Origin of the sequence: Microbacterium oxydans, assembly GCF_000956405.1 — a bacterium.
GTDB lineage: Bacteria > Actinomycetota > Actinomycetes > Actinomycetales > Microbacteriaceae > Microbacterium > Microbacterium oxydans_C.
Genome location: NZ_JYIV01000021.1, coordinates 1 through 115,343, shown reverse-complemented (window position 1 = coordinate 115,343; position 115,343 = coordinate 1). Strand labels below are relative to the sequence as shown.

96 protein-coding genes, 1 tRNA gene, 1 pseudogene and 1 riboswitch are annotated in these 115,343 nt (G+C 67.3%); of the genes and pseudogenes, 32 read left to right on the top strand and 66 right to left on the bottom strand.

Annotated elements, in window-relative coordinates:
- Positions 1-57 precede the first annotated feature (57 nt).
- Entirely contained in the window at positions 58-1,188 is a 1,131-nt protein-coding gene (gene manA, locus RN51_RS06035; RefSeq protein WP_045263149.1) for a mannose-6-phosphate isomerase, class I, read from the bottom strand.
- A 69-nt stretch (positions 1,189-1,257) separates the two neighbouring features.
- Here manA and RN51_RS06030 point away from each other — a divergent pair, with 69 nt between their 5' ends.
- The gene (locus RN51_RS06030) at positions 1,258-2,673 is read left to right on the top strand and encodes an O-antigen ligase family protein (RefSeq protein WP_045263148.1); all 1,416 of its coding nucleotides are present in this window, start codon (positions 1,258-1,260) and stop codon (positions 2,671-2,673) included.
- On the top strand, positions 2,670-3,968 hold the full coding sequence (locus RN51_RS06025; protein WP_045263147.1) for a lipid A core--O-antigen ligase: 1,299 nt from the start codon (positions 2,670-2,672) through the stop codon (positions 3,966-3,968). The genes RN51_RS06030 and RN51_RS06025 overlap by 4 nt, the downstream gene beginning before the upstream one ends.
- Before the next feature lie 22 nt (positions 3,969-3,990).
- On the opposite strand, the gene galE is transcribed toward RN51_RS06025, so the two are convergent.
- Positions 3,991-4,980 carry a UDP-glucose 4-epimerase GalE gene (galE, locus tag RN51_RS06020; RefSeq protein WP_052674611.1) on the bottom strand — a complete coding sequence of 330 codons (990 nt, stop codon included), beginning with the start codon at positions 4,978-4,980 and terminating at the stop codon, positions 3,991-3,993.
- Between the two features lie 173 nt (positions 4,981-5,153).
- On the opposite strand from galE, the gene RN51_RS06015 reads away from it, so the two are divergent.
- A complete protein-coding gene (locus RN51_RS06015; protein ID WP_045263145.1) occupies positions 5,154-6,122 on the top strand; it encodes a glycosyltransferase family 2 protein in 969 nt (322 codons plus the stop codon).
- Positions 6,119-6,688, top strand: coding sequence for a hypothetical protein (locus RN51_RS06010; RefSeq protein WP_045263144.1), 570 nt, complete (start codon positions 6,119-6,121; stop codon positions 6,686-6,688). The genes RN51_RS06015 and RN51_RS06010 overlap by 4 nt, the downstream gene beginning before the upstream one ends.
- Before the next feature lie 22 nt (positions 6,689-6,710).
- On the opposite strand, the gene RN51_RS06005 is transcribed toward RN51_RS06010, so the two are convergent.
- The 3 genes from RN51_RS06005 to glf are packed head-to-tail and all read right to left on the bottom strand — an operon-like array spanning position 6,711 to position 9,410.
- Positions 6,711-7,445, bottom strand: a complete 735-nt coding sequence (locus RN51_RS06005; RefSeq protein ID WP_045263143.1) for an ABC transporter ATP-binding protein — start codon at positions 7,443-7,445, stop codon at positions 6,711-6,713.
- Complete coding sequence (locus tag RN51_RS06000; protein WP_045263142.1) at positions 7,445-8,263, bottom strand: ABC transporter permease; 819 nt, start codon at positions 8,261-8,263, stop codon at positions 7,445-7,447. Before RN51_RS06000 ends, RN51_RS06005 begins: the two co-directional genes overlap by 1 nt.
- A gap of 10 nt (positions 8,264-8,273) precedes the next feature.
- Positions 8,274-9,410: a UDP-galactopyranose mutase gene (gene glf / locus RN51_RS05995; RefSeq protein ID WP_045263141.1), complete on the bottom strand. Its 1,137-nt coding sequence runs from the start codon at positions 9,408-9,410 to the stop codon at positions 8,274-8,276.
- Positions 9,411-9,543: 133 nt separating this feature from the next.
- Here glf and RN51_RS05990 point away from each other — a divergent pair, with 133 nt between their 5' ends.
- The 3 genes from RN51_RS05990 (at position 9,544) to RN51_RS05975 (ending at position 12,459) form a co-directional block, all read left to right on the top strand.
- Entirely contained in the window at positions 9,544-10,425 is an 882-nt protein-coding gene (locus tag RN51_RS05990; protein WP_045263140.1) for a glycosyltransferase family 2 protein, read from the top strand.
- A 172-nt stretch (positions 10,426-10,597) separates the two neighbouring features.
- Positions 10,598-11,713 (top strand): glycosyltransferase family 4 protein, encoded by a 1,116-nt coding sequence (locus tag RN51_RS17935; protein ID WP_052674610.1) that lies wholly within the window; start codon positions 10,598-10,600, stop codon positions 11,711-11,713.
- An 80-nt stretch (positions 11,714-11,793) separates the two neighbouring features.
- On the top strand, positions 11,794-12,459 hold the full coding sequence (locus RN51_RS05975) for a hypothetical protein (RefSeq protein ID WP_231579230.1): 666 nt from the start codon (positions 11,794-11,796) through the stop codon (positions 12,457-12,459).
- Between the two features lie 64 nt (positions 12,460-12,523).
- Here the strand turns inward: RN51_RS05975 and RN51_RS05970 are convergent, their stop codons facing one another.
- The 6 genes from RN51_RS05970 to RN51_RS05945 all read right to left on the bottom strand — a co-directional run bounded on the left by RN51_RS05970 (position 12,524) and on the right by RN51_RS05945 (position 18,094).
- Complete coding sequence (locus tag RN51_RS05970; RefSeq protein ID WP_045263137.1) at positions 12,524-13,711, bottom strand: DegT/DnrJ/EryC1/StrS family aminotransferase; 1,188 nt, start codon at positions 13,709-13,711, stop codon at positions 12,524-12,526.
- On the bottom strand, positions 13,708-14,646 hold the full coding sequence (locus RN51_RS05965; RefSeq protein ID WP_156149111.1) for an NAD-dependent epimerase/dehydratase family protein: 939 nt from the start codon (positions 14,644-14,646) through the stop codon (positions 13,708-13,710). The genes RN51_RS05970 and RN51_RS05965 overlap by 4 nt, the downstream gene beginning before the upstream one ends.
- 6 nt (positions 14,647-14,652) lie before the next feature.
- Positions 14,653-15,681, bottom strand: a complete 1,029-nt coding sequence (gene gmd, locus RN51_RS05960) for a GDP-mannose 4,6-dehydratase (protein WP_045263135.1) — start codon at positions 15,679-15,681, stop codon at positions 14,653-14,655.
- Positions 15,682-15,742: 61 nt separating this feature from the next.
- A complete protein-coding gene (locus RN51_RS05955; RefSeq protein WP_156149110.1) occupies positions 15,743-16,918 on the bottom strand; it encodes a hypothetical protein in 1,176 nt (391 codons plus the stop codon).
- Between the two features lie 64 nt (positions 16,919-16,982).
- Positions 16,983-17,369 (bottom strand): DUF2304 domain-containing protein, encoded by a 387-nt coding sequence (locus RN51_RS05950; RefSeq protein WP_045263133.1) that lies wholly within the window; start codon positions 17,367-17,369, stop codon positions 16,983-16,985.
- On the bottom strand, positions 17,366-18,094 hold the full coding sequence (locus RN51_RS05945) for a glycosyltransferase family 2 protein (RefSeq protein ID WP_045263132.1): 729 nt from the start codon (positions 18,092-18,094) through the stop codon (positions 17,366-17,368). Before RN51_RS05945 ends, RN51_RS05950 begins: the two co-directional genes overlap by 4 nt.
- 106 nt (positions 18,095-18,200) lie before the next feature.
- Here RN51_RS05945 and RN51_RS05940 point away from each other — a divergent pair, with 106 nt between their 5' ends.
- Positions 18,201-19,736 (top strand): DUF2142 domain-containing protein, encoded by a 1,536-nt coding sequence (locus RN51_RS05940; RefSeq protein WP_197073186.1) that lies wholly within the window; start codon positions 18,201-18,203, stop codon positions 19,734-19,736.
- Here RN51_RS05940 and RN51_RS05935 read toward each other — a convergent pair.
- From RN51_RS05935 to rfbA, 6 genes are all read right to left on the bottom strand, one after another.
- Positions 19,709-20,587, bottom strand: coding sequence for a glycosyltransferase family 2 protein (locus tag RN51_RS05935; RefSeq protein WP_045263130.1), 879 nt, complete (start codon positions 20,585-20,587; stop codon positions 19,709-19,711). The two genes, RN51_RS05940 and RN51_RS05935, sit on opposite strands and share 28 nt — an antisense overlap.
- Complete coding sequence (locus RN51_RS05930; protein ID WP_045263129.1) at positions 20,584-21,795, bottom strand: ABC transporter ATP-binding protein; 1,212 nt, start codon at positions 21,793-21,795, stop codon at positions 20,584-20,586. The genes RN51_RS05935 and RN51_RS05930 overlap by 4 nt, the downstream gene beginning before the upstream one ends.
- 3 nt (positions 21,796-21,798) lie before the next feature.
- Positions 21,799-22,701: an ABC transporter permease gene (locus RN51_RS05925; protein ID WP_231579229.1), complete on the bottom strand. Its 903-nt coding sequence runs from the start codon at positions 22,699-22,701 to the stop codon at positions 21,799-21,801.
- 74 nt (positions 22,702-22,775) lie between these two features.
- Positions 22,776-24,665: a rhamnan synthesis F family protein gene (locus RN51_RS05920; protein ID WP_045263128.1), complete on the bottom strand. Its 1,890-nt coding sequence runs from the start codon at positions 24,663-24,665 to the stop codon at positions 22,776-22,778.
- Entirely contained in the window at positions 24,665-26,599 is a 1,935-nt protein-coding gene (locus RN51_RS05915; RefSeq protein WP_052674608.1) for a rhamnan synthesis F family protein, read from the bottom strand. Before RN51_RS05915 ends, RN51_RS05920 begins: the two co-directional genes overlap by 1 nt.
- Before the next feature lie 82 nt (positions 26,600-26,681).
- On the bottom strand, positions 26,682-27,551 hold the full coding sequence (gene rfbA / locus RN51_RS05910) for a glucose-1-phosphate thymidylyltransferase RfbA (RefSeq protein WP_045263127.1): 870 nt from the start codon (positions 27,549-27,551) through the stop codon (positions 26,682-26,684).
- A gap of 77 nt (positions 27,552-27,628) precedes the next feature.
- On the opposite strand from rfbA, the gene rfbB reads away from it, so the two are divergent.
- Entirely contained in the window at positions 27,629-28,627 is a 999-nt protein-coding gene (gene rfbB, locus RN51_RS05905; RefSeq protein ID WP_045263126.1) for a dTDP-glucose 4,6-dehydratase, read from the top strand.
- Positions 28,627-30,033: a sugar nucleotide-binding protein gene (locus RN51_RS05900; protein ID WP_045263125.1), complete on the top strand. Its 1,407-nt coding sequence runs from the start codon at positions 28,627-28,629 to the stop codon at positions 30,031-30,033. The genes rfbB and RN51_RS05900 overlap by 1 nt, the downstream gene beginning before the upstream one ends.
- Before the next feature lie 60 nt (positions 30,034-30,093).
- Here the strand turns inward: RN51_RS05900 and RN51_RS05895 are convergent, their stop codons facing one another.
- Both RN51_RS05895 and RN51_RS05890 read right to left on the bottom strand, forming a co-directional pair.
- On the bottom strand, positions 30,094-32,583 hold the full coding sequence (locus RN51_RS05895) for a hypothetical protein (protein WP_052674607.1): 2,490 nt from the start codon (positions 32,581-32,583) through the stop codon (positions 30,094-30,096).
- Positions 32,584-32,716: 133 nt separating this feature from the next.
- Positions 32,717-33,790, bottom strand: a complete 1,074-nt coding sequence (locus tag RN51_RS05890) for a glycosyltransferase (RefSeq protein WP_045263123.1) — start codon at positions 33,788-33,790, stop codon at positions 32,717-32,719.
- 122 nt (positions 33,791-33,912) lie between these two features.
- On the opposite strand from RN51_RS05890, the gene RN51_RS05885 reads away from it, so the two are divergent.
- Together RN51_RS05885 and RN51_RS05880 are read left to right on the top strand one after the other, a co-directional pair.
- Positions 33,913-35,676, top strand: coding sequence for a DUF4012 domain-containing protein (locus RN51_RS05885; RefSeq protein WP_052674606.1), 1,764 nt, complete (start codon positions 33,913-33,915; stop codon positions 35,674-35,676).
- Positions 35,677-35,819: 143 nt separating this feature from the next.
- A complete protein-coding gene (locus tag RN51_RS05880; protein ID WP_045263121.1) occupies positions 35,820-36,404 on the top strand; it encodes a hypothetical protein in 585 nt (194 codons plus the stop codon).
- Positions 36,405-36,636: 232 nt separating this feature from the next.
- Here RN51_RS05880 and RN51_RS05875 read toward each other — a convergent pair whose 3' ends face one another.
- From RN51_RS05875 to RN51_RS05850, 6 genes are all read right to left on the bottom strand, one after another.
- Positions 36,637-38,091: an LCP family protein gene (locus RN51_RS05875; protein WP_045263120.1), complete on the bottom strand. Its 1,455-nt coding sequence runs from the start codon at positions 38,089-38,091 to the stop codon at positions 36,637-36,639.
- A complete protein-coding gene (purE, locus tag RN51_RS05870) occupies positions 38,088-38,555 on the bottom strand; it encodes a 5-(carboxyamino)imidazole ribonucleotide mutase (RefSeq protein WP_045263173.1) in 468 nt (155 codons plus the stop codon). The genes RN51_RS05875 and purE overlap by 4 nt, the downstream gene beginning before the upstream one ends.
- Positions 38,556-38,694: 139 nt before the next feature.
- On the bottom strand, positions 38,695-39,819 hold the full coding sequence (locus RN51_RS05865) for a 5-(carboxyamino)imidazole ribonucleotide synthase (RefSeq protein ID WP_045263119.1): 1,125 nt from the start codon (positions 39,817-39,819) through the stop codon (positions 38,695-38,697).
- 79 nt (positions 39,820-39,898) lie between these two features.
- Positions 39,899-40,402: a PH domain-containing protein gene (locus RN51_RS05860; RefSeq protein ID WP_045263118.1), complete on the bottom strand. Its 504-nt coding sequence runs from the start codon at positions 40,400-40,402 to the stop codon at positions 39,899-39,901.
- Between the two features lie 86 nt (positions 40,403-40,488).
- Entirely contained in the window at positions 40,489-41,259 is a 771-nt protein-coding gene (locus tag RN51_RS05855) for a biotin--[acetyl-CoA-carboxylase] ligase (RefSeq protein ID WP_156149109.1), read from the bottom strand.
- 2 nt (positions 41,260-41,261) lie between these two features.
- The gene (locus RN51_RS05850) at positions 41,262-42,545 is read right to left on the bottom strand and encodes a CDP-glycerol glycerophosphotransferase family protein (RefSeq protein ID WP_045263116.1); all 1,284 of its coding nucleotides are present in this window, start codon (positions 42,543-42,545) and stop codon (positions 41,262-41,264) included.
- Between the two features lie 171 nt (positions 42,546-42,716).
- Here RN51_RS05850 and RN51_RS05845 point away from each other — a divergent pair, with 171 nt between their 5' ends.
- Positions 42,717-43,742, top strand: a complete 1,026-nt coding sequence (locus RN51_RS05845) for a glycosyltransferase family 2 protein (protein ID WP_045263172.1) — start codon at positions 42,717-42,719, stop codon at positions 43,740-43,742.
- An 18-nt stretch (positions 43,743-43,760) separates the two neighbouring features.
- Here the strand turns inward: RN51_RS05845 and RN51_RS05840 are convergent, their stop codons facing one another.
- From RN51_RS05840 to RN51_RS05830, 3 genes are read right to left on the bottom strand one after another with little or no spacing between them, the layout of a single operon-like run.
- The gene (locus tag RN51_RS05840) at positions 43,761-45,197 is read right to left on the bottom strand and encodes a CDP-glycerol glycerophosphotransferase family protein (protein ID WP_045263115.1); all 1,437 of its coding nucleotides are present in this window, start codon (positions 45,195-45,197) and stop codon (positions 43,761-43,763) included.
- Positions 45,194-46,447, bottom strand: a complete 1,254-nt coding sequence (locus RN51_RS05835; protein WP_045263114.1) for a CDP-glycerol glycerophosphotransferase family protein — start codon at positions 46,445-46,447, stop codon at positions 45,194-45,196. Before RN51_RS05835 ends, RN51_RS05840 begins: the two co-directional genes overlap by 4 nt.
- A 49-nt stretch (positions 46,448-46,496) precedes the next feature.
- Positions 46,497-48,128, bottom strand: coding sequence for a S1C family serine protease (locus RN51_RS05830; RefSeq protein WP_045263171.1), 1,632 nt, complete (start codon positions 48,126-48,128; stop codon positions 46,497-46,499).
- A 98-nt stretch (positions 48,129-48,226) separates the two neighbouring features.
- Between RN51_RS05830 and RN51_RS05825 the strand changes: the two genes are divergently transcribed.
- A complete protein-coding gene (locus RN51_RS05825; RefSeq protein ID WP_045263113.1) occupies positions 48,227-49,432 on the top strand; it encodes an aminotransferase class I/II-fold pyridoxal phosphate-dependent enzyme in 1,206 nt (401 codons plus the stop codon).
- On the opposite strand, the gene RN51_RS05820 is transcribed toward RN51_RS05825, so the two are convergent.
- Entirely contained in the window at positions 49,429-50,244 is an 816-nt protein-coding gene (locus RN51_RS05820; protein WP_045263112.1) for a carbon-nitrogen hydrolase family protein, read from the bottom strand. The genes RN51_RS05825 and RN51_RS05820 overlap by 4 nt on opposite strands.
- Before the next feature lie 95 nt (positions 50,245-50,339).
- Between RN51_RS05820 and RN51_RS05815 the strand changes: the two genes are divergently transcribed.
- Positions 50,340-50,413: transfer RNA gene (locus RN51_RS05815), tRNA-Met, on the top strand.
- A gap of 963 nt (positions 50,414-51,376) precedes the next feature.
- Here RN51_RS05815 and RN51_RS05810 read toward each other — a convergent pair.
- The 5 genes from RN51_RS05810 to RN51_RS05790 all read right to left on the bottom strand — a co-directional run bounded on the left by RN51_RS05810 (position 51,377) and on the right by RN51_RS05790 (position 59,397).
- A complete protein-coding gene (locus tag RN51_RS05810) occupies positions 51,377-52,045 on the bottom strand; it encodes a hypothetical protein (protein ID WP_045263111.1) in 669 nt (222 codons plus the stop codon).
- 503 nt (positions 52,046-52,548) lie between these two features.
- A complete protein-coding gene (locus tag RN51_RS05805) occupies positions 52,549-52,938 on the bottom strand; it encodes a hypothetical protein (RefSeq protein WP_156149107.1) in 390 nt (129 codons plus the stop codon).
- A 1,397-nt stretch (positions 52,939-54,335) separates the two neighbouring features.
- On the bottom strand, positions 54,336-55,178 hold the full coding sequence (locus tag RN51_RS05800; RefSeq protein WP_045263109.1) for a universal stress protein: 843 nt from the start codon (positions 55,176-55,178) through the stop codon (positions 54,336-54,338).
- Between the two features lie 145 nt (positions 55,179-55,323).
- A complete protein-coding gene (locus tag RN51_RS05795) occupies positions 55,324-58,230 on the bottom strand; it encodes a UPF0182 family protein (protein WP_045263108.1) in 2,907 nt (968 codons plus the stop codon).
- A 75-nt stretch (positions 58,231-58,305) separates the two neighbouring features.
- A complete protein-coding gene (locus RN51_RS05790) occupies positions 58,306-59,397 on the bottom strand; it encodes a PDZ domain-containing protein (protein WP_082066461.1) in 1,092 nt (363 codons plus the stop codon).
- A gap of 118 nt (positions 59,398-59,515) precedes the next feature.
- Between RN51_RS05790 and RN51_RS05785 the strand changes: the two genes are divergently transcribed.
- Entirely contained in the window at positions 59,516-60,922 is a 1,407-nt protein-coding gene (locus RN51_RS05785) for a zinc-dependent metalloprotease (protein WP_045263106.1), read from the top strand.
- 837 nt (positions 60,923-61,759) lie between these two features.
- Here the strand turns inward: RN51_RS05785 and RN51_RS05775 are convergent.
- The gene (locus RN51_RS05775) at positions 61,760-63,481 is read right to left on the bottom strand and encodes an ATP-dependent helicase (protein WP_045263104.1); all 1,722 of its coding nucleotides are present in this window, start codon (positions 63,479-63,481) and stop codon (positions 61,760-61,762) included.
- On the bottom strand, positions 63,478-64,359 hold the full coding sequence (gene nudC / locus RN51_RS05770; RefSeq protein ID WP_045263103.1) for an NAD(+) diphosphatase: 882 nt from the start codon (positions 64,357-64,359) through the stop codon (positions 63,478-63,480). The genes RN51_RS05775 and nudC overlap by 4 nt, the downstream gene beginning before the upstream one ends.
- A 64-nt stretch (positions 64,360-64,423) precedes the next feature.
- On the opposite strand from nudC, the gene RN51_RS05765 reads away from it, so the two are divergent.
- Positions 64,424-65,803, top strand: coding sequence for a hypothetical protein (locus RN51_RS05765; RefSeq protein ID WP_045263102.1), 1,380 nt, complete (start codon positions 64,424-64,426; stop codon positions 65,801-65,803).
- Here RN51_RS05765 and RN51_RS05760 read toward each other — a convergent pair.
- Together RN51_RS05760 and RN51_RS05755 are read right to left on the bottom strand one after the other, a co-directional pair.
- Positions 65,749-69,273 carry an ATP-dependent DNA helicase gene (locus RN51_RS05760; RefSeq protein WP_197073185.1) on the bottom strand — a complete coding sequence of 1,175 codons (3,525 nt, stop codon included), beginning with the start codon at positions 69,271-69,273 and terminating at the stop codon, positions 65,749-65,751. The two genes, RN51_RS05765 and RN51_RS05760, sit on opposite strands and share 55 nt — an antisense overlap.
- Entirely contained in the window at positions 69,270-72,503 is a 3,234-nt protein-coding gene (locus RN51_RS05755) for an ATP-dependent helicase (RefSeq protein ID WP_045263101.1), read from the bottom strand. The genes RN51_RS05760 and RN51_RS05755 overlap by 4 nt, the downstream gene beginning before the upstream one ends.
- Positions 72,504-72,675: 172 nt before the next feature.
- On the opposite strand from RN51_RS05755, the gene RN51_RS05750 reads away from it, so the two are divergent.
- Together RN51_RS05750 and RN51_RS05745 are read left to right on the top strand one after the other, a co-directional pair.
- Positions 72,676-72,900: a DUF3107 domain-containing protein gene (locus RN51_RS05750; RefSeq protein ID WP_045263100.1), complete on the top strand. Its 225-nt coding sequence runs from the start codon at positions 72,676-72,678 to the stop codon at positions 72,898-72,900.
- A gap of 7 nt (positions 72,901-72,907) precedes the next feature.
- Complete coding sequence (locus RN51_RS05745; protein WP_045263099.1) at positions 72,908-73,195, top strand: hypothetical protein; 288 nt, start codon at positions 72,908-72,910, stop codon at positions 73,193-73,195.
- 30 nt (positions 73,196-73,225) lie between these two features.
- Here the strand turns inward: RN51_RS05745 and RN51_RS05740 are convergent, their stop codons facing one another.
- Positions 73,226-73,939, bottom strand: coding sequence for a ferritin-like fold-containing protein (locus RN51_RS05740; RefSeq protein ID WP_045263098.1), 714 nt, complete (start codon positions 73,937-73,939; stop codon positions 73,226-73,228).
- 195 nt (positions 73,940-74,134) lie between these two features.
- Between RN51_RS05740 and RN51_RS05735 the strand changes: the two genes are divergently transcribed.
- Positions 74,135-75,655, top strand: coding sequence for a DEAD/DEAH box helicase (locus RN51_RS05735; RefSeq protein WP_045263169.1), 1,521 nt, complete (start codon positions 74,135-74,137; stop codon positions 75,653-75,655).
- Between the two features lie 72 nt (positions 75,656-75,727).
- Here RN51_RS05735 and RN51_RS05730 read toward each other — a convergent pair whose 3' ends face one another.
- Both RN51_RS05730 and RN51_RS05725 read right to left on the bottom strand, forming a co-directional pair.
- Positions 75,728-76,618: a DUF817 domain-containing protein gene (locus RN51_RS05730; RefSeq protein ID WP_045263097.1), complete on the bottom strand. Its 891-nt coding sequence runs from the start codon at positions 76,616-76,618 to the stop codon at positions 75,728-75,730.
- A gap of 63 nt (positions 76,619-76,681) precedes the next feature.
- Positions 76,682-77,554 carry a PHP domain-containing protein gene (locus RN51_RS05725; protein WP_045263096.1) on the bottom strand — a complete coding sequence of 291 codons (873 nt, stop codon included), beginning with the start codon at positions 77,552-77,554 and terminating at the stop codon, positions 76,682-76,684.
- 99 nt (positions 77,555-77,653) lie between these two features.
- Here RN51_RS05725 and RN51_RS05720 point away from each other — a divergent pair, with 99 nt between their 5' ends.
- From RN51_RS05720 to RN51_RS05710, 3 genes are read left to right on the top strand one after another with little or no spacing between them, the layout of a single operon-like run.
- Entirely contained in the window at positions 77,654-78,676 is a 1,023-nt protein-coding gene (locus RN51_RS05720; protein ID WP_045263095.1) for an endonuclease/exonuclease/phosphatase family protein, read from the top strand.
- Between the two features lie 36 nt (positions 78,677-78,712).
- Positions 78,713-80,134: an aminopeptidase P family protein gene (locus tag RN51_RS05715; RefSeq protein WP_045263094.1), complete on the top strand. Its 1,422-nt coding sequence runs from the start codon at positions 78,713-78,715 to the stop codon at positions 80,132-80,134.
- A gap of 9 nt (positions 80,135-80,143) precedes the next feature.
- Positions 80,144-81,052 (top strand): phosphotransferase, encoded by a 909-nt coding sequence (locus RN51_RS05710; protein WP_045263093.1) that lies wholly within the window; start codon positions 80,144-80,146, stop codon positions 81,050-81,052.
- A 6-nt stretch (positions 81,053-81,058) separates the two neighbouring features.
- Here RN51_RS05710 and RN51_RS05705 read toward each other — a convergent pair whose 3' ends face one another.
- Together RN51_RS05705 and RN51_RS05700 are read right to left on the bottom strand one after the other, a co-directional pair.
- Positions 81,059-81,721, bottom strand: coding sequence for an alpha/beta family hydrolase (locus RN51_RS05705; RefSeq protein ID WP_045263092.1), 663 nt, complete (start codon positions 81,719-81,721; stop codon positions 81,059-81,061).
- A gap of 25 nt (positions 81,722-81,746) precedes the next feature.
- A complete protein-coding gene (locus tag RN51_RS05700; protein ID WP_045263091.1) occupies positions 81,747-82,454 on the bottom strand; it encodes a general stress protein in 708 nt (235 codons plus the stop codon).
- A gap of 85 nt (positions 82,455-82,539) precedes the next feature.
- Between RN51_RS05700 and RN51_RS05695 the strand changes: the two genes are divergently transcribed.
- The 4 genes from RN51_RS05695 to RN51_RS05680 are packed head-to-tail and all read left to right on the top strand — an operon-like array spanning position 82,540 to position 85,952.
- Positions 82,540-83,808 (top strand): magnesium transporter MgtE N-terminal domain-containing protein, encoded by a 1,269-nt coding sequence (locus tag RN51_RS05695; RefSeq protein ID WP_045263090.1) that lies wholly within the window; start codon positions 82,540-82,542, stop codon positions 83,806-83,808.
- Entirely contained in the window at positions 83,808-84,320 is a 513-nt protein-coding gene (locus tag RN51_RS05690; RefSeq protein WP_045263089.1) for a DUF1003 domain-containing protein, read from the top strand. The genes RN51_RS05695 and RN51_RS05690 overlap by 1 nt, the downstream gene beginning before the upstream one ends.
- Entirely contained in the window at positions 84,317-85,438 is a 1,122-nt protein-coding gene (locus RN51_RS05685; RefSeq protein WP_045263088.1) for an Mrp/NBP35 family ATP-binding protein, read from the top strand. Before RN51_RS05690 ends, RN51_RS05685 begins: the two co-directional genes overlap by 4 nt.
- A 19-nt stretch (positions 85,439-85,457) precedes the next feature.
- Positions 85,458-85,952, top strand: coding sequence for a YcxB family protein (locus RN51_RS05680; RefSeq protein WP_045263087.1), 495 nt, complete (start codon positions 85,458-85,460; stop codon positions 85,950-85,952).
- A gap of 62 nt (positions 85,953-86,014) precedes the next feature.
- On the opposite strand, the gene RN51_RS05675 is transcribed toward RN51_RS05680, so the two are convergent.
- Positions 86,015-86,404 (bottom strand): twin-arginine translocase TatA/TatE family subunit, encoded by a 390-nt coding sequence (locus RN51_RS05675; protein ID WP_045263086.1) that lies wholly within the window; start codon positions 86,402-86,404, stop codon positions 86,015-86,017.
- 90 nt (positions 86,405-86,494) lie between these two features.
- Between RN51_RS05675 and RN51_RS05670 the strand changes: the two genes are divergently transcribed.
- Positions 86,495-87,133, top strand: coding sequence for an O-methyltransferase (locus tag RN51_RS05670; RefSeq protein WP_045263085.1), 639 nt, complete (start codon positions 86,495-86,497; stop codon positions 87,131-87,133).
- A 109-nt stretch (positions 87,134-87,242) separates the two neighbouring features.
- Here RN51_RS05670 and RN51_RS18175 read toward each other — a convergent pair whose 3' ends face one another.
- From RN51_RS18175 to dapE, 3 genes are all read right to left on the bottom strand, one after another.
- The gene (locus RN51_RS18175) at positions 87,243-87,416 is read right to left on the bottom strand and encodes a DUF3117 domain-containing protein (protein WP_071328210.1); all 174 of its coding nucleotides are present in this window, start codon (positions 87,414-87,416) and stop codon (positions 87,243-87,245) included.
- Positions 87,417-87,510: 94 nt separating this feature from the next.
- Positions 87,511-88,728 carry a membrane protein gene (locus tag RN51_RS05665; RefSeq protein WP_045263084.1) on the bottom strand — a complete coding sequence of 406 codons (1,218 nt, stop codon included), beginning with the start codon at positions 88,726-88,728 and terminating at the stop codon, positions 87,511-87,513.
- Positions 88,710-89,783, bottom strand: coding sequence for a succinyl-diaminopimelate desuccinylase (gene dapE / locus RN51_RS05660; RefSeq protein WP_045263083.1), 1,074 nt, complete (start codon positions 89,781-89,783; stop codon positions 88,710-88,712). The genes RN51_RS05665 and dapE overlap by 19 nt, the downstream gene beginning before the upstream one ends.
- 64 nt (positions 89,784-89,847) lie before the next feature.
- Here dapE and dapD point away from each other — a divergent pair, with 64 nt between their 5' ends.
- The gene (dapD, locus tag RN51_RS05655; protein ID WP_045263082.1) at positions 89,848-90,795 is read left to right on the top strand and encodes a 2,3,4,5-tetrahydropyridine-2,6-dicarboxylate N-succinyltransferase; all 948 of its coding nucleotides are present in this window, start codon (positions 89,848-89,850) and stop codon (positions 90,793-90,795) included.
- A 288-nt stretch (positions 90,796-91,083) separates the two neighbouring features.
- A complete protein-coding gene (locus RN51_RS05650; protein WP_045263081.1) occupies positions 91,084-92,460 on the top strand; it encodes a DEAD/DEAH box helicase in 1,377 nt (458 codons plus the stop codon).
- Between the two features lie 69 nt (positions 92,461-92,529).
- Here RN51_RS05650 and RN51_RS05645 read toward each other — a convergent pair whose 3' ends face one another.
- The 6 genes from RN51_RS05645 to RN51_RS05620 all read right to left on the bottom strand — a co-directional run bounded on the left by RN51_RS05645 (position 92,530) and on the right by RN51_RS05620 (position 96,958).
- Positions 92,530-93,819 (bottom strand): citrate synthase, encoded by a 1,290-nt coding sequence (locus RN51_RS05645; protein ID WP_045263168.1) that lies wholly within the window; start codon positions 93,817-93,819, stop codon positions 92,530-92,532.
- Positions 93,820-94,010: 191 nt separating this feature from the next.
- Positions 94,011-95,123, bottom strand: coding sequence for a succinyldiaminopimelate transaminase (gene dapC / locus RN51_RS05640; protein WP_045263080.1), 1,113 nt, complete (start codon positions 95,121-95,123; stop codon positions 94,011-94,013).
- A gap of 11 nt (positions 95,124-95,134) precedes the next feature.
- Entirely contained in the window at positions 95,135-95,455 is a 321-nt protein-coding gene (gene fdxA, locus RN51_RS05635; RefSeq protein ID WP_045263079.1) for a ferredoxin, read from the bottom strand.
- A gap of 9 nt (positions 95,456-95,464) precedes the next feature.
- Positions 95,465-95,875 carry a hypothetical protein gene (locus tag RN51_RS05630; RefSeq protein ID WP_045263078.1) on the bottom strand — a complete coding sequence of 137 codons (411 nt, stop codon included), beginning with the start codon at positions 95,873-95,875 and terminating at the stop codon, positions 95,465-95,467.
- A gap of 49 nt (positions 95,876-95,924) precedes the next feature.
- Positions 95,925-96,239 (bottom strand): AzlD domain-containing protein, encoded by a 315-nt coding sequence (locus RN51_RS05625; RefSeq protein ID WP_045263077.1) that lies wholly within the window; start codon positions 96,237-96,239, stop codon positions 95,925-95,927.
- On the bottom strand, positions 96,236-96,958 hold the full coding sequence (locus RN51_RS05620) for an AzlC family ABC transporter permease (protein ID WP_045263076.1): 723 nt from the start codon (positions 96,956-96,958) through the stop codon (positions 96,236-96,238). Before RN51_RS05620 ends, RN51_RS05625 begins: the two co-directional genes overlap by 4 nt.
- A 104-nt stretch (positions 96,959-97,062) precedes the next feature.
- On the opposite strand from RN51_RS05620, the gene RN51_RS05615 reads away from it, so the two are divergent.
- Positions 97,063-97,611, top strand: a complete 549-nt coding sequence (locus RN51_RS05615; RefSeq protein WP_045263075.1) for a helix-turn-helix domain-containing protein — start codon at positions 97,063-97,065, stop codon at positions 97,609-97,611.
- 3 nt (positions 97,612-97,614) lie between these two features.
- Here RN51_RS05615 and RN51_RS05610 read toward each other — a convergent pair whose 3' ends face one another.
- The 4 genes from RN51_RS05610 to typA all read right to left on the bottom strand — a co-directional run bounded on the left by RN51_RS05610 (position 97,615) and on the right by typA (position 103,403).
- Positions 97,615-99,255 (bottom strand): MFS transporter, encoded by a 1,641-nt coding sequence (locus tag RN51_RS05610; protein ID WP_045263074.1) that lies wholly within the window; start codon positions 99,253-99,255, stop codon positions 97,615-97,617.
- Complete coding sequence (glsA, locus tag RN51_RS05605; protein ID WP_045263073.1) at positions 99,252-100,298, bottom strand: glutaminase A; 1,047 nt, start codon at positions 100,296-100,298, stop codon at positions 99,252-99,254. The genes RN51_RS05610 and glsA overlap by 4 nt, the downstream gene beginning before the upstream one ends.
- 97 nt (positions 100,299-100,395) lie before the next feature.
- A complete protein-coding gene (locus RN51_RS05600) occupies positions 100,396-101,292 on the bottom strand; it encodes a hypothetical protein (protein ID WP_052674604.1) in 897 nt (298 codons plus the stop codon).
- Positions 101,293-101,489: 197 nt separating this feature from the next.
- The gene (typA, locus tag RN51_RS05595) at positions 101,490-103,403 is read right to left on the bottom strand and encodes a translational GTPase TypA (protein WP_045263072.1); all 1,914 of its coding nucleotides are present in this window, start codon (positions 103,401-103,403) and stop codon (positions 101,490-101,492) included.
- A gap of 102 nt (positions 103,404-103,505) precedes the next feature.
- On the opposite strand from typA, the gene RN51_RS05590 reads away from it, so the two are divergent.
- A complete protein-coding gene (locus tag RN51_RS05590) occupies positions 103,506-104,312 on the top strand; it encodes a CPBP family intramembrane glutamic endopeptidase (RefSeq protein WP_045263071.1) in 807 nt (268 codons plus the stop codon).
- Between the two features lie 17 nt (positions 104,313-104,329).
- Here RN51_RS05590 and RN51_RS05585 read toward each other — a convergent pair whose 3' ends face one another.
- The 9 genes and pseudogenes from RN51_RS05585 to RN51_RS18365 all read right to left on the bottom strand — a co-directional run.
- Complete coding sequence (locus tag RN51_RS05585; RefSeq protein ID WP_052674603.1) at positions 104,330-104,896, bottom strand: PH domain-containing protein; 567 nt, start codon at positions 104,894-104,896, stop codon at positions 104,330-104,332.
- A gap of 2 nt (positions 104,897-104,898) precedes the next feature.
- Positions 104,899-106,572, bottom strand: coding sequence for a dipeptide ABC transporter ATP-binding protein (locus RN51_RS05580; RefSeq protein WP_045263070.1), 1,674 nt, complete (start codon positions 106,570-106,572; stop codon positions 104,899-104,901).
- The gene (locus tag RN51_RS05575) at positions 106,569-107,510 is read right to left on the bottom strand and encodes an ABC transporter permease (protein ID WP_045263069.1); all 942 of its coding nucleotides are present in this window, start codon (positions 107,508-107,510) and stop codon (positions 106,569-106,571) included. The genes RN51_RS05580 and RN51_RS05575 overlap by 4 nt, the downstream gene beginning before the upstream one ends.
- Positions 107,503-108,429: an ABC transporter permease gene (locus RN51_RS05570; protein WP_045263068.1), complete on the bottom strand. Its 927-nt coding sequence runs from the start codon at positions 108,427-108,429 to the stop codon at positions 107,503-107,505. Before RN51_RS05570 ends, RN51_RS05575 begins: the two co-directional genes overlap by 8 nt.
- 104 nt (positions 108,430-108,533) lie before the next feature.
- A complete protein-coding gene (locus RN51_RS05565) occupies positions 108,534-110,168 on the bottom strand; it encodes a peptide ABC transporter substrate-binding protein (protein WP_156149106.1) in 1,635 nt (544 codons plus the stop codon).
- Between the two features lie 228 nt (positions 110,169-110,396).
- A complete protein-coding gene (gcvP, locus tag RN51_RS05560) occupies positions 110,397-113,246 on the bottom strand; it encodes an aminomethyl-transferring glycine dehydrogenase (protein ID WP_045263164.1) in 2,850 nt (949 codons plus the stop codon).
- 61 nt (positions 113,247-113,307) lie between these two features.
- On the bottom strand, positions 113,308-113,685 hold the full coding sequence (gene gcvH, locus RN51_RS05555; RefSeq protein WP_045263067.1) for a glycine cleavage system protein GcvH: 378 nt from the start codon (positions 113,683-113,685) through the stop codon (positions 113,308-113,310).
- Positions 113,682-114,806 carry a glycine cleavage system aminomethyltransferase GcvT gene (gene gcvT / locus RN51_RS05550; protein ID WP_045263066.1) on the bottom strand — a complete coding sequence of 375 codons (1,125 nt, stop codon included), beginning with the start codon at positions 114,804-114,806 and terminating at the stop codon, positions 113,682-113,684. Before gcvT ends, gcvH begins: the two co-directional genes overlap by 4 nt.
- Positions 114,807-114,961: 155 nt before the next feature.
- A riboswitch (glycine riboswitch) is annotated at positions 114,962-115,056 on the bottom strand.
- Positions 115,057-115,204: 148 nt separating this feature from the next.
- A pseudogene (locus tag RN51_RS18365) lies at positions 115,205-115,343 on the bottom strand (ABC transporter ATP-binding protein); the annotation flags it as partial.

Genomic DNA, 115,343 nt, shown 5'->3' with positions numbered 1-115,343 from the left:
ACCGTTTAAGGTTCTTGACACATCGTCGGCGTGTCGGATCACGAGGATGAGCGTGCGTCAGTGCCCTGGACCGGCGACGAACACCTCTCCCTCGCCGGACAGGGTGATCCTCTCCTCGGCCGAGTCCGCGAACGCGACGGTGCCGACGGCGAGCGTGAGGGCTTCCCCGGTCGAGGAGGCGACCGTCACCTCCCCGCCCGTGGCCAGCACCATCGTCGGGCCGGACACCTCGAGTGCGACAGGGGCTCCGTCGAGGACGACCCGCTCCAGCGCGAAGTCGGGGACCGGAACGGGGTACGGGGTGATCGCCCCTTCACTCCGCGCCCGCAGCACGGGCACCTCTCCAGGGGCGGTGTCGAGGATCGCGAGCAGCTCGGGGACGTCGATGCGCTTGGGCGTGAGCCCGCCCCGGAGCACGTTGTCGCTCGCCGCCATGATCTCCACCCCGAGACCGGAGAGGTACGCGTGGAGCAGGCCGGCGCGGAGGAAGACACCCTCTCCCCGCTCGAGGACGACGTGATTCATGAGAAGCGCCACCACCACACCCGGATCGCCCGGGTACACCTGCGCCACGCCGGCGATCGCCTGCAGGGTCGTGGCCCACTCCCCCGTGTCGGTGCGGGTGGATGCGGCGACGATCGCCGTGATGATCTCGTCGACCTCGGCGTGCGCCTGACCCCCCAGCAGCCAGGCGATCACATCGCGCAGGGCGTCGCCTTCCACGCTCAGGCGCGTCCGCAGCTCCCGGATCCCCTGGTTGTCGCCGAGGGTGCCGAGGAGTGCGAGCGTCCGGGGAACGGGACGCAGCCCGCTCAGCGACTCGAACCGCTCGCTGAGCGCGACGAGGAGCTCCGGTTTGTGGTTGTCGTCCCGATAGTTGCGCCGGGGGTCGTCGGCCGCAAGATCGCTCTCCCGCTCCCACCCCGCCCTGGCCTGCTCGATCGTCGGGTGCACCTGGATCGAGAGCGGACTCCCCGCGGCCAGCAGCTTGAGGAGGTACGGGAGAGCGCCGCCCGTGACCTGGTCGAGGGTGCCGCCGCCGTCGACGTCCGCGGGGTCGCCGGGGTGGTCGCCGAACCAGACTTCGGCTTCCGGTGCACCGGTGGGCGTGCGCCCCTCGAGGCCTGCGAGAAGCGAGTCCGATCCCCAGGCGTAGTCGCGGGGTGTGTTCGAGAGGCGCAGCAGCATGTCCCCCAGCGTAGAGCCGTGCTGCGGCGTTCAGCGACGCCGGGAGCACGGCGCGGTAGCCTGAACGCGATGGCCCAGTATACGAAGCATCCGGTGTCCGCCCCGCCCACCGCGCCGGAGCGCGAGTCGACGGGGCATCTGCTGTTGCGCGGATACGCGATCCTCGTCCTCTTCGTGACGTTCGCCCACTCCGCCGTCTACAACCTCCTCGGGCGGGACGGAGCCGCCGTCACGCTCGCGGTCTTCACCCTCACGACCCTGGCCATCGGCATTCCGATGCTCGCGCGCAATCGCCCCCAGCCCTTCCGCTGGCGGCGCCTGCCCTGGGCGGCCCTCGGCTACACGGCCTTCGCCCTCCTCTCCGTCGCCTGGTCGCAGTGGCGCGGTCCGACGGTCATCACCTGGATCCTGCTCGCCGCGGTCACCGTGAATGCGCTCTTCCTCGCCCACGTGCTCACCTGGCACGAGATCGTCCGGGCACTCTCCTCGGCGTTCAAATGGATCCTCGGGCTCTCGCTCGCGATCGAGCTCTGGGTCTCGTTGGTGCTGCACGCACCCCTGCTGCCCAACTTCCTCACCCTCCCTGACGGCAAGATCGATCCGCAGTGGTACTGGGTCCGCGACAACCTCATCGACGGCGGCCGGATCCAGGGCATCGTGGGGAACGCGAATCTGCTCGCGATCATCTCCCTCTTCGCGATCATCTCGTTCGGGGTTCTGTTCGCCGCCAAGGCGCGCTGGCGCACCACGCTGGCTCTGTGGATGCTCCTCGCCGCCTACTTCCTGTTCCGGACCGCATCGGCGACGGCTCTGGTGTGCGCTGCGGCGGTCGCCGTCGTGCTCGCCGTCGCGCTGCTGATGCGGCGTGCGCGCACACCGGGAGCGCGCACCCGCATCTACGTGGTCTCGATCGGCGGCGCGGCGGTCGCGGCGGTGGCGGTCTGGCTGTTGCGCGAGCCGCTGCTGGGACTCCTCGGCCGCAGCAGCGACCTCACCGGCCGATCCGAGAAGATCTGGACCAAGGTGCTGGAGCGCGCGGCCGAGCACCCGATCATCGGGAACGGCTTCTCGAGCCCGTGGATCCCCGAGGATCCCGCCTTCGACCACTGGATCACCGACCACGGGATCACCGTGTTCCACGCCCACAACATGTGGCTCGACGTCCTGCTCCAGCTCGGTGTGGTGGGTGTCGTGCTGATGGCCCTCGCATACGGCACGCTGCTGTGGCGCTCCTGGTTCTTCGCCGTCGATCGTCCCCGCTGGGACCTCGACGACGCACGGCCGTTCTCCCCGTTGACCCTGCTGCCCAGCCTGTTCACGGTGGTTCTGCTCGTCCAGGGCCTGACCGAGTCCACTCCGATCATGCTGTGGGGCTGGATGCTGCTGGTGCTCCTGTCGTTCAAACTCAAATCGGTGCCGCTGGTCGGCGTCGGCGAACGCGACCTGCTGTTCGAACGCGGTGCTCGGCAGCGGCGGGTGCCGTGACGTCGGCACGCCCCGTCGTGCGGCTGCTCGGCTCGGTCGAACTGGCACGCGCCTTCACGCTCGCAGCGCTGGCGGCGGTGTTCGGGTCGTACGCCATCCAGCAGATGACCTCGGCGACCACCCTTGCGACGATCATCACCGTGCTGTGCCTGCTGGGTGCGGCCATCCTCTGGGTTCGTCGCGACGAACTGTCGCTGCTGCGCATCGCGCCGTCATCGCTGCTCGCTTTCCTCGCCTGGGCCCTCGTGAGCGTCTTCTGGACCACGGACAAGTCCGACACCGTCTTCGGGTGGATGTCGCTCTTCGGCTACGCGTTCCTGGCCATCACCATCGGACACGTGCGCGACACGCTCCAGACCGTCCGTGCCATCGGTGACACGCTCCGCGTACTCCTGGCCGCGTCGCTCGCGGTCGAGATCCTGTCCGGCGTGCTGCTCGACGTGCCGTTCGCGTTCCTCGGCATCCAGGGGAACCTCGCGGTGGGCGGCCCGATCCAGGGGCTCTTCGGCAGTCGCAACATGCTCGGGTTCATCGCCGTCATCGCACTGATCACCTTCGTGATCGAGTGGCGCACGCAATCGGTGAACACCCCCTTCGCTGTGGTGTCGATCACCCTCGCGGGCTTCCTCGCGGTCCTCTCCTCCTCCCCGACCGTCATCGTGCTCGCGGCCTCGGTCGGCGCGGTCACCGCGGTGCTCACGATCGTCCGTCACACCCCGGCCGATCGGCGTTCGATCGTGCAATGGGTACTCGGTGCCGTCGTGACGCTCGCCCTCGCGGCGGCGTTCGCTCTGCGCCACCAGATCATCGCCGTGCTCGACGCCGGTTCCGACTTCTCGATCCGGGGGTCGCTGTGGAACACGATCCTGGACTTCGTCGCAGTGAAGCCGGTGCAGGGGTGGGGCTGGTTCGGCGACTGGGCACGGGGCGAGTATCCGTTCACGTACATCAACTTCCAGCTCGACGACCGCCACCAGAGCGCTCTCAACGCGTTCTTCGACGTGCTGCTCCAGCTCGGCGCCGCAGGGCTCGTCCTCTTCCTCCTGCTGGGCGGAGTCGCCCTCATCCGCTCCTGGCTCGTGGCGAGCACCCGCCGTTCGGTGGTCTACGCCTGGACCCCGATCATGCTGGTGACCCTGGCGGTCGACTCCATGTTCGAGAGCTTCACCCTCGTCGGTGCCGGATGGTTCATGCTCGTGCTGTGCGCGCTGCGCGCCGGACAGTCGCGTTCCTGGCGCGAGAACATCGATGCGGCGCACACGGGCGCCATCCCGACCCTGCGGCCTCAGGAATAGCCGAGAGCGCCGTCAAGGCACCTCAGCCGACCGAGGGCAGCTTCTCGGCCCAGGTGATCGCATCTCGCACGCCGTCGTCCACCGAGCGCTCAGCATGCCAGTCCAGGACCTCTGCCGCCCGATCGACGATCGCGAACGCGCCCGCCTGGTCTCCGGGACGACGCGCGGTCTCGACCACGGGGAGGGCTTGACCGGTGACCCGCTCGAACGACGCCACCAGTTCACGGACGGTCACGCCCTCCCCGGTGCCGATGTTGATCACCTGGTAAGGGTCAGCTCCTGTCGCGACCTCGTCGAACCGCTGGACCGCGGCCACGTGCGCGAGCGCGAGGTCCCAGACGTGGATGTAGTCCCGCAGCCCCGACCCGTCCCTCGTCGGCCAGTCGGTGCCCGTGATGGCGAACGGCTCCCCGGCCGCGCGGGACTGCATGATCTTTCCGAGCGCATGCGACGGCAGAGGATTCTGCAGTCCGGTGCGCATCTGCGGATCGGCGCCGATGGGGTTGAAGTAGCGGAGGGCGATGGCACGGAAGTCGCCGTTGGACGCCGCGTCCTTCAGGATCTGCTCGACCATCGCCTTCGTCGTGGCGTACGGGCTCGAGGGCGCCACCGGACCGTCCTCGTCGACGCCCTCACCGCTCTCGCCCTCGTACACCGCCGCGGACGAGCTGAACACGATGCGCGGGATCCCTGCGTCGCGGAGGCGCTCGAGCATGACGATCGTCTTGCCCACGTTGGTCTCGTAGTAGCCGAGAGGGTCTGTGACCGACTCCGGCACGACGATACGCGCGGCGCAATGGATCACCACGTCGATGTCCGGGTGATCGGCCAGCAGGCGCTCCAGGACCACGGGGTCGGCGATGTCGCCTTCATAGAACTCGCGGCCGACGCAGAATGCCCTGAGCCCCTTGGAGAGGTCGTCGAGGATGACCACGTCGATCCCCGCCTCGATGCACGCGGTGGCGACCGTGGATCCGATGTATCCGGCGCCGCCGGTGATCAATACCTTCATCGCAGCCAGTCTAGCCATCGCCGCTCGACGCCCCAGGCGAGCTTCTCCGCGGATACAGAGGCGGCGGACGGTAGGCTACTCACGGCTCGTCATGTCCCGCATCGTCCCGGACGGTGGCCCGCGGCCGCGACCCCCATACCCCTGAACTGCCCACCGATCTTCGAGGAGAAGGTATGACCGCGGCGCCCGCTGCATTCGATCCGAAGGCGGCGACGATCGTCGTCGTCACCTTCAACAGGTCGCATCTGCTCACCGGACTCCTCACCAGCATCACGGCGATGGACCCGAAGCCGGGACGCGTCGTGATCATCGACAACGCCTCCTCCGACGACACCACCGACGTGGTCGAATCGTTCCGCGACGCCATCGGCACCGAGATCGTCTACCGACGACTGGAGACGAACACGGGCGGCTCCGGCGGGTTCAGTGAAGGGATGCGCACCGCCTACGAGCTCGGATCCGAGTGGATCTGGATGATGGACGACGACGTCGAGGTGGTGCCGGACGGTCTCGCGAAGATGGGCAAGTGGGCTCCGCGCTTCAAGAGCATCCAGGGCCGCCGGTACGACTACGACGGCAGCGAGTTCTACTGGCAGTACCGCATCGCGGAGCGCATGGGCATTCCGATCCCGTTCGCGCCCTCGGGTTTCGACGACTCCGGCTACAAGGAGATGAACAGCGGCTGCTTCGAGGGCATGTTCATCCACCGCTCGATCGTGACGCAGATCGGTCTGCCCGACCACCGCTTCTTCATCTACTGGGATGACCAGATGTACGGCTGGCTCGCGTCGCGCAAGACCACCGCCGTCATCGTGGACGAATTCGTGCTGCGCCGCACGCGCGAGATCAAGCAGTGGGACATGGGCATCCGCCACATGAATGCGTCGAGCAACGCCTACCGCTTCTACATCATGCGCAACCGCGCCTACATCAAGCACTACTACCGCGTGCATGACAACTACAACGCGGTGCTCTTCGGTCTCGGCACCGGGATGACCTTCGCCAAAGAGCTCATCCGCCTGTTCTTCGTCGAGCGCACGGTCCGGGGGACGAGCAATCTGTTCCGCGGGCTCAAGGAGGGCCGCAAGATCAGCCGCGACCGCTCCTGGAAGCCCATGCCGCCGCTCGAGGAGAACGCATGAGCGAGCAGACCCCCGAGCTCCGGTGGGCACCGATCGAGCCGAAGCCTCGCAACAGGGGACGTATCTGGCTGATCGTCGGTCTGGTCATCGCCGGGCTGGCGATCATCGCAGCGTTGCTCTTCTTCCTTCTCCCCCGCGACGGGAACCCGGCGCCCGGAGTGAGCGACTCTCCCTCCCCCGCGGCGAGCGACACGGCACCTCCGCCCCTGTCCCCCACTCAGACGCCCGAGATGACTCCGCCCGCGGCCGTCGATCCGCCCATCGACGTCTTTCGCGAGCGGGTGGGTGGGTGGTTGACGGACGCCCCTCGAGGTCTCACCATCGTGGCGGGCGAGACCGGTGAAGCAGCGCTTGCGGTGATCGACACACTGGAGCAGGATGCTCGACGTCTCTCCGACGCCCAGCCGCCCTCGGCCCTCGAACAGCAATGGCGCGACGGCGTGAACGCGTACTCACAGCGTCTCGCGGAGTTGAACGCCGCCCTCACGGGAGGTTCGGATACCGCCGATGCCGTGGCTGCCGCACGAGCGGCCGTTCAAGAGCTCCAGAGCCTCGTGGGGCTCTGACCCCACACGTCCGGAGACGCGGCTACGAGTTGTAGTCGGCGTTGTACCTGTCGAGCACCTCGGCGATCGGTGCGTCCAGCACGAGTGCGCCCTTGTCGAGATAGAGCCCGCGCGTGCAGAACCGACGGAGGTCACGTTCGTTGTGGCTCACGAAGAAGAGCGTCCGCCCTTCAGCCAGCAGTTCATCGATGCGCGTGTAGCACTTCTCGCGGAAGGCCTTGTCCCCCACCGCAAGCACCTCGTCGACGAGCAGGATCGGCTCATCGAGCTGGGAGACCACGGCGAAGGCCAGGCGCACCTTCATCCCGTTCGAGAGGTGCTTGTACGGGGTGTCCTCGAATCCGGCGAGCTCGGCGAACTCGATGATTCCGTCGTAGCGACGCGTGACCTCGTCGCGTGACATCCCGTGCAGGCCCGACGTCAGCCGGACGTTCTCGCGCACCGTGAGGTCTCCGACGAATCCTCCCGTGATCTCGATGAGCGGGGCGACCCCACCGTTGACCGTGACCTTGCCCTCGTCGGGCAGCAGCACCTTGGCGACCAGTCGGAGCAGAGTCGACTTGCCCTGGCCGTTGCGCCCGACGACACCGATCGACTCGCCGGGTGCCACCGAGAACGAGACGCCTCGGAGAGCCCAGAACTCACCGGGACGCGACCGACGTGACGCACCGGCGAAGAGATCTTTGAAGCTCCGACTTCCGCGCCTGTTGCGACGGAAGTGCACCCCGAGATCCTGCACTTCGATGGCCGAACCCATCACAGCTCCTTCAACACAGGTCGTTCCAGGCTTCGAAACGTCCAGACGCCGAGTCCGAGGATCAACACGCTCATCAGGGCGCTGATCGCGAGAGTGAACGGATTCCATTGATCCGGGAAGAACGGCATGCGATAGAGCATCATGATCCCGGCCAGCGGGTTGAAGGCTCCGAGCGTCTGGAAGATCCCGGGAAGGTCTGTGACGTTGTAGATGATCGGGGTCGCGTAGAACATCGCGCGCAGAACCAGCGCCGTCGTGCGCTCGAGGTCGACGAAGAGGACGCAGAGCGGTGCGATCAGCAGCCCGAGCCCGATCAGAAGGACGGTCTGCAGGAGCATCGCCACCGGCATCCAGAGGATGCCCCAGCCCACGTGCACGGTCCGCCCCGGATCGAGCTCGACGAACAGGTTGACGACGATGAACAGCACCAGCACCGGCAACGAGAACAGGTACTCGATGCCCTTGCTGAGCACGATCCGATTCACCCAGATCGAACGCGGGATCGCGGTGGAGCGCACCAACCGGGCGTCTTTCTTGAAGGCTCGGGTGAAGTCCGAGACCGAGGCGTTGAACCACACCCAGGGCAGCAGCGCGCTGATGAGGAAGATGATGTACGGCTCTTCGCCGACATCGCGATTGAACACCTGCGTGAACACGAACCAGTAGATCGCGCTCATGACGAGCGGGTCGAGCACGGACCAGAGGTACCCGAGGAGGCTTGTCGAGTAGCGGACCTTGAGGTCACGGGACGACAACAGCCACAACGAATGCAGATATCGCCGGGGCGTCCCGGGCGCCCCGACAGCAGCGTGACTCACGATGTCGAGTCTACGAGAGACTGTTGTTCCACATCGACAGCGCCGAGCCGATGGCCATGTGCATGTCGAGGTACTGGTACGTGCCCAGACGCCCGCCGAAGTGCACGCCGGTCTCGCCCTTCGCAAGCTCCCGGTAAGCGAGAAGGCCTCCCCGATCTGCCGCGGTGTTCACCGGGTAGTACGGCTCGTCGTCCCGGTCCGCGAAGCGCGAGAACTCCCGCATGATCACCGTGCGGTCGGAGTCGTAGACATCCTTGCGCTCGGGGTGGAAGTGCTTGAACTCATGGATGCGCGTGTAGGGCACGTCCATGTCGGGGTAGTTCATCACACTGGTCCCCTGGAAGTCCCCGACGTCGAGGACCTCCTGCTCGAAGTCCAGCGTTCGCCAGCTCAACGCTCCCTCGGTGTAGTCGAAGTAGCGATCGACCGGTCCCGTGTAGACGATGGGCAGCTGTCCGACGGTTGCGCGCTTGCTGAACGGCTGGGACTCGTCGAAGAAGTCCACTTCCAGCTGAACCTCGATGTTCGGATGATCAGCCATCCGCTCGAGCCACGCCGTGTAACCGTCCGTCGGAAGGCCCTCCCACGTGTCGTTGAAGTAGCGGTTGTCGTACGTGTAACGCACCGGGAGGCGGCTGATGATGTCGCCCGACAGCTTCTGCGGGTCGGTCTGCCACTGCTTCGCGGTGTAGTCGCGGAAGAAGGCTTCGAACAACGGGCGACCGACGAGCGCGATGCCCTTCTCCTCGAAGTTGGCTGCCGACTTCACGTCGAACTCGCCCGCCTGCTCCCTGATCAGCGCACGTGCCTGGTCGGGCGTGTACGCGGACCGGAAGAACTGGTTGATCGTGCCGAGGTTCACGGGCATCGGGAAGACAGTGCCCTTGTGCGTCGTGTACACGCGGTGCACATAGTTCGTGAAGGAGGTGAACCGGTTGACGTACTCCCACACCGTCGGGTTCGAGGTGTGGAACAGGTGCGCCCCGTAGCGGTGCACCTCGATGCCGGTCTGCGACTCGCGCTCACTGTAGGCGTTGCCGCCGATGTGCGGACGCCGGTCGATGACGATGACCTTGCGGCCGGCGTCAGCAGCGCGCTCCGCGATTGTCAGGCCGAAGAAGCCCGAGCCGACGACGAGAAGATCCATTACAGTCGCTTTCCACCGCTCCAGACGAGGTCGGTCTCTCCAGTCTATGGGGGCGTCGCCTGAACATTGCCGGTGCACGATCAGGGAAGATAGAGAGTGCCACTAATGGTGTGCCTGACGAACACAGGAGATCATGGACCTCGACATCTGCGTCCCGTACTGGGGCGATCCTGCGACTTTCATCGAGACGATCGACTCGGTGCGCGCACAAGACGATGCCGCTTGGCGCCTCGTCATCATCGATGACGGCTACCCCGGACATGTCATCGAGGACTATGTGGCGAGTCTCGAGGACCCCCGCATCACCTATACGCGCAATGAGACCAACGTCGGGATCGTCGAGAACTTCCGTCGTGCTGTCGCGGCGGCTCGAGGGAGCCATGTCGTCGTGCTGGGCTCTGACGACCTTCTTCTTCCCAACTACGTCGCGCACGTGCGGGAGACGATCGTCGCCTTCCCCGATGTCGACATCATCCAACCCGCGGTGGGAGTGATCGGGGCTGATGGAGAGCCGACTCGGACGCTCGTGGACTCCGTCAAACAGCGCATGCTCACTCCCAAGCAGCCCCGAACGCTGCGCGGCGAGGATCTCGCCAGCAGCCTGCTCGTCGGCAATTGGCTCTACTGGCCGTCGCTCGCGATCCGCACGGAGTCCGCGCGGCGCATCGGCTTCCGCGACGGTCTCCCGATCATCCTCGACCTTGCGCTTCTCACCGATATCGCGTTCGAAGGAGGGGCGTTGCGGTACACCGGAGTAGACGCGTTCCGGTATCGTCGACACGCGGCAAGCCTGTCGCAGACCGCGCTCCTCGACGGCTCCCGATTCGAGGATGAACGATCGTTCTACCGGGAGACGGCGGACCGCGCCGAGGCGATGGGTTGGCGGCGAGCAGCACGGGCCGCGCGGGTTCGTGCCATGTCGCGTCTTCACGCGCTCAGCCTGCTCCCTCGCGTAGTGCTTCGCGGGAGCAGCGCTTCCCGCCGTGCGACTGCACTTCTCGCGCTCGGCCGGTGAGCCGCTGGAACGCCGCAGACCACGCGTGTGGTCTGCGCACGCAGACGCTCGCCGCAGCGTGCGAACTGCCTCGAGGCTCCGGCCCGCGAGTCGGCGCGTTAGGTTAGGGAGTTGAGCTCGACCAGGGTCGACGACGTACCGGTCGCAAAACGAACATGATGGAGAATTGGTAATGGCACGCATCTTCGTGGATCTCTTGTCGCTCACGGGCAAGAAGGGCGGCATGGAGACCTATGCCCGAGAGCTGTACATGCAGCTCGGGAGGCTGGCGCCCGAACACGAGTACGTAGGCTACTTCAGCCGCGAGGGATGGGACCTCGACAAGAGCTGGTTCCCCGGGGAGAAGATCGCGTCCGGCATCAGTGGCGAGAACAGATTCACCTGGGCGCTCGGCGAGCTGCGCTGCGGCCGTGCGGCTGAGCGCATCGGAGCAGATCTCATCCACTCGCCGATGACGTTGGGGCCCGCACGATCGAGCATGCCGTCCGTCATCTCCCTGCACGACATGCTGTACTGGAGTCACCCCCAGTACATGACCAAGCCGTTGTACACGGAGCCGGTCAAGCTCATGGAGAGACTCGCGACACGCAATGCGACTCGCATCCTGACGATCAGCGAGGTGTCCCGACTCGCCATCATGCACTACCTCAAGGTACCCGCCGAGAACATCGATCTCGTGCCGTTGGCGGGCAAGAAGATGAGTGGTGTGGACCGTTCTCGCGCGTCCGAGAACGGCCCGATGATTCTCGCCACCGGGAATCGACGCCCGCACAAGAACTGGGCCTCGCTCATTCGTGCGCTTCCTCTGCTCGATCCCGCCGACCGCCCGCAGGTCGTCGTCACCGGGAGCCACGGTGACGACCCGTTGATCGAGGTTGTCGCGGAGACCGGGATGCACGACTGGGTGACGCTCAAGAGCTGGGTCGACGCGGATGAGATGCGAGATCTCTATTCGACGGCAACCGCTCTGGCCATGCCATCGTTCGATGACGGCTTTTCCCTGCCGGCGCTGGAAGCGATGATGGTCGGGCTTCCGGTCATCATTAGCGACATTCCGGTGTACCGAGAGGTGGTAGGCGACGTCGCGGTGTTCATCGATCCTCACAGCCTCGAATCGATCGCCGATGCGTTGCGCATCGCCGCGCGCGACCCGCACACCATGGAGGGGCTTGCGCAACGAGGATATGCACGCGCCGAACTCTTCTCCTGGGAGAAGACCGCCAGAGGCACCCTCACCACCTTCGAACGCGCGCTCGCCGACGGGCCACGGAGAAAGTCCCGGCCATGAGGATCCATCTCCCCCGTGTGGCTGCAGCGCTCGTGTCAGCGCTCGCACTGGCAGGAGCCCCGGCAGGCGCACAACCGGCCGTGCCGGGCGCGGTGCCTCTCGAAGCGTCGAGCGCGACCGTGCCCGTGTACAGATTCTGGAGCCCGACTTTTCAAGGCCACTTCTACACCGCCGATGCTGTGGAGCGCGACAAGATCATCGCCCAGTGGGGCCGGGACTGGACCTACGAAGGTCAGCGATACTCGGCGCACTCGACCCAGGTTGCCGGATCGGTTCCTCTTTATCGATTCTGGTCCGACCGGTACAAGGGTCACTTCTTCACGGCCGAAGAAGGCGAGAAGAATCTGGTCATCGAAAAGTGGTCGGACACCTGGTCGTTCGAAGGCGTCGCCTACTACGTCTTCCCGCCGAACAGCTCCATCCCGGATACCTCGCCCGTCTTCCGCTTCTGGGGCGCCGGTGTATCGCATCACTTCTACACCGCAAGCAACGCCGAGCGCGACAATGTCATCTCGCGATGGCCCAACACGTGGTCGTACGAGTCTGAACGATTCCGGGTACCGTCCGACGGCATGGTTTCTGACCCAGTCCCACCCCGGCCATCGGACGTGGACTGCAGCGACTTTGCGACCTGGGCGGACGCTCAGTCCTATTTCGGAAAGTACTACGCGTATTACGGCGACATCGCCCGTCTAGACGCGGACGGAGATCTCATCGCCTGTGAGGGCCTCCCCGGCGCGCCATGACCGGGGTTCACCGGCGGTAGCCTCCTACCGCCGGTGAACCGTCATCCAGGGATACGCCTGAACGTCAGCTCCGCGCGACCCGCTCCACCGTCTCGGCGACGATGTCGATGCCCTGCAGAACGGGATAGTGATGATTGCCGACGAACAGGCCGTCGACATCGATCTTGTCCGAAGCGGGCAGCTCGTCCGGGACGATCGCGTCGAGGTGACGCATGACCGGGTTTCTGGTGAAGTTGCCCGCGACGATCGGTCGAGATTCGACTCCGGCCTCGGCGAATGCTGCGACGAGGTCGGCACGTCGTCCGGCAAGAGCGCCCTCCAGGACAAGCGAGAAGCCGAACCAGCTGCTCGAACCGGTCTCCTTCTGCAGGCGAACAGAAGTCAGGTCAGCAAAACGCTCCTTGAAGTATCGGGCGTTCTCCCGCCGCCCTTCCACAAGGGCAGGGATCTTCTTCAACTGCTCCAAGCCCAGAGCGCCCTCCATCTCGAGCGGGCGCACGTTGTATCCAGGGAGAACGAAGCGGAACAGATCGTCCCATGCATTCCCGGTCTTGTTGTGAACATGATTCTCGGCAGGGAGGTCACGGGTCCAGCCGTGCGACCGGAGCGAGATCATCTCCTGATAGAGCTGCTCATCGTCGGTCAGGATGATCCCGCCCTCCATCGTGGCGATGTGGTGGGAGAAGAACGAGCTGAACGTGCCGACCAGGCCGGCCGTTCCAGCGGCGATTCCATCGCTGACTGCGCCGAGCGATTCGCAGTTGTCCTCGAGCAGGACGAGACCGTGCTTCTGCGCGATTGCCCGCAACCTCGTGAAATCATTCGGATTGCCGAGCAGATTTACCGCGAAGATCGCCTTGGTCCGGGAAGTGATCGCGGCGTCGACCAGGTCCAGATCCATGTTGAGCGTATCGATGTCGATGTCGACGAATCGGGGGCGCAGCCCGTACTGAGTCAGTGGATAGTACGTTGTCGGCCACGAAACTGCCGGAACGAGAACCTCATCACCTGCGGAGAGATCGATGCGCGGATCGAGCACGGCCGCAGCGACCGCGATGAGGTTCGCAGAACTCCCTGAATTGACCATCACGCCGAAAGCGGCGCCGAAGTGCTCGGCAAAACTCGCTTCGAACTGCTTCACCAAGGGACCCATCGTGAAGCGACCGCTATCGACGACACGCTGGATCGCACCGTATTCGGCATCGTCCCAGGTAGTGGTGGCGAGGGGGTATGCAGGCTCGACAGTAGTCATCGGAGTTCTCCATTCATGGACTGGGAAAGATAGGACTCGTAGCATGCGCGCATGCCGTCAGGCAGGGAAGTACGTGGACGCCAGCCGTGCGCCCGCGCATGGGTGGAGTCGATGAGTCGTTGCGGGACTCCGCTCGGCTTGGACGGGTCGAACGAGAGCTTCCCCTCGAACCCCACGATCTCCGCAGCCATCTCGTAGAACTCCTGCACACTGTGGTCTTGACCCGCACCGATGTTCATGGCCGTGGGCCAAGACTCGATGTCGTCGATCTCTTGAGCCAACCACTGCGCGAGATCCGGCGCGAAGGTGAACTCACGTCGCGCCGTGCCGTCCCCCCACACCTCTACTTCTGCCTGACCGCTCACTTTCGCTTCATGCGTCTTCCTGAGCGTCGAGGCGATGAGGTGGGCACGCGACGGATCGAAGGTGTCCCGAGGACCGTAGAGATTCGAGGGCAGCAGCCCTCGGAAGGCACGTCCCGTCTGATCCGCTGCGTACCGGGTTGCGGTGAGGCCTGTCAGTTTGGCGAGTCCGTACCCTTCGTTCGCCGGCTCGAGAGCACCATCGAAGAGGCGCTCCTCCGAGATCGGACTCGGCGCGAGCGCCGGATATGCGGCAGCGCTCGCGATGTAGACGAATCGGTCGACACCCAACTCCACCGCCGCGTTGATCACAGAGCGATCGATAGCCACATTGTCGAGCAAGTATGGCAATGGTCTCGAGAGCTTGTCGCCGATACCCCCGACGAAAGCCGCCGCGTGCACCACGAGATCTGGCTTCGCGGCTGCCATCAATGCAGAGACGTCCTCTGCGTTCCGGAGATCGACTTCACGGCGTCCTACCTCGACGACGTCATCGCTCGAGCGATGGGCCGCCCAGCTTTCGGCGATGCTGGAGCCGAGCATGCCCCGCGCACCAGTGAGCAGTACTCGCACGTCCCGTCAGCTCTGAACCTGATCGACGAAATGACGACCCTCGACCTCGAGCGCGGACACGTCGGCGTCGACCATGATCTGAGCGAGACGCGGCGTGAGGACCTTCGGTTCCCAGCCGAGCAGCTCCTTCGAACGACCGAAGTCGCCGATCAGGGCATCGACCTCGGTGGGGCGGAGGTACCGCTCGTCGAACTTGACGTACTTCTCCCAGTCCAGTCCGACGTGCTCGAAGGAGAACTGGAGAAAGTCCTTCACCGTGTAGGCGGTGTTGGTGGCGAGGACGTAGTCGGTGGGCTCGTCGTGCTGCAGCATGCGCCACATGCCCTCGACGTACTCCGGTGCGTAACCCCAGTCTCGCACCGCGTCCAGGTTCCCCAGGTAGAGCTCGTCCTGCAGTCCAGCCTTGATTCGTGCGACGGCGCGAGTGATCTTCCGCGTCACGAACGTGCCACCTCGACGAGGCGACTCATGATTGAACAGAATCCCGTTCACAGCGAAAAGGTCGTATGCCTCGCGATAGTTGCGCGTGATCCAGTAGGAGTAGACCTTGGCCACACCGTATGGCGAGCGCGGGTAGAAAGGCGTGTCCTCGTTCTGCGGAGGAGGGGTTGCTCCGAACATCTCGGAGCTGGAGGCCTGGTAGAACCTGCAGTCGACGTGCGCAGCACGGATCGCCTCGAGGAGTCGCGTCGTCGCCAGACCGGTGACATCACCCGTGTACTCAGGCTCGTCGAAGCTCACCCGCACATGGGACTGAGCAGCCAGGTTGTAGACCTCGTGAGGCTGGATCTCGTTGAGGAGAGTGACGAGACGGGAGCCATCCGCGAGATCGGCGAAGTGGAGGAAGAGCCGGTGGTCGTCGGACTGGGCAGGCTGATAGATGTGATCGATTCGCTGGGTGTTGAAAGACGAGGATCGCCGAATCAGGCCATGGACCTCGTACCCTTTCGAGAGCAGCAACTCTGCGAGATAGCTACCGTCCTGTCCGGTGATGCCGGTGATCAGGGCGCGCTTCGTCGACTTGCTTTCGGTCATGTGAGATCTCCTGGATTGCGAGTACGTGGCGATGGCCGCCATCAGTCTAGCTGAGCGGGGATCAGGGACTCGTCGAGCGGTCGGATGCGAGCGCTCGCGGAAGAGGGCGCATCATCCCTGTGATGTGGACGATGAGGCCGACCACTGGCGGAAGTATCAAGGCGACATCGATCCGGACGATCAGAGGAAGCGGCGCCAGGAGGCAGCCGACAGTCAGGACCGCCGCCACCGCCCACCCGGTGAAGTTCCAGGAGTGCAAACGTTCGGCGACGAGCGCGGAACCCGTGACGCCCAACAACCCGACCAATCCAGCGCTCAGGACGATGAGGAACATGGTCAGTCCGGCGATCTCGTACTTTCCCGCCGACAGGAACGAGATGACTGCTGGACCGAAGAAGTAGCCGAGCACCGAGAGCACCAGGAAGACGAGAAGCGATATCGCGAGCATTCTGAGGATGCGAGGCGCGCCCGCGCGGGAGCGCCCTCGAAACACAGCGGAGATCAAGAAGCTCTGCAGCGCCAGAATCGGTACCACGATGGGTGCGCGCGTCACCGTGATGGCCATGATCACCGCTGCGAGCTGCGCCGTGGTGTCCCCACCTCCAGTCGCTCCGATCAACAGCGGCAACCCTGAGATCATTGCTCCGCTGCACGCTGCCGCGCCCACTGTGCTGAGCACGTTCCTGCTCAGCGCTCGTAAGCTCACATCGAGAGAGAAGCTGCCAACCACACGGCGGCGAGCAAAGGCCCACACGAGAAGGAATGCGGCCCCGAACGGGAACGCGATTCCGAAGGCAAGTTGAGCAGCGGAGGCCTGGAAGACGAATCCGAGAACGAGCACGATCACCCGGAGCACTGCATCAGCCGTCATGAGGAGCGCGACGAAACGCCACTCGTGGAGCCCGTACAGCACGCCGCTGAGGACTGCCGTCAGCAGGTATCCCACCAAGCCGATCGAGAGAGCCGCCCCGAGAACGAGACCATCGATGGGGACAAGCCGAGTGCCGATGATCATCCCCGACAACAGACTCACCACGACGATGGCTCCGGCGGCGATCACCGTGAAGGTCCTGAGCGCCGTGCTCGGTTCGTGACCCGCGGACTGCCTCGCTGCGCGCGTGACCTCTTGTTGCACACCGCTCATGGCCGCCACACAGAGGTAGATGGTCGACCACACCACGGAGAACGCCACGTAGGTGCTGTCATCCAGCATCCGCGGAGCGAGCAGTTGAATCACATATCCGAGCCCCCCGGCAACCACCGTCGCCAGAAGGATCCAACGGAGACCTGCAGCCGCCCCCTCAGCTTTGATCATCGGGGTCCGAAGCCGCCAGTTTTCGTGGTTCTTCCGCCGCGCGCAGATCCTCGACGTCTGCACGGAGCAGAGTCACCTCTTCGGCGATCCGTCGTATCTCGTCCTCGGCCTGCGACAGCTCCCAGGACAGGTGCAACGTGACCCCGACGAGAAGCACGAGAGCCAACGCGAAGATCAGGTTGGAAGGCACCTCGACATTCAAGAGGTTCGAGAGCCCGACGAGCAGCCCCGGGAACAAAGCAAGGACCAGGATGACAAGCCCGATGAGAAGCCACATGATCGCATACTTCTCACGAAGCTGGCGTTTGAGGAGCAACGTGAAGATGACCCCGAGAACTGCCAATGCGAAAAGAACACCGAGGCCAGCGATCATATGGCACCATCCTGGATACGACGCCCGCGCATGAGAGCGAGCGAGAGTGCGAAGGTCGCCCGCAGAAGATATCGAGCGGCGCTGAACGGGTTATGGCTGGGCTTTCCGTGCATGCGCGGGCGCATCGCTACAGGAACCTGCGTCACCGACATGCCGGCATGGATCGCTCCCACCAGCGAGTCGATCGTATCCCCGAGGTACTCAGCTGGGTAGTAGCGGACATACTGATCGATCGCCCTGCCGTTAGCTGCGCGAAATCCCGATGTGACGTCGGTCAGACGGACGCCGCTGACCTTCGAGATCACTCCCGCGAGCAACTTCATCGCCCATCGGCGCGGTCCACGAGCCTTGTAGTCCCCGACCTCTGCGAACCGAGCCCCGATCGAGATGTCAGCTTCAGAGAGGCCTGCGAGAACCGCGGCGATGTCGGCCGGGTCGTGCTGCCCGTCCGCATCGACCTGGATCGCGCTGCGGTAGCCGTTGCGCTGAGCATAGATGAACCCCGTTCGCATCGCGCCGCCGACCCCCATGTTGAAAGGGAGCTGCAGCACTCGCGCACCGGCGCTGCGTGCCTGGTCGGCGGTATCGTCTGTCGATCCGTCGTCAACGACCACCACGTCATAGTTCGGTGCGGCGGCGAGGATCTCTCTCACCGTATTGCCTACGTTCTGGGACTCGTTCCATGCAGGGACGATCACGAGCGTGCGCTGAGCAGGAGTAGACATGGTGCCATCAGCCTACCGGTGGTCGGTGGCGGGCACACGTCGCGTCCGCCACCGGCGCGGTCGCGCGCTCCCCGAAGCATCCACGGCATCGCATAGGATTGCGGTCGTGCATTCTTCCGCTCAACGACGACGCGCTGTCCGGATCGTAACCGCGGTGCTGGTGCCGCTCCTCGCGTTCCTCACGCTCCTGTCCTGGTCGCTCAGCTCCGCGGTAGGCTCCAGCCCCGACGATGACTTCCACCTCGCATCCATCTGGTGCGGATTGGGCGAACGCGAAGGTCTGTGCGAACTTCCTCCCGAGTCCGTTCTGGAGACGAATCCGACCTACCGGCTGGTGCCCGCCTCGATACCGAACGCGACCTGCTACGCGTTCCTCCCCGACGAGAGCGCAGACTGCTGGGACCCGGATCAGTCCGGCATGGCGGTCGCGAAAAGAGCAAATGTGGAGGGTCTCTATCCACGCGTCTTCTACGCTGCGATGTCCGTGTTCGCCTCGGAAGACGTCGTCGGGTCCGTCGTCCAGATGCGTATCGTGAACTCCGCATTCGCCGTTGCATTGATCAGCGTCACCTTCTTCCTCCTCCCGCGTCGCCTCAGACCGGCATTGATCATCTCCGTCGTCGCCTCATGCGTCCCGCTCGGGCTTTTCCTCTATGCATCGGCGAACCCTTCGTCATGGGCGCTGCTGTCCGCTGCTGTGGTGTGGATCGCGCTCTACGGCGCCTTCGTGGTCGATTCACGTCCGAGACGCATCTCACTCACCGCGCTCGCCTTGTTTGCCGGCATCATCGGCGCGGGAGCACGCGCGGATGCGGCCATCTACGCGGCCTTCGCGGTCGTGCTGGCAGTCTTCCTCGGCATGAAGAAGAGCAAGGCGGCGCTCCTGCCTGCCGCGGGCGGTCTCGCTCTGATCGTCCTCGCTGGATTGTTCTATGTGACGTCTGGCCAGAGCGCCGCTACGGTGACGGGGATCGCCGCCGCCGCTCGTCCTCTCACCACCAGCGAGCACGTGGCGAATCTCCTCAATGTTCCCAACCTGTGGGCCGGCGCACTCGGAGGGTGGGGACTCGGCTGGTTGGATACCCTGCTTCCCGCTGCCGTTCCGACGATCGGCCTGCTCGTCGTCGGAGGCGTGCTGCTCGTCGGTATGGCAGAGATCACGTGGAGACGAGCGCTGACCTTCATTGCGGCGCTCGCTGCATTCTGGATCGTTCCGTTCGCGCTTCTCGCGACGTCGAATGCAGTCGTCGGGACTCAGGTGCAGCCTCGGTACATCATGCCGCTGCTGATAATCCTCCTCGCCGTCGCGGCGGCCTCCCCTGCGACCGAACGCATCTGGACGGGGGCTCGGGTCGCGCTGATGGGAGCAGCGCTCGCCTTCACGGCGTCGATCTCTCTTCACTACAACATTCGCCGCTACACCACCGGTCACGACATTGCGGGTATCGACCCGGGGCGCGAAGCCGAATGGTGGTGGCCCGTCGCGCCGTCGCCGTTCGCCGTGTGGGTTGGTGGGACGATCGCGTTCACCGTGCTACTCGGGATCTTCTGGATCATGACCGTGCGGCCCGACCTTTTCCGCGCCGAACGAACCGTCTCTGCTCTTTCCCAGGATCAGCGAGAAACTGTTTCCGAGGCGTGATGGAGCTTCAACCCGTCGACGAAGCCGCGAACGGCGGCACCGATCTTCCGGTTCCGATCCTTCTCGCACAGAAGCACCTTGATCCATGACTTCGCGGCGTACGCCGCGTCCTCCCAGAACCATCTCCCCAGCCCATAGCGACGAACCATGACGACGCGATTGCGCGTCATGTAGTAGTGCCGCATCGGCGAATAGTTCGAGAGGTAGATGCGGCGCCCGAGGAATGTCGAAGGAACGGACGCACCGAACCGGTGGTCAAGCACGGTGTCGTACACCTTCACGATGCGGAAACCCGAGCGTCGCGCGCGGAGGGAGATGTCGTGGTCGACGTAGTCGATGAAGAGGCGCTCGTCGTGCAGCCCGATCTCCTCCAATGCGGCGCGTGCGAACAGGGCGCCGGACGAGATCAGCGTGACCTGGTCGCGGATCCCGGAACTGGACTCACCGTCGTAGAGATGCCCGGTCTCCTCCGCACGCAACGCCGGCCCTGCGATCGCGACCGGGGCGCCTGGTCGGTCGAACGCTGTCAGGAGAGCGGCGAGCATCCCTTCGGATACCGTGCTGTCCTGGTCGAAGATCCAGACGTAGTCGAATCCGTCGGCGAGTGCCTGCCGCATGCCGGCGTTGAAACCGGCCGCGACGCCGACATTGCCGTCCTGGTCGAGCACCACCACCGATTCGCGATCGGACAGGGGTCCCAGCACGTCAGCAGTTGCGGGATCTTCGGGTGAGTTGTTCACGACGTAGACCGTGTCGGCCTGCTTCGCGAGCTCGTCGAGGTTCCTGATGATGCCGCTGTCCGGCTTGTACGACAGGACGACCGCTGCGACCTTCGGTGCGGCCTTCGTCATCGCTCCACCGATGACCCCACGGTGATCTTGGCCGATACCGTCCCCATCGTCGAGTCATCCGTTCGCACGCGCAGTGTGGCGCCTCGCATCAGTCCGTGACTGCTCGGTTCGCTGACCCCGGCGGCGTTCGCGTTCACGAAGTAGTCGCCAGGACCGAAGCCCGCCTGTGCGATGCGCAGATCGACGATCGTCTTCCCCTCGATCGGGTCCAGCGTCACACCCAGGACCTCAGTGTTCGACGCCATCACCATCTGGCCGAGCGGCGTGTCCATGCTGAAGCCGATCTCCCATCGCTCGATCGGCCGCAGAGTGTCAACGTGCACGCGGACCGTGAACGGATCGCCCGTCTGGAGCTCCTTGATCGTCCCGCCGTCGTCGTCCACCAGCTCGATGCGCTTCACCTGGATCGGATGGATCGTCTCCTCCGGAGGCGCCTCGCCCACTTCGCGATCGGCGAGGACGTCGCGCAGGCCATCGACAGCACGATTGATGTCCCCGTCGAACACGAGTTTCCCATGATGCAGCAGGATGCCTCGGTCGCAGAGTTCCTGAACCTGCTGCGCAGAGTGGCTGACGAGGATGATCGTCCTCCCCTCCTCACGGAACTGGTGGATACGATCCATGCACTTGCGCTGAAACGCTTCGTCGCCCACGGCGAGAACCTCATCGACCAGCAGCACGTCCGGGTCGGTGTGCACCGCCACGGCGAACGCCAAGCGCACGTACATGCCAGACGAATAGAACTTCACCGCAGTCTCGATGAACTCGCCGATGCCGCTGAACTCGAGGATGTCGTCGAAGCGCTCGTCGATCTGCGCGCGGCTGAGTCCCAGGATGGCAGCGTTGAGGTAGACGTTCTCTCTCCCGGAAAGGTCGGGGTGGAAACCCGCGCCCAGTTCAAGCAGCGCGGCCATCCGCCCACGCGCCTGCACGGTACCGGTGGTCGGAGCCACGATTCCGCCGATGAGCTTCAGCAGAGTGCTCTTTCCCGATCCGTTCTGCCCCAGCAGACCGACGGTCGTCCCGGCCTTGATGTCGAGAGAGATCTCGTCGACCGCGGTGAACTCCTCCCGGAACGCCTTTCCGTGGCGCCCGAAGTGAACGATTCGGTCCTTGAGGTTGTTGTCCTTTCGGACACGGAACTGCTTGCTCACGCCGTTGAGCCTGATGATGTCCGGACGGCTCTCGAGGTCGGTGTTGTCGATCATGGCCTACAGCTCCTGCGCGAAGTTGCCCTGCATGCGCGTGAACACGCGATGCGAGATCCAGAGGAAGACGAGTCCGACGACGGTCATGATTGCCATCCTCAGCCCCAGGTTGGGCGGGTAGTCGGCGATGGTGCCGGAACCCCAGAAAGCTCGGTGGAACCCGAAGACGCCCACCGTGAGCGGGTTCGCCAAGTAGACCTCGAGAAGCCAGGCAGGGAGGTCGTACTGCGCGACAACCGTCTTCACCATGGTCCAGGAGTAGACGATCGGCGATGCCCACATCGCGAGCATCATGACCACCTCAGTGAGGTACTGGATATCACGCAGGTAGACGTTGAGCGCAGCGAGCAGGAGTCCCGTCGCGATCCCCCACAGCAGCACCATGCCGAGCGAGGGGAAGAACCACAGCATGTGCACGGGTTCCGGTAGCCCGTTGAGGAGCAGCGCCGCGACCAGCAGGACCCCCAGCTGCACCAGGAACATGAAGCTGGCCGCTCCGATGCTTCCGAGTGGGAAGATCTCGCGCGGGAGGTAGATCTTCTTCACGAGTCCCGCGTTCGAGATGATCGAGCCCGTCGAGCCGAAGATCACGTCAGCGAAGAACGTGTAGAGAGTGAAACCGGCGAAGAGGTAGATCGCGAAGTTGTCGATCCCGCGGGAGGCTCCGAGGATCTGTCCGAGCACGATGAAGTAGACGAGGAACTGCACGAGCGGGCGGATGACCGTCCACAGGAACCCGAGGAAGCTGTCACGGTAACGCGCCTGAAGGTCGCGGCGGATCAGCAGCATGAGCAGCTCGCGCCGTCGGTACAGTTCGCCGAGCTTGCCGCCACGACCGCCGTCGCGAAGACCGCGGGCATCGATCGTGGTGAACGGCTCGGCGGCGAGCCGAGTGAATCTGTCCACGGGTGTTTCCTTTACGGGGTTCGGGTACTTCCTGAGCCTATCCTCAGCAGAAGGTGTGCCTTGCGCGGCACGCCTCAACGACGACCGGGGAGGCGACGTCGGATCCCTCCGACGATGCGCTCGCGTGCAGCCCGAAGACGTGCACCGGCCCCGGGATGGTTGCGCCGCATGTACATCCGGACGAAGTCGCGCAGCTTCCCCTCCCCCACGTGTCCGATGCCTCGGAGGAATGCGATCTGCTCGTACGTTCGGCCCGGGACGGTCGACGACATCTCGTCGAAGTTGAAATCGAGGACGCTGTAGCTCGCCGCGAAGTACTCCGCGTTCGTGATCGTGCGGGTGTGAAAGCCGAGTTCGGCCGCCGCGTAGCTGGGCACCCGCTCGAGCACGTGCGCCAAGCCACCATCCTGGTACGCCTCTGCGCCACCGAAGTCCGCGTACTCCCATGGCTGCTCGACCAGGAGGCGAAGGGCCTCCGGTCGCGCGATGAACATCGAGCCGTACGGTGCGAGCGGCGAGATGTCGTCGAGGGGCACCATGATCCCCATCTGTGCGGCAAGCTTCTCGAAGCCCGGCTTGTTGGCCCACCAAGCGCGCCCCATGGTCGGATAGCCGATGTGGACCATCGGCGGATAGACGATCCCGAGACCCGGCTCCTGCTGGAAGAGCGCGAGCACGTTGGCCGCGTAGCCCGGGCTCGCGAGCAGATTGGAGAACTGCTGGTCTTTGAACGCGCGTCCGACGTTGAATCCGTCCTGCGGTGTCTTCTTCGAGTGGAGCTTGACGACGAGATCGTATGCGCCGTCGAGCAGCACATCCTTGCACCCGACGAGGAAGGCGCTCTGATCGCGGCCGTCGTTCGACGCGACCACCCGGACGTCCACTGCTCGGTCGGCGCGCGGCCGGGCGTCGATGATCGCACGGATCTCCGCGGCACGCGCCTCATCCTGAGTGGTGATGACCAGGTCGTACGCGGTGGGGAGCATGTCGACGCGGTCGAGCATCTCGTCGGTCATGTCGACGTAGAAGATGTGCAGGATCGCGACGATTCGCAGCGGGCGAGACGCGTCGAACCCACGATCGCGGTCACCGAGCACATTGTTCAACCCGAGATCGACGTTCAGGTCCTTCGGCGGGACGTTTCGTGCCAGATTCGAGTACATGTACTCGACGGGGTAGCCATACGAGGCCATGTCCTCGGCGATCCATCGACCGATCACGCCGTGCCGATCCAGGTACGGCGGCCAGTGGAAGAACGGACGACGCTTGACGAGCGGGCAGCCCTGGGCGATCAGCAGGTCGGGATTGAAGAGCGCGGGATGGTCCGTCGGGTACGCCGCAGCCGGGAATGCGGCCTCCGAGACGAATCCCGCATCGGCGAACCGCTGCGTGAACGTGACCTCATGGTCGAGCACTGCAGAGTAGTAGTCGTCCATGGTGGGGAGATCCTGCCAATAGTCGCGCCACGCCTCGGACAGGAACATCCTCTTGCGCACCGCGATCCAGAATGACTGCAGATGATCGGGCACCCGGCCTGAACCTGTCGCCGGATTCTTCATCCGCACATTGTCCGTCATGCCCCAGAAATCCAGCTCCTGGGCGGCCATACGATCGAACACCGGCCCATACGGACGCACCGGCCCGAACCACGTGTCGTTGGTGAGCACGACCTCGTCATAGTCGCCGATCGTGTCGCCCAGATGATCGATGCCGGCTTTATGACCCCAGATATCGAAACCCTCGTTCGGGCGCACGAGGATGTCGTCCGTCACCGCTTCCAGTCGCTTCCGCCCCTCCACACTCAGAGCCCCGTTGACGACGGCGAGGATGTGGTCGGCGGTGTCGCGCATCTGCTCGAGGGCGAACACGACGTAGTCCTCGATGGCGCCTCGCCGGTCGAAGACGACATAGATGACCGCGCGCTTGCTCTCCGGCGTCAGTCGTGACGGCTGATCGTTCGCCATCAGAGCATCTCCCCCTCGATCGGTCGCCCTCGTCGCAGAACCTTGCGCAGCGTGTGCATCCCGATGCGGGCGACCGCGACGAACGGGCGCGTGATCGGCGCGATACGGGCGGAGGCCTTCGGATGGTTCAGACGCATGTACATCCGCGTCATCGCCACGATCCCACCTGCTCCCGCCCAACCCGCACGGTGGAGCCACTGGATCTGGTCCAACGGGTATCCGGGCGGAGTGATCGAGAGCTGATCGAGCTTGTACGCCAGGTTGGCGTAAGCGATTCCGGCGTGCTCCTGGTTGAGCACTGTACGGCAGTGGTAACCGAGCTCCCCCATGGCCATCGGCACGAGGCGCTCCTGAACGCGGGCGAGGTCGGCACTGTCGCGCTTGGCGACCGCGTAGTCCTCGTACTTCAACTCGTCCTCGAGCAGGAGCCGCAGCGCCTCCGGCCGTCCGATCCACATCCCGCCCATCGGAGCAAGCGGCGAGGCTCCGTCAAACGGGACCCTGATTCCGAGCCGCTCGCAGATCTCCAGAGCGGGCTCGCGGTAATGGGACCATCCGCGACCGGCCAACGCGTAACCGATGTGCATCATAGGCGGGAACACCGCTCCGAGTCCCGGCTCTTTCTCGAACAGCCCCAACAGGTTCGAGAACTGGCCCGGGCTGGAGATGAGAGTCTCGAGCTGGTATCGGCGGAAGTAGCGGGCGATGTTCGCACCCCGCCTGCGCGGAGCGCGGGAGTGGATCTTGACGACGAGCTCATACCGGTCGGACTCGAGGATGTCACGGCAGCCGATGAAGAACGCGCTCATATCGCGTCCGTGCGCGACAGGAATCGTGCGGATCTCGATGCTCGTGGCTTTCACCAACTCCCGGTCGTCGATCGCGGAGCGGATGAGCGCCGCCTCTTCATCGCCCCCGGTGGTGACGACGAGGTCGAAGACGACAGGGAGCTGCTCGAGCCGGTCGAGGATATGGTCGATCGTGCGCGGATCCGTGCAGTGCGCGAGCACGGCGATCCGTCGATTCGGCGCTGGTGCGTGCTCGATCTCATCGAGGACCTCGAGCATCCCGGCATCCGTGTTCAGCGTCTTCGGCTGCACGTTCTTCGCGAGGTTGCTCCACATCAGGTCGATGGGATACCCATAGCCGGCGATCTCGGCAGCCGTGCGGCGTCCGATCACCGCATGCCTGTCGAGAAACGGCGGATAGTGGAAGAACGGGCGCCGCTTGACAAGAGGGCAGCCATCGGCGAGCAGAAGATCCGCGTTGAACAGCGAGGGGTGCTCGGTCGGATAATCCGCCGATGCGAAGGCGACAGACTCCGTGTATCCGCGATCCTGGAAGTGCTTCGTGAACTCGATCTCGTGTTTGAGCACGGCATCGAAGTAGGACGGCATCTCGGGGAGATCACGCCAGTACTCGATCCACTCCGGCGAGAGGAACATCTCTTTTCGCACCGCGATCCAGAACGACTGGAGATGATAAGGAAGCTCACCCTGGTCGGTGAACTTGTTGAGCGGCTCCCACTCGTGGTCCGTCATTCCCCAGAAGTGCACCTCACGGGCATTCATCTTCTCGAAGACCGGCGAATATGGACGGACCGGGCCGAACCAGGTGTCATTCGTCAGCAGCACTTCATCGAACTCAGCGATGCGATCGCCGATGTGCGCCAGCCCCTCTTTGTGAGCCCAGATATCGAAGCCGACGTTGGGCCGGACGAGGATGTCATCCGTCACGGTCTCGAGCAACGCACGACCAGCATCGTCGAGAGGGCCGTTCACGACGGCGAGGATATGCGCAGCGTCGTCACGCATTCCCTTCAGCGCATACCGGACGAACTCCTCGACCGTGCCGCGACGGTCGTAGACGACGTAGATGACGAGACGACGCCCTCCTTCGGGAAAGGTCGCAGGTTTCTGCCCCGGCGTCGTCATCTGATCCCTCCAGCCCCCGCGAAGAGGGCACAACTCATCGCCACGCCATGAGTGACGTGTCGTCGAACTCGGTAGAGCCTAGTCAGCGTCCCTGTGCGAGCGCCTTGAGCAGGTACTCGCCGTAGCCGCTCTTGCGCAACGGCTCAGCCCGCTCGCGCAGCTCATCGTCGGTGAGGAATCCCATACGCCAGGAGACTTCTTCGGGGCAACCGATCGAGAGTCCTTGCCGCTTCTCGACGGTGCGGATGAAGTCGGTTGCCTCCGCGAGGGAGTCGAATGTCCCGGTGTCGAGCCATGCGGTACCGCGTGTGAGGAGCTGCACCTTCAGCTTTCCGCGATCCAGATACTCCCGGTTGATATCGGTGATCTCCAACTCACCGCGGGGTGAAGGCTTGAGGGCCTTGGCAATCTCGATGACCTCGTTGTCGTAGAAATAGAGGCCGGGCACCGCGTAGTTGCTCTTCGGCTCAGCGGGCTTCTCCTCCAGAGAAACCACCTTCCCCGCGCTGTCGAATTCGACGACACCGTAAGCCGTCGCATCATCGACCCGATAGCCGAACACGACACCGCCGTCGAGTTCCGTGTACTGGCGCAGCTGGGCGCCCATTCCCTGCCCATAGAAGATGTTGTCTCCGAGCACGAGCGCCACGGACTCATCGCCGATGTGCTCCTCGCCCAGGATGAAGGCCTGAGCAAGACCGTCCGGAGAAGGCTGCGTCTTGTAGGTGATGGAGACGCCGAACTTCGAGCCGTCCCCCAACAGGCGCTGGAACGACTCCGCGTCATGTGGAGTCGTGATCATCAGGATGTCGCGGATGCCCGCGAGAATCAGGGTCGACAGCGGATAGTAGATCATCGGCTTGTCGTACACCGGGACCAACTGCTTCGAGACGCCGAGGGTGATCGGGTGCAGCCGGGAGCCAGTGCCGCCGGCGAGAATGATGCCACGCATACACACAGTCTCCCCGATCGGGCTCGCCTGGACAAACGCCCTGAGCGCAGGGAGACCTGCCCGCTACGCTTGAGTGCATGCAGAGACTGCTCGTTACCGGCGGCGCCGGATTCATCGGTTCGAATTTTGTGCACCACGTCATCGAGAACACCGATGCCCATGTCACCGTTCTCGACAAGCTCACCTACGCGGGTAACCGTGCCTCGCTCGAAGGCCTGCCCGCCGATCGGGTTCGTCTCGTCGTCGGCGACATCGCCGACGCGGAACTCGTCGACGATCTGTTCGCCGACGTCGATTCGGTCGTCCACTACGCCGCCGAGTCTCACAACGACAACTCACTCCACGACCCGCGGCCGTTCCTCGACACCAACATCATCGGCACTTACACGCTGCTCGAGGCCGCACGACGCCACGATCGCCGCTTCCACCACATCTCCACCGACGAGGTCTACGGCGACCTCGAGCTCGACGACCCCGAGCGCTTCACCGAGCAGACGCCGTACAACCCGTCTTCGCCGTACTCGTCGACAAAGGCCGGCAGCGATCTGCTCGTCCGGGCGTGGGTGCGTTCGTTCGGTGTGCGAGCGACCATCTCGAACTGCTCGAACAACTACGGTCCCTACCAGCACGTGGAGAAGTTCATCCCCCGTCAGATCACGAATGTGATCCGCGGTATCCGCCCGAAGCTCTACGGTGCAGGTTTGAACGTCCGGGACTGGATCCACGCCGACGACCATTCCTCCGCTGTGCTCACGATCCTCGACAAGGGAAACATCGGCGAGACTTACCTGATCGGCGCGGATGGCGAGAAGGACAACAAGTCCGTCGTCGAACTCATCCTCACCGAGATGGGTCAGCCCGCGGACGCGTACGATCACGTCACCGATCGCGCCGGCCACGACCTGAGGTACGCTATCGACTCGACGAAGCTTCGCACTGAGCTCGGCTGGACTCCGACTTACGGCGACTTCGAATCCGGACTCGCCTCGACCATCGCCTGGTATCGCGACAACGAGGCGTGGTGGGCCCCGTCCAAGGACGCCACCGAGTCCTTCTACGCGTCCAAGGGGCAGTGATGACAGAGTTCGGCAAGGCGCTCACGATCGCGGAAACGGCGATCCCGGGACTACTCATCGCCGAGCTACCGGTTCACGGCGACTCCCGAGGCTGGTTCAAGGAGAACTGGCAGCGCGAAAAGATGATCGCTGCGGGCCTGCCGGACTTCGGCCCCGTGCAGAACAACGTCTCCTTCAACGACGCAATCGGCACGACGCGCGGCATCCATGCCGAGCCCTGGGACAAGTGGGTCTCCGTGGCATCCGGTCGCATCTTCGGCGCGTGGGTGGACCTGCGCGAGGGCCCTTCCTTCGGCGCCGTCTTCACAGCCGAACTCGACCCCTCACGCGCGATCTTCGTGCCTCGTGGCGTCGGCAACTCCTACCAGACCCTCGAAGCCGACACCGCCTACGTGTACCTCGTCAACGACCACTGGTCAGCGGACGCGGAGTACTCGTTCCTCAATCTCGCTGATGAAACGGTTCGAATCGACTGGCCCATCCCGCTGTCCGACGTAGAGATCTCACCGAAGGATCTTGCCAGCCCGCGCCTCGCCGATGTCACACCGATCGCGCCGAAGAAGACCCTCGTCATCGGCGCCAACGGCCAGCTCGGGCGCGCACTCCGTGATCTTCTCGGCGACGCCACGGAGTACGAGTACGTCGACCGCGCGGGGTTGGACCTCTCCGACCCGTCGTTCACCGATACTCGCCGTTGGCGCGACTACGCGACGATCATCAACGCCGCCGCGTACACCGCTGTCGACGCCGCAGAGACTCCGGACGGACGTGCGCTGGCCTGGGCCGCAAATGTGACGGGAATCACAGCGCTCTCGAGAATCGCGAACGAGAACGGCATCACGCTCGTCCACGTGTCAAGCGATTACGTGTTCGATGGTTCGAATCCTGACGAGTACACGGAGGCGGACGAGGTCCGGCCGCTCGGCGTGTACGGTCAGACCAAGGCGGCCGGCGATGCGATCGTGGCTACCGTTCCCCGGCACTACATCATCCGCACATCCTGGGTGATCGGCGAAGGAAAGAACTTCGTCCGGACCATGGCGTCGCTCGCCGAGCGCGGCATCGATCCCCAGGTCGTCGATGACCAGATCGGACGCCTGACGTTCACAACGGAGCTCGCCGGAGCCATCCGTCATCTGCTCACGAGCGAGGCTCCCTTCGGCGTCTACAACGTCACGAACGACGGAGAGGCGCAGTCCTGGGCGGATGTCGCTCGTCTCGTCTTCGAGCTGACGGGCTACGACCCGGCACGCATCACCGGTGTCACGACGGAGGCGTACTTCGCATCCGCCGTTGACCCCGTGGCACCACGTCCGCGTAACAGCCGCTTGAGTATCGCAAAGCTCAAGGCTGCCGGGTACTCTCCACGCGCGGTGCGAGAAGCTCTCGTCGATTACTTGTCCTGATGCAACAGATGGAGCCCCTCGCGCGTCGCGCGAGGGGCTCCATCAGTCTGTTCGGCGGTTCTAGGGGACCGTGATCGACCGGCAGGAGAGGAACGTGTGTCCACCCGCGCCGTTGTTGATCGCGTACACGCACACCTGATGCACTCCGGCTGCCATCGGGATGAACTCGCTGAAACCGTGCGCATTGCCTAGCCCGTACGAAGCGCCGACATCCGGCCGTTGCTTGTCGGCCAGGTAGGCCGCACTCGAGGAGTCCACGTAGATGTGGACCTGGATCGGATCTGTCGTATCGGGGTCGATCGCCCACCCCGCGACCGTGGCACCGCCGGGCGACACGACGACCGCCTCGAAGTTGCCGAATGGCGGGCGCCCGCGGTCTACGATCGGCGCGAAGACCGTCACGGATCGGCAACCGAGGAATGCGTGTCCTCCTGGACCGGTGTTGATCGCGTACACGCAGACGTTGTGCTGCCCCGGCGCGACTTCGATCCGCTCCGCGAATCCGCGGTTGGTTCCCGTTCCCGGGTAGGCTGCAGCGACATCCGGACGAGCCTTGTCCGCGACGTAGGCCTTGCTTGCGGAATCGACGTAGATATGCACGGGGATCGGCTGTGTGGTGTCCGGATCGATCGCCCACCCGCTGACATTCACTGCCCCGGCGCTTGCCGTCGCGCTATCGAAAACGCCGAACGGCACCCGGCCGTTGTCGACGATCGGCGGGGCGACGGTGACGCTCTTGCAGCCGAGAAGAGTATGACCTCCGGCACCGGTATTGATCCCATACGCGCACACATTCGACGTGCCGACAGGAAGGTCCACCTGCTCGGAGAATCCGTGCCGATTTCCGTAACCCGGATGCGACGCTCCGATATCCGGCCGGTCCTTATCCGCGCGAATCGCCTTTCCGTTCGATCCGACGTAGAGATGAACGTCGATCGAGCTGGACGTGTCGGGATCGATCGCCCACCCCGAGACCGTGGCCTTCGCGCCGTCCACCGTCACGGACTCCAGGCTCCCGATCGGCGCGCGATTGAGGTCGACGATGCCGGAGCTCACCGTCACATCCTGACATCCCAGACTTACTGGAGCCCCGGGCCCGACGTTGATCGCATAGACGCAGACCCGACGTGGCCCGGGTGCGGCGTCGACCTTTGCTTCGAACCCGTGATTCGCTCCGTATTGAGGGAAGTGGGGCACAAGATCAGGGCGCGGCTTGTCTGCCGAGAACGCAACGCTTGCGGAGTCGACGTAGACATGGACAGACGTCGGACCGGCGGAGTCGGGGTCGATCGCCCAGCCTTTCACCTGGACTCCACCGTTGACGGCCGTGACACTGTCGATGTATCCGCTGGGAGAACCACTCATCGCCGCGACTTCCTGGCACCCGAGTAGGACATTCGCGCCCGGGCCGGCGTTCATCGCATACACGCAGATGTTCGTTGCGCCTGGTCCCACAGCAGGGACCGTGACATCGAATCCGTGCCTTGAGCCGGTGCCGGGGTATGCGGCGGCTACATCTGGACGCTCCAAGTCCGCGAGGTGCGCTGTGCTTGCGCTCCCGACGTATACGTGTACCGCCAAGGGCTCGGTCGTGTCGCGATCGACGACCCAACCGGCCACCCGGAACTGACCTGGGACAGCCTGGATGGCTTCGATGTTTCCGAACGGGTTGTTCACCGCTGCTTGCGTCGAGCCGAACCAGTCGGTGAAGTAGTTGTAGAAGTTGCGGTTTCCGTAGGCGGAGCACCCATCGCCCGTTCCGTATCCGGCGTTGAGCGCCGCAGCGTTGGGCTGGTAAGGGGTGTAGTAGTAGAGCGCCGAGGTCGCCTTGTTGGCGATGTAGACCGGCGAGCTGCCGCAGTTCGCGTTGGGGTTGTACAGGATGTTCCAGGTCTTGCCCGGCGCGTACCACTGGAACCACTTGCCTTCCATGTAGATCTGCATCTGGCGGGCCGCGCCGTAGATCTGGTGGAAGAAGCCGATGTAATTCGGATCGCAGGGTGCCGTATCAGGGCACCCCTGTCCCAGGGCGATCCGGTACCGCCACGCACTCGGCCACGTGTGGGTGACGAGTCCCTGCTCTTTCTGCAGCATCACGATCAGAACCTGCGGGTTGATGTTGCAGGCCTGCGCGACCCGATAGATGATTCGAGCCGCTGATTCGTTCGCCTGGCCGGAGTATCCGCTGCAGTACGCATCTGCCGGGCGTGTGACCGTGTTCATCGTGAAGTCCTTGATGCACACGATCGGCTCGTTGTTCTCGTCTCTGCCCCCCTGGCACCGAGCCACCTTGCTGTTGAAGAACGCCTGGATCTGCGCTTCGGTCATCGTGCTCTTGTTCGTGAACACGGCGTCACTGATGATGTTGCCGGCGTTGAATCCCACCAGCGTGGTCTTGGCAATCCCGGTCGACACGGGATCGGACATCGCCCGCGATGTCGTAGGAGCGCTCGCAGACATGGAAGCGGAGGCAGCGGTGGCGGGGACCACGGTGCCGAGGACCAGGGCGGAGACAGCGAGGAAACAGGCGAGGAGTCGGGGGAGCCTCATGTTGTTTCGCGAGCGTGGGGCACGTCGAGACATGTGACCAGTGTGACGGAAGTTGCGGGATGATGCCACTGTTACACGCTTTGCGCCACAACTTTTCGGCGTGTCGCCCGTATGCGCAGGTGGCTCTCAGCGATCAGAGGTCTGCATGCAGGCTCCACAGCCTCTCGGCCGAGCTCGACCAGGAGAAAGCCCTGGACCTGTCTGAGGCGAGCACCGCCAGGCGTTCCGCCGCTCCCCCGGCGGCCTCGCCGACTGCGTCCGGGATCCCCTCGGCGGGAACGAGCAGCCCGCCGTCGGCGATGACGTCGCGATGCGAACCGCTGTCCACGGCCACCACCGGGATCCCGAGCGTCATCGCCTCCACCGCACGCCACGGCCAGCCTGCCGTCGTGTCGGCGGCCACATACGCGGATGCACCCGACAGGACAGCGGCACGGTCTTGGATAGAGAGGGCTCCCCGCACATGCACGCGGCGCTCGGGGAGGCCGGATGCCGATGCCACCTCGACGTAACGCGGCTCCGATCCCTCTGCCGCATCGATGACCACGGCGTCGAGACCAGCGGCCACCGCTCCGCGGAAGCCTTCGGCCGTCTCGGAGATGGATCCGGTGAGCACCAGATACTCCTCGGGAAGGGACAGAGCAGCGCGGCGGACGGACTCATCGCCCGTGCGACCGAATCCGAGTGGCGGTGCGCCCGCGATCACACGTATGCGGTCACCGATCTTCGCCAGCTCCGACAGGCGCTCGGCGACCGCGTGTGAGGGCACCACCACCGCGTCGGCGTGCCTCACGGCGCGCCTCAGCATGCCGCGCTGCCAGGCGACGGCACCTCTCGGCAGCGACTCCGGAGCATCCCAGGCGCGCAGATCCCACAGAGTGACGGTGGTCTGATCGTTGTCGTGCACGCGATCGTGTCGCACGAGCGGCGCCATCAGCGTCGGCGAATGGATGAGTCCGCCTCCGATGCCGGGGGCGATTCCGAGCTGCCAGGCTGCGGCGAGTTCGCGGCGCCCCATTCCGAGGGTCCGCACGTCTCCGACCCCCGCCACCGGCACGGCGGCGCCCGCCGGGACGATCGCGTCCACGACGCACCCGGACGGCGCTGTCGCCACCAGACCGGAGGTGAGTCCGACCGCTGCCGCGGCGTGATCGGCATCGACGACGCTCACGAGTTGATCCAGAACAACACGCAGCCGAGCACCCATGTCCACAGGCTATCCTCGGGATGCGTCCCCCCGAGGGAGCGCACCGCCCGTGCCGCGCGAATATCAGCGTTCGCACAGTTTGCGCCGTACATCGCGGCCGCGGTTCATGCTTGAATGCTCGAGTGAGCGATGGTCGACTTCCCGTCCGGCGCCGATGGGTCGGGTGGACCGTCGGCGTTCTGTTGGCCCTGCTCGTGATCGCGGTTGGCTGGGTCGCCATCCGAGGGATCGGCGCGGTCAACGACCTCCAGAAGGTCGCGAAAGGCGGCTCGCAGCTGAAGGCAGCGATCGCGGCCGGCGACCTCGACGGGGCGAAACCCCTCGCCAGGAGCATCGCCCACAACGCGGAGTCCGCGCACGGCCTGACATCCGACCCTGTGTGGCAGGCTTTCGGCGCTCTGCCGTGGATCGGCCCCAACTTCCGAGCCGTCGGCGACATCGCCGAGATCGCCGATGACGTGGCGTCGGACGCTCTGAGCCCCCTCCTCGATGTGGCGGCGGATTTCAATCTGGCGAGCCTCGGCTTCACCGGCGGCGCCATCGACCTCACGCCGTTCGCAGAGATCGCAGCCCCGCTGGGTTCCGCCGACTCGGCGCTCAGCGACGCAGAGCAGAAGACACGTCGCATCGATGCCGACGCGACGCTCCCTCCGCTCGCCGATGCCATCCGCACGATGCGCTCCTCCGTCACCGAAGCAGCAACGGTCGTCGGCTCGCTGCACGGTGCCGCTGTGCTGTTGCCGACGATGCTCGGGGGTGACGGGCCGCGCACCTACGTACTCGCGATGCAGAACAACGCGGAGCTGCGCTCGTCAGGGGGGATCATCGGGTCCATCGCTCTTCTGCGCGCCGAGGGTGGGAGGATCACGCTCGAGACCCAGGCGTCGACGCTCGACTTCCCGCCGCTCGACACCGCCCTGCCGCTGAGCGAGTCCACGACTGCTCTGTTCGAGGATCGACCCGGCCGCTATCTGCAGAACATCACCAGCATCCCCGACTTCCGCGAAGCCGGAGCGGCGATCGCCACCCGCTGGCAGGGTCGTTTCGGCGGAACCGTCGACGGAGTCATCGCCGTCGACGCCATTGTCGCGAAGCATCTGATCGCGGCCACCGGCGATCTCACCTTCGGACCGTTCACGGCGAGCTCGGACAACGTCACCGACATTCTTCTCTCACAGATCTACGCGGCGGTTCCCGATCCTGCGGCGCAGGACCAGATCTTCGCCCAGGCAGCGGGGGCACTGTTCGGCGCCGCTCTCTCCGGTGCCGACCCGCGCGCGCTGCTCGGAGCTCTCGCGGACTCCGCCGAAGAAGGACGCATCCGCATCTGGAGTGCGCACGAGGACGAGGAGACCCTGCTCGCGGACTCCGACCTCGGCGGCACCATTCCCGAGGACACGGATGATGCGACATACGTCGGGGTTCTGATGAACGACACGACCGGCGGGAAGATGGACTACTACACCAGAGCCTCCTTCTCGACGTCTGTGGGGATCTGCCGGGGAGAGCCGACCACGCAGGTGCGGGTGACGTGGACCAACACCGCACCCGCCGACGCCGCCACCTCGCTGCCCGCCTACGTCACGGCCGATGGCTTCTACGGCCTGCCCGCCGGCACGGTACGGACTCTGATCGCCGTGTACGGTCCGGAGGGCGCGACACCTTCCCACATCGACCGCGACGGTGCGGAGGAAGGCGTGCAGACCGCGATGATCGGCGATCGCTCGACCGTTCAGCACGAGGTATCGCTCGCGCCGGGCGAGTCGACGACGATCACGGTCGAGTTCCAGGGAAGCGGCGCGGGACACAGGCTCACCGAGGTGGTGCACACCCCGCTCGTCGACACCCCTGACACGACACGGGAGCCGCTGCGATGCGCTTCGTGACTTTCGCCTCCCGATAGGGTATCGTCGTCTCACTGGGGAATATCTGGTGTCCGTGATCCTGCCGTGGGGGCAGGAAGACACCACGCAGTTGGGCGCAGGGGTGTGTCCAAAGGCGATTCCGCGTGAAATTCTGGGGAGAAATCATGCTGAAGAAACTGGCTGCCATCAGCCTTGCCGCCGGCGCGCTCGTCTTCGTCGCGCCCACCGTGGCCACCGCTGCGCCGACTGCACCTGTCGCGTCGTCCGATTCCTATCCGACGCCTCCGGGCGCGAAGGTCGGCGACCCCATCATCGACATCTGTGAAGCGTCGACGATCGTGTTCGGTCCCGGCTACTTCGTTCCGTCCGAGAACGTCAACGTGTCGGTGTCCGGCTACAACGCCTCGAAGGCGGCGATCTCGGGCAACACCGCCGCCGCTGACGGGAGCCTGACGCTCACGTTCCGTCCGCCGTCCGACGGCGAAGGCTCTTACGCCGTCGCCTTCAACGGCTCGCGCTCGTACACGGCGACCATCACCGTGTCGCACGGACACGACGCGGCGACCAGCTGCGACCACGATCCCGGCGTCGCAGCAGCCGGCTCCGAGCTTCCGCTGACAGGCGGCGGCATCGAACTGGCTCTGACCGGCGGCGACGTGTCGCCGTGGGTCCTCGGCGGCGGAGCAGCAGCTCTCGTTGCCGGCGGAGCCCTCGTCGCGGTGGGAGCCTCGCGCCGCAAGCGCGCCTAGGTTCGGCTGCCGCTTCGCGCGGCGGTCGACTGGACGACGGTGATCCCTCCCCCTCCGATCACCGTCGTCTGGTGCATCCGGTGGAAAGCCGCCGGAAGCCCACGGCTGCTCTCCCTCGGGAGACCAGCCGTGGGCTTTGTCGCGCCTTCACTCCCCCGGAACCAGGTCACTTGCGACTCGGGCTCTTTCCCGACTTCCGCCAGAGGGTCCGGGCGCCTCGCCAGGGACCCGATCACGGCTCGGGCGTCGGCGTCTCCGTCGGCGGGTGGAGCTTCTGCTGGATCATGTCGCGGATGAACCCATAGTCCGGTTGGTGCTCGTCCACGCCCGATTCAGGTGTGAGCTCGATCGTCGTGACCGGCTGCTCCTTCGCCTTGAGCATCAGATCGAAGAACTCCGGCAGCTTGTCGGAGGGAAGGTCGGTGCTGATCAGAGCGGTTCCCGCCGCAGCCACCTCGTTGAAGCGGGTGAGCACGGTCTGCGGGGTGAACTGCGCGAGGATGGCCTCCTGCAGCTCCCGCTGGCGCTTCATCCGGTCCCAGTCGCTGGTGGTGTACCTCGAGCGGGCGTACCACTGCGCGGTGTCGCCGTCCATGTGCTGCTGGCCGGGCTCGATCCATCCGATAGCCCACTCGTTCACATCGCTGCCCGACCACCCCTCGGGCGGTCCGCCCTTGGGCAGCCGCTCCGTGACGTTGATGTCCACCCCGCCCAGCGAGTCCACGAGCTCGGCGAAACCATGCATGTCGACGAACACGTAGTACGGGATCTCGATACCGAGAACGCCCTCTGCGGCGTCCTTCGTCGCCTCGATGCCCGGTTCCGAGCCGTTGGCGACCGCATCGGGGTAGAGTCCCTTGCCCCCGTCCTCCCGGCAGACTTCCGCGGCATTGCGCACGTGGTTCATCCACCCGTTCCAGCCGCAGGTCGACGAGCCATGCCCCTCGAAACCGTTGGGATACAGCTCCTGCATCGGGCTGCCGTCGCTGAACGGTGCATTCGGGAGTTCTCGCGGGATGCCGGTGATCGTCACGGCACCGGTGTCGGCGTTCACCGAGACCACCGAGATGCTGTCGAAGCGCATCGAGTCACGACCGTCACCGCTGTCCGCTCCGAGCAGGAGGATGTTGTAGTAGCCGTCGCTGGGTGCGACGCTCGGCCCGCTCTGACCGAAGATCGAGCCGATCGTGTTGCGCACGGATCCCACTGCTGTGGCCGCGTACGCCGCCCCGCCGCCCACGAGTCCCAGGAGGACCAGCGCGACGACGGGGATCGCGAGCCGTGACGTGGCCGGCAGTTTGACGAGCCGCACCATTCGCAACGTGTCGAAGGTCAGCACCACCCAGAGCACGACGTAGCCGACGAGCAGCACCTGGACGATCGTGAGGACGACGGCGGAGAAGAATCCGCCACCGATCGTGAGCCACAACAGAACGGGACGCGCGAAGAGCGCCAACCCCAACGCGACGATCGCGAGAGCCCAGGACAGGAGCGTGGCACCGAGGCCGAATCTGCCGAGTCGTCGGTTGCCGGCCACGACCTGCGCGGAGCCGGGAACGAGCAGATTGAGGGCGACCAGCCACCACCCGCGCTTGGCCATCACCCCCTGATCGGCGGAATCCGGGTGCCGCAGCGGCCGGGTCTCGATGAGCGGGCGCTGCGATGCGCGCGGGGGCGCAAGGGTCACAGCGAGCCCTTCAGCCGTTCGTTCTTCTCCTCGACCTGCGCCTCGAGGTCACGCGCATACTCCTCGACGCGATCCGCAAGAGCGGCATCCGATGTCCCGAGGATGCGCGCGGCGAGCAGTCCGGCATTGCGGGCGCCTCCGATGGAGACGGTCGCCACGGGTATCCCCGCGGGCATCTGCACGATCGACAGGAGCGAGTCCATGCCGTCGAGGAAGGCGAGAGGCACAGGCACCCCGACTACCGGGAGCGGTGTCATCGAGGCGAGCATCCCCGGAAGATGAGCTGCTCCCCCGGCTCCCGCGATGATGACGCGGATGCCTCGGGCCCGTGCGTCGCGCGCGTAGGACATGAGCTTGTCCGGAGTGCGGTGCGCCGAGACCACCTCGACCTCATGTGGAACACCGAAGTCCGTGAGCGCCTGAGAAGCGTCGCTCATCACGCGCCAGTCGGAGTCGGATCCCATCACGACGCCGACCAGAGGGGCGGCGGAGGAGTGCAGTGGCTCAGTCACCAGATCAGGGTACGGTCTGCCGCTGTGAGATTCCCCGAACGGCACACCTGTCACCCCGCATGTTTCCGCGAGAAGGGACGCGTGTCCCTGTTCAGTCGAAGTGGGCGGCGACGGCGCGCGCGACATAGACCGCATCGTCGAGGTCGACGTCTGCGACGTTCACGTGACCGACCTTGCGTCCGGGCCTCGGAGCCTTCCCGTACGTGTGGATCTTCGCCTGCGGGTGCTCAGCCATCGCCGCACCGAACCGCTCGCCGATGGTTCCTTCGACCGGTCCTCCGAGGATGTTCACCATGACAGACCACGGCGCCCGCGGTGCGGTGCTCCCGAGCGGAAGATCGGCGACCGCCCGCAGGTGCTGTTCGAATTGACCGGTGACGGCCCCGTCCTGGCTCCAGTGCCCGCTGTTGTGCGGACGCATCGCGAGCTCGTTCACGAGGATCCGCTCATCGTCGGTCTCGAACAGCTCGACCGCGAGCATCCCGGTCACCCCGAGTCCCTCGGCGATGGAGCGACCGATACCCTCGGCGACCTCCGCGAGTCGCTCAGTCGCAGCGGGAGCCGGAGCGATGACCTCGGCGCAGACGCCATCACGCTGCACCGTCTCGACCACCGGATACGCGACGATCTCGCCACCTGCGCGACGCGCCACCTGCTGGGCGAGTTCACGCACGAACGGGACGAGCTCCTCGACGAGCAGCGCATCCCCGTCGGCGAGCGACGCCAGCCAGTCCTGCGCCTCCGAGGCCGCACGCACGACGCGCACTCCCTTGCCGTCATATCCGCCGCGCGGCGTCTTCACGACGCCGGCGCCTCCGTGCTCGTCCAGGAAGGCCTGGAGTTCCGACTCGGCGCGCACAGCGGCCCACTCCGGCTGGGGCACCCCGAGCTCCGCGAGGCGCTTGCGCATCACGATCTTGTCCTGGGCGTACTGGAGCGCGTCGGGTCCGGGGTGCACGACGACGCCCCCGTCGACCAGCTGCCGGAGCACATCCTGCGGAACGTGCTCATGATCGAAGGTGACGACATCGACATCGGCCGCGAACGCACGCACGGTCTCCAGATCGCGGTAATCGCCGACTGCCGTGGCTGCGAGCCCGGCGGACATCCCCTCGTCCTCGGCGAGCACTCTCAGCTCGAGTCCGAGCTCGACCGCCGGAGCAATCATCATCCGTGCCAGCTGTCCTCCGCCGATCACGCCCACACGCAGCGCCATGTGCCGCCTCCATTCGTCATTCCCATTCTCGCGCACCGATCGGGACGTGCACGACAGGTTGCGGAGAGGACGAGGCGGTTCAGTCGCCGACGGCCTGCGCGTCGCGATGGGCGAGGATCTGCCCCACCTCGACCTGGTCGGCGAGCGTCTCGTGCACGAGGGTCACGTTGGGGACGTTGGGCAGGCGGAGCGGGGCATCCACGCCGTTCGACAGGACGATGGTTCCCGACCCCCACAGCCGCTGCAGCGGGCCACGGCGCACAGCGATCGTGTACCCGCGCGCATGCGACATCTCATGACGTCGACGTGCGCCTATGCCCTGTCGAGCGATGACCCGCCGCGTCGTGACGGTCGTGGTCCGGGAATACCAGACCACGAACGGCAGCACGACAGCGAAGAGCACCACCGCCCCGGCGGCTGCGAGAAGCATCCAGTCCTCGAAGCCCGCCGGCAGGTTGCCGTAGAAGTAGCCGGTCGCCCCGAACGCCGCGATGAGCACGACGGCCGACCAGAAGAGGCGCCGTGCGTGGCTTCGGAAGCGCGCGATCAGCAGCTCCTCCGAAGGCGTACCGGGCGGCGGCATCAGGGGCCGCCCACCGAGCGTCACAGGCTGGGTCACCCCACCATTGTGCCTGTGATCTGCGACAAAGCCGTCTGTGCGGCGGCGTGTCAGTTTCCGGCCGGCCTCACGTGTACGACGTCCCCGGCTGAGACCGCGTGCTCACGGCCCTCCGCTTCGACGAGAAGGCGGCCTTCCGCGTCGATCGCCGATGCCGTCCCCTCGAGCGTCGCGCCGGCGGGCAACGATACCCGCACACGCTGTCCGAGGGTCGCGCATCGGGCGGAGACGGCACCGTGCAGACCGCTCGCGACCGCGTCCTCGGAAGCGGTCAGCGCGACGAGATACTCGTCGAGCGTCCGAAGGTACACCGACAGCAAGCGGTCCTCGTCCACGTCAGCGCCCAACGCAGCGAAGGATGTCGCGGTAGGCAGCGGGAGCTGTTCCCGCGACATGGCGGTGTTGACCCCTGCGCCGACCACCACAGCGTCCGCTGTCGCCTCTGCCAGGATGCCGCAGATCTTGCGCCCGTCGACGAGCACATCGTTGGGCCACTTCACGGCGACGTCGTGGCCCGGGAGTTGCGTGGTGATCGCCTCCGCCATCGCGGCGCCGGCCGCGAGCGGAATCCATCCACGCGCCGCAGATTCCGTCGGGAGTGTCCGCAAGAGCACCGAGACGGCGAGCGCCGATCCGGCCGGAGCGATCCAGGTGCGATCGAGACGGCCGCGTCCGGCTCGCTGATCGCGGGTCACCAGAGTCGACAGGTGCGGCCACTCCTCGACCTCAGCCGCATGCGCTCGGAGGTCGGCATTCGTCGAGCCGGTGTGCTCGACCGCCACGAAGCGGGGAACGATCGCACTCGACATCGGGAACCGCATGCTCAGGCGTCCTCGTCGTCGGCTTCTTCGTCGTCATCGTCCTCGTCGTCCCGGACGCTCCCGACTTCGCGGGCATGCCAGTCGTCCCACTCCTGCATGAGGCGTTCGACCGCGGCATGGAACTTCGCCGTCGCCACGCCCTGCGTGGTGTCGCCGAAGTAGTGCTGCACCCACATCTGCAGTCGGGCGATCGCGGCGTCATCCGCCCGTACCCGTTCGACCTCCGCAACGACATCGCCGGCCCCCTCGACGGTGAGCCACTCGCAATCCGCCAGGTAGCCCTGCATATCGATCGAGGCCTGGTCGTCGACCGGTCTGGTGATCATGAGCGGCTTCCCCGCGGCGAGCCGGTCATAGACCATGGCGGAGATGTCGACGATGGCGACGTCCGCCGCCGAGAGCTGCCAGCCGAGCTCCGGGGCGGAGTCGTAGACGTGGTGGGCAGATGCATCCGCGGCGTTCGCCGCCTCGATCGCTGACACGATGCGCCGATGCGCTGCACCGTACTCCTCATCGACGACACCGCTTCGGGGGTGGGGCCGGTAGATCACGCGGTGAGCGCCGGTCGCCAGCAGACGGGTGACGAGAGTCTCGCCGTGCGAAGCGATGGAGCCGTAGTGCGCGCTGGGACGATCGCCCTCCCACGTGGGCGCATACAGCACGACGGTCCGCTCGTCCGGCGTATACGGAAGAGTCCCGGAGTAGTGGTCCGCCTGCGGACGACCGATCTCGATAGTGCGACGGTCGACGTCGTAGTCCCACAGTGTGCGGGAGAGCCGGTCTCGCGCCGCCTGCCCGGCGACGAAGGCGTAGTCGTAGGCCTTGTACTGGTTCGTCGTCATGTACATCTTGTCGGACTCGCCGTGGTTGATGAACACATGCCAGCGCCGCCCGTAGCGGAACATCTGGAAGTTGCGGGTGTTCTGGTTCACGTAGAGCACCACACGGATGTCCTGCGTCGCGATGAAGCGCTCCAGATCGCGCACGGTCGGCACGAAGGCCACCGGCGGCGAGTCCTCTTCGAGCAGCTTCTCGGCCCCGGTCGCCTGCCGGGCGAGCACGACGACGGGCCAACGCTTCGAGAGCTCCTCGAGCGGCCGGTACCACTGGCGCATCTGGTACATGTTCACGGCGCCGTCGGCGAAGTAGACCGCCACCTTGAAGCGATCGGCGGGAAGCGGCTCCCGCTCCGCGAGGTGGCGTCGCACGCGTTGCACCGCAGAGCGGGATGTGAGCGCCCGCTTCAGCAGTCGGTATGCCTTCTTCGCGTCAGACAGTGCACCCATCCCTCCAGGATAGTTCGTCCTGTTCGCCTCCGCCGGACGCGCACGGGTCACCGAAGGGACCGCGGAACGAGGCGCCCGGCCCTCATCAGGGAACCTCCGTGGGTGTCGTGCCATGATCGTCATGTGCCCGCAGCCGAGATCCCCGCCCCCCTGTCCGGGGTGTCCTTCGTGATGCCGGTGCTGAACGAACGCGCATACCTCGAGCATGCGGTCGCATCGGTGCTCGCACAGGACGTCGATGCGCCGACCGAGCTCGTGCTCGCGCTGGGACCTTCGACGGACGGCACGACCGAGATCGCGCGGCGGCTCGCCGACGCAGACGACCGGATCCGGTTGGTCGACAACCCCGCCGCCCACATCCCGGTGGGGTTGAACGCGGCGATCCGCGCGAGCCGCTACGACATCATCGTGCGCGTCGACGCGCACTCCGAGCTGTCCTCCGGCTACGCCGCCCGCGCGATGGAGACCCTGGAGCGCACGGGGTCGGCGAACGTCGGCGGGGTGATGCACGCCGAAGGGCGCACCCCGTTCCAGAAGGCGGTCGCGCGGCTCTACAACTCGCCGGTCGGACTCGGCGGCGGCGCCTACCACGGCAGCGCGCAGGAGGGCGAGGCGGAGTCGGCCTACCTGGGCGTGATGCGACGCGACGTGCTCGACGAGGTCGGACTGTTCGACGAGACGATCCGACGGGGAGAGGACTGGGAACTGAACCTGAGGATCCGTCAGGCCGGGCACCGCGTGTGGTTCGACCCCACGCTCTCCGTGACCTACTGGCCTCGGGAGAGCTGGTCGCGTCTGGCTCGGCAGTTCCGGGCGACCGGCGCCTGGCGGGGCGAGCTCGTGCGCCGGTTCGGCCGGAGCAACGGAATCCGCTACTTCGCTCCGCCCGCGCTCGTCGTGGTCGTCGCCCTCGCCATCGTGGTCGGGGTGCTGCAGGTGGCCGGAGTTCTCACCGGAGCAGTGTCCCTGGTCGCGTCGATCCTCCTCTACGGGCCGCTCGCGCTGTACCTTCTTCTCGTCCTCGGAGTCGCACTCGCACCGGGCGGCGGCGGGGTGCGCCAAAGACTGTGGACGATCCTGGTGCTGCCCACGATGCACATCTCCTGGGGACTGGGCTTCCTCGGCGGAGTGCTGCGCGGCGCCCGTGACACCGTCGATGCGTCTCGACTCGGCACTCGCAACACGCCGCTCCCCTGACGGAGCCAGGTTTCGGGGTCAGCGCGTGACGAACCCCAGGTCGAGGATCCGGTCGACCACGCGCTGGGCGGCGTGACCGTCGTCCCGGGAGTTGAACTGCGTGCGCCAGGCGGAGTATCGCTCCGCGTAGGCGGCCTCGTGCTCCGAGTCGGCGAGAGCGGCGATGAGCTCTGCCTGAGAGCGCACGAGCGGTCCCGGCGCCCTCTCTGCGAGATCGAAGTAGAAGCCGCGCAGCTGTCCGCGGTAGTGATCGATGTCGGGAACCAGGAAGTACATGGGCTTTCCGGTCACGCTGAAGTCGAACATGACCGAGGAGTAGTCGGTGATCAGGGCGTCGGCGGCGAGCAGCAGCCGTGCGGTCTCGGGGTATCCGGTCACGTCGATCACCCGTGCCCCTGCGCGGTCCCGCCCCTGCTCCAAGGTGCGCGAGTGCCCGCGGACGAGAACCACGGCGTCGGCCTCACGTGCCAGCACCTCGGCATCGACGAAGTCGACCATCTCCGCGCGGTCGTCCCTCCAGGTCGGCGCGTAGAGGAGGACGCGCTCGTCCGCTCCGATGCCCAACGACACGCGCACCGCAACGGCATCACCGGTGACCAGCGCGTCGTTCCGCGGGTACCCTTCGACCCAGATCGGGCGCCCGAAGAAGGCGTAGGCCTTGCGGAGGATGCGTTCCGAGTAGGTGTTCTGGGCAAGCAGAACGTCCCAGCGCCGCGACTCCCTCACGACGGCCGCCATGCGCCGAGGATCGAAGCCGGGACGGTGCAGGGCCAGCCGCTTGAGCGGAGTGCCGTGCCACGTCTGGAGCACCTTCTGCCCGGGTTTGCGTGCAAAGCGTCGCCGCAGCCAGTCGTTCACCACCAGGAGCCGAGCGGCCCCGCGTGCGTGCCACCACTGCGGGCTGCCCTCGACGACGGCGATCGCCCCTTCCGGCACCTCGACGGAGAGGTCGACGACGCTCCAGTACCGCCGCACCTCGGGCGCACGCGCTGCGAGCTCGCGATCGATGGCCCGCGGGTTGCAGCCCACACTCCGGCCGTAGAAGCTCTCGAAGAACACCGCGTTCTCGGTGCCGCCCGTCTGGGCGACGTAGCGCTCCTCCAGAGTCGAACGCCCCTCGACGGTCTCGTAGACCGGGTCGATCGGGGCAGCGATACGGACGGCGCCGCCGTTCACCGCGACACGGACTCCTGTGAGCACAGTGGACGGGAGACGGAGCTCAGCGAGATCGACGTCGGGGATGCGCAGTTCATACGATCCGTTCGGCAGCGGGAGCGAGGGTCCGCCCCAGCGGGATGCCTGCAACGGGAGAGTCGCCTTCCACGTTCCCCCCTCACCGGAGAGGACGGCATCGACCTGCGCTCGCGGACCCACCAGCTCAGCCGCTTCCGGTCGCTGACCGGTCCCTTCGATGATCAGGGCCTCCGCCGCGTCATCGATGCGGGCCGTTGTCATGCTGCTCCCTTCGGCGCGGGTATCCCCCGCGCGCGGATGACCTGATACACACGCTCGGTGTTCCGCCCGTCCCGATATGCGTGCATCTCCGCGCTGAGCGTAGCGGAACGCGCGGACGCCGCGTCACGCGCGTCATCATCGCCGAGCAGCGCGCCGAGCTGCACCAGCAGCTGCGTCCAGTCGGAGGATGCATCGGAGCCCGCGACGTCCTCGAATCGGCCGTAGAAGCCGCGGGTGCGGCCGTACTCCTCCGCGTCCGGAGCCAGGAAGAGGACGGGCATGCGCAGGAGCCCGACGTCGTAGGCGAGCGAGGAGTAGTCGGTGATGAGCGCGTCGAACGCGGGCAGCACAGGGGTCACGTCAGCCAGCAGAGCGGAGCCCAGCGCGCGCACCCGCGTGCTCGGAAGCGGCGGCGCATACCCGCCCTCGCCCAACGGATGGGAGCGCACGAAGAGCACCGCATCGTGTTCCTCGAGAACTCGCAGGATGCGGATCCACTCCTCGCCGGTGGGGACCGCGGGGTCGGCGGCCCCGTCGCGCCAGGTCGGCGCGTACAGGACGATGCGCGAGGTGTCGGAGACGTCGCCTGCGACTCGACGGAGCAGTGCGGAGGCGCTCGACCGCACGTGGTCGGCCGATCCCGCCGAGAGCACGTCGACACGCGGCTCCCCCGTCACGACCACACGGTCATCACCGAGACCGAACGCGGACTCCAGGCGTCCTCTCGCCCGATGCGAAGCCGCGGGGAGCACCCGGATGCGCTGGGCTGCCGCCCGGTACAGGACGCCGACCGCACGACGCAGCAGCGCCGCCCCGGGAACGGCAGGGACCTCTGTCGTGGCCGGTGAGTCCAGTCCGATCCGCTTCAGCGGAATCCCATGCCAGAGCTGCACGACGAACCCGCCGCCGTTCGCATAGCGGTTCACGTCGCCCAGCCCATGAGTCACGACGAGCACACCGGCCCTCGCGGTCGTCCACCATCCGCGCAGGCTGTTCTTGCGGACGAAGCGGATGCCGAGTGCCGCGGCGTCTCGGTCCTCGCGCTCCGAGGACGTGAGCCACACCGTGTCGTGACCGAGCCGAGCCGCGTGGCGCTGCAGCGCGAGGGCGCCGTCGCCGACACCGGCGCCGCAGCCGAAGACCCAGCGGCGTCCGCGCGGCAGCACGAGCGTGCCGATGCGTCCGACGGCATACAGCGGGATCCGGAGCAGCTTGGCCGCGTTGCCGGTGCCGAAAGAGAAGGACGCCACTCCGCGAGCCTATCGCGGGGTGGCGTCCTTCTCTGTGCGCGAGGCGCGCTCAGCCGGCGAGTTCGCCGAGCTTCACGTCGACCTGGTAGTCCTTGCCGCCGCGCACGTACGTGACCTTGGCATCGCTGCCGGCCGCGGCCGCACGCACCTGGGCGGTGAGATCGCTCGCACTGGTGATCGGGACGCCGTTGAACTCGGTGACGACATCACCCTCCTTGATGCCGGCAGCCGCCGCTGCGCCGCCCTCGTTCGCCTTGGCGATGTAGGCCCCGGAGACGGTCGCTCCCTGCACGCTCGAGGCGTCCTGCACGGAGGCGCCCAGCAGACCGTGCGTCGCGACCCCGTCGGCGATGATCTCGTCAGAGACGCGCTTGGCGACGTTCGACGGGATGGCGAATCCGATGCCGATCGAGCCCGACTCCTCGGAGCTTCCCGAACTCGCGATCGCCACGTTGATGCCGATCAGCTCGCCCTTGCTGTTCACCAGAGCGCCGCCGGAGTTGCCGTGGTTGATCGCCGCGTCCGTCTGGATCACGGCGATCGAGATGGAATCGGAGGTCTGCGGCGCACCGCTGCCGGGGATGTCGAACTGGAAGGGTCCCTGGCCCTGCCCCTGGTCGGGCGTCTGCTGCTGATCCGGGGCATCCTGCGACGAGGAGTCGGGCAGCGCGGACGAGGCGATCTGGATGCTCCGGTTCAGGGCGCTGACGATGCCGGTCGTGACGGAGTTGGCGAGTCCCAGCGGCGCACCCAGCGCGACAGCCGTGTCTCCGACATTGAGCTTGGAGGAATCGGCGAACTCCATCGGAGTGAGCCCCTTGGCGTCCTTCAACTTGATCACGGCGAGGTCGTAGATCGGGTCGGTGCCGACCACAGTCGCCTCGAAGATGCGCCCGTCCGATGTGGTGACGCGGATCGTCGGATCGGCGACTGCGCCGCCCAGGGTGACGACGTGCGTGTTGGTGAGTACATAGCCGTCGTCGCTGATGATGACGCCTGATCCGCTGCCCGCCTGGTTGGAGCCGGCGACCTCGATGGTCACGACGGAGGGCAGGGCGGCCGTGGCGACGGCGGTGGTCTCGTTGACGGACCCGGGGTTGTTCACCGTCACGGTCTGCGGTCCGGTGGCTGTGCCCGAGGACGGGCGGTCCTGGATGCCGTTGAGCAGCGCACCACCACCGAAACCGGCGACGCCACCGACCAGCGCGGCCGCCACGATGAAGGCGGCGAACTTGGCGCCGCCACGTGGCTTCTGCTCCTTGGTCTTCGTCCCGTCACCGAGGCCGCTGTGCAGCGCGCCACCGTCGAGGGGCTGAGTGGGCTGTGTGAATGCCGTTGCCGTCGGGAGGCCGAAGGCGGCTCCCTGCGCGCTGGCCGTTCCTGGCGCGCCGGCGGTCGGTGCCGCGTAGCCGCTCGCGACCGGGGCGATGACCGGTGCCGCCGGGGCCTGCGAAGCGAAGGACGACGGGATCTCATGGCCGTGCGCCTGCACGGCAGCAGCCGGAGCGTCAGGCGTCGAGTCGACAGGTGTCGGAGCGACAGGTGTCGGCGCGACGGCAGGCGCGGTCGAGTCAGCGGCGGCTTCCGTCGCCGGCTGAGCGGCGACCTGTGCGGCCTCGGTGGACGGCACGGCGTCGTTCGACGCGGGTACCGACTGGTCCTGGGGGTTGTCTTCGTTCATGGTGTGTGCTCCTTCGACGACCATTTCAGAATGACGCCTGTATCTGTGCGTTCCTTATGTCGAGGATGAGTTTCAGCTATGGCCTTAGCCTGTTCTTCATGAGTGTCATTCCCGGCGCATGGCGGCGCACGGCAGCAGGTGCAGGTCTGCTCGCTGCGGACGGTACCGTCGCGCCCACCATCTTCGCAGAGATGTCGGCGGCAGCGGCCAGAACCGGTGCCATCAATCTGGGCCAGGGCTTCCCCGACGAGGACGGCCCGTCCGAGGTTCTGGAGGCCGCACGAGCGGCCATCGCGAACGGAGCCAATCAGTATCCGCCCGGGCGTGGCATCCCCGACCTCCTCGAAGCCATCAGCGAGCATCAGCATCGCTTCTACGGACTCACGGTCGATCCGGCCACCGAGGTGATCGTGACGGCGGGCGCGACCGAGGCACTCACCGCGACCCTCCTGGCACTCATCGACGGGCCGGAGGACGAGGTCGTCGTGTTCGAGCCCTACTACGACTCGTACGCCGCAGCCGTGGCGCTCGCGGGCGCCGTCCTCCGCACGGTGCCGCTGCGCGCTCCGGAGTTCCAGCCCGACCTCGAGCGGCTCGCGGCGACCGTGAACGACCGCACCAGGATCATCCTCGTCAACGATCCGCACAACCCGACCGGCACGGTCTTCGGACGTGACGTGCTCGAGGAGGTGGTTCGGCTCGCGGAGAAGCACGATGCGATCATCGTCACGGACGAGGTGTACGAGCATCTGGCTTTCCATGCGCCGCACACGCCGATCGCGACACTCCCCGGAGCCGCCGACCGCACGCTCACAATCTCGTCCGCCGGGAAGACCTTCTCCGCGACGGGGTGGAAGATCGGGTGGGTGCACGGGCCCGCCGCCCTCATCACCGCCGTGCTGACCGTGAAGCAGTACCTGACGTACGTGAACGGCTCCGCCTTCCAACCTGCCGTCGCGGTGGGGCTGCGCCTGGACGACGCGTACTTCGCGGACTCCGCGGCCCTTCTCGCGCGCAAGCACGGGATCCTCGGCGACGGTCTGCGTGAAGCGGGCTTCACCGTTCATGCCCCGCAGGGCGGCTACTTCACCGTCGCTGACTCGACCGCACTGGGCGGGACGGACGCTGCAGCATTCTGCCGCGCCCTGCCGGACCGCGCCGGTGTCGTGGCGATCCCGCTCACCGCGTTCGTCTCCCCGGCACGCAGGAGCGAGTACTCCGGTCTGGTGCGATTCGCCGCCTGCAAGCGCATCGAGGTGCTCGAGGAGGCAGCGACCCGCCTCGCCGGGCTGTCCAGCCGCTAGTCCCGCACGGGCTCGACGACATACCGACGTGCCCGCAGCGAGGGGTTGGTCACGCGGACGCGCTCGATCACATCCCGCTCCACGGCAGCGACCGCCATCCCGGGACCGGTGCCCACTCCGGCGAGGACGACACCCTGCGGGTCGACGATCTGCGAGTGTCCGACCCCGATCGGCGTCGGATGGTCGGCGGCGACCACGTACACGGTGTTCTCGATCGCGCGCGCCGCGAGCAACGTCGTCCAGTGGTGCTCCTTGAGCGGACCCCTGACCCACTCCGCCGGCACGACCAGGACGTCGGCCTCCGCGTCGACCAGAGAGCGGGCCACTTCCGGGAATCGAAGGTCGTAACAGGTCATGAGCCCGAACCGCAGACCGCCCAGGTCGAAGGTCGCGGCGTCTCCCACCTCCCCGGGCTCGACCCAGTCGGACTCCGTCTGCCCGAAGGCGTCGTAGAGATGCTGCTTGCGGTACACCGCCTGGATGCCGTCGCCACGCACCGCGACGACGGTGTTCCGGACCCGCCGCTCGTCGGATGCCCGCTCGGCGAGGCCGGCGACGATGACGACTGCGTACTCCCCCGCCAACGCCGTGAGCATCGAGACGAACTCCCCGTCGAGGCCCTCCGCGTTCGCCGCGAGGCTCTCGTCCATCGGGTCGACGAAGTAGCTGGAGTACTCCGGGAACACGATCAGCTTCGCGCCGCGCGCAGCCGCGGCTGACGTCAGCTCGGCGATCCGCTCGCGGTTGTCGGCTCGGGATGCGGTCGGTGCGAACTGGCACACGGCGACGGGGACGGCTGCGGTGTCGGACATGCCTCCATCCTCTCGCATCGACACGCCCGGGGTGCCACCGAGGAGGGCTCTCGATTCGCCCGCGCCCGGAATCCGTGATAAGTTACTTCTTGTGCCGCGGGGTGGAGCAGTTCGGTAGCTCGCCGGGCTCATAACCCGGAGGTCGCAGGTTCAAATCCTGTCCCCGCAACAAGTAAGGCCCCGAGATCATCGCGATCTCGGGGCCTTTTCCTTTGGGATCGCGCACGACTCGACAGATTCGTTCGACAGTTATGCCACGATCCGCTCACGATAAGGGTGGACAGCCGCGAAGTGCAGCTCCGTGAGAGCAGCAGGCTCTTCCGATACGTGATGTTCCCGATCCAACGCATCGTGCAGATCGAGGGTCATCTTCACCGCCTGCGTCATTGAGGCACCGAGCGCCGCATACTCCATCGCGAACAGTGCGGCGTACTCGCTTCGGCACTAGAGATCAAAGCGGCAGTTCGGATCCTCGCAGCAAGCGAGCGGGCGGCCTTCCCCAGGAAAGGTTGGTGCGGACAAGCTGGATCACGTCGAACCACTCAGCCCTGTCTCGACGCAGACCTGCCACGAAGTTCCGCTCCCCGAAGTCACCTCCCATCGCTACCTCAGTTCACTGGAAGGGGCGGATGGCCCTCGCATAGGCGGACAGTTCTACTTCGTTCATGCTCTGGACCGCTCACGCGGCGTCGTCTTCGGACGGTTGCCCGAAGAGGTCTTGGATAAGCGAGCCATCACCGATGACCTCGCGCTGCTACTGGATGTAGGACTGCTTCGTGATCGAAACATCAGCACGGCCGAGGTGGTCCAGCGCTGCTTCTTCATCCACTGCCCCGGCAAGTCCTGTCGCCAAGGTTCGATGGAACGCATGAGGCGCCTTTCGCCCGCAGGATCAACATCCGCACCCTCGCGCCCTACCGCGCTCAGTCCACCCTCCACGCGTGGGTGTTCACCGAGGAAGACCTTCAGATCTTCCGTGACGAGCTGCAGAAGCGCTCGCTCCGCATCGCGTCGGAATGCTCGACGCTCGCGTGTACGAAACTAGCCATGCTGGTCAAGCGGCGGGCTACGTGACGAACGCGCACCCGGATAGGCCGGATGCGCGTTCGCCGTGTGTCAGTTCGCGTCTGTCCTAATCGATCGTCATGTCGAACACCGCGTAGCCAGCGCCGTAGAGGCAGTCGTTGACGACGATGTCCGATACATCGAACGGACGCGTGTCGCGCTTCATATCGGCATCGAACTGCTCCGCGGAGTAGCCAGACTTGACCGCCCCTGCAGCGACGACGCAGTCGACGGCGACGACTCGCTGGTCCAGGACAACCTCGGGGTTGGACACTTGAATCTTGTACAGGGCTTCCACCGTGGCGGACTTGGTGGAGCAGTCGACGACCGCTGCGTCCAATGCGTCCGCGTCCTTGACATCGGTGTAGGGAAGCTCGACGTAGAGCCCTGTCACCGTCTTGCGGAACGACGGCGTGAACCCGGCGTCGCGGATGCAGCTCTCGTAGATGACGTGGGCTCTCTCGTAATCCGACGTCGAGAGGCTTCCCACTTCGGCCGCCGTCTCGAGCATCTCGTAAGCGGGCGAATCGGCGTCCGTCGCCTGCAGCGCGGAGTCGTACAGCGCCGGGAGACCCCCCTCGTACGCCTCTGGCTGAGCGTCCTGAGAGGGTACCTGGACGTTCTGGGACTCGTTCGCAGACGCGGCGGCGATTCCACCTCCGAGAGCGACGCTCAAAGTGAGGACGCCGGCGGCTGCGAGGGTCGCGGTCTTGTGGTGTGCGAGTAGCTTTCTCATGCTCATGTCCTAACCGATCGCCTTGCAGTACCAGCCCGAGTCTGAGTACGTGCCGGTCGCGCGCAACTCCGCGTAACTGTTCGGGCCGATAGCGGTCAATGACTTCTCCCCGTAGGCGACAGTGGTGCCGATCTGTACCTTCGCGCGCGAGGTGAGCACCGGGGACGACCCTGTGCACGTGTACGTGTACACCCGAATGATGTACGGCGATGCAGTCGGAACGAATCTCGCGCCGGTGCAGTAGGTGTTCGTATCGCAGCCGGACGGGGGTGCGGCGAAAGCCGCGGAGGCACCCAACACGGATGCCGACCCTCCCAACATCACGATAAATGCCAGCAAGAGGCCCGTTCCGAGCCTCTTCTTACTTGAATTTCTCACAGTGAGAAATTCCCCTCTTCACTGTCCAGAGACGTGAATCTTCTGGAATTGTCAGCCTCGTTGCCGACAAGTTCGGGCCACGTTACGCCCGATGAGGAAGAAGAGTAACCACTTCCAATAACCGGTCAGACTATTAGCGCAGGAAACGAAATGTTTACGACAGTCGTCAACGCGATACCTAAGAGCCCGGTCCCACTAAGCGCAATGGCCGCTCCGGCCATGAGCGGTCGAACCCTGTGCCTGGCGGCGACGATTCCAAGAACTAGCGCAACGATGTTGAGGAGTACGACGATGCTTGTCGCGACGATGCTGAATATGTAGACGTTCAGCGGGTTCAGCGCTACATCTGTACTCATCGCCCTCGCCGCGAGAGGGATCGCGTAGGCATTGACCCAGCCCACGACGACAGCGATGAGAGCCAGGACGACGCCGACCTTTGCAGCAGTACTGAACCTGGGTGCGGCCGCTGGCAGAGACCCCGAACGGACTTCGTTATCTGCGGAAGGCGTGATCATCTGCACAGCATAGCTTCGATCGGGAGGTGATGGACAGGGAGTGGGCGCTACGACCGCGAACCCCGATATGAGCCGTGTCCCCCAAAGAGGGGACATCGGATCTAGACGCGAAAGGTTATGCTTCGACCAACACCTAGTGGGCGAGGAAGCCACACCGGGGTAATACAGTGCAGCCAATTACTTGCACGGTTTGAGTGAAGAGACTAATTAGGTCGTCGAGTGAATCCAATTATTAATGCGATTCAACGGCCGTCTAAGCGCTATGGGCACTTTTCGGACCTGCGCGCGGGTCTCACGCTGGTTATGAACTCTGACATCGTGCGCCGATCAGATGACGAAAAGCGAAGGCTTCAGGATCTCCTGTGCGGGCGGGCCGCGGCCGCCAGCCAGGAGGATGCTGCTCGCCTCGAGGTGTTGCAGAACGGCGCGCGCCATGAGCATGATCTCGGCTTCAGCCCAGGCTCCGCGACAGATGACCGCCCGATGCCATCTGAATCCTTCACAGCGGCAACCGCGCGATGGTATAAGACATCCTGGCGCCGGCGACTAGCGGCCGCGGGGCTGTCAGTCGGGACTCTCTGCGTGGGCGTGGGCTGGGGGGCTGCACGACTCGCGCCAGCGGAACCGATCGCAGCTTTCCTGCCACCCGACGTTACAAGATACGACTCCGAATGGATCGTCTATTTCGGGGAGAGCGATGGACTGCGTATCTGGACGGCAAGGCTCCAGGACGAGTCTCAAGACTGCCTCATCGCAATCACCCCCAATGGGGCGGGAACTGCTCACTGCATGACAGACGGCAGCGGCGTTGCCACGGTTGACCCACCCCCTCGAAGCGATGGATCTTCGCTTCGAGTGTCCGTCGACTTCTCCTCGCACGAACGTGCACATCGACTGCACGCTGCCTAACGCCGAGGTCAGCGCTAACCCTAGAAAAGCGGGTGCCATTAGCTGACCCATCGGCAGCTCCTCCAACCACGAGTTTTTCACGACCCCGCCGAGCGACGGGTGGGCAAGACCACTCACGGATCGCCATGTGCTGGCGACGTACTCGCCGGAGGCCACGATCCAGTCGGGACCCGCGGCAACGGTGCACGCAGCGACGTCACCGAACCTGAGCGGTTGGCACATGACCGCAGGGCTACGGGCATGAATCATCTCGCATTCAAGGCAGGCACCACCGCCGCCGTAAAACCGATCATGTCGACGGCCGCGGCACACGGATGGCGACCGCTATTCTCGCAGGTTCAAATCCTGTCCCCGCAACAAGTAAGGCCCCGAGATCATTGCGATCTCGGGGCCTTTTCCTTCGGATCGGCCGATCGCCATAGCCCAGCCCTGCACTTCCCTGTCGCGCGCCGAGCCGGCGAGTTCCCGGCGGACGGGCGCCGGTTCGCTCAGCGTACGACCGCAGTCGGTGCAACGAGCGCCGCGACCACCTCCTGGCTGATCGAGCCGAGCAGGAAACGCGCGACCGCACCACGACCGTGCGACCCGACCACCGTCATGGTGGCCGCGGATGCCAACCGATTGATGACCACCGACGGATAACCGCGTTCCACCCGAGATCGCAGTTCCAGATCAGGGTACGACTGTCGCAGCCCCGCCACCGCGAGCGCGAGCGCCTCTTCCGAGAGCGCCTGCATCGAGGTCAGGTACTGATCCGGGTATGTCTTCTGTCCTCGCGGGAGCGCTACAGGGGTCCACACCGTAACGGGGATGAGCGGCTCTCCGAGCCGATCGGCTTCCGCCGCGGCGAAGGCGACCGCAGCCTCCGACGTCGGCGACCCATCGACGCCGACGACGACCCCTCGTCGCCCCTCGGTCGAGACATCGGGGATCACGACAACCGGGCAGGCGGCACCGGCGACGATGCGCTGTCCGTGGACCCCGCGCCGGGGGCTGTCACGGTCATCACTGCGGTAGTCGCTGCCGATCACGAGAAGTGCGGCTTCGGAAGTCATCGAGACCAGCTGCCGGACCGGGTCCCCCCGGAGCACCGCCACATCCACGGTCAACCCGTCAGCCTCCAGACTCCGCGCGTGCGCTTGGAGGAGGTCATCGGCCGAGGCGATCGCCGCTTCCACGACAGCACCCTCGCCGACCGCACCGACCGCCCCACCGACGACATAGACCAGCAGCAGTGACGCCCCGCGGGACCGCGCGCGTCCCGCAGCCCATTCCAGCGCTCGTCGACTCGCCGCCGTATCCAGCACTCCTACAACGATTCGCTCGACCACGGATAACTCCCTTGTTCGACTCCACCCTCGCACGACGGGACGGTTCAGCGCGAGCGCCACCGGTGGTGCACGCGCCAGACGCCCCCGGCCGGACATGCAGATGGGCGCCCCCGAGGGGAGCGCCCATCTGCATCATCGCCGCAGGTCAGTTGCCCGCGGAGTCCAGCTCGATCAGCTTCTGGACCGCGGCGGTGAGGCGCTCGTCGGCCTCGGCGAACTTCGCGAGGTCACCCGCCTTGAGCGCGGTCTCACGGTCGACCAGGGCCGCCTGAGCGGCCGCCAGTGCGTCCGCCTGGGCATCCGTCGGCTGGGCGGGCTCAGTCGGCACCTCGCCGGTGTCGGGAACCTCGGCGTTGGGATCGGGTTCGACCGTGTCGTCGCCACCGGTCGCACCGGAATCACCGCCGAACAGCGTGTCGAGTGCCTCGGTGAGGGTGTTCTCGAAGGCGACGCGGTCACCGAACGCCACGAGCACCTTCTGCAGTCGCGGCAGCTGGGTTCCCTCGGACGACTGCACGTAGACGGGCTGCACGTAGAGCAGACCGCCACCGACGGGCAGCGTCAGCAGGTTGCCGTAGATGACCTCGGATTCTCCCTGCTGGAGCAGGTTGAGCTGAGGCACCACCGACGTGTCGGAGTTGTACGTGTTCTGCACCTGGCCGGGACCGGGCACCGTGGTGTCGGTGTCGATCTCGAGCATGCGCAGCTGGCCGTAGCCCTCCGCCTTCACGCCCTTCTCCGAACCGGCGTCCGAATCCACGGCGAGGTAGCCCATGAGCACGTCACGGCTTCCTCCCGCGCCCTGCGAGTTCGGGATGAACGTCGAGAACATCGAGAACCTCGGAGAGTCCTGTCCCGGCATCTGCATCGTCAGGTAGTACGGCGGCTGCAGCATCGACTCGCTGCGCGGGTCGTTCGGCGTCTGCCAGCGGTTGTCCTGCTGAGCGAACGATCCGGCCTTGTCGACGTGATAGACGCCGAGGATGTCGCGCTGCACCTTGAACAGGTCGGTGGGATAGCGCACGTGGCTCATCAGCTCGCCGGACATCTCGCTGATCGGCTTCAGCGTCGACGGGTAGACCTTCTGCCAGGTCTTCAGCACCGGGTCCTCGTCATCCCACGCGTACAGCGTCACCGAACCGTCGTACGCGTCGACCGTCGCCTTCACCGAGTTGCGGATGTAGTTGATGTCGTCGATCGCGAGGGTCGGCGACGGGATGTTGGAGTCCGCGATCGCGTCGGACAGGCTCACGCTCGTGGAGTACGGGTACGTCTGGCTGGTCGTGTAGCCGTCGACGATCCAGACGATGCGCCCGTCCACCACGCTCGGGTACGGGTCGCTGTCGAGCTCGAGGTACGGTGCGACCTTCTGGACGCGCGTCTTGGGGTCGCGGTCGTACAGGATCTGCGAGTCCTCGTTCACGAGGTTGGAGAACAGGATCTGCTCGGACTGGAACTTCAGCGCATAGAGCAGCTTCGTGAACGTGTCGCCGATCTTCGGACCGCCGTCACCCTCGAACGTGGTCTTCGTCTCGCTGGAGCCGTCCTTGCCACGCGGGTAGTCGATCTCCGCGGGCTCGGAGCCCTTCGGCGCGCCGACGATCGAGTACTCGGGCGAGTTCTCGCCGAAGTAGACGCGCGGCTCGAAGTTCTCACGATCGGACAGGAACCCCGAGGTCGGGATGCCGCGCTCGAGGAACACCGGCTCACCATCGGTGGTGCGCTGGTTTCCCGCTGCCGCGACGAGGCCGTAACCGTGCGTGTACACCGCGACGCGGTTGTTCCAGTTGTCACCGTCGCCGAGGCCGGACATGTCGAGGTCGCGCACGGAGACCACGGTGTCCTGCATCTTCCCGTCGATCTCGTAGCGGTCGACGTCCATGGTCGTCTGGAACTGGTAATACCCGCGGTACTGCTCGAGCTGACGCACCGTCGGCGGGATCACCTTCGGGTCCATGATGCGCGTGGATGCGGTCGTCTCGGCGTCCGCACGCAGCTGGCCTGCCTCGGCGTCCGTCTTGGCGGCGAAGGGAGTGGTCTCGAGGTCTGCGACCCCGTAGGCCTTCTTGGTCCCGTCGATGTTCCGCTGGTAGTACTCGGCCTGGTAGGCGTTCTGGTTCGGCTTCACCTGGAAGGTCGTGACCACCCAGGGGTAGCCGATGCCGACGACGAGCGAGGCCACGATGAGCAGCGCGGTCGCCGCCAGCGGGAAGCGCCAGCGGCCGATGACCGCCGTGACGAAGAAGAGGATGGCCACGACCGCGGCGATGATGGCGAGGATCGCCAGACCGGGGATGGTGGCGTTGACGCCCGTGTACGCCGCACCCGTGATGCGGTCGTCACGCTCGACGAGAGTCTTGTACTGGTCGAGCCAGAGGCTGGCCGCCTGCACGAGCAGGTAGAGCCCGGCGATCACCGCGAGCTGGATGCGCGCAGGCTTCGAGATGCGCAGTTCGCCTTGGCCGACGCGCACCGAGCCGTACAAGTAGGACACCAGTGCGGTCACCAGCAGCGAGAGCAGGAGCACCGCGGAGACGAACGCGAGCAGGATCGAGTAGAACGGCATCGCGAACATGTAGAAGCCGGTGTCGATGCCGAACTGGGGGTCGACGTCGGAGGTCGCCACGCCGTTGATCCAGAGCCAGACCGTCTTCCACTGCCCCGCGGCGGCGAAACCGGCGAAGAGACCGAAGAAGATCGGCATGCCCCACATCGCCAGGCGGCGAAGGGGCTCGATGACCTCCTGGTAGCGGTCCAGCTGCGAGCTCAGCCGGACGTACACCGGGCGGAGCCGGTAGGCGAGCTGGATGACGACGAACAGTGGAACGGCCATCCCGAGGAAGCCGACCACGAACATCACCGCCGTGGCGATCCACTGCGTCGTGAGGACGCCGGTGAAGCCCACCTGGTCGAACCAGAGGTATTCGGTGTAGAGGGAGGCGAACACGAAGAACACCGCGATCAAGGCGGCGATGATCACCAGGGAGATGCCGAGGATACGTCGGGACGTTCGAGGCGTGGCCGGATTCGGAGCTGAGGGCGAGGAGGTCACCCCTCCATCCTAGGCATCGCTCACTGTGCGCAGGCTGTCATCCCGGTCACGGCACGGTCACGAGGCCTCCCACGATCACCTGCCCGCGACGTCGCAGGTCGGCAGCGCCGCGACGTCCCCGTCGTCGGCGATGACCTTCAGCGCCGCCAGCGACTCGTCGAGCGTCGCCGTGCGGATCACCTGCAGGCCGTCCGGCACGTGCCCGACGACCTCGTCGCAGTTGGCCGCCGGCGCGAGGAAGTACTCGGCTCCGGCGTCTCTCGCGCCGTAGAGCTTCTGCCGGATGCCGCCGATCGGACCGACCGTGCCGGCCGCATCGATGGTTCCCGTGCCTGCGATGTCCTTACCGCCGTTCAGCTCCCCCTCCGTGAGCGTGTCGATGATGCCGAGTGCGAACATCATGCCGGCGCTCGGCCCTCCGACGTTGTCGAGCTGGATCGTCACGTCGATCTCGAAGTCGTAGTCGGTGCGGAGGGTGATGCCGATGAGCCAGGAGGTCTTGTCCCCCTCGGTGTGCTCCTCCGGGGTGACCTCGACGGTCTGTTCGGCACCGTCTCGCAGCACGGTGAGCTGCACCGGGGCACCCGCCGCGGACTGGATCGCCTCCCTCAGCTGTGTGGCCGAGGTGAGGGTCGTGCCGTCGATCGCGGTGATCACGTCGTCGGCTTCCAGGACGCCGTCGGCCGGGGAGTCCGCGACGGCGTCGACGACCACAACCTGTGCCCCGGTGTCGTAGCCGAGCTCGTTCAGCGCTGCCGCCGTCGCCTCGTGCTGGGAGTCGACCATCAGCGTGGCGTTGCGCTCATCGCGCTGCTCGGTCGTCACCCCCTGCGGGAACACCGAGTCCAGCGGGACGACCGCCTTCGACGAGTCCATCCAGGCCAGAGCGAGCTCGAACCAGCTCGGAGTCCGCTCACGGTTGCCCACCACCTGCACCGTCGTCAGGTCGAGGGTTCCAGCGGTCTCGAACGTCTCCGCACCTTCGACGCTGATGAGCGGCACCTGCTCGCCGTCCGCGCCCTTCGCCGTGCCGAGGGTGTCGTAGACGGGCCCCGGCCGCTGGATCACGTACGGCGACGGAAGGAAGGTCAGCAGGACGAGCGCGAGGAGCGCGACGATCAGCGCCCAGACTCCGAGCCCGAGCTTCCCAGACCGCGTTCGATCCACTGCATTCCTCCGTCGTTCGCGAGCGGCGTACACCGATCTGCCCGCATCGGGTTCGCGCGCAGAAACCTGTGACTAGCGTAGATGCCACGGCAACAGAACTGCTGAGAGGGCGAGTGACATGGCAGACAACGACCCGACACCCGAGGACTTCCAGGAGTTCCTGCGGAAGATGCTCTCGAATCAGGGCGGCGGGGACATCGACCCCGAAGCGCTCCGGGGCGCATTCGAGGGGATGGACGGCTTCACCCTCGACCCCGCGATGATGCAGACCATCATGTCGCAGCTCCAGGGCGCCTTCGGCGGCGACCCGTGGGAGAACGCGCTGCGGCAGGCCCTGTTCATCGCCAACCGCGACGGGCAGGGCGTGACCGACGGCTCACGCACCTCGCTCGCCGACTCGTTCGCGCTCGCGAACCTGTGGCTCGGCGAGGCGACGACCATCTCGGAGCTTGCAGAGGCTCCGACGGCGATGACACGGGGCGAGTGGGTCGAGAAGACTCTCCCGGTGTGGAAGGAGATCGCCGACCCGGTCTCGACCAGCATCGCCGACGCCCTGACGTCGGCTCTGGACACCCAGGTACCGGAGGACATGCGCGGCGTCGTGCAGGGAGCGGGGAAGCTGATGCGCGGGCTCGGAGGCTCGGTGTTCGCCGCGCAGTTCGGGCAGGTGCTGGGAAACCTCTCGCTCGAGGTGGTCTCCGGCGGCGATGTGGGCATCCCCGTGCTCCCCGCAGGGACTGCGGCGATCATTCCGCAGAACCTCACGGCCTTCGGCGAGGGACTCGAGATCCCGGAAGACCAGATCGCGCTGTACCTCGCCACCCGCGAACTCGCATACGCGCGGCTGTATCGGCATGCGAAGTGGCTGCACCTGCACGTGATGGCGCAGATCACCGACTTCGCGCGCGGAGTGACCGTCGACGTGGACGCGCTGGAAGACGTGGCCAGTCGCCTGGACCCCTCGAACCCCGAAGAACTGCGGGCGGCCATCGAGGGCGGCGCGCTCCTTCCCGCGCAGAGCGAGGCGCAGCGAGAGGCTCTGACCCGTCTCGAGAACCTCATCGCGACGATCGACGGCTGGGTGGACGTGGTGACCGCCGAGGCGACCTCCCGCCTGCCGGACGGCGCTCGCATCGCGGAGGCCGCTCGACGTCGCCGTGCCGTGGGCGGGCCGGCAGAGGACGCACTCGGCGCACTGGTCGGGCTCAAGCTCCGCCCCCGACGGATGCGCGAGGCCTCCGCCATGTGGCAGGCGGTGACGGACGCCGTCGGCATCAGCGGACGCGACTCGCTGTGGGACTACCCCGACCTCATGCCGACCGCCGAGGACATCGACGACCCGAGCGGACTCGTGGCTCGACTGCAGGCCGCCGAGCGTGGCGAGCAGCCTGTCGCCGACGAGTTCGACGAGGCGCTCGCGCGCCTGCTCGACGGCGACGACTTCTCTCGGGACAAGCCGGCGGAGACCCCTGAGGCCTCGGACGGAGACGACGACGCGGCGCCGGAGGGAGACCGACCGGTCTGAGCCCGGTGGGGTGCGGGATGCCACGACGCCGGGCGGCCGCACCCTTCCTCCCCCTTCCGGCGGATGCGCAGGAGTTGTCCACCGATGCGTGGATGTGGCCCCGCGCCCTCTCCTTCCTCTCCACAATCGGAGAGATGCCGTTGACTCCCCCGCTCCTCACCCGCCTGGACCCCGGCTCGCCGCTGCTCTGGCGCGACGAGCGCACCCTGCAGCTCGGCGACGACGACGGTCCGCGCTTCGACACGGCTGAGGCCTGGGTGGAGCCGTTGCTCAGCAGACTGCGCTCCGGATTCCGCCGCGGCTCCTTTGACGTGATCGCCCATGCGGCAGGCGCACCGCGGGACGCGGCGCGGATGCTCCTCGCCCGGCTCGACCCGCTCCTGGTCGACGACCCCGCGCCCGCCCGTCCGGCCTGGGTCGAGAGCATCGGGCTCTCGGACGGACGCAGCGAATACCGCATGCGGGAGACGCTGACGGACGAGGGCATCCCGCTGGTGGAGATCGGTCAGCGATCCGGAGTGGCGGTCGTGCTCGTGAACGGAGCGACGGCCGCGCTGCAGTTCGCACGCTATCTGCGTGAGGACATCGCGCACCTGCCGGTGTCGTTCGAGCCGGGCAGGGTCACCGTCGGTCCGCTCGTCGTTCCCGGCTCATCGGCCTGCCTGGCCTGTCGCGACGCCCATGCCCGCGACCTCGAACCGGCCTGGCCGCTGCTGCATGCGCAGATGATCGGCCGCGACTCCGGCCCGATCCGGGCCGCGCAGGTCGCCGAAGCCGGGCGGCTCGCCGCGGTGCTCCTCGCTGCCGACAGCACCGAGCCGGGGCGCGTGGTGCGCGTCAGCGCGGACGGCTCGCTCGCGTGGCACGCGGTGACGTTTCACGAAGAATGCCGGTGCCGCGGCCCGTGGTTCCCATCTCGGCGAGGAACCGGGACGGCGCCCGCTCTCCCCGTCCCGCTGATCTCGACCAGGACAGCGCCAAGGTCCGCGCGGCGCGCGTGACACCCACGTACGCCAGCCGCCGTTCCTCGTCGACGGACTCGAAGGTCGTCGCATAGGAGATGGGCAGCGACCCCTCGGCCCACCCGGCGAGATAGACGTGCGGCCACTCCAGGCCCTTCGCCGCGTGCAGGGTCGACAGGGTGACCGTGCGCATCGTCGGTTCGTGCTGATCCTTCGCCCGCGCCATCAGTGCGTCGCTGAAGCTGCGCAGGTTCGACTGAGGGTCGGCTTCCTCCGCGAGCCGCAGGATCGCACGTCTGGCCTCCCATCCGTCCCTCTGCGCTCCCCCGGCCGCGGGCGGTTCCTCCGTGAGCCCGAGCTCGCGAAGCACGCGCTCCACTCCGGGCAGGAACCCCTGCTCGGTCGGAGCGACGGCGGCCGCACGAAGGGCGAGGATCGCCTGGCGGACCTCCGGCATCGAGAAGAACCTCGTCCCGCCGAGGACCGAGGTCGCGATCCCCTCGGCGGCGAGCGCCTGCTGCAGCACCGCGGACTGGGCATGAGCGCGATAGAGCACAGCGATCTCGTCGGGAGAGGTGCCGGCCTCGATGCGGGCGGAGACGTCCGCGGCGATCCCCGCAGCCTCCTCACCTTCGGTGTCGTATGCGGTCACCGTGGGGGCGTCCGCGGTGAACTGCTCGCGTGCCGGCACGAGTTCGAGCGCCCCTGGACGACCCCGCATCAGCGCATTCGCCGCGGTGAGGATCGGCGGCTGCGAGCGGTAGTTGGTCTCCAGCCGCACGACCGTGGCGTCGGGGTGACGCCGCTCGAACTCGAGGAGGAATCGCTGCTCGGCTCCGGCGAACGAGTAGATCGTCTGGCTGGCGTCGCCGACGACGCAGATGTCATGCCGGTCGCCGAGCCACAACTCGAGCAGACGGTTCTGCAGCGGCGAGACGTCCTGGAACTCGTCGACCGTGAAGTGACGGTACTGCTCGTGGACGGAGGCGGCGACGCGCGGCTCCGCCTCGAGCATTCCGGCGCAGGCCAGGAGCACGTCTTCGAAGTCGAGCTGACGACGGTCGTCCTTGAGCGCCTCGTACCCCCGCATCAGCTCGACCAGCTGTGTCGCGTCGATCCCGGAGACCGGCCGACCGAGCTCGGCGTACTGGTCGATCGAGAGCATCGACACCTTGCGCCACTCGATCTCCGAAGCGATGTCCCGCAGCGTCGCCGTGCTGGGCCGGAGGCGGATCGCATCGGCGGCCTGTCCGAGCATCCGCACCTTGTTGTCGATGATCGACGGCGCGGGCGACCCGGCCAGCGTGGGCCAGAAGAAGTTCAGCTGCGCGAGTGCCGTCGCGTGGAAGGTGCGGGCAGCGACCCCCTCTACGCCGAGCGCGCGCAGCCGTCCACGGAGCTCACCAGCCGCCTTCGCCGTGAAGGTCACGGCCATGACGCGCGACGGCGAGTACGCTCCCGTGTCCACGCCGTGGGCGATGCGATGGGTGATCACCCGCGTCTTGCCCGTACCTGCTCCGGCGAGCACGACGACGGGGCCCCGCAGCACGGATGCCGCCGCCCGCTGCCGCTCATCGAGGGCATCGAGTGCGCTCACGCCTTGTCCTCGTACCAGTCGAGGATCAGTGCACGCGCGATAGATGCCGGTCCGGGGAGCCCGACAGGGCCGTCTCCGGCGAGCGCGGATCCGATCTCGGCGCGGGTGAACCAGCGGACCTCGATGATCTCCTCACCGTCGGCGCGTGCGGTCGACTCGTCGTCGACGACGGCACGGAAACCGACCATGAGCGACCGCGGGAACGGCCAGGGCTGCGAGGAGACGTATCGGAGGGCCGACAGTCGCACCCCCGACTCCTCCTCGATCTCGCGGTATGCGGTCGATTCGAGAGACTCCCCCGCTTCCGTGAAGCCCGCGAAGCAGGAGAACATCCGACCGCCCCAGTTCGCGTTGGCGCCGAGCAGCAGACGTTCGCCGTCCCTGCTCTCGACGGCGACGATCACGGCCGGGTCGGTCCGCGGGAAGTGCTGCCGCCCGCAGACCAGGCAGCGTCGGGACCAGCCTGCCTGTCGGAGTTCGGTCTCTCCACCGCACGTGGGGCAGAACGCCGCGTCCTGAAGCCATCCGGCGAGCGCGATGGCGCTGATGAGCAGCTCGGATTCCCGCCCGTCGATGCGACCGCCGAGATCGCGGAGTCCGAGCCAGATCTCGTCCGGAGCCGTGTCGAGCGCGTCGGTCTCCGGCGGGGCGGCGGCCAGGAGCAGCACGGTGCCGTCGGCATCCCGTCCGAGGAGGGCCCAGGTGGCCGCCCCGACGGCATCGGGTGCGACGCGCACCAACGCGGAGTCGACGACTCTGACGCGGCCCTCACGGACCACGACCACGCGCGTCGTCGGGTCGTCTCGGAGACGGACGAGCACATCCGGTTCCTCACGGAGTTCGGCCGCACGGTCGAGGGACGGGCGCTGAATGGTCATCGACTCCCTCTTTCACGGGCGTGGCGGAGGCGGGACCGCCCCTGAGCCGACCTACCCTGGGGGCATGGGACGCTCTCCATTCACTCTAGCCGCGGCTGTGACCGCCGCACTGCCCGGGGCGGAGGTCACGGGTGCCCGTGGTCTGAGCGCAGACGGCGAGGGCCGCTTCGACTCGGCCGTGGCCACCCTCGCCGACGGCCGTGAGCTGGCGATCCGCGTCGCGGACGACGACGAGACGGCGCGGGAGCTCGCGGCCGAGGCCATCGCCCTGCGTGCTCTCACCGACGGCACCAGAGCGATGCTGCCGTTCCGCGTCCCCGCCTACATCGGCGAGACCCGGCTCGGCGACGGACGCGCGCTCGTGACCGAGCTCCTGCCCGGGTTCCAGATCGACGCGGCCCATGTGCCTGCCGGACGCGGCGCCGCCCCGTCGATGGGGTCGTCGATCGCCGCCGTGCACAGCCTGCCCACCTCGGTGGTCCGCGGTGCGGGCCTGGCAGCGCGTTCCGCCGAGGAGAGCCGCGCCGAGGTGGATCGTCTGATCGACACAGCGGCCGCCACGGGCCGGGTCCCGGCACGTCTCACCGTGCGATGGCGCGATGCCGTCGCCGACGACGACCTCTGGCGCTTCGAGTCCACCGTCGTCCTCGGCGGTGTGCAGTCGACCTCCTTCGTGTTCGAAGACGATCCGGAGCGCGGTCCCGAGGTCGTCGGTCTCCTCGGCTGGCATGGGCTCTCGATCGGAGACCCCGCGCTCGATCTCTCCTGGCTGTCCGCGGCACCCGATGCCTCCGACGACGTGCACGCCGCCTACGCGCGCGCTCTGGATCGTGCACCGGATGCGGGTCTCGAAGTGCGTGCTCGCCTGCTCGCCGAACTGGAGTTCGCGCGGTGGCTCGTGCACGGCGACTCGATGCACCGACCGGACATCGTCGACGATGCGGCCGCGCTGCTCGATGCCCTCGCCGAGGGGCTGCGCGCCGACGACCTCAGCGTGATCGACGCCCGCAGCACCGGCGTCGACTCTGCGATGGACGCGCTCGACCGTGTGCCCCGAGACGCCGTCACCGAGGTGGACACCTCGATGCAGACCGACGCCTACAACCCGGAAGAGCTGTGGATCGACCTCCCCTCTGAGTCCCAGACGAACTCGACGGACACGGGATCGACGGACACGGGATCGGCCGACACGGGTGCCCTCGATAGCGCGATCGACCGGGGCGAGGGCTCTGACCGCGCCAGGATGCTCGACCTCGAGACCGAGGATCTCTCCGAGGCCAGGAGCATCTTCGCCGGTACGCACAGCACCGATCCCCGAGACGAGAGCCGCACTCCGGGGGCGCGATCGGAGTCGGCGACGACGTACGACGAAGACGACTCCGAGGAAGCTCAGCGCGCCGCGCGTGCGGCGCTCCAGCGCTGGAAGAGCTCCTCCTCCGAGTAGATCCGGTCGCCGCGGATGATCAGGTCGTCGGCCACGTAGTACAGCGCGACGTCGATCTCCTCCAGAGGTACGTCGAATCGCCGATGGTACGCGAGACGGTAGAGCGCGAGCTGCAGCATGCGCTCCTCGCGCTCGGCTGCCGTGCGCGGAGCCTTGCCGGTCTTCCAGTCGACGATCTCGATGCGTCCGCCCCGGTCGGCCCGCCGGTACACGGCATCGAGCTTGCAGATGACGATGTGACCGCCTGCCGCCTCGTTCGAGGAGAGACCGGCACCGAGTGCGAAGTCGATCTCGATCTCGACCGCGATCGGCTGCAACCCACCCCACTCGCTGCGCTCGAACGTGGCCTGCAGGAAGGCGAGATCGGCAGCATCGGCCGTGGCTCCCTGCCCCTCCTCCGGCCCGCGCATCCCGTGGACGGCCTCGACCTGCGTGTCGTCCTCGTCGAGCTCCCAGAGAGCCTCGTCCACACGGCTGCCGACACCCACGATCTCGGACCGCTGCTCCACCCAGGCATGGAACAGGGTGCCGAGGCGGGTCTGCCGGTAGGGTCGCTCCGGCATGGGTCTGACGATCGACGACAGCGTGCCGGAGAAGTCGGTCACGTAGTCCTTGAACCTCGAGGCCGGCACGCGCGTGGGCGCCTCGGCATCGGTGCCGCGCTGCCTCGCCGCGCGCTCCGCCAGGAGACGGGCGAGCTCGACCGTGGGCTCTGCCGTCCCGGTGCTGATCGCCTCTTCGACGGCAACGGCTGCCGCGGACACGACACTTCTCCGGGCCCCCAACGGGTCGAGGGGCCAGCGGAGTGTCGAGCCCGGACCGTCGTACGGGTTGTCGTCGGGGTCGACCGCATCGATCTGCTCGAACCCCTGTCCTTCGATGGCTTCGAGCAGATAGGGACTCGGCGTGCGGGGCGACTTCTGTCCGGCCCAGTGCGCTCCGCTGAGGAGCAGATCGGTCCGTGCGCGAGTGACCGCGACATACGCCAGACGTCGCTCTTCCTGCTGCTGATACGCCCGGTATGCGTCCTTGAAGCGCTTGATCGCGCCCCCCTGCGGATTCGCCTTCGTCGCGCCGCCGGAGAGCGAGGCCTGCGCCAGCTTCTGCCGTTTGACGGGGTCGGTCTCGTCCCCCATGGCCTCGACCGGGTCCCATTCGAAGCGGGGAAGCGCGTCGCGGTCGCCGCGCAGAGCGAAGGGAACGACCCCGAACCCGAACCACCCTGAGGTGTCGGAGACCCGGCTCGGGAGCTCGTCGACCACGAGTCGGACGACCGCGACCGCATCCCACTCCAGGCCCTTCGAGCCGTGGATCGTCAGCAACTGCACGACACCGGGCTCCGGCGGCTCCGGCCGTGGCATGAGCTCGTCCGTGCTCTCTGCTTTGTCGAGCCAGGCGAGCAGACTGCCGATGCTCCCCCGGTCGTCAGCGGAGAGGAAGGCCCTGACCTCGTCGGAGAACGCGCGCAGCTGCGTCGCGGCGATCCGGGCCGGCCCCCTGGTCTCATTGGCCGCCAGCTCGATGTCCAGCCGCAGCTCGAGCTCGATCAGGCGGATCAGCTCGGGGATCGGCTGCGAGGACGCTCGACGCAGCCGCTCCAGCATCTCGCCCGCGGCGCGCACCCGCGCACGCCCGTCGGGGGTGATCGCCTCGAGCAATCGGTAGTCGTCGCGCACGGCCCTGACCACGTCGACGGCGTCGATGATCGACACCGCCTCGTCGGCGCCCCGTGATCCGCGCAGCCGCGACCGGATCTCCTCGGGCAGCGGGGCCATGGCGGGATCGCGCTCCGAGAGGGTGCGCCCCAGGTCGTAGAGCGCCGCCATGTCGGCCACCCCCACGCCGAAGCGCGGTCCGGTGAGCAGCCTGATCAGCGCCGACCCCGCGGTGGGGTCGTGCACCACACGGAGCGTCGAGACGACGTCGACGACCTCCGGTGTCGCCAGCAGCCCGCCGAGGCCGAGGATCCGATGCGGGATGCCGCGTGCCGCGAGGGCCGCTGCGAACGTCTGCATGTGCCGCTTCGACCGGAACAGGATCGCGCCGGTGTGCGGTTTCGTCGTGTGCGGCGTCGCCGTATCGCGGGCGTCGTGTGCCGCTCGGCGCTCGGCGAACCACTCCGCCACGGCGGCTGCCTCCTCGTCGACCGTGAAGGGGTACTCGACAGTCACGGTGCCCTCGCCCGCCCCGGGACGGGGTTCGAGCGGAGGCACGTCGAGCCCCGGCCGCTGGAGCGGCTCGAGCACCCGGTTCGCCACCTCGAGGATGCGACGGTCGTTGCGCCAGCTCGTCATGAGACTGTAGGTCTGCGCCGCGCCGGTGCTCGAGAACGTGCCGGAGAACGCGTAGAGGTTGTCGGCGCTCGCGCCCCGCCAGCCGTAGATCGACTGGTGCGGGTCGCCCACGGCCATCACCGCGGAGTCATGGAAGAGCTCCGCGAGGAAGCGGGTCTGGATGACCGACGTGTCCTGATACTCGTCGAGCAGCACCACGCGATGCTGCTCGCGGAGCTCGGCGCGGACATCGGGGGCCGACTCGACGATGTCGTACGCGCCACCGACCTGATCGGCGAAGTCGAGCACCCCGCGACGCTGCTTCTCCGCGATGTAGTCGCGCACCAGGCTCGACAGCGTCGGAAGACTGAGCAGGTTCAGGGCCGCCTTCTCGACGTCTCCATTGCCGCGGTACGGCTCGAAGGCGAGTGCCTGCTCCCGGGCGATGCGCTCGGCGAGATCCAGGTCCACACGGTGGTCGAGGGCGTCTCCGGCGAGCCGCTGCACCGCATCGATGACCGTGCCGAGTGCGAAGTCGATGTTCTCCAGCTCAGGGAGATCGCTGCGGAGCACCACTTCGCGCGCGAGCATCCAGGAGGCCGCCTGGCTGAGCATCGCCACGTCGGGGTCTCTCCCGATGCGTGCCGCATGCTCACGGACGATGCCGTCGGCGAACGCGTTGTACGTCGAGACGCGGGGCCGGATCATCAGGTCCTCCGCGGCCCGAGGAGTCACCGGATCCCACCCGGTTCCGCGCTGGGCGGCGAGTTCGTCGAGCACGTGTGCGCGGACCACCTCGCGCTGGCGGCCCGGGGCCGCCTCCTCCACGCGGCGCAGCGATCTGTCGGCCACGATCGCCGGGAGATGCGGGAGGAGACCGCGACGGCCGTACTCGTCGATGACCGCGAGCCGATGGCCGATCCGCTCCGCGAGCTCGCCTGCTGCCTTGCGCGTGAAGGTGAGGCCGAGGATCTCGTCGCGGCGCACGTGCCCGTTGGCGACGAGCCATACGACGCGCCCCGACATCGTCTCGGTCTTCCCGCTGCCGGCACCCGCGACCACGAGCGCAGGTTCCGGTGGCGCCTCGATCACCCGCTGCTGGGCGGGTGTCGGTGGCGGCTGACTCAGCGCGGCAGCGATGTCCGTGGCCGAGATCGTCTCGCCGCTGCTCCACCCCGAGCCCGTCGTCCCCGTCACGAACTCACCGCCGGCACCGTGTGGATCCGGCAGGGATGCACCCGACGCTGCGTGTCGGCGCAGTGCGATTCCACCTGCGCTGTGAAGCTCGAGGCCGACATGCCGCGAGCCGCATCCGACACGCGCATCAGGAAGGCCGAGCGCGACTCCTCGTCGAGCGTGTGCTGATGGGCGATGCGGTAGTCGCTCTTCGCGAGGGTCTTCGAGACGATGACGAGCCGTGCTCCGGCGAGTGAGGTCGGCGGCGCACCGTCGACCAGCCCCTGCTGCACCGCGACCTGGTAGGCGGCCAGCTGCGCGTGCTCGAGCACACCGGAGTCGGACTCCGGATCGTTCTTCCCGGTCTTCAGATCGACGACGACCGTCGGCCCCTCCGGACCGCCCGACATGGGCTGCCATCCGCGGCCTCGCGCCGCCGCATGCTCGCCCGCACCGACGGGGTAGGCCTCCACCCGGTCGATGTAGCCGTGGATGATCGCCTGGTTCGCCCGATCGTCGCCGACCGCATGCACGGTCGGCACGATGCCCTCATCCGAGCCCTCGTCACTCGAGGCCGCCACGTCGACGGCGAAGCGGAACTCGACCTCGCTGCCGATCACCCGCCCGCCCTCGCGGCGCACGTCGCCCAGGTACGTGTGCAGCCGATCGACGAGCAGATCGGCACGACGCCGCTCCTTGCGTCCGATCCACTCCGTCTCGAAATCGAGCTCCGGCCAGTGCTCGGCCACGATCGCCCGCATCCGCTCGAGGTCTCCGTCCGGAACCCGTTCCATCGCTTCGTGCACGATCGTGCCGATGCCCGCCGTCGGCGGCATCACGGTGTCACCGCCGAGGGCGGAGACGACCCAGTTGAGACCGCATTCCTCGTACGACTCCATCTTCGAGGGCGAGACCCGTGCGCCGGCGACGGCGAGATCACGCAGTGGCGCATCGGTCGAGACCGGCGTCACCCCGTACCACTCCTCAGGGGCCGCACCAGGGACCCCCTCACGGGCGAGGACGGCAAGCTGTGCTGCGGCGACGCGCCGCACGGGCTCGGCGGACACCGTCGTGAGGACGCGTCGGTGCCGGGCGACGAGGCCTCGCAGGGTGAGCGGGTGCTCCGCCGAAGCGTGCCGTTCCGGGGGCTCGGGGGCGGGCAGGAAGCCGAAGAACGGACTGGGGGTCAGGTCATCGTCGTCCACCGCCGTGATCAGGAGCCGGTCGCGCGCACGTGAGACGGCGCGGACGAACAGCCGCAGCTCGTCATGGAGCGCTGCTCGTCGTCGGTCCAGGACCCCAGGAGCGTCGATCGTGGTCCCGGTGCGGACCGCCTGGATCTCGTCGGACAGACGCCAGGTCTGCAGCAGGCCGCCGCGCAGGCGCACGTTCGGCCAGATGCCGTCCTGCACACCGGCCACGACGACCGCGTCGAACTCAGTGCCGAGCGCTGTGGCAGGAGTCAGGAGCGTGACCTTGCCCGGACGGTCGGGGGTCGACAACGAATCCTCGGGCACCTCGCTGTCGAGCACATCTCGCACGAACACCTCGGGCCTCTCGTTCGGTGTGCGTTCCACGAACCGCTTCGCCGCATCGAACAGCGAGACGAGGGCGTCGAGCGAGCGAGCGGTCTCCGCTCCCGTGGGCAGCAGCGAGATCTCGCGCCAGGCGACCAGCAGCCGACGCCCGTCGACGGCTCGGGCCTGGTCCCACACCTGCCACAGCAGATCGTGGATCGTCTGCCCGGCCTCCGCGCCGTCCGCGAGAGCCTTGATGGTCTCGGCGAAGCGTTCCGCGGTGCGCGACTCCGGGGCGTCGATAAGGGTGAGGTGGGCGGGATCCGCCATCGCCTGCCGCAAGAGCTCACGTGCGGGCGTGGAGCCGCCCTGCTCGAGCTCGACGTGTCGGAGCCGTGCGCGCAGGCGCCGCAGCCCGATGGCGTCCATGCCTCCGAACGGGGTGCGCAGCGCCTCCTCGAGCGCGGTCGAGGTGCGTTCCTCGACGGGTGTGAGCGCCAGACGCACGATGCCTACGATGTCGCGCACGATGCCCTCGCTGCCGAGCGGGCGCTGGACCCCGGCCGCTCGTGTCGGGATCTCCCTGGCCGCGAGCTCGGTCTCGAGCGCAGTCACCTGCCGGGTGTCGTGGGCGATGACGGCCATCCGGTCCCACCGGATCCCTTCGGAGAGGTGCCATTCGCGCATGACGCCCGCGATGCGATCGAACTCTTCGTGCGGAGAGGGGGCGAGGAACGTGGAGACCCCCGCATCGACCTCCTCCGCTGTCGCGGGCACGGGCGCGCGTCGGTGCTCGACCCGCCCCGACGCGCCGATCGCCTGCGTCACCGTACGGGTGAGCGCGGTGAGCGCGGGACGCTGCCGATGGGGGCCGTCGAGCACGTGCACGTCTCCCAGCACCCCGGCGAGCTGCGCGAACAACTCGGGACTGGCTCCGCGGAATGAGCCGGATGAGATATCCGGATCGCCGAACGCCAGCACGGCTATTCCGCGGCTCTGCAACGCCCGCACCACGGCTATGCCACCCCGGGTGAGCTCCTGGGCGTCGTCGATGAGCACCACGCGCAGCGGCGCGAGCGGGCCGAGAGTCGCCGGATCGGCCGTATGCAGGATGGCGCTCGCCTCACTGAGCAGGTCGGCGGCGTCGCGGTGTGCGGATCGGAGGGCGTCGAGTACGCCGCGGTACTCCACGAGGAACTCCGCCGTCGCCGCCCACACGGGGTTGCCCGATGCGCGAAGCTCTGCGGAGCCGACGCCGAGCTCTGTGCACTCGGCGAGGAACGCTCGCAGTTCGGAGCGGAATCCCTTCGACGCCCGCACCGACGGGCTCAGGGTCTCCGGCCACGGGATGCGCATGTCCTCCTCATCGCCGGCGAGCAGCTCGGCGATGATGCGGTCCTGATCCGCGCCCGTCAGCAGCGCCGGCGGCTCGGCGCCCTCTTTCACCATCGCCCCTCGCACGAGCTGGAAGGCGAAGGATCCGAGCGATCGGGCCAGGGGCCCTGGCGTCGCCTGCCCGATCCGGACGCCGATCCTGTCACGCAGCGCCGTCGCCGCCTGACGGTTCGGAGTGAGCGCGAGGACCTGCTCAGGGCGCAGAGCCGCGACATCGAGCAGGTGCACGACACGGTCGATGAGGGTGCGTGTCTTCCCCGTCCCGGGAGCGCCGATGATGACTCCGGATGCGTCGGGCTCCGCGGCGATCACAGCGCGCTGAGCGGTATCCGGTGTCATGACCTCCACGCTATCCGGACGCGGGGACATCGCCGTCCCCACCCGTCCGTCGTGGCCTGTGGCCGCCGTGCCGCAGCCCTGTGCGCTCACGGCGAAACCGGCCGCGACCGCCGATCCCGGCCGGTGCGCGCGGGGTAGAGTTGGCGCAGTCCCCGAACTTCAAGGAGCACGCGTGGAAATCCGCATCGGCATCATCAACACCGGCCGTGAACTCAGCTTCGACACCGGCGCAAGCGCCGAAGAGGTGCGCACCCAGGTCGCCACGGCACTCGAGCAGAGCGCGTCGCACGTGAGCTTCGCCGATGTGAAGGGGAACTCCTACATCGTCCCGACCGCGAACCTCGCGTACATCGAGCTGGGCACCGAGGAGTCCCGTCGCGTCGGCTTCGTCGCCTGACCCGACGATGTACATCCTCCTCGCACTCATCGGCGCGTGCGCGCTCGGGATCGCCGCGCACTTCCTGATCGGCGATCGTGAGCTGCGCGGTGTCGCCCTCACCCCCGCCATCGCGACGGCCGTGTCCGCCGTCCTGTACACCGGGCTGCAATGGGCGGGCGTGGGCGAGGACAGCATCTGGCTGTGGCTCGCGACCGTGCTCGGCGCTCCTCTCATCGCCGCGCTGGCGACGGTGGCGGTCACCGCGACACGCAAGCGCACCGATGCTCAGAAGAGGGCCGCTCTGGGAATCTGAGCGTCTCGCTCCGATCGTGTCGTCCTCGGCTCAGGAGGCGAGGCCCATGGCGTCCATGCGTCGTGCGTGGGCGCCCATCAGCTCGGTGTACACCGGCTCGATGCGCTCCTCGTCGACCTCGAGGCGCTCCGGCCGCAGCGCCGAGCGGCACACGAGGATGGTGTCTCCGACGAGTCGGCGAGCCCACATCGACAACAGCGACCGCCACTCCTCATCACTCTCGATGGTCTCCTGGACGATGGCGACGATCTCGTGCCGAGCGTCGTCTTCACGGAGGATCTCCGCGACGCGGCGCCCGGTGTCGCCGTAGCTCGAGGCGAGCGCCAGGTAGAAGTCGTCCAGCATCCCCGCCGTGATGTAGACGGCGAGCAGCGTCTCGCGAGGGCGCGCGCCGATCGTCTTGCGACGGAACGCGTCGAGGTTCTCCCGGAACGGCAGCATCAGTTGCGTCGGGTCCTCCCCCCGCTCCGCGATGAGCTCCACGATCCCGCGGTGCTTGGTCAGCGCTGCTCCAGCTGCGCGCGAGAGCGACTCCTTCTCGGAGAGCTCCGGCGTGGCGCGGATGAGGCGTGTCAGCGTCTCGAAGTAGCCCAGCTGCAGATAGGCGGCCTGTCCGAGGAAGCGGTTGAGCTCAGGGGCGAGTTCAGCGAAGTCGACTCGCGTCGCATCCCCCTGCTCTCCTCTGCCACGCAGGGCGAGGGTGCGTCGCGGCGCCGCATCGCGCTGCCAGAACCACTTAACCACGAGGTCGTCCTCCCGAGTCCACCACGTCGTTCACAATACTCGTGCCGAAGCCTGCTTCCCGGCCTGCGGCACCCCTCGGGTAGGCTGGGCGTGTCCCCGCCGTCGGAGCGGGGCCCGCGCCTGTGGCACAAGAGACGGCGTGGATCCGTGAACGTGGCGATCCCGCAGGGTCGCCGGACAGGCAATCTGAATAACGTGACAACTTTCGCCGATCTCGGCATTGATCAGGACATCGTCGACGCACTCGCCGCCAAGGGCATCGTGGACGCGTTCCCCATCCAGGAGCAGACCATCCCCCTCGGCCTGCCCGGCCAGGACATCATCGGTCAGGCCAAGACGGGAACCGGTAAGACCTTCGGCTTCGGCATCCCGGTCGTCCAGCGCCTCGGCAAGGATCCGGAGCACGGCGTCAAGGCGCTCATCGTGGTGCCGACCCGTGAGCTCGCGGTGCAGGTGTACGAAGACATCGACCTGCTCACCAGCAACCGCTCCACCAGCGTCGTCGCCATCTACGGCGGCAAGGCCTACGAGGGCCAGATCGACCAGCTGAAGGCGGGCGCGCAGATCGTGGTCGGCACGCCCGGCCGGCTGATCGACCTCGCCGGTCAGCGCCTCCTCGATCTGTCGAACGCCACCGAGGTCGTGCTCGACGAGGCCGACAAGATGCTCGACCTCGGCTTCCTCGCCGACATCGAGAAGATCTTCCAGAAGGTGCCGGCCGTCCGCCACACGCAGCTCTTCTCCGCGACCATGCCCGGGCCGATCGTGGCCCTCGCGCGTCGCTTCATGTCGAACCCGATCCACATCCGCGCGAATGACCCCGATGAGGGCCTCACGCAGGCCAACATCAAGCACCTCGTCTACCGCGCCCACTCCATGGACAAGGATGAGGTCATCGCCCGCATCCTGCAGGCCGAGGGCCGCGGCAAGACCGTGATCTTCACCCGCACCAAGCGTGCAGCGCAGCGACTCGTCGACGAGCTCAACGACCGCGGCTTCAACGTCGGCGGCGTGCACGGAGACATGGGCCAGGACCAGCGTGAGCGTTCGATGGCCGCCTTCAAGGCAGGGAAGAAGGACGTGCTCGTCGCGACCGACGTCGCCGCCCGAGGCATCGACGTCGACGACGTCACGCACGTGATCAACCACACCATCCCGGACGAGGACAAGACCTACCTGCACCGTGCCGGCCGCACCGGCCGAGCGGGCAAGACCGGGATCGCCGTCACCTTCGTCGACTGGGAGGACCTGCACAAGTGGGCCCTCATCAACCGTGCCCTCGAGTTCGGCCAGCCCGAGCCCATCGAGACCTACTCGTCGAGTCCGCACCTGTACGAGGATCTCGACATCCCCCAGGGCACGAAGGGCCGCCTGGTGTCGGCACCCAAGACCGAGTCCGTCAAGACCGAGCGCAGCCGTCGCCCGGAACGCGCGAGCGACGCCGCTGCCGAGGGCACGGACGAGAGCGGAACGCGTCGTCGCCGGCGTCGCCGCAACAGCTCCACACCGGTCGGTTCGACCTTCACTGAAGGCGCCGCGTCGTCGGCGAACGGCGAGGGACAGTCCGCACCGTCGACTGATCGCGGAGCCGAGGGTGCAGGAACCCATGACGGCGCCGGCAAGGAGCACCATGACGGCAAGCCTGCTCCGGCACGACGTCGTCGCCGTCGCCGCGGCGGCTCCGGGGCCGGCGCAGCTCCCGTCGCCGGGGCCTGAGTCTCACGAGAGGGCGCATGGATCGGGATGTCCCGACCCCATGCGCCCTCTCGCATGTCCGGGCGACGAGTGTCAGGCGCGACCGCCTCGCCGTCGGTCGGTCGCACGGAGCAATGAGTCGGGAACCTGAGGCGGGTACACCCAGGCGACCAGGACCACGGAGATGATCATCAGCAGGAACCACGAGCTCAACTTGCTCAGCGAAACCGGCTGCCACCCTCCGGCCTGATCCGGATAGGCCCACGCGCCCGCCCAGGTGCCGATGTTCTCGGCGAGGTAGATGAACACCGCCACGCCTGCGAACACTGCCAGCAGGGGAAGGCGGATCGTGCGCCGCCAGACCCGCGCGTGCATCACGGTCGGCAGCCACAGCAGCACCACCCCGACGAGCAGCACCCAGCGCGCATCCCACCACCAGTGGTGCGTGAAGAAGTTGACGTAGATCGCCCCGGCGAGGATCGCCGTCATCCAGCGTCGCGGATATCGGGTGAAGCCGAGGTCGAACAGCCGGTACACGCGCACCATATACGAGCCGACCGCGGCGTACATGAACCCGCTGAACAGGGGGACGCCGCCGATGCGGAGGATCCCGTCTGCGGCATACGCCCACGAGCCCACGTCGGTCTTGAACAGCTCCATCACGGTGCCGGTGAGGTGGAACAGGACGATGACCCAGAGCTCGCGGCCGCTCTCCAGACGGAAGACGAGCATCGCGACCTGAATGAGGACCGCAGCGATCGTGAGGGCGTCGTTGCGTGCCAGAGCCGCGTCGTCGGGGTACCACAGGCGGGCGGCGACGATGAGGATCAGTAGCGCTCCCCCGAAGATGCACGCCCATGCCTGCTTGACCACGAACACCGCGAACTCGATGAGGCCGGTGCGGATGCCGTTCGACGGGGCGCCACGGAGGAGGCGGTGAGCCCACGCGTCGACGCGCCGCTCCAGGGAAGTCGCTCGCTGCATGCCTCGGACGGTATCGGTCCGGTTCGACAGCCCGCAGGGAAGTCGCCGACAGAACGCCGAGGGTCAGGGAAAACGCGGGGCGATGCCGGTGCCTCGTGCTATGAGCCTGGCTACCATCTCGTCTGAGGTGGTGTTCTCGCCCGGAAGGTTCGGCTTGCCCGTTCCGTGATAGTCGCTCGAGCCGGTGACGATGAGGTCGTGCTTCGCGGCGATGTCACGCAGCACCCGCTTGCCCGACTCCGTGTTCTCCCGATGCTCGACCTCGAATCCGCCGAGCCCCGCGGCGATGAGACGCTCGATGAACGGCACCGGCATCATGCGGTCGCGACCCGCCGTCACGGGGTGTGCGATGATCGCCACTCCCCCGGCGTCGGTGATCAGACGCACCGCCGTCAGCGGATCGGGCGCGTAATGCGGCTCGTAGTAGCCCTCGCGAGGGTGCAGGATGCCGTCGAAGGCCTCCGTCCGGTCCCGCACGATGCCGCGCGCGATGAGGGCGTCGGCGATGTGCGGGCGCCCCACCGTGGCGTCCAGCGTCGTCTGCGCCACCACGTCCTCCCACTGCAGGTCGTAGTCCCGCCCGATGTTGCGCACGATGCGCTCGGCCCGGCCGATCCGATCGCCGCGGATGCGATCGGTCTCCGCACGCAGCGCCTCATCCTCCGGGTCGAAGAGGTACCCGAGCACGTGGACGCTCCGCCACTCGTGTTTCGCGGAGAGCTCCATGCCCGGGATGAACGTCATGCCGAGTGCGACCGCGGCGTCTCCGGCCTCGCCCCACCCGGTGGTGCGGTCGTGATCGGTCAGCGCGAGGGTGCGCACGCCATGCGCGTGCGCCTGCGCGACCACCCGGGCCGGCGACTCCGTGCCATCGGAATGGTTGGAGTGCAGGTGCAGGTCGGCGGGACCGGCGAACCCGGAGGACGAAGTGGCCATCCTCCGAGCGTACCGAGCATCGCTGCCGACGGGCCGCAGACGGCCGGCAGCGGATGTCGAGGCAGGGAGTTCACAGCCGGCGCTCCTAGGCTGGAGTGGATGTTTCGTCTCCTGGGGATCCTCTTCACCGTGCTTCTCGCGATCGCGACGGCGATCGTGGTGTGGCCGCAGTTCTTCCGTCTCGAGCAGACCTATCCGTTCGCGCAGCTCGTGTCGGCACGCGGTCTCATGCTCGGCGGATTCCTCGTCGTCGCAGTGCTGGCGCTCCTCCTGCTGTTCGCCCGTCCGCTGCGCGGGTTCGCCGCCTCGGTCCTGATCGTGGCGTTGCTGGGCGCCGGCGCGACCGCGGCCATCGGGGCGGCGCGCGGCTTCGGAGGATCGACACTCCCGGACAAGACGGACGGCAGCGTCCGAGTGCTCACCTGGAACACCGCGGGCGAGGCCGTCTCCGCCGAGGTGATCGCACAGCAGATCCTCGATCAGGGCGCCGACATCGTCGCGCTCCCGGAGACCACCGAGGCCGTGGGCGAACGCATCGCCATCATGCTGCGCGAGCAGGGACATCCGATGTGGGTGCACCACGTGCAGTTCAAACCGGATGTGCAGGACGGGCCGCAATCCTGGCACACCACCGTGCTGGTCGCTCCTGAGCTGGGTGAGTACTCGGTGATCGAATCGGCCAAGGACGGCACGAGCAACACCGGTTCCGTTCCCAGCGTCGTGCTCATGCCGATTGACGGAACCGGCCCCACCATCGTCGCGGTGCACGCGGTGGCGCCGCGCATGGAGGAGATGCAGCAGTGGCGCAGCGACCTGCAGTGGGTGGCCGATCAGTGCCCGCAGGGTGACTTCATCCTGGCCGGCGACTTCAACGCCACTCTCGACCACATGGCTCCGCTCGGAGTGGAAGGCGGCGATATCGGCTATTGCCGTGATGTCGCCTCCCGCACCGGGAATGGACTCACGGGCACGTGGCCGAGTTCGCTTCCCGCCCTCGCCGGTGCTCCCATCGATCACGTGATGGCGTCGCAGAACTGGTCCCCGAGCGGTTCCGTCGTGCTCGACGACGCCGGCGGAAGCGATCACCGCGCCCTTGTCGTGCAGCTCGAACCAGCTGGCTGACTCCCGCCCCTGCCCGGCAGGTGACAGACTGGAGGGATGAGCACAGGAGAGCGCGACACGATCGCAGAGCCCACCGTCGAAGCGTCCGCCGAGAACAGCACGACGAACCGCAAGCAGCCGTTCCCTCAGGGCTTCCTCGACACCATCTCCACCGGCTGGGCCGAGCGCCCCGAGACGCTCCCCGCTCCGCGCGCACAGGCGTCGTACGCGGCAGCGCGTCGCGCGGCCGTCTCCGCCGCGTTCCCCGGCAAGCGCCTGGTGATCCCGGCAGGGTCGCTCAAGCAGCGCAGCAACGACACCGACTACGTCTTCCGGGCGCACTCCGCGTTCGCGCACCTGACGGGGTGGGCGTCCGACGCCGAGCCCGACTCCGTCCTCGTCTTCGCGCCGACCGAGAGCGGCCATGACATCACGCTCTTCTTCCGCGAGCGCGCCGACCGCACCACGACGGAGTTCTACGCCGATGCCACCGTCGGCGAGTTCTGGATCGGTCCGCGCCCGTCCCTCGCGGGCGTCGCCGCCGACCTCGAGATCGCGACCGCACACCTCGACGAGCTCGAGGCGGTCGATGGCGAGCTCGTGCTCGATGAGGACGAGGCGCTCACCCGTTTCGTCTCCGAGCTGCGTCTCATCAAGGACGATTTCGAGATCGCCGAGATGCGCCGCGCGGTCGAGATCACGGCGAACGGCTTCGACGACATCATCCGCGAGCTGCCGGCTGCCACGGCACACGCCCGCGGCGAGCGCGTCGTGGAGGGGGTCTTCCACCGCCGCGCGCGCGAGGACGGGAACGGCGAGGGCTACGACACGATCGCCGCATCCGGACCGCACGCCTGCTACCTCCACTGGACCCGCAACGACGGCACCGTGGTTCCCGGTGATCTGATCCTCGTGGATGCGGGCGTCGAGGCGGACAGCCTGTACACCGCCGACATCACCCGCACCCTGCCGGTCTCCGGCACGTTCACCGAGGTGCAGCGCCGCGTCTACGAGACGGTCCGCGAAGCAGCGGATGCCGCGTTCGCCGCTGCCAAGGTCGGTGTGCGTTTCCGCGACGTGCACGGTGCCGCGATGAAGGTCATCGCCGAGCGCACGGCCGAGTGGGGCCTGCTCCCCGTCAGCGCGGAAGAGGCTCTGGACGCCGAAAAGGGCGGTCAGCACCGTCGCTACATGGTCCACGGCACCTCGCACCACCTCGGAATCGACGTGCACGACTGCGCGCAGGCCCGCCGTGAGATGTACTACGACGGCATCCTCGCCCCTGGCATGGTGTTCACGATCGAGCCGGGGCTGTACTTCCAGATCGACGATCTCACGGTGCCCGCGGAGCTCCGCGGCATCGGCGTACGTATCGAGGACGACATCGTGATGACCGAGGACGGTCCCGTGAACCTCTCGGCGGGCATCCCGCGCACGGCCGACGAGGTCGAGGCCTGGATCGCACGTCTGCAGAGCTGACCCCGGCGGATGCACGAAGGGGAACTCGCGTTCGACACGGCGACAGCGGCACGCCTGATCGCCCGTCGGTTCCCCGAGCTGCGCGGAGAGCCGGTGCGACCTGTGCCCCTCACGGGGACCGTGAACAGGATCATCCGCGTGGGCCGGGAACACGTCGCCCGGTTCCCGCTGCTTGGGGCCGCGGAGACCGAGCTCGAGCGCGAGGCCACCGCGCTGGCCGAGTTCGCCGCAGCCAGCCCCTACCCCGCGCCGAGACCCTATGGGATCGCCGCGCCATCGACGGAGTTCCCCTCGGCCTGGGCCATGCAGACCTGGGTCGAGGGCGAGACGGCGGACCCGGTGAGCGCCGCCGCCGCGCCGACGCTGGCGCACGACCTGGCTTCGCTGATCCGGGCACTGCGCGCCGTCGACCTCCGCGGACGCACGTTCGACGGCAACGGTCGCGGCGGGTGCCTCGGCGATCACGACGAGTGGGTCGCGCACTGCCTCGCCAGGAGCGCGCACCTGTTCGACGCGGCGCGCGCCGAGAGGCTCTGGGCCGCACTGCGCGAGCTCCCATCCACCGGCACGGAGGTGATGAGCCATCGAGACCTCACCCCGTTCAACCTCCTGGTCGCCGAGCGTGCGGGTGAGACGCGACTGGCCGGCGTGCTCGACGGGGGCAGCTTCGGACCCGCCGATCCCGCCCTCGACCTCGTCGTGGCGTGGCATCTCTTCGAGGCACCGACACGGCGCGTCCTCCGCGACGGCGTCGGCGTGGAGGATGTCGAGTGGCAGCGCGGCGCGGCATGGGCGCTCCAGCAGGCGCTCGGACTGGGCTGGTACTACGAGGCCTCGAACCCGACGATGAGCGCGCTGGGCGTCTCGACGGTGAGACGTCTGCTGGCCGACGCCGGTCTCTCCGTGCTCATCGACTGATCGGTCTCAGCCGGCAGCGCGAGCGAGGACGAACTCCGCAACGATCGGGGCGAGTGACGCTCCGATCTGCTCGGCCGGACGCTTCTGCCCCTTCACCTCGAACGTGTGCCCGCCGCCCTCGATCCAGACCACCCGCGCATCCCGACAGCTCGCGACCGCCTCCTCGAACTGCGAGATGGGCTGGACGAACGGATCGTTGGTTCCCTCCACGAAGAGCTGCGGCACCGCGATGCCCGGCAGATGCTCGACACGCGGCTTCTCGGGCCGCCCCGGCGGATGAAGCGGGTAGCCGAGATAGGCGAGACCGTCGACACGCAGACCTTCGGCGACCGCCATCGAGGCCATCCGTCCGCCGTAGGACTTGCCTGTCGCCCAGACGGTCGCGGACGGGTCGGCGGATCGGGCGTGGGCTACCACGGCGGTCCAGGTCGCGATCGCGTGCGCAGCAGGACCGGGCATCCGTCGCCCCTGCTCGACGTAGGGGAAGTTGAACCGCAGGGTCGAGAAGCCGCTCTCGCTCAGCGCCTCGACGTAGCCGGTCAGGAAGGGATGGTCTTTGCCCGTTCCTGCACCATGCGCGACGATCACCGTCGCACCGTTGTCCCCTTGTGCCCAATCGGCGGACACGGTCGTGGGACCGGCCGGCAGGTCGACCTGGATCTCGACCATCAGGCGGTGGGGAGCGACACCGACGTCATGCCCGCTCGCCCTGGAGGCCGTCGGCGTCCGGGCGCGGCTCCGGATCCGGGTTCGGAGCGTGCTCCGGCTCGACCGGCTCGGCCACCGGATCGGCCGGGCGCGGCGGGATGACGGGCTCCCCCGGTGCCGGAGCGGGCTCAGGAGCCGGAGCGGGCTCAGGTGCCGTCGCGCCCGGGGTGATCCGCTCGCCGTAGCGCGGCGGCTCATCGAGGTTGACGGGAGGGCGCACCGGCGCGACCTTGTTGGCGCCGAGCACCTGACGAGCCTTGCCCAGCGAGGAGGGAAGCACCGTGACCTCGTAGTGATCGGCGGCGAACTGCGTGACGCTGGCGAAGTCGCGACGACGACGGACGATCGCGTACGTGATGAGACTCAGGAGCATTCCGACCGCGACACCGATCAGGACGAATCCGAGGAAGAGCTGAATCGGCACCTCGGGGTTACCGAGCACCAGGATCGCGGCGAGGAACAGGCCGATCAGCACGCCGTTGATCGCCCCGGAACGCGCCGCGGCCGCGTAGCCCAGCTTGCCGGTCACGCGCTCCACCGTGCGCACGCTCTGCCCGACGATGGCGATGTCGCGCGCCGGAACCTCCCCGGCGATCAGCTTCGAAACCGTCTTCTGCGCGCTCTCGTAGTCGCGCATCGACGCGACGATCTCGCCGGTGTCTGTGCCGCTCGCGGGCCGGTTCAGCATGCTCATCCGGCTATTCTTCCACGCGCGGCGTCCGACGGTCCGAGGCGCGACCATCCAGCCGGAGACGAGAGCTGCCGACTACTCTGGAGAGGTGAGCACACAACGGGTTTTCGCCGCGCGCCTTGCCGGGTGCGCCGTCTTCGATCCCGTCGGCGACCGGCTCGGCAAGGTCCGGGATGTCGTCGTCGTGTATCGAAGTACCGCGGCGCCCCGCGTCATCGGTCTGGTCGTGGAGATCCCGGGGCGACGACACGTGTTCCTCTCGATCGGACGCGTCACCTCGATCCGCTCCGGCCAGGTGATCACCACGGGCCTGATCAACGTGCGACGGTTCTCGCCCCGCGCCGGCGAGGTCCGTGTGCTGGCGGAGATGCTCGGGAGACGGGTGAGCTTCGTCGACGGCAGCGGAGCCGGCGTGATCGAAGACGTCGCGATCGAGCCCAACCGTCTCGGCGAATGGGCGATCAGCCAGCTGTTCCTCCGCCGGCCGAAGACCAGCGCCTCCCCGTTCGCGAAGGGGCCGACGACCTTCGCCGCCTGGAGCGAGGTCACCGAGCAGCGCGCTCCCGGCGAGTCGCAGTCGGCCGAGCAGCTCGTCGCCTCCTACTCCGAGCTGCATGCGGCCGACCTCGCCAACACCCTCCTCGATCTCCCGCAGCAGCGCATGATCGAGGTCGCGGAGGAACTCTCCGACGACCGTCTCGCGGATGCCCTCGAGGAGATGCCCGAAGACGAGCAGGTGCACATCCTCGATCGTCTGGGCGACGAGCGTGCGGCCGACATCCTCGACCAGATGGAGCCGGACGATGCGGCCGACCTCCTCGCGCAGCTGGAACCGGACCGTCTGGAACAGCTTCTCGAGCTCATGGAGCCGGAGGAGGCCGAAGACGTCAGAATGCTGCTGCGCTACGGCCCTGACACGGCCGGCGGTCTGATGACGCCCGAGCCGATCATCCTGTCCGCGGACGCCACCGTGGCCGAGGCACTCGCCCTGATCCGCCGCCACGAGCTGCATCCGGCCCTGGCGGCCGCGGTCTTCGTCACGCTCCCCCCGTTCGAGACGCCGACGGGACGCCTGCTCGGGCTCGTGCATTTCCAGCGGATGCTGCGCTACCCGCCGCACGAACGCCTCGGCGCGATCCTCGACGACAGCCTCGAACCCGTTCCCGTCACCGCCTCCGCCGCCGAGGTGGCACGTCTCCTGGCGAGCTACGACCTGGTGTCGCTCCCGGTGATCGACGCGGCGCATCGACTCGTCGGAGCGATCAGCATCGACGACGTGCTCGACTACCTGCTGCCCGACGACTGGCGCTCGCACGACAGCGACGACGCCTCAGCGCCGGCGAAGGAGGTGCGCTGATGCCCCGCTCCCCACGCCTCGACGCGCCAGGGCGCACGACCACACGCCCCAGGGCGACCTCGCGCGACCGCTTCGGCCGGTTCACGGAGTGGGTCGCTCGGGCGATGGGGACCCCGGCGTTCCTGCTGATCCTGACCCTGTTCTGCGTGCTGTGGATCGTATGGAACACCCTGATGCCGGACGAGCTGCGCTTCGACGACGCCGCGCTCGGGTTCACGGCTCTGACGCTGATGCTCTCGCTGCAGGCCTCGTATGCCGCACCGCTCATCCTGCTCGCGCAGAACCGTCAGGACGACCGCGACAGGGTGCAGATCGAACAGGATCGCCAGCGCGCTGAGCGCAACCTCGCCGACACCGAGTACCTCGCTCGCGAGATCGTGGCGCTGCGGATGTCGCTCGAGGAACGCAATTCGCAGGTCGTCACGCGTGACGTGCTCCGCCAGGAGCTCAAGGCGCTTCTCGCCGAACTCGAAGAGTCCCCCGAGAAGACCCGATCCGGCTCCGCATCGTGACGGCGGCGGAACGCGTCCGATCCGCCGTCGCCGCCGTGACGGATCCCGAGCTGCGTCGTCCCATCGGCGAACTCGACATGGTCCGCGACATCTCGGTGGAGGGTGACCGCGCACACGTCGGCATCGTCCTGACAATCGTGGGCTGCCCCGCAGCCACCAGGATCGAGACGGATGTGCGCGAGGCTGCAGCGTCCGTTCCCGGCATCGCCGAGGTCGAGGTCGAGGTCGGCGTGATGACGCCGACCGAGCGCAAGGCCCTCACGGAGAAGCTCCGCGCCGGCCGACCGGCGCGGCACATGCCGTTCGGCCCCGACTCCCTCACCCGCGTGATCCTCGTCTCCAGCGGCAAGGGCGGGGTGGGCAAGTCGACGGTCACGGCCAACCTCGCTGTCGCCCTCGCCGCGCAGGGCCTCTCCGTCGGACTCGTCGACGCCGATGTGCACGGCTTCTCGATCCCGGGCCTGCTCGGCATCCCGGCCGGCACGCAGCCGACCCGCATCGACGATCTGATGCTCCCCCCTGTCGCGCACGGTGTGAAGACGATCTCCATCGGGATGTTCCTCCGCGACGGCGAATCCGTCGTCGCCTGGCGCGGCCCGATGTTGCACCGCACCGTGTCGCAGTTCCTCACCGACGTGTTCTTCGGTGACCTCGACGTGCTCCTGATCGACATGCCACCGGGAACCGGCGACATCGCGATCTCGATCGGCCAGCTCCTCCCCCATGCGGAGGTGCTCGTCGTCACGACGCCGCAGACCGCAGCCGCAGACGTCGCCATCCGCAGCGGTCTCGTCGCCCGCCAGACGGGCCAGCGCGTCATCGGCGTCATCGAGAACATGGCGGCGTACACGCTCCCCGACGGCACGGTCGTCGACCTGTTCGGCTCCGGCGGCGGTGCAGCCGTCGCCGACGCACTCTCCGAACCGGAAGCCACGGTCCCGCTGCTGGCCTCGATCCCACTGAGCCCCGCGCTGCGCGAAGGCGGAGACGCCGGACTCCCGATCGTCTCCGAGGACACGGACGATGCCGCGGCCGTGACCATCCGCGGCCTCGCGAGCGCGCTCGCACACCAGGGCAGAGGGCTCTCCGGCCGATCCCTGCCGATGTCGATCCGATAGCGAGTGGGAGGATGAAGGGATGCCCGCACGTTCCCTGACCGTCGACGAGGGTCTGCTGCGACGGATGGCGCGCGACGCCGCGATCTACTCGCTGACCCGCCCTGCGGCCATCGTCATGTGGATCGCCCTCGCCGGGGCGCTCGTCTTCAGCGTCATCAACCTCACCGCGCCCGTGGCCCCCGGGGAAGAGGGGCCGTTCGGGGCCGGCTGGATGCCCGTGCTCATCGTCGCGCTCGCAGGTTTCGCCGTGTTCATGTCGATGTCAGGCGCGCGCACCGCCGTGCGCATCGCGATGCCCGCCGGCACACGCGTGTGGGTGTCCCTCGAAGATGACGTTCTGCAGATGGGTAGCGGTCGACGTCGCTCCGACATCGCATACCGCACGTTCCAGAGGATGCACGTGGGCAAGGATGCGGTGCTGCTGAAGGTGCGCGACACCTCGGCGGCGACCGCGATACCCCGCGAGCTGTTCACGGACGACGACATCGCCGCGCTCCGCTCCAGGATCTCCTAGCACTTCGGGTTCGGACCCCGATGCCCGCACCGGCTCAGGCCGACGGGATCAGGGGGCCCGGCTCAGGTCGCTTCGGGATCGAACGGCGGGCGGTTGGTCGCACTGAACTCCTGCGGGACCGCGCGCACGGGGGCGGCAGCGCTCGCGACGGGCTCCGCGATCGTCGCGGTGGCCTGCATCGGAGTCGCCGGCTGAGGTTCCTCCATGAGGGCGTCGCGGATGATGCGACGCGGGTCGTACTGGCGGGGATCGAGCTTGCGCCAGTCGACATCGTCGATCTCGGGGCCCATCTCCTCGCGGACCCTCGACTTGGTCGCACGAAGGTACTCGCCGGCCTTGCGGACCATCCGGGAGAAGCTCTCCGCTGCGCGCGGGAGACGCTCGGGTCCGATGATCAGAACCGCGATGAGGCCGATCAGCAGCAGCTTCTCGAAGGTGAGCCCGAACGTCATCTCTACAGGCTACCGCCGCGCCTGCGGTCCCCGCACTCGCGGACCGAATACGCTGGAGAAGATCACAGGTCAGGCAGGGAGAGGCAGCCCATGAGCGAGCATGACGCGAACGCGCGTTTTCTGCGCGAGTCCATCGTGGAACCCGATGCCATCGCCCGCGCCCGCGCGCACGCGGTCGAGCTCGGAGCGAGCCCGATTAGCGCGTCCGTCGGTTCCCAGATCGCCGTGCTCGCCGCCGCGACGGGTGCCAGGTCGATCGTCGAGATCGGGACGGGCGCAGGTGTCTCCGGGCTGTGGTTGCTCCGCGGCGCGCCTCAGGCCGTGCTCACCTCGATCGACAACGAGCCCGAGCACCTCGCCGCCGCGCGACAGGCCTTCTCGGACGCGAAGATCGCTTCCACGCGGGCACGTTTCATCACGGGACGCGCCATCGACGTGCTCCCCCGCATGAACGAGAACTCGTACGACATCGTGCTGGTCGATGCCGACCCCGAACACGTCATCGAATACGTGGAGCACGGCCTTCGTCTCGCCCGCACCGGTGGCCTCGTGCTCGTGCCCCGTGTCCTCGCCGGCGGCCGCGTCGCCGACCCGGTGCAGCGCGACGAGATCACGTCCGCCTATCGGTCCCTCGTCCAGGAGACACAGGAGTCCTCGGCCGTCCTCGCGACGCTCTCCCCCGCTGGCGAGGGCCTGCTGCAGCTGATCAGCCTCGCAGAACGCGCCTGATCCCGCATCGACCGAGGCGGATGCCGGCCGACGCCCACCATACGAAGAAGGGCGGTGGCTCCGAGGAACCACCGCCCGTTCGGGTCCGCCGACGCGGACCCTTGGTCGATCAGGCCGGTGCCACGACGGCGCCAAGCACGTCGTGAAGCTCCTTGGCCTCGGCGTCGTTCACGGAGACGACCAGGCGGCCGCCGCCTTCGAGTGGAACGCGCACGATGATGAGTCGTCCTTCTTTCACGGCTTCCATAGGTCCGTCTCCGGTCCTCGGCTTCATCGCTGCCATCGTGGCTCCCTTTCCTCCGGTGGTATGGGATGAGTTTATCGGGTGTCACCGGGACCTGTACGTCATGGAGCAACAATTCGGTCGTGCTTCCTGCTCACGGCACCTGCCAGAACGTGCTCCCGAGTCCATACACGTGATATATCCAGAACCATTGACCGACCAGACACGCGACCAGGACGCCGAGCCGCCAGAGCCGGGATCGCGGCACGGCGACCGCACCCCACAGCGGGCTGAGCGGGAGCAGCAGGCGGAAGGTGCTCGACTGCGGGAAGAACACGGCGAGCAGGTACAGCAGATAACTCGCGCTCCACAGCCGGAGGTCGGCACCGAGCGCCCGCACCTGGGGTGAGAGCAGAAGGGTCGCGGCAGCTCCGGCCACGAGCAGCGCCAGGGCGATGGGTCCCCACCACTGCGGCATGCCCCAGAGGCTGAACCAGAACTGCGAGGCCTGGATCCACCCTTCGAACGGGATGAATCCTTCGACGCCGCCGGTGATCCAGTGCTGGCGCCAGGCCAGCTCGGTGGCGAGGTAGGCGCCGGGGTCCCCGGTCGCGATCCCGGCGATCACCTGCCAGGCGAACCCGCAAGCGGTCGCGAGGGCTCCGAGTCCGAGGATGTGCGCGATCTCCCGCCTCGTGAGCGGATCCTCCCGACGGCGGATCCAGCGCACCAGACCGTGCAATCCCAGATAGAGCGCGAAGGCGAGCACTCCGGGGCGGGTGAAAGCCATCGCCGGGATGAGCATATACAGCCAGGCGTACCTCCGCCGTGCCGTCATGTCGAGGGCGAGGAACAGCAGCAGCAGGAACAGGCTCTCGGCGTATCCCACCTGGAACATCGCCGCGATCGGACCGGCCGCGAAGAAGATCACCGCCCACAGCGCCGCGGAGTTGCCGATGCGATCGCGCAGCAGCCGGTACAGCACGAGGCAGGCCAGGTATCCGGCCGCCAGAGAGAGGAGGAGGGCGCCGGCCCCCCAGGAACCGAACAGCAGACCGATCCCCTTGGCCGCATACGCGAACACCGGCATGAAGGCCCAGGCGTTCTCGGCGACGTCGCCCGCATCCGTGAGCGGCAGCTCGGTCGGGTACCCGTCCTCGGCGACGAGCCAATACCACTGCGCATCCCACCCGAGCACGAAATCGCTCAGCCCGGCTCCGGCTCCGAATCGCGAGGAGGAGGTCGATACCGATGCGGCGAGGATGAGGAACACCGTCGTGACGACCCGCGCTCCGACGTAGATCACCGCGACGCGCAGGGCGACCGGCGTCTTCGCCCAACGGCGCGCTGCGTTCAGTGCGACGTGAGCCATGCGCGCAGGCCCCGCTCCACGGCGTCGATCTGCGCGAGCGGCACGCGCTCCTCATCGTGGTGAGCCAGGTGCGGGTCACCGGGGCCGTAGTTCACGGCGGGAATCCCCAGAGCGGAGAAGCGGGCGACATCCGTCCAGCCGTACTTGGGCCGCGGTTCGGCACCGACGGCGGCGACGAACTGCTTCGCGATCTCCGCGTCGAGTCCGGGGCGCGCCCCCTCGGCGGCATCGGTGATCTCGACGTCGAACCCCGCGAGGACGCCGCGCAGATGGGCCTCGGCCTCTGCCGCGGACTTGCTCGGCGCGAAGCGGTAGTTGACCTCGACCTCGCAGGCATCGGGGATGACGTTCCCTGCGACACCGCCCGCGATGCGCACGGCGCTCAGGCTCTCGCGGTAAAGCAGACCCTCGACCGGCACCTCCCTGGCCCGATACTCGGCCAGCCTGGTGAGGATCGGCGCGGCACGATGGATCGCGTTCTCCCCGATCCATGCCCGCGCGCTGTGCGCTCGGACGCCCGACGTGCGCACGATCGCCCGCATCGTGCCGTTGCACCCGCCCTCGACCTCGCCGTTGGACGGCTCACCGAGGATCGCGAAGTCGGCCTCGAACAGATCGGGGCGAACGGCGGCGAGCAGTCCGAGGCCGTTCTTCGTCGCCTCGACCTCCTCGTTGTCGTACCACATCCACGTGATGTCGATCGCGGGGGCGACCAGCTCGGCAGCGAGCTTCAGCTGCACGGCGGTTCCGGCCTTCATGTCGACGGTCCCGCGCCCCCACAGGTACGGCACTCCGTCGATCTCGATGTCGCGGGTGGGCAGATTGGAGTTGATGGGCACGGTGTCGATGTGGCCGGCGATCGCGACGCGCTGCGCCCGTCCGAGATCCGTGCGTGCGACGACGGTGTTGCCGTGGCGGAAGACCTGCAGGTGCCCCAGCGGCGCGACAGCCGCCTCGATCGCGTCGGCGAGGCTCTTCTCGTCTCCGGAGACGCTGGGGATATCGCAGATCGCACGGGTGAGGTCGACGGAGGACGCGGTCAGATCGAGCACCATGGGTCAAGACTACTTACCCGTCATGCGTGCAGTCACCGTGCTGCGGGCGCGATAGCGTGGAGGGATGAGCGACGCGCGCACGGTATGGGGTATCGGACTGACCACGATCGCCGGAGACGGCACGGTGCTCGATGCCTGGTACCCCGAGGTGCGGACCGGAGCCGCGGAGGCTGATGAGGCGGCCGTCGCCGCGCTCGCGGACCTCACCGGAGCCGACGAGCGACGCAACGTCACGATCGAGGTCGTGCAGCTCGAGATCGATCTCGACGCCGCGCCCGCCTCGACGGCCGACGCCTATCTCCGCCTGCACGCCCTCTCCCACCTCGTGGTGCGCCCCAACGAGCTGAACCTCGACGGCATCTTCGGCCACCTTCCGAACGTCGCCTGGACCAATGCGGGCCCCGTCCTGCCCGCAGACGCCGCCCGTCTGCGGCCCTTCCTCCAGCGCGCGGGCATCCAGATCCAGGGTCTGGACAAGTTCCCGCGCCTCACGGACTACGTGCAGCCCGCGGGTGTCCGTATCGCGGACGCCTCCCGTGTGCGTCTGGGCGCCCACCTCTCCCCCGGCACCACGGTCATGCACGAGGGCTTCGTCAATTTCAACGCCGGAACGCTCGGCGCATCCATGGTCGAGGGCCGCATCTCGCAGGGTGTGGTGGTCGGCGACGGCAGTGACATCGGCGGCGGGTCCTCCATCATGGGCACGCTCTCGGGCGGCGGCACGCACCGGGTATCCATCGGCGCGCGCACGCTGCTGGGCGCCAACGCCGGCATCGGGATCTCCCTCGGAGACGACTGCGTCGTCGAAGCAGGTCTCTATGTCACGGCGGGCACCAAGATCGTCCTGGTCGACGGCCCCGTGACCGCCGACGGCGGACGCAAGACGGTGAAGGGCGGCGAGCTGTCCGGTCAGGACGGGCTGCTGTTCCGACGCAACTCCCTCAGCGGTGCGGTCGAGGCCGTGCGCCGTGCCGGCGTCGGCGTGACGCTGAACGAAGCGCTCCACGCCTGACGATCCCGGGCGACGGGGTTCGGCCGGCATGCGTGGACTCGCCGACCCGCGCGGGAGCCGACATGCATCTGAGCCCCTGCATGCACTGATAGACTGACTCTGTTGCGTGTACCGCCGGTACCCAGCATCGTCGTCGTCACGGGGTCTCCGAGGACCGAAGCGAGCGGAACCGCTCCCACCACCAGCACGAGCTGGCCTTTCGAACGGCGAACCGATGCGCAATTCTGCGCCGTCGCCCACCTCACCCCTATCTCGCGCCGTTCATTCGTGCGCTGACGGAGTTTCTGCATGTCTACCTTCCTTGAACTCGGCGTTCCCGCCGAGCTCGCCGCCGTTCTCGCCGATTCCGGCAAGACCGAGGCGTTCGCCATCCAGCGCGACACGCTTCCCGATTCCCTCGCCGGACGCGACCTGCTCGGTCGCGGACGCACCGGCAGCGGTAAGACCATCGCCTTCGCGCTTCCCCTCGTCGCCCGACTCGCCGCCTCCGGCGGTCAGCGCCGCGCCGGTTTGCCGCGCGGCCTCGTCCTCGCCCCCACCCGTGAGCTGGCGACCCAGATCGCCGCGACGATCACACCGCTCGCCGAGGCAGCCGGCCTTCGCGTCACGACCGTCTTCGGCGGTGTCAGCCAGCGCCCGCAGGAGCAGGCGCTGCGCGGCGGCGTCGACATCGTCGTGGCCTGCCCCGGCCGCCTGGAAGACCTCATGAAGCAGCAGGTTGTCCGACTCAGCGCGATCGAGGTCACCGTGCTCGACGAGGCCGACCACATGGCCGACCTCGGCTTCCTGCCCGGTGTCACCCGCATCCTCTCGGCGACGCCCGCCGACGGTCAGCGTCTGCTGTTCAGCGCCACGCTGGACCGCGGCATCGACACCCTCGCCCGCCGCTTCCTCTCGAACGCGGTCAGCCACGAGGTCGACGAGGCGAGCGTGCCCGTCGGCGAGATGACGCACCGCGTGCTGGTCGTCGACTCCACCGACAACAAGACCGTTCTCGTGCGTGAGCTCGCGTCCGGCACCGGTCGCCGCATCCTCTTCACGCGCACCAAGCACCAGGCGAAGAAGCTGGCGAAGCAGCTCACCGCGGCGGGGATCCCCGCCGTCGACCTGCACGGCAACCTCTCGCAGAACGCCCGCGAGCGCAACCTCGGCGCGTTCTCGACCGCGCCGGAGGACGGCGGCGTGCGAGTGCTCGTGGCGACCGATGTGGCCGCGCGTGGCGTGCACGTCGACAACGTCGACCTCGTCGTCCACGTCGACCCGCCCGTCGAGCACAAGGCGTACCTGCACCGTTCCGGCCGTACCGCTCGCGCCGGCGCTGCCGGAACCGTCGTCACGGTCGTACTCCCGGAGCAGCGCCGCGACGTCAAGGACCTGCTGCGCAAGGCCGCGATCACGGCGCCTCTCGAGGACGTGACCGCCGCCGCCGTCACCGAGCTCGTCCCCGAGCGCGCGCCTCACGTGCGCCCGGCACCGGTGCAGGCACCGCAGCAGCAGCAGCGTCAGTCCGCGAAGCAGCGCCCTGCCGGCGGCGAGAAGAACGGAGCGGCCAACCCGCCGTCCCGTCGCCGTCGTCGCCCCCGCCCCGGTGCCGGCCAGGGTGGCGGCTACTCCACGCAGAGCGGTCAGTCCCGCCAGGGCGGCCGGAGCTCGCAGGGCCGCTGACCCCGACCAATGGCGAATGAGAAAGCGCCCCTTCCGCTACGGCGGGAGGGGCGCTTTCTCGTCACGCGCTCAGCGGGTGGGGAACTGGCGCTCCGGCGACCCGGTGTACAGCTGCTGCGGGCGACCGATCTTCGTCTGGGGGTCGAGCTGCAGCTCGCGCCACTGAGCCAGCCAGCCGGGCAGACGTCCGATCGCGAACAGCACGGTGAACATGCGCGTGGGGAAGCCCATCGCCTTGTAGATGACGCCGGTGTAGAAGTCGACGTTCGGATAGAGGCGACGCTCGCGGAAGTAGTCGTCGGCCAGCGCCAGCTCTTCGAGCTCCTTGGCGAGGTCGAGGAGCGGGTCGGTGACGCCCAGCGACGACAGCACCTCGTCGGCCGCGTCCTTGACGAGCTTGGCGCGCGGGTCGTAGTTCTTGTAGACCCGGTGCCCGAAGCCCATCAGCTTCACGCCCTCTTCCTTGTTCTTCACCCGCTCGACGAAGCGCGAGACGCTCTGCCCGGAGTCGCGGATCTGCCCGAGCATGGTCAGCACGGCCTCGTTCGCACCACCGTGGAGCGGACCCGAGAGCGCCTGGATACCCGCGGAGACGGAGGCGAACTGGTTCGCTCCGGTCGATCCGACCAGACGGACCGTGGACGTCGACGCGTTCTGCTCGTGGTCTTCGTGCAGGATGAGGAGCAGCTCGAGAGCCTTCGACATCACCGGGTTGACCTCGTACTCCTCGCTGTGCACCCCGAAGTTCAGCTTCAGGAAGTTGTCCACGAAGCTCAGGGAGTTGTCGGGGTACAGGAACGCCTGGCCGACGCTCTTCTTGTGCGCATACGCGGCGATCACCGGGAGCTTCGCGAGCATGCGCACCATGTTCAGCTCGACGTGCTCGGGGTTGTGCGGGTCGGTCTGACCCTCGTAATAGGTCGAGAGCGCGGCGACCGCCGAGGACAGCACCGACATCGGGTGCGCCGTGTGCGGAAGCGCCGAGAAGAAGCGCTTGAGGTCTTCGTGCAGGAGGGTGTGCCGACGGATCTTCTCGTCGAACTCCGCCAGCTCCGAGGCAGACGGCAGGTCGCCGTAGATGAGCAGCCACGCGACCTCGAGGTAGCTGGTCGAGCCGGCGAGCTGCTCGATCGGGTATCCGCGGTATCGCAGGATGCCCTTGTCGCCGTCGATGAACGTGATCTCCGACTTCGTCGACGCCGTGTTGACGAAACCGTAGTCCAGGCCGGTGTAGCCCGTCTGCCGCGTCAACGTCGAGAAATCGATGCTGTCGTGCCCCGCCGTGCCGCGCAGCACCGGGAATTCAGCGGTCGTGTCGCCGATCGTCAGCTTCGCCGTCTGGTCTGCCGCTGCACTCACGCGGACCTCCTCGTAGTGTCCGCCCCCGCTCGTCGCGGTGGGTTCGAACAAGATCTTGATCAAGCCTGAACTGGCGATCTCACGGCGCTCAGGCGCCAGGTCGGGTCACGACCGAATCGCCTTTACAGCCTAGTAGTCACACAGGCCTACTGTGACATCCGCCAAAGGGACGCGCCCTCCGAGGAGGGAATCTACATATCGGCCACAGTGAGACGGCGCGCGGCCTCGCGTACGTCCGCTGTCGACGCCGTGAGCGCCAGCCGCACATGCTGTCCGGAGTCACCGCCGTAGAACGGACCCGGACCGGCGAGGATGCCGAGATCAGCCAGCCGCCCCATCGACTCCCAGGCGTCACGCCCTTCGGTCGCCCAGAGGTAGAGCCCGGCCTCCGAACCGTCGATGCGGAAGCCGGCGGCCTCCAACGCGGGACGCAGGGCGTCACGACGGGTCCGGTAGAGAGCCTTCTGTGCGGCGACGTGCTCATCGTCCGCGAGCGCGACGGCCATCGCGTGCTGCACCGGCGCAGGCGGCATCAGACCGAGGTGCTTGCGTGCCGTGAGAAGCTCTCCGACGATGCGAGCGCATCCCGCCACGAACGCCGCACGGTATCCGGCGAGGTTCGACTGCTTGCTCAGCGAGTAGACGCTGAGCAGGTTCGCCCTGCTTCCCCCGGTCACCCGCGGGTCGAGGATCGAGGGGATCGGCTCGGTCGCCCAGACGCCGTCCCAGCCCAGCTCGGCGTAGCACTCGTCGCTCGCGAGCACGGCACCGATCTCACGGGCGCGACGCACGGCGGCGGCGAGCTCATCGACGGTCCAGGTGCGTCCGTCCGGGTTGCCCGGGGTGTTGATCCAGATGAGCTTGGTGCCCTCGGGCCAGTCGGCGGGGTCGTCGGCAGGCAGGGGGGTCGCCCCGGCGACGCGGGCGCCGACCTCGTAGGTCGGGTAGGCCACGCGCGGGTGGACGACGATGTCGCCGGCCCCGAGACCCAGCAGGGTGGGCAGCAGAGCGACGAGCTCCTTGGAGCCGATCGTCGGGAGCACGTTGTCCACTCGGAGGTCGGGCACACCCCTGCGCCGGGCGTACCAGTCGACGATCGCCTCCCGAAGGGTGGGCGTTCCCACCGTCTGCGGATAGGCATGGGCATCCGTGGCCTCGGCCAGAGCGCGGCGGATGATGTCGGGCGTCGGGTCGACGGGAGAGCCGACCGAGAGGTCGATCAGTCCGTCCGGATGCTGCTGCGCGCGCGCACGGAACGGGACGACGGCATCCCACGGATAGTCGGCGAGATCGCGGACGCTCACGGAGCCCGCGCCTACTCGCCCTGAGGCGGCAGTGCCGCGACGATCGGGTGATCGAACGAGTAGACGCCCACCTTGGCGGCACCGCCCGGAGACCCGATCTCGTCGAAGAACTCGACGTTGGCCTTGTAGTAGTCCTGCCATTCGTCGGGCAGGTCGTCTTCGTAGTAGATCGCCTCGACGGGACAGACGGGTTCGCAGGCGCCGCAGTCCACGCACTCGTCGGGGTGGATGTAGAGCGAGCGTTCGCCCTCGTAGATGCAGTCAACGGGGCACTCGTCGATGCAGGCGCGATCCTTGACATCGACGCACGGGAGGGCGATCACATACGTCACCCCCTCAGTCTACGACTCGCGCGGCCCCGGTTCCTGCGCGGCAGGCGCTTCCGTGCGCGTCGGCAGGCGACGGACGGAGGGCCAGGCGATGACGAGCAGCACGATCCCGGCGACGAGATAGGTCCAGATCTGCCCGGCGAAGGACGCCGGAACGACGACGGATCCCCCCGGCCCCTCGCCGGAGATCAGCACCAGCATGCCGATCATCCCGACGCCGGCAGCGACGGCGGCTCCCCTGTCGTGGGTGAGCGCGCGGACGGCGATGAGGATGGCGGCGCAGGCGATCGCCGCGATGATCATGCCGATGGGGATGGGGCCCCACATCACACTGTGGCTGATGGTGCCCGCGATGCCGTAGACACCGCCGACGAGGGCGGCAGCGATCCACGACAACACTCTCGACACCCAGCTCACGCGCACCTGTCGATCTTACCGACGACCCCTCAGCGAGCGGGAGCGGGGCGGCTGCTCATGCAGCGAGGCCGAACAGGCGCAACAGGGCCGCGACCGCCGCCGCCGCCACGACGACCACGAGGAACGACTGCCGCAGCCACAGGAGGCCTCCCGCCACCAGCAATGCGGGCACGCGGGCATCGACCGTGATCGCCTGACCGTCACCGAGGGTCTGCACGGCCACGAGCGCCGCGAGCAGACCCACCGTCAGCAGGTCCGAGATACGGGCGGTCCGCGGCGCCTCCAGAACCCGCGGAGGCACCAGGTAGCCGGCCGCCTTGAGGGCGAGGCAGATCAAGGCGGCCAGGAGGATCGCACTCCACACGGTCACGAGGTCGCCCCCGCTCCGGCGTCTGCCCCGCCGTCGGCCGCAGCCGCAGGGTGGCCCCACCAGTTGAACCAGCCGACCGCGATCGCGACGATCGCGGCGACGAGGACAGGAAGCCCCGGCATCAGGAACGGCGTGCAGGCGGCAGCCACGACAGCCGCTGCGACGCCGACGGCCACGGCCTGGCGCTGGCGGAGCCGAGGCCACAGCAGTGCGAGGAAGGCTGCGGCCGCGGCCGCGTCCAGCCCCCATGCTCTGGGATCGCCCAGCACGTCGCCCACGAGGGCACCGATGAGCGTGGTGATGTTCCACCCGACGAAGATGCCGATCCCGGTCACCCAGAAGCCGACCTGCCGCAGCCGCGGATCGCCCTGCGAGATCGCCACGGCCGTCGACTCGTCGATCGTGAAGTGCGCAGCTGCAGCCTTGCGAGCAGGTCCGCCACCGATGATGGGCGACATCCGCATGCCGTAGGCGACGTTGCGGACGCCGAGGAGCGCAGCCGAGGCGATCGCGGAGGGCAGCGCCGTCATGCCCCCGGCGGTGAAGACGCCGACAAACGCGAACTGGGACCCACCGGTGAACATCAGCAGGCTCAGCACGCAGGTCTGCCAGACGTCGAGCCCCGACGCCACGGCGAGCGCTCCGAACGAGACCCCGTACGCGCTGGTCGCCAGGACGACGCCGAGGGCTTCGCGCCAGACCTCACGCTCCGCGGTCATCACGCCGCCCGGGAGCTGTCGTTCGCTTCAGTGAACACATGGCCATAATTCTGAACACCTTCCGCGGCGTAGTCAAGCGAACGATCGTTTGACATGATGAACACATGGAGGAGCTTCGTACACGCATCGCCCGCACCCTGCGCCGGGAACGTGAGGCGGCGAGCCTGTCGGTATCCGAACTCGCTCGGCGGGCCGGGGTCTCCAAGGCGACGGTGTCCCAGCTCGAGAGCGGCTCAGGCAACCCCAGCGTCGAGACGCTGTGGGCACTCGGCGTCGCCCTGGGGGTTCCCTTCGCCGTGCTCGTCGATCAGCAGGCCAATGCGCCCACGCTGATCCGCGCGGACGATCTGTCCGGGGTGCCGTCGTCGGCCGCCGCATACAGTGCCACCCTGCTGTCGGCGAGTCCGCCAGGCGCACGCCGTGACCTCTATCTGATCCAGGCGGAGCCGGGAGACGCCCGCCGTTCGGACCCCCACCATCCCGGCACCATCGAGCACGTCGTCCTGATCTCCGGACAGGCGCGGATCGGCCCGGCAGACGAACCCGTCCTCCTCGGCCCCGGCGACTACCTGACCTACGCCGGCGATGCCCCCCATGTCTTCGAGGCGACGGCGGCAGGAACCAGCGCCGTGCTCATCTCGGAGCTGCGCTGAGCTTCACTCCCCTCCCGATACCGGCGAGGGATCGGGAATCTCATGCGGCCGGTACTGCGGCAGTCGTGAAGCCGGAAGGATCGCCAGCGCGCTGATACCCGCGAGCAGCAGGAGTCCGAGCTTCAGCGTGCCCAGTCGCGATTCCTCGTTCACCATGACGGCGGCGTCGACCTGCTCCGGGGTCGCATCCGTCCTCTCGAGCGCCGCGCGGAGGTCGTCGTTGCTGATGAAGTTCAAGTTGTCCATGTCGACCTGAGCGACGAGGGACGGCGGCAGCTCCGGATGTTCGACGACCGCGCGCCCCACGCTGAGTCCGAGGAGGGACACCAGCAGCGCGCCCGCCAGAGCGGTACCCACGGCCGAGGCGAGGTTCTGTGTCGTGCCCCGAAGGGATCCCACATCCCCCGCGAGCTCGGCCGGAGCCGCCGTCACGAGGACGTTGAACACCAGCGTCACCAGCGCCCCCTGCCCGATGCCGAAGACGATGAGACCGACGATCGTCGGGATCGTCTCCCAGTTGTTGTTGACGACGAACGACAGCCACACAAGAGCGGCCGTGGTGAGGATGAACCCGACCACGCCGATCGTGCGCGGCGGGAACCTCTTGTACAGCCGCACCACGAGGGTGGCCGTGACGAAGACCGTGAGGTTGAACGGCATCATGGCCATCGAGGTGTCGAACGGCGTCCTGCCCTGCACGATCTGGATGTACAGCGGGATCGTGAAGTTCACGCACGCTTCCAGGGCGACCACGATGAACATCGCGTACACGGCGGCGCGCTCGCGGGAGGATCCGAGGACGCTCAGATCGATCAGTGGCACCCTCCCCTCCGCCATCCGCTTCCTCGTCCACAGGAAGAACGCCTGTCCCAGCACGAGGCCGACGACGATGAACACGGGGGCCGGCGAGAGACCGATCACCGAGAAGGGCGCGTCCGCCGTCGCCGCCACAGCACCCCAGGAGTTCAGGTTGTTGAACCCGAGCGTCAGCAGCACGATCGCGGCGCCGATGAGCAACGAGGCGACGAGATCGATGCGGATCGACGCATCGCCGCGGTCCCCGCGCAGGGTGAAGCTCAGTGCGAACACCACCACGGCGATGCCGAGCACGATGAAGAACATCGGTCGCCAGCCCACCAACGTGCCCAGCGTTCCTCCGATCAGGAACGCGCTGACCCCCGAGATCGCGCGGGCCGAGCCGATGGCGCCGATGGCTGTCGCCTGCTGGGGTCCCCGGTAGTTCTCGGCGATGAGCGCCACGATCGACGGAACGATGATCGCCGCAGCCGCTCCGGCCACGGCCTGCCCTGCGATGGCCCACCACACGGTGGGAGCGAGGATCATCATGATCGACGAGCCCGCGAACAACGCGATCACGATCCGGAAGATCACGACCCAGCCGATCCGCTGCCCGAGCTTCGCACCGGTCATCACGAGGGCCGCGACCGCGAGGCCGTACATCACGATCGTCGTGCTCGCGACGGTCGGCGGAACCCCGAACTCGCTCACCATTCCCCCGAGGGAGATGGGCAGCGCGGCGACGTTGAACGACATCAGCACCTGCGCGAGGAACAGGCTGACCATCGGAAGCCACGAGGACTTGATCGGGATCTGCGGCGTCTGGTTCTGCGGTGTCTGGGTCATGACAGCTCCGTGGGTGCGGACGGCGAGGCGTGCGTGGACGCGTGGTGGGGAACGGGAGACGAGGCGAACAGGTTCAGCCCCAGTGCCCGCGAGAGATATCCGATGGCCATCTGCGAGCGGACCGAGTTGCCGGCCTCGTCGAGTCGGGGCGAGAACCCGGCGGCCGCACCCTTTCCCGGCGCGATCGCGACGATGCCTCCGGCGACGCCGGACTTCGCGGGGAGTCCGATCTCGAACAGCCAGTCGCCCGATCGTTCATAGAGGCCCGTCGAGGCGACGACTGCGAGCGTGTCGCGGCACACGTCCGCCGAGACGACGCGCTCGCCCGTGATGGGGTTCACTCCCCCGTCGGCGAGTGTGGCGCCCATGACCGCGAGATCGTGAGCCGTGACCCTGAGCGCGCACTGGCGTGTGTAGACGTCGACGACCTCGTCCGGGTCGCCCGCGAGTCGACCGTAGCTGCGCAGCAGACGCCCGAGAGCGCGGTTGCGGTCATTGGTCGCCGCCTCCGAGGCATACACGACGCCGTCGAGGCTCAGCGGGCGCCCGGCGAACGCCGAGAGCCCTTCGCGCACGCGCTCCCACTGCTCGACCGACGTCGCCCCGGGCATGAGCGCTGTCGGGGCGATCGCCCCCGCGTTGACCATGGGGTTCATCGGGTGGCCGTCGTTGAGCTCCAGCGCCATCACGGAGTTGAAGGCGAGGCCGGTGTTGTTCACCCCGACGACCTCGCGCACGCGCTCATGCCCGTGCTCCTGGATCGCCAGGGCGTACACGAACATCTTCGAGATCGATTGGATCGAGAACGGATGCAGCGCATCGCCGGCGTCGTGCAGCCCGCCGCCGACCTCGATCACCGCCAGACCGAACAGCTCAGGATCGACGTCGGCGAGCACGGGGATGTAATCCGCGACGCTGCCGCTTCTCTCGTCGGCGTAGCGCGAGTGCGCCTCGCGCACCACCTCTTCGACGCGGTCCCACCCCGGCAGCGCGCCGGTGGACGCGACCTGCGGAACGCCGTGCCATGCTGCGGGGTCGAGCACATCTCCTCCTCGGATCCGTGACGCCCCCAGCCGTCAGGGTCACGGTAGCGCTCGACGACCGCCTTCGGCTACCAGTTCAGTGGCTTCGCGGGTGCGCTCAGTACCAGTTCATCGCCTGGGAGTGCGACCAGGCGCTGCAGGGAGTGCCGTACACCGAGGAGATGTACCCGAGACCCCAGGCCACCTGCGTGGCCGCGTTCGTCTGCCAGTCGGAGCCAGCGGAAGCCATCTTGCTGCCGGGAAGCGCCTGCGGGATGCCGGTCGCACCGCTCGGGTTGTACGCCTTGTAGTTCCAGCCGGACTCCTTGTTCCACAGCGAGTTCAGGCAGGAGAACTGGTCGCCGCCCCATCCGTACGTGCTCGACATGATCTGCTGGGCGGCCGCCTTCGCCCCCTCGGGCGTATTGGCAGCTGCCAGGGCGGCTGCGGCCTGCTGCTCCGCGGCAGCCTGAGCCGCCGCCTGCTCCGCCGCGATCCGCGCAGCCTCTTCCTCGGCCTGCTTCTGCTGCGCGGCCGTGAGAGCGCCACGCAGCTCCGCCGTGTCCGCGACGACACTCGCGGTCTCCTCCTGCGCCTTGTCGGCGAGGACGCCGACGAGCAGCACGGGCGTGACCTCGCTGTCGTCGAGCTTCTCGATGTCGCTCTCGAGGTCGGAGGTGTCGACGGAGGTCACGGCTCCCACATCGAGGCCGGCGGCGGCGACCTCAGCACTCAGGGTCTCGGCCGCGGTGACCGCGTCCTTCGCCTGCGTCAACGTCGCGGAGGCGTCTTCCGCAATCTGTGCCAGGGGCTGGGCACCGGCGAGTGCAGGCGCGGTGACAGCGGCAGCGGGGCTCATGGCTCCCACCGCGGGGGTGGACGCCAGGCCGACGCTCAGGGTGATGCCGACCAGAGTCGCCGATGCGACACCGAGGATGGTCATGGGGCGGTGGGCGGCGTTTCGAGCGGATGCCGCCGCGGAGGCGCGCCGAAGCGCACGGGTCTTCTGAAGCATTGGGTTCGACTTTCGGGTTGTCGTACGCCCCTTTTAGGAGACTCATCGGGAGCTCGTCCCGGGCGCAAGTGAACCACTCTGAACGATGAACCTGAATGAAAACCATCCCTCACCTGGGATTTACATGAGAAGAGGGCCCCGTGCACGCCTTTCGGCGGCACGGGGCCCTCCCACTCGGAGCGTGTCCGAAGCTGTGCTCAGACGCTCGCGTCCTGTCGCTTCAGGCGTGCGGTCTCGCGCGCACGCGTGTTCGCGTCGAGGTTCACCTTGCGGATGCGCACCGCTTCGGGCGTCACCTCGACGCACTCGTCGTCGCGGGCGAACTCGAGGCTCTCCTCCAGCGTCAGCTGACGCGGAGGCGTCATCGACTCGAAGGTGTCGGAGCTCGCTGCACGCATGTTGGTGAGCTTCTTCTCCTTGGTGATATTCACGTCCATGTCGTCGGCGCGGGAGTTCTCGCCGATGACCATGCCCTCGTAGACCTCCTGCGTGGGCTGCACGAAGAAGGACATGCGCTCCTGCAGGGCGATCATCGCGAACGGAGTGACGACACCCTGGCGGTCGGCGACGATCGAGCCGTTCTGACGCGTCGTGATGGAGCCGGCCCACGGCTCGTAGCCGTGCGAGATCGCGTTCGCGATGCCGGTGCCTCGGGTCGTGGTCAGGAACTCGCTGCGGAAACCGATCAGGCCGCGCGACGGGACGATGAACTCCATGCGCACCCAGCCGGTGCCGTGGTTGGTCATGTTCTCCATGCGACCCTTGCGGTTCGCGAGCAGCTGGGTGATCGCGCCGAGGTGCTCCTCAGGCGTGTCGATCGTGAGGTGCTCGAACGGCTCGTAGGTCTTGCCGTCGATCTTCTTCGTGACCACCTGCGGCTTGCCGACGGTGAGCTCGAAGCCCTCGCGACGCATGTTCTCGACGAGGATGGCGAGGGCGAGCTCGCCTCGACCCTGCACCTCCCACGCATCCGGACGTCCGATGTCGACGACCTTGAGCGAGACGTTGCCGATGAGCTCCTTGTCGAGACGGTCCTTGACCATGCGAGCCGTGAGCTTGTGCCCCTTGACCTTGCCCATGAGCGGCGAGGTGTTGGTGCCGATCGTCATGGAGATGGCGGGGTCGTCGACCGTGATGGCCGGCAGTGGACGCACATCCTCCGGGTCGGCGATGGTCTCACCGATCGTGATGTTCTCGAATCCGGCGATGGCGACGATGTCGCCGGGGCCGGCGGACTCGGCCGGGTAGCGCTCGAGCGCACGGGTCTTCAGGAGCTCGGTGACACGCGCGTTCTGGTGCGTGCCGTCTGCGCGCACCCAGGCGACGGTCTGGCCCTTCTTCAGGGTGCCGTTGAAGATGCGCAGGAGGGCGAGACGGCCGAGGAAGGGGCTGGAGTCAAGGTTCGTGACCCAGGCCTGCAGCGGGTGCTCGTCGTCGTACTCCGGGGCCGGCACGTGCTCGAGGATCGCTTCGAAGAGCGGCTCGAGGTCGTCGTTGTCCGGGAGCGTGCCGTCGGCGGGACGGTTCTGCGAGGCGGCGCCGGCACGGCCGGAGGCGTAGACCACCGGCACGTCGAGGAGTGCATCCACGTCGAGGTCGGGCACGTCGTCGACCAGGTCGGAGGCGAGGCCGAGCAGCAGGTCGTGTGCTTCCTCCTCGACCTCGGCGATGCGCGCGTCGGGACGGTCGGTCTTGTTGACCAGGAGGATCACGGGGAGCTTCGCCTCGAGCGCCTTGCGCAGCACGAAGCGGGTCTGCGGCAGCGGGCCCTCACTCGCGTCGACGAGCAGCACCACGCCGTCGACCATGGACAGGCCGCGCTCGACCTCGCCACCGAAGTCGGCGTGACCGGGGGTGTCGATCACGTTGATCGTGATCTCCTTGCCACCGGCGTGCTTGCCCTTGTAGGTGATCGCCGTGTTCTTGGCGAGGATCGTGATGCCCTTCTCACGTTCCAGGTCGTTCGAGTCCATGGCGCGCTCATCGACGTGAGCGTGTTCGCCGAAGGAACCCGTCTGACGCAGCATGGCGTCGACGAGTGTGGTCTTGCCGTGGTCGACGTGCGCCACGATTGCGACGTTGCGGAGGTCAGAACGGAGGGCGTGCGCCATGCAGGTGTCCTAAAAGATGTGGGGTTTCGCCGGGAAGCCGACGTTCCAGGATAACGCAAGCTCGGGGCTGGTTCCTGAAAAGCAGGTCGTAGCATCGAGATCGTGACCCGACCGCAGGCTCCGTGGGAGCTCCCCGACCTCTCCCCCGCCCCCTCCCGTGCTCGGCTGTGGTGGGAGATCGCGATCGTCCTGGCGCTGGGCCTCGGCCAGTCCGCGGTCTACGCGATCGTTCAGCTCGCGTACCGCCTCACGGACGATGTGCCGATCGCCGATCAGGTGGCGAAGCTCAATCCCTCGCGGAGCGACAGGGAGATCTTCGACCTGATCTACCAGGTGCTCGCCATCGGATTCTCGCTCGTCCCCGTGCTGCTGGTGTGCTTCCTGCTGTGGCAGTCCCGCCGCCCGCATCTGGCGCGACTGGGCCTGGACGGCACCGGGATCGCGAAGGACGCGGCCCGCGGCATCCTGCTCGTGCTCGCGATCGGCATCCCCGGCCTCGGCCTCTACCTCGCCGGGAGGGCGCTCGGACTCACGGTGGCGATCGATCCGGCGGGGATCGACGCGTACTGGTGGACCGTGCCCGTCCTGCTGCTCGCCGCGGCCCGTGCCTCCCTGCAGGAGGAGTTCGTCCTGCTCGGATACCTCTTCACCCGGCTGCGCCAGCTCGGATGGAGCCCCTGGGTGATCATCGTCTCCACGTCGATCCTGCGCGCGAGCTATCACCTGTATCAGGGATATCCCGCGTTCATCGGCAACCTCGCGATGGGGCTGCTGTTCGGCTGGCTGTATCAGCGCACCGGGCGGTTGATGCCGTTCCTCGTCGCGCACTTCGTGATCGACGCCGCCGCCTTCGTGGGGTACCCGTGGGCCGCATCGACGTGGCCCGAGCTGTTCGGACTGCCGAGCTGAGCCCTGGCCTCAGGTCACTACGCCGCGGTTCCGACGATGGCGATCGCTCCCAGCGCCCAGAACACGATCACCGCAAGCGCGATCAGGGCGGGAACGTCCCAGGTCCGACGTACAGACGAGTTCGCCGGTGACGCCGCCGCCCACAGGTCACGGATGTCCGCGAGAGCGCGGAACCCGGCAGGGGCCTTCGGCTCGGCGTCGTCGCCTCGTCCCGGTCGCGGCGGACGCGCACGTGCAGGACCGCCGTAGCAGGAGAGCTCACGCCCGTCATCGAGCGAGAACAGCAGCTGCCAGCGAAGGTCGATGTCGCGCACGTTCCCCCACCCGAAGCTGGTACGACGGAGCAGGTTCTGCACGACGACGCCTTCGGCATCCACGCGCACCGAGGAGACGTAGCTGAGCTCGTACACGACCCACAGCGCGAGCAGCACCCACGGAGCCAGGAGCAGCATCTGCGCCCAGCTGCCCCGCAGGACGGCATCACCCAGGAGGAACAGCGCCAGGAGCGCGCTCAGGATCAGGATGACCGGTCCCGAGGACGCGCGATAGGTGCGCGCGCCCTCGGGGTGCTGTGGCTCGGTCACCGTCAGCGACCGCCGAGAGGGATCGATGCCCCGGGGATCGCCTTGAGCAGACGGTCGGTGTACTCCTGCTGCGGGTTGGCGAAGATCTCGTCGACAGTGCCCTGTTCGACGATCTTCCCCTTCTCCATCACGCACACCAGGTCGCTCGACACGCGGACGACGGCGAGGTCGTGCGTGATGAACAGATACGTCAGGCCGAGCTCGGACTGCAACTCGGCGAGCAGCTGCAGGACCTGATCCTGCACCAGCACGTCAAGCGCCGACACCGCCTCGTCGAGCACGATGATGTCGGGCTTGAGAGCCAGCGCTCGAGCGATCGCGACGCGCTGACGCTGTCCACCGGACAGCTCGTTCGGGTATCGGGTGGCGAGCACGCGCGGCAGCGAGACCTGATCGAGCAGCTCCTCGACGCGTTCGCGCTGCGACGAGCGATCGCCGACGCCGTGGATCTGCATCGGCTCAGCGATGGTGTTGCCGATGTTGCGCAGCGGGTCGAGCGAACCGTACGGGTCCTGGAAGACCGGCTGCATGCGACGACGCAGGCCGAACGCCTGCGCGTTCGACAGCTTCGACACGTCCACACCGTCGATCTCGATGGTGCCACTGGTCGGCTCCTCGAGCTTCAGGACCATCTTGGCGACCGTGGACTTGCCCGATCCCGACTCTCCGACGAGAGCGAGGGTCTTGCCGCGCGGGATCTCGAAGGACACGTTGTCGACCGCACGGAAGGCTTCGCTGCGGAAGTTCCCCTGACGGATCTTGTAGTCCTTCGTGAGGCCGGCGACCCGCACCGTCGGAGGGATGGCAGCGAGGTCTTCGGTCGTCTCGATGCCCCGGTCCTCCACCACCGCTTGGATGCGCTGCGAGGCGACGCTGGGCGCCGCGGCGACCAGACGCTTCGTGTACGGGTGCTGAGGGTCCTCGAGGATCTGCCGGCTCGGACCTGCCTCGACGATGTTGCCGTTGTTCATCACGATGATCTTGTTCGCACGCTCGGCTGCGAGGCCCAGATCGTGCGTGATCAGAAGCATCGAGGTGCCCTTGTCCCGCGTGAGCGAAGCCATGTGATCGAGGATCACGCGCTGCACCGTCACGTCCAGCGCGGAGGTCGGCTCGTCGGCGATCAGCAGCTTCGGGTCGGCGGCGAGACCGATCCCGATCAGCGCGCGCTGTCGCATTCCGCCCGAGAACTGGTGCGGGAACTGATGCAGTCGCTTCTCGGCGTCAGCCAGCCCCGCCTGCTGCAGGACCTCGACCGTGCGCGCCTTGGCGCTCCCACGATCTCCCGCGATGCCGTTCGCTCGGATCGCTTCCTTGACCTGGAAGCCGATGCTCCAGACCGGGTTGAGGTTCGACATCGGGTCCTGCGGCACGAAGCCGATGTCCCGGCCGCGGACGGCTTCGATCTGGCGACGGTTCAGCGTCGTGAGCTCTCGCCCCTCGAGCGTGATGGACCCGCCGGTGACCTGTCCGGTTCCGGGAAGCAGGTTCACGATGGCGGTCGCCGTCGTGGACTTGCCCGACCCGGACTCGCCGACGATGGCGACGGTCTCTCCCGGCATGATGTCGAAGCTGACTCCGTGGAGCACTTCGCGCAGCCCCTCCTGGGTGCGGAAGGCGACCTTCAGGTCGCGGACGCTCAGCAGAGGGACCTGTTCGGTGATGCGCTCGCTCATCGGCGTGCCCTCGCCTTCGGGTCGAGGGCGTCTCGGATGAGCTCGCCCAGGGTCACGAACGCCAGCACCGCCAGGGTGAGGGCGATCGACGGATAGATGAGAGCCATCGGAGCGACGCGAAGCGAGGCCTGGGCTTTCGCGATGTCGTTACCCCACGACATCACATTGCTGCCGAGACCCACTCCGAGGAACGAGAGCGTGGCTTCGGCGACGATGGCCGCAGCGAGCCCGAGGGTCGAGACGACGAGAAGCGGAGCGATCGCGTTCGGGACGACGTGATTCACGAGGATCCGGAACTTCGACTGCCCGAGAGCCTGGGACGCCATCACGAAGTCGGCCTGTCGCACTCGGAGCACCTCCGCTCGCACGACTCGCGCGGTGGAGGCCCAGGCGAAGGCGCCGATCGCGAAAGCCAGGGTCCACACCGAACGGGCGTCGCGGAACACCGTCATCACGACGACGGCCGCGAGGATGTACGGGATGGCGAAGAAGATGTCACCGATGCGCGACAGCAGCCCGTCGAGCCAGCCGCCGTAGAAACCGGCGAGGGCTCCCATGATCAGGCCGAGCACGGACGAGATCACCGTGGCGATCAGGCCCACGGCCAGCGACGTCTGCGATCCCCACACGATGCGGGCGTAGATGTCGCATCCCTGGAACGTGAAGCCGAGGGGGTGTCCCTCGGTCGGGCCGCCGTTGCTGTTCGACAGCTGGCAGTCGTCGTTCGGCGGCGTCGTGGTGAACAGCGTCGGCCACAACGCCATCACGAGGAAGAACAGCGCGAGCGCGATCGAGAACCAGAACAGAGGACGACGGCGCAGGTCGGCCCAGGCATCCCTCCACAGGTTGCTGGGCTTGTCCGAGATGCGGACGGCGTCGACAGAGATCGACTCGGTCTCGACCGGGGCGACGTAGTGCTGCGGAGTGGTGTCAGGCATAGCGGATCCTCGGGTCGAGCAGACCGTAGAGCAGGTCGATGAGAAGGTTCACCAGCACGTAAAGGATGACGAACACCGTCACGAACGAGACCACCGTCGGGCCTTCGCCGCGCTGGATCGCCTGGAACAGCGTGTTACCCACACCAGGAACGTTGAAGATTCCCTCGGTGACGGTCGCACCGACGAGCAGCACGCCGAAGTTCGTGGCGGAGTTGGTGATGACGGGGATCAGCGAGTTGCGCAGCACGTGCACGGGAAGCACGCGACCCCTGGACAGTCCCTTGCTGTAGGCGGTGCGCACCCAGTCCTGGTTCAGGGTCTCGATGACGGAGCTGCGCATCAGACGCATGCTCACGGCATAGAGGCTGAATCCGAGCACGATCGCCGGAAGCCACAGCCCGCCCCAGTCGTTATCCGCACCCACGGTGGGTTTGAACCATCCGAGCTGGATCGCGAGGAAGTACTGTGCGAGGAACGCGACCACGAAGATCGGGATCGCGATCGCCACGAGGGCGACGACGAGCGACACGTTGTCGAACAGCTTGCCCTTGCGCAGCGCCGAGATCGTTCCGATGATGATCGCGAGCGTGAACTCGATCCCGATCGCCATGACAGCGAGGCGCCCGGTGACGGGGAGGGTGGCTGCCAGGACCGCCGAGACCGGACGACCCGAGTAGGTCGTTCCGAGGTCACCCTGGAAGACGCCGGTGATGTAGTACCAGTACTGCACGATGAACGGGTCGTTCAGGTGGTACTGCTCGCGGAGCTGTTCGATGACAGCCGGGTTCGGGGTCTTGTCCCCGAACAGAGCGAGGATCGGATCGCCAGGCATGGCGAACACGAGGAAGTAGATGAGCAGGGTGGCTCCGAAGAAGACCGGGATCACCTGCAGAAGACGTCTCAGAATGTAACCGAGCATCCGCTTGTCCCTTCTTAGAGGGGTGAGAGAAGCGAGGCGAACACAAGCCTGTGAGGCGGTGACGAAGAATCGTCACCGCCTCACAGGTGAAGTGCCGTCGGGCTTTACTCGCCGGCCTTCGTGATCTCGTAGTACAGCGGAACCGAGTTCCAGCCGAACGTCACGTTGCTGACGTTCTCGCTGAAGCCGCCGGTCACGTTCGAGTACCACAGCGGGACCGCCGGGAGGTCCTTGAACAGAACCTCCTGCGCCTTGGTGAAGTCCTCGATCTGTGCGTCGGCGTCGGGGTTGCTGATGCCGGCCTTGATCAGGTCATCGAACTCGGGGTTCGAGTAGTCGCCGTCGTTGGAACCGGCGCCCGTCGCGTAGAGCGGTCCGAGGAAGTTGTACAGACCCGGGTAGTCGGCCTGCCATCCCGAACGTGCAGCGGTGGTGATGGTGCGGTCGTTGACCTTGGTCCGCAGGTCCTGGAAGGTCGGGTACGGGTCGCCGGACGCCTCGATGCCGAGCGTGTTCTTGATGCTGTTGCTCACCGCGTCGACCCAGGCGTCGTGTCCGCCGTCTGCGTTGTACGCGATCTTGAACTCGCCGTCCCAGGGGGCGATGGCGTCGGCCTTGGCCCACAGCTCCTTCGCCTTCTCGGGGTCGTAGTCGAGGACCTCGCTGCCGGGGACCGAGTCGGACCAGCCGTCGATGACCGGCGACGTGAAGTCCTTCGCGGGCGTACGCGTGCCCGAGAAGATCGTCTTGGTGATCTCGTCGCGGTTGATCGCCATGGAGATCGCCTGACGACGCAGCTTGCCCTCTTCGCCGCTGAAGTGCGGCAGGAACTGGCCGATCGTGAACGACTGGAACACAGCGGAGGGCTGGTTCACGGCGCGGTCGCCGAGCTCGTCGGTGAAGACCGCCAGGGAGTTCGTCGGGATCGCGTCGATGACGTCGACCTCGTTCGACAGCAGGTCGGCGTAAGCCGCTTCCTGCGTCGCGTAGAACTTGATGGTGAGACCGCCGTTGGCCGCCTTGCGACCGCCGTCGTAGTCGTCGTTGCGGACGAGCTCGATCTGGACGTCGTGCTGCCACGCGTCATCGCCGGCGATCTTGTACGGGCCGTTGCCGATCGGGTTCTGCCCGAAGGCGTCCATGTCCTCGAAAGCGACATCGGGCAGCGGGTAGAACGCGGAGTAGCCGAGACGCAGCGCGAAGTCCGAGGCCGGCTTGTTCAGCGCGATGGTGAAGGTGTAGTCGTCGACCTGCTGCAGGCCGGTCAGCTCGGAGTCCTCGTCGTAGCTGAAGCCCTCGATGTCCTCGAAGAAGTAGCTGGAGAGGTGGCCGTTGGAGAGCTTCGCGCCCTCGTTCCACGCCTTGATGAAGTTGTCGGCGGTGACTTCCTCGCCGTCGGTGAAGGTCTCGCCCTTCTTGAGCTTGACCGTGAGGTGCTGGGGGTCGTCGGTGGTGATCTCCTCAGCCACATCGTTGACCGGCTTGCCATCGGCGTCGTAGTAGATGAGCCCAGCGAAGATCTCGTCGAGGATCTTTCCGCCGCCGACCTCGTTGGTGTTGGTCGGGATCAGCGGGTTCTCCGGCTCGGACCCGTTGGTGGTGATGATGGCGTCCGCGTCGACGTTTCCGCCGGCGTCGCCGTTCGATCCGTTTCCGCCACCGCTCGCGCAGCCCGCGAGCGCCAGGGCGCCGATCGCGAACAACGCGGTGCCCGCAAGGGCGATCTTGTTGCGCTTCACTTTGTGTCCTCCTGTGGACATTCGGGGTTCTGCGTGCGCGTCGTCGAGCACGCAGGGATACCTGAGCGTAACCCGCCGTCTCCGTAACCACCGCTCTCAGCTAACGAACTGTTACTGAGTGGTGACCATCTGTAACACCGGCGAAACACCCCGAAACACCGCGAAACAACGAGACGATGCCGCACTTCCACCCGGAAGTGCGGCACCGTCTGCGCAGATGAGCAGGGCTCAGGCGAAGGCCTCCACAGGCGGGCAGGCGCACACGAGGTTCCGGTCGCCGTAGGCCTGGTCGATGCGGCGCACGGGCGGCCAGTACTTGCCGGCGACCAGGGCGTGCACGGGGTAGGCGGCTTCCTCCCGCGTATAGGGGTGCTTCCACTCCCCCGCGATGAGCGACACCGCGGTGTGCGGCGCATGCACCAGCGGGTTGTCATCCGCAGGCCAGCGCCCGGCAGCGACGGCCTCCGCCTCGGCCTTGATCATGACCATCGCTTCGATGAAGCGCTCGATCTCGTCGAGGTCCTCCGACTCCGTCGGCTCCACCATGAGCGTGCCCGCGACGGGGAAGGACATGGTCGGCGCGTGGAAGCCGTAGTCGATGAGGCGCTTGGCGACGTCGTCGACCGTGATGCCGGTGGCTTCTTTGAGCGGACGAAGATCGAGGATGCACTCGTGCGCCACGCGGCCGTTCTCACCGGTGTAGAGCACGGGGAAATGGCCGCCCAGACGCTCGGCCATGTAGTTCGCCGAGAGCACCGCCGCCGCCGTGGCGCGACGCAGACCGTCGGCACCCATCATGCGGACGTACGCCCACGAGATCGGCAGGATCCCCGCGGACCCGTACGGAGCCGCCGAGATCACACCGCCGTCGAACGTGTACCCGCCGAAGTGCTCGGCGCGCTGCGCGAGCGGGTGCGAGGGAAGGAACGGCGCCAGGTGCGACTTCGCCGCCACCGGACCGATGCCGGGCCCTCCACCACCGTGCGGGATGGCGAACGTCTTGTGCAGGTTGAGGTGCGAGACATCGCCGCCCAGGTCGCCGAAGCGCGCGTAGCCGAGCAGCGCGTTGAGGTTCGCTCCGTCGACGTAGACCTGGCCGCCGGCGTCGTGGACGGCAGCCGTGATCTCGACCACCTGCTCCTCGTACACGCCGTGCGTCGAGGGGTAGGTGATCATCAGGGCCGACAGGTCGTCGGCGTGCTGGGCGATCTTCGCGCGCAGGTCGTCGAGATCGACGTTGCCGAGCTCGTCCGTGGCGACGACGACGACCTTCATTCCCGCGAGCACGGCCGAGGCCGCGTTGGTGCCGTGCGCCGAGGACGGGATGAGGCAGACGGTGCGGTGCGTGTCGCCGTTCGCGTGGTGATATCCGCGGATGGCGAGGAGGCCGGCCAGCTCACCCTGCGAACCGGCGTTCGGCTGCAGGGAGACCGCGTCGTACCCCGTGACCTCGGCGAGCCAGCCCTCGAGCTGGTCGATGAGCTCGAGGTAGCCCTGCACGTCGGACGCCGGAGCGAACGGGTGGATCCCGGCGAACTCGGGCCAGGTGATCGCCGCCATCTCCGTGGCCGCGTTGAGCTTCATCGTGCACGAGCCCAGGGGGATCATGCCGCGATCGAGGGCGTAGTCCCGGTCGGAGAGACTCTTGAGGTACCGCATCATGGCGGTCTCCGAGCGATGGGAATGGAACACCGGGTGTGTGAGGTACTCGTCCTGGCGGAGCAGATCTTGCGGGAGTCCCCGCAGCTTGTCTCCGCCGAACATGCCGAACGCCCGGTCGTTCTTGCCGCCGAAGACGTTCGTCACCTGGTGCAGCTCGCCCAGGGTCGTGGTCTCGTCGACGGCGATGCCGACCGTGTCGGCGTCGGCGACGTGCAGCAGGATGCCGTGGTCGTCGTGGGCCCGAGCGGCGAACTCCGCCGCACGGCCGGGGACGCGCACCTGCAGGGTGTCGAAGAAGTCCGCGTGCACGACCTCCACGCCCGCCTCGGTCAGCCAGTCGCGCAGCAGCGCCGCCTTCGCGGTCGTCTGGGTCGCGATCTCCCGCAGCCCGTCCGGACCGTGGTAGACGGCGTACATCGACGCCATGACCGCGAGCAGCACCTGGGCGGTGCAGATGTTCGAGGTGGCCTTCTCGCGGCGGATGTGCTGTTCGCGCGTCTGCAGCGAGAGCCGGTAGGCGGGCTTGCCGTCGGCATCCACCGACACTCCGACGAGCCGACCGGGGAGCTGACGCTCGAGGCCGGAGCGGACCGCCATGTAACCGGCGTGCGGACCGCCGAAGCCCATCGGCACACCGAAACGCTGAGTCGTGCCGACCGCGACGTCCGCACCGAGCGAACCCGGCGACGCGATCAGCGTGAGCGCGAGCAGGTCGGCGGCCGCGACCGCGAGAGCACCGGAGAGGTGCGCGGCATCGAACACGGCCGAGGGATCCCAGACCCGTCCGGAAGCGCCCGGGTACTGGACGAAGACACCGAACAGATCCGCAGGGAGCTCCTCCCCCGCGGCGAAGTCGACCGTGACGATGTCGATGCCGAGAGCCTGCGCGCGAGTGGCCAGCATCGCCTTCGTCTGCGGGAGCGCGTCCGCGTCCACCGCGAACACGGTCGACGCCGACTTCGACGCACGCCGCGAGAGCAGCATCGCCTCGACCACCGCGGTCGACTCGTCGAGCATGGACGCGTTGGCCGTCGTGAGACCGGTGAGCTCCGAGACCATGGTCTGGAAGTTGATGAGCGCTTCCAGACGCCCCTGGGAGATCTCCGGCTGGTACGGCGTGTAGGCCGTGTACCACGACGGGTTCTCCAGCACGTTCCGCTGGATCACCTGAGGCGTGATGGTGCCGTAGTAGCCGAGGCCGATCATCGGGCGGTTGACCGTGTTGCGCGAGGCGAGCGCGCGCAGCTCGGCGAGAGCCTCGGTCTCGCTCGCCGCGGAGGGGATGCGCGACGGCTCGTCGCCCGCACCCGAGGGGCCGGTGTAGATCGACGCGGGCACGGCCTGGCGCATGAGCGCCTCCACCGGGCTCAGCGCGCCGTCGGCCGCTGCTGTGTCGAGACCGAGTGCGGCGAGCATCGTGCGCTGCGCAGCATCCGTGGGTCCGATATGACGATCGGCGAAAGTGACCACTGGCGAATCAGCCCTCCGTGAGTGCGACGTAGGCGTCGCGGTCGAGCAGTCCGTCCAGCGCATCGGCGGCGACGGAGACCTTGAGCAGCCAGCCGCCCTCGAACGGCGCGGCGTTCACCAGCGACGGGTCGTCCACGGCCGCATCGTTGATCTCGACGACGGTTCCGGAGACGGGCGCGTAGAGCTCGCCGACGGACTTCGTCGACTCGATCTCACCCACCACCGCACCCGCGGTGATCTCGGTGCCGACGGCGGGGAGCTCGACGAAGACGACGTCGCCCAGCTTCTCGGCGGCGTAGTCAGTGATGCCGATGGTCACGGTGTCGCCGTCGGCGGCGATCCACTCGTGCTCTTCGGTGTAGTGGAGTGCGGCGAGATCGGTCATTTGGTCCTCCGGTAGAAAGGCAGGGCGGTCACGGTCGCGGGGATCTTCGTCCCCCGCACATCAAGGAATACTGCGGTTCCCTCCTCGGCGGAAGAAGGATGCACGTAGGCCATCGCGATCGGATGGCTGAGAGTGGGGCTGAGGGCGCCGCTCGTGATCTCGCCGAGCACGGCTCCGTCCTCGGCGACGACGGCATACCCGGCGCGGCCTGCGCGCTTGCCGTCGGCGACGAGTCCGACGAGGACCGACGCCTCCGACGCCTCGGCCGACTCCGCGAAGGCGGCGAGTGCCTGCTTGCCGACGAAGCGCTCCTTCGCGGTCACGACGACACGTCCGAGACCGGCCTGCGAGGGTCGGGTGTCGAGGCTCAACTCATGCCCGTAGAGCGGCATCCCCGCCTCGAGACGGAGCGTGTCACGCGCAGCCAGACCGGCGGGGACGAGTCCATGCTTCTCGCCCGCCGCGAGCAGGGCGTCCCAGAGCGACGCTGCACGATCGGCGGCGACGAGCAGCTCGAAGCCGTCTTCTCCGGTGTACCCAGTGCGTGCGAGGAGAACGGGCACCCCGTCGTAGCTCGCCGACGCCCACGCGTAGTACTTCTGCTCGGCCCACGGGATGCTCACGTCCGTGATGTCCGCAGTCGCCGCGAGGATCGCCTCGGCGTTCGGTCCCTGCACGGCGATGAGCGCGTAGTCGTCCGAGACGTCCCGCACCTCGACGTCGAAGCCGTCGGTGCGCGAGGAGAAGGCGTCCGAGACGGCGTCGCGGTTGCCGGCGTTCGAGATGACGAGGTAGTCGTCGTCCTGCAGACGGTAGACGATCACGTCGTCGATGATCCCCCCGGACTCGGCGAGCAGGAGCGAGTACTTCGCTTTGCCTACTGCGAGCGCCGAGAGACGCCCGGCGAGAGCGTTGTCGAGGAAGTCGGCGGCACCGGTGCCGCGCACCGTGAACTCGGCCATGTGCGAGATGTCGAAGATGCCCGCGTTCTGGCGCACGGCGTGGTGCTCGGCGAGGTCGGAGGTGTAGCGCACCGGCATCTGCCAGCCGCCGAAGTCGGTGAACGACGCACCGAGCGCCTCGTGGCGTTCGCGCAGCGGGGTGTAGCGGGGGTCGGACATGGAGTTCTCCCGGGCTGTGTCGGGCGGAACAGCGGCATCGCCGTTCCTCGGAACTCCCCCTCTGTCATGGGCCTGAGAGCTTCACCCGTGCGCGGAGGCGGGGGCTTTCACCGTCGGCGGATCCGCACATGACACGGATCGCTTTTCAGAGTGGCCGGAACCGCGCGGTACGCGTACCTGAGAGATTGGCGGGGAGGCTTGCTCCTTCGGTGCCCGGCTGCGTTCGCCGGGGCTCTCCCGCGTGGTTCATTCGGCCTGTCTTCAGTTGTGGGTTCAGTCTAGCCTGTGCCCTCGTGCACGCCGAGACCATGCTCCCGTCGCACTTTCTGTCGCTTGGACGGAGTCAGAGCGACAGAAAGTGCGACGGGAGCAAAGGGATGACCGGCGCGGCGGGGTCCTCAGGGAGCGATGCCGAGTTCGGTGCGGACCTCGTCGCGGAGGCGGCCGAGGTTGTCGGGCTCGGGTGCTGCGCCGAGGAGTGTCTTGGTGTACTCGTGCTGCGGGTTCAGGATGACCTCGTCCGCGGGGCCACGCTCG

What these genes read in the sequence shown, in the direction of transcription:
- manA (WP_045263149.1), bottom strand. Translation starts at nt 1,188, where the DNA reads ATGCTGCTGCGCCTCTCGAACACACCCCGCGACTACGCCTGGGGATCG.
- RN51_RS06030 (WP_045263148.1), top strand. Translation starts at nt 1,258, where the DNA reads ATGGCCCAGTATACGAAGCATCCGGTGTCCGCCCCGCCCACCGCGCCG.
- galE (WP_052674611.1), bottom strand. Translation starts at nt 4,980, where the DNA reads ATGAAGGTATTGATCACCGGCGGCGCCGGATACATCGGATCCACGGTC.
- RN51_RS06015 (WP_045263145.1), top strand. Translation starts at nt 5,154, where the DNA reads ATGACCGCGGCGCCCGCTGCATTCGATCCGAAGGCGGCGACGATCGTC.
- RN51_RS06010 (WP_045263144.1), top strand. Translation starts at nt 6,119, where the DNA reads ATGAGCGAGCAGACCCCCGAGCTCCGGTGGGCACCGATCGAGCCGAAG.
- RN51_RS06005 (WP_045263143.1), bottom strand. Translation starts at nt 7,445, where the DNA reads ATGGGTTCGGCCATCGAAGTGCAGGATCTCGGGGTGCACTTCCGTCGC.
- glf (WP_045263141.1), bottom strand. Translation starts at nt 9,410, where the DNA reads ATGGATCTTCTCGTCGTCGGCTCGGGCTTCTTCGGCCTGACAATCGCG.
- RN51_RS05990 (WP_045263140.1), top strand. Translation starts at nt 9,544, where the DNA reads ATGGACCTCGACATCTGCGTCCCGTACTGGGGCGATCCTGCGACTTTC.
- RN51_RS17935 (WP_052674610.1), top strand. Translation starts at nt 10,598, where the DNA reads ATGGCACGCATCTTCGTGGATCTCTTGTCGCTCACGGGCAAGAAGGGC.
- RN51_RS05970 (WP_045263137.1), bottom strand. Translation starts at nt 13,711, where the DNA reads ATGACTACTGTCGAGCCTGCATACCCCCTCGCCACCACTACCTGGGAC.
- gmd (WP_045263135.1), bottom strand. Translation starts at nt 15,681, where the DNA reads ATGACCGAAAGCAAGTCGACGAAGCGCGCCCTGATCACCGGCATCACC.
- RN51_RS05950 (WP_045263133.1), bottom strand. Translation starts at nt 17,369, where the DNA reads ATGATCGCTGGCCTCGGTGTTCTTTTCGCATTGGCAGTTCTCGGGGTC.
- RN51_RS05945 (WP_045263132.1), bottom strand. Translation starts at nt 18,094, where the DNA reads ATGTCTACTCCTGCTCAGCGCACGCTCGTGATCGTCCCTGCATGGAAC.
- RN51_RS05935 (WP_045263130.1), bottom strand. Translation starts at nt 20,587, where the DNA reads ATGACGAAGGCCGCACCGAAGGTCGCAGCGGTCGTCCTGTCGTACAAG.
- RN51_RS05930 (WP_045263129.1), bottom strand. Translation starts at nt 21,795, where the DNA reads ATGATCGACAACACCGACCTCGAGAGCCGTCCGGACATCATCAGGCTC.
- RN51_RS05920 (WP_045263128.1), bottom strand. Translation starts at nt 24,665, where the DNA reads ATGGCGAACGATCAGCCGTCACGACTGACGCCGGAGAGCAAGCGCGCG.
- RN51_RS05915 (WP_052674608.1), bottom strand. Translation starts at nt 26,599, where the DNA reads ATGACGACGCCGGGGCAGAAACCTGCGACCTTTCCCGAAGGAGGGCGT.
- rfbA (WP_045263127.1), bottom strand. Translation starts at nt 27,551, where the DNA reads ATGCGTGGCATCATTCTCGCCGGCGGCACTGGCTCCCGGCTGCACCCG.
- rfbB (WP_045263126.1), top strand. Translation starts at nt 27,629, where the DNA reads ATGCAGAGACTGCTCGTTACCGGCGGCGCCGGATTCATCGGTTCGAAT.
- RN51_RS05900 (WP_045263125.1), top strand. Translation starts at nt 28,627, where the DNA reads ATGACAGAGTTCGGCAAGGCGCTCACGATCGCGGAAACGGCGATCCCG.
- RN51_RS05895 (WP_052674607.1), bottom strand. Translation starts at nt 32,583, where the DNA reads ATGAGGCTCCCCCGACTCCTCGCCTGTTTCCTCGCTGTCTCCGCCCTG.
- RN51_RS05890 (WP_045263123.1), bottom strand. Translation starts at nt 33,790, where the DNA reads ATGGGTGCTCGGCTGCGTGTTGTTCTGGATCAACTCGTGAGCGTCGTC.
- RN51_RS05880 (WP_045263121.1), top strand. Translation starts at nt 35,820, where the DNA reads ATGCTGAAGAAACTGGCTGCCATCAGCCTTGCCGCCGGCGCGCTCGTC.
- purE (WP_045263173.1), bottom strand. Translation starts at nt 38,555, where the DNA reads ATGGGATCCGACTCCGACTGGCGCGTGATGAGCGACGCTTCTCAGGCG.
- RN51_RS05865 (WP_045263119.1), bottom strand. Translation starts at nt 39,819, where the DNA reads ATGGCGCTGCGTGTGGGCGTGATCGGCGGAGGACAGCTGGCACGGATG.
- RN51_RS05860 (WP_045263118.1), bottom strand. Translation starts at nt 40,402, where the DNA reads ATGCCGCCGCCCGGTACGCCTTCGGAGGAGCTGCTGATCGCGCGCTTC.
- RN51_RS05855 (WP_156149109.1), bottom strand. Translation starts at nt 41,259, where the DNA reads ATGCGGTTCCCGATGTCGAGTGCGATCGTTCCCCGCTTCGTGGCGGTC.
- RN51_RS05850 (WP_045263116.1), bottom strand. Translation starts at nt 42,545, where the DNA reads ATGGGTGCACTGTCTGACGCGAAGAAGGCATACCGACTGCTGAAGCGG.
- RN51_RS05845 (WP_045263172.1), top strand. Translation starts at nt 42,717, where the DNA reads ATGCCGGTGCTGAACGAACGCGCATACCTCGAGCATGCGGTCGCATCG.
- RN51_RS05840 (WP_045263115.1), bottom strand. Translation starts at nt 45,197, where the DNA reads ATGACAACGGCCCGCATCGATGACGCGGCGGAGGCCCTGATCATCGAA.
- RN51_RS05830 (WP_045263171.1), bottom strand. Translation starts at nt 48,128, where the DNA reads ATGAACGAAGACAACCCCCAGGACCAGTCGGTACCCGCGTCGAACGAC.
- RN51_RS05825 (WP_045263113.1), top strand. Translation starts at nt 48,227, where the DNA reads ATGAGTGTCATTCCCGGCGCATGGCGGCGCACGGCAGCAGGTGCAGGT.
- RN51_RS05820 (WP_045263112.1), bottom strand. Translation starts at nt 50,244, where the DNA reads ATGTCCGACACCGCAGCCGTCCCCGTCGCCGTGTGCCAGTTCGCACCG.
- RN51_RS05810 (WP_045263111.1), bottom strand. Translation starts at nt 52,045, where the DNA reads ATGAGAAAGCTACTCGCACACCACAAGACCGCGACCCTCGCAGCCGCC.
- RN51_RS05805 (WP_156149107.1), bottom strand. Translation starts at nt 52,938, where the DNA reads ATGATCACGCCTTCCGCAGATAACGAAGTCCGTTCGGGGTCTCTGCCA.
- RN51_RS05785 (WP_045263106.1), top strand. Translation starts at nt 59,516, where the DNA reads ATGGCAGACAACGACCCGACACCCGAGGACTTCCAGGAGTTCCTGCGG.
- nudC (WP_045263103.1), bottom strand. Translation starts at nt 64,359, where the DNA reads ATGACCATTCAGCGCCCGTCCCTCGACCGTGCGGCCGAACTCCGTGAG.
- RN51_RS05765 (WP_045263102.1), top strand. Translation starts at nt 64,424, where the DNA reads ATGGGACGCTCTCCATTCACTCTAGCCGCGGCTGTGACCGCCGCACTG.
- RN51_RS05755 (WP_045263101.1), bottom strand. Translation starts at nt 72,503, where the DNA reads ATGACACCGGATACCGCTCAGCGCGCTGTGATCGCCGCGGAGCCCGAC.
- RN51_RS05745 (WP_045263099.1), top strand. Translation starts at nt 72,908, where the DNA reads ATGTACATCCTCCTCGCACTCATCGGCGCGTGCGCGCTCGGGATCGCC.
- RN51_RS05730 (WP_045263097.1), bottom strand. Translation starts at nt 76,618, where the DNA reads ATGCAGCGAGCGACTTCCCTGGAGCGGCGCGTCGACGCGTGGGCTCAC.
- RN51_RS05725 (WP_045263096.1), bottom strand. Translation starts at nt 77,554, where the DNA reads ATGGCCACTTCGTCCTCCGGGTTCGCCGGTCCCGCCGACCTGCACCTG.
- RN51_RS05720 (WP_045263095.1), top strand. Translation starts at nt 77,654, where the DNA reads ATGTTTCGTCTCCTGGGGATCCTCTTCACCGTGCTTCTCGCGATCGCG.
- RN51_RS05715 (WP_045263094.1), top strand. Translation starts at nt 78,713, where the DNA reads ATGAGCACAGGAGAGCGCGACACGATCGCAGAGCCCACCGTCGAAGCG.
- RN51_RS05710 (WP_045263093.1), top strand. Translation starts at nt 80,144, where the DNA reads ATGCACGAAGGGGAACTCGCGTTCGACACGGCGACAGCGGCACGCCTG.
- RN51_RS05705 (WP_045263092.1), bottom strand. Translation starts at nt 81,721, where the DNA reads ATGGTCGAGATCCAGGTCGACCTGCCGGCCGGTCCCACGACCGTGTCC.
- RN51_RS05700 (WP_045263091.1), bottom strand. Translation starts at nt 82,454, where the DNA reads ATGAGCATGCTGAACCGGCCCGCGAGCGGCACAGACACCGGCGAGATC.
- RN51_RS05690 (WP_045263089.1), top strand. Translation starts at nt 83,808, where the DNA reads ATGCCCCGCTCCCCACGCCTCGACGCGCCAGGGCGCACGACCACACGC.
- RN51_RS05680 (WP_045263087.1), top strand. Translation starts at nt 85,458, where the DNA reads ATGCCCGCACGTTCCCTGACCGTCGACGAGGGTCTGCTGCGACGGATG.
- RN51_RS05675 (WP_045263086.1), bottom strand. Translation starts at nt 86,404, where the DNA reads ATGACGTTCGGGCTCACCTTCGAGAAGCTGCTGCTGATCGGCCTCATC.
- RN51_RS05670 (WP_045263085.1), top strand. Translation starts at nt 86,495, where the DNA reads ATGAGCGAGCATGACGCGAACGCGCGTTTTCTGCGCGAGTCCATCGTG.
- RN51_RS18175 (WP_071328210.1), bottom strand. Translation starts at nt 87,416, where the DNA reads ATGGCAGCGATGAAGCCGAGGACCGGAGACGGACCTATGGAAGCCGTG.
- RN51_RS05665 (WP_045263084.1), bottom strand. Translation starts at nt 88,728, where the DNA reads ATGGCTCACGTCGCACTGAACGCAGCGCGCCGTTGGGCGAAGACGCCG.
- dapE (WP_045263083.1), bottom strand. Translation starts at nt 89,783, where the DNA reads ATGGTGCTCGATCTGACCGCGTCCTCCGTCGACCTCACCCGTGCGATC.
- dapD (WP_045263082.1), top strand. Translation starts at nt 89,848, where the DNA reads ATGAGCGACGCGCGCACGGTATGGGGTATCGGACTGACCACGATCGCC.
- RN51_RS05650 (WP_045263081.1), top strand. Translation starts at nt 91,084, where the DNA reads ATGTCTACCTTCCTTGAACTCGGCGTTCCCGCCGAGCTCGCCGCCGTT.
- RN51_RS05620 (WP_045263076.1), bottom strand. Translation starts at nt 96,958, where the DNA reads ATGACCGCGGAGCGTGAGGTCTGGCGCGAAGCCCTCGGCGTCGTCCTG.
- RN51_RS05615 (WP_045263075.1), top strand. Translation starts at nt 97,063, where the DNA reads ATGGAGGAGCTTCGTACACGCATCGCCCGCACCCTGCGCCGGGAACGT.
- RN51_RS05610 (WP_045263074.1), bottom strand. Translation starts at nt 99,255, where the DNA reads ATGACCCAGACACCGCAGAACCAGACGCCGCAGATCCCGATCAAGTCC.
- RN51_RS05600 (WP_052674604.1), bottom strand. Translation starts at nt 101,292, where the DNA reads ATGCTTCAGAAGACCCGTGCGCTTCGGCGCGCCTCCGCGGCGGCATCC.
- typA (WP_045263072.1), bottom strand. Translation starts at nt 103,403, where the DNA reads ATGGCGCACGCCCTCCGTTCTGACCTCCGCAACGTCGCAATCGTGGCG.
- RN51_RS05580 (WP_045263070.1), bottom strand. Translation starts at nt 106,572, where the DNA reads ATGAGCGAGCGCATCACCGAACAGGTCCCTCTGCTGAGCGTCCGCGAC.
- RN51_RS05575 (WP_045263069.1), bottom strand. Translation starts at nt 107,510, where the DNA reads ATGCCTGACACCACTCCGCAGCACTACGTCGCCCCGGTCGAGACCGAG.
- RN51_RS05570 (WP_045263068.1), bottom strand. Translation starts at nt 108,429, where the DNA reads ATGCTCGGTTACATTCTGAGACGTCTTCTGCAGGTGATCCCGGTCTTC.
- gcvP (WP_045263164.1), bottom strand. Translation starts at nt 113,246, where the DNA reads ATGCTCGCCGCACTCGGTCTCGACACAGCAGCGGCCGACGGCGCGCTG.
- gcvH (WP_045263067.1), bottom strand. Translation starts at nt 113,685, where the DNA reads ATGACCGATCTCGCCGCACTCCACTACACCGAAGAGCACGAGTGGATC.
- gcvT (WP_045263066.1), bottom strand. Translation starts at nt 114,806, where the DNA reads ATGTCCGACCCCCGCTACACCCCGCTGCGCGAACGCCACGAGGCGCTC.